The organism is Bacillus sp. V59.32b (assembly GCF_003429085.1).
In the GTDB taxonomy this organism is placed as follows: domain Bacteria; phylum Bacillota; class Bacilli; order Bacillales; family DSM-1321; genus Peribacillus.
This window is the reverse complement of the sequence record NZ_QVTC01000013.1, coordinates 1-88,271: the sequence shown is the minus strand read 5'-3', so window position 1 is coordinate 88,271 and position 88,271 is coordinate 1. Positions and strand designations below refer to the sequence as shown.

Sequence of the window (88,271 nt, the reverse complement as noted above, 5' to 3'; positions counted from 1 at the left end):
CCAAATAAAAAAATAACTGCAGGCAAACTCGATTTCATCCAGTTTGTCTACAGTCTGAAACGTCTAAGCTCAATGCTTAGACGTTTTTTTGGATATAATTTTCATCTTAGAATACAGTTTTTTTAATTCCGTAAATAATTGACTAAGCTGAACAAAGGAGTGGTAAAGGGCCGGTCTGGAGAAGATAAAGCTTAATCTCTCTTCCGAGTTAACAGGTTTGTAAGAAAACCCCTCCAGCTTATCTTTCCAGTCCCTTAAACCAACAGGACCATTATGCATCCAAAATAAAATGGACAGATAAATAGAAAGCCCTTCTTTCATCAGCTCTTCTGCTTCCTGTGCTTTTCTTTCCGCAAATAGGCCGCCTGCCTCTGCCTGGATTGCCTCCCACTGGCAAAGGAGCTCCTCTATCGGCTTCCCGGGATCTTCCCATGGGCGATAACCGTCCAAATCGTTCCAATATAATAACTCGTAAGAAAAAAATGGAGCGCCTCGCGTAATGGTCCATTCCTTTAACAAAACTGGAGACAGCTTAGCTTCATCTGCCGAAAAAAACAGCGAAGATTTCATCTCCATTGGAATTTTACATGTGAAAAACCCGCTCATTTCATTTCTTTCCTTTTCATGCGCTTCTGCCCTTCCCTGCACAACTCGAGAAGCGGACATGTTTCGCATTTGGGAGATTGGGCTTTACAATGATATCTTCCAAAAAAGATTAAACGGTGATGGGTGACAGACCATTCCTCTTTCGGAACCTTTGCCATCAGCGTTTTTTCAACTTCAAGGACACTATCCTTCCACTTGCAGATACCGAGTCGTTTGCTCACTCTTTCCACATGGGTATCGACAGCAATTGCTGGTATGTCGAAAGCAACGGACACGACTACGTTTGCGGTTTTTCTTCCGACCCCGGGCAGTTTGGTCAGTTCGTCGCGGTCTCTCGGAACATTCCCGTGATAGTCTTCAATAATCATTCGCGAAAGCTTTTGGATATTCTTTGCCTTATTGCGGAACAAACCGATGGAACGGATGTCCTGTTCCAGCTCTTCGATCGGCACATTTATGTAATCCTCAGGCGTTTTGTACTTTTCAAATAAATTTTTCGTTACCTTATTGACTAACACATCCGTACATTGGGCCGACAGCGCCACAGCGACAACCAGTTCAAACGGATTCGAGTGGTTTAATTCACAATGGGCATCCGGAAACATTTCCCCTATCGTATCAAGACACTTACGAATTTGTGCTCTATTAAGCATAGCCTTACTCCTTTAAACGTACATCACTGTTCCAGCCAGTTATAAAATGGAACATCCTTTGAGGCGGCGGCATGTTCAGCTTTTCTTTCTCGCCTTTGATGCATCCTGAATTTCTCTCCGTGATTCTTCGCCTGTTCAAGCGTTTTAATGCCGTTCTTTTTCCATTCAAACAAAATGCGGTCAATATAACGGAAATTTAATTTTCCTGATATTACACTTTCCCGTAATGCAGCTTTAATAATATCAGGGTGGTGGCTTTCTTCGATCCACATTGCCAGGGTTTCACATTCAAAAGGCGAGAGTGGCCGTCCAAATTCGTTCTCGAATATGGTATAGAGGCTCTCACTATCAGCAGCAGCCTGTACATTTTCCGTTTCCTGCATCGTTTTCAGGAAGCAATCAATCATCTTCCCATACAACGGTTCTATCGAATATTTCTCATGGCGAATGGAATCAGCGTACTCCTCTTCAATTTCAATGAAACCTCTTTGAATTAAGCGCTGAATCATAAATAAACATTCTGACTCCCCAAAAGTCATCCGTTCAGCGATTTCATCCGGAGTAGGGAAGCTGTTCCCCTTTTCAAGGAAATTCTGGAGCTGCAATAAAAGCATGACTTCCTGTTCGTTAAGATTCATCAATTTATAGTTACTAAAAAGAAAAGAAGGAATTGTCATCGTGCCTTCCTTCATCCATGTAAATAGTTTGTCCTTTATCATTTTAAGACACCTCAACTTAAGTATAACATGAAAGTAACCGACGGATTAGTGCTAAATGAGATGAAAGTTTTTACAGCTACAGAAATGGCAGGCTGGCTACTAAAATAAAATATCGGCTACAAAAGTCAGTGTTGCAGTACTAAATCAATATTTCCGCTACTAAAATCCAGGGCGGCTACAAAAGCAGTATTCCAGACAAAAAGTAATTCTGATAAAATCCGAGTTTGGATAACAAATACGCCAGATCGGATAATACGACTCTCGATAATAAATGCCGAGTAGTTAAAATTAAAACATTTATGCGTTCTTTAGTTATAAAGAAAACTCGCCGACTAGCCGCAGATGCACTTATGAAAGTGTAAAAAAGAACGGCCATGCCCTCCTCCGGGCAAAACCGTTCCTTTACGATATTTAAATGATGTTCGTCACGGGTATAGTCGGTTCAGCAAGCGAGGGAATGGAATCGTTTCACGGACGTGCTCCACGCCGCTGATCCAAGCGACGGTCCGCTCTAAGCCAAGCCCAAAACCGGAATGCGGCACAGAGCCGTACTTCCTTAATTCAGAATACCATTTATAAGCTTCCTTGCTCAGCCCATGTTCTTCAATCCGCGTTGCAAGCAACGCATGATCATGGATACGTTCAGAGCCGCCAATGATTTCCCCGTACCCTTCCGGAGCGATTAAATCGGCGCAAAGCACCACTTCTTCGCGATCAGGGTCCGGCTGCATGTAAAATGGTTTAATCGATGTTGGATAATGGGTGATGAATACAGGTTTTTCATAGCTTTCGGCAATGGCGGTTTCATGGGGTGCACCAAAATCATCGCCCCACTGAATATCATCAAATCCTTTTTCATGCAGGAATGTAATCGCCTCATCGTACGTAATGCGCGGGAATGGCGCCTGTATTTGTTCGAGCTTGGACGTATCGCGACCAAGTGTATTCAGCTCCAGTCCGCAGTTTTTCAAGACGGATTGAATGATATATGAAACATACTCCTCCTGGACCTCGAGGTTTTCCTTGAATTCATAAAAGGCCATCTCCGGTTCAATCATCCAGAATTCAATCAAGTGCCGTCTCGTTTTTGACTTCTCTGCACGAAATGTCGGGCCAAATGAAAATACTTTACCCAGAGCCATCGCTGCTGCTTCCATATATAGCTGTCCGCTTTGGGATAGATATGCGTCCTCGTCGAAGTATTTTGTCGCGAACAGCTCTGAGGTTCCTTCAGGTGCACTGCCTGTTAAGATAGGCGGATCCACTTTCACAAACCCCTCATTATTAAAAAATTCGTACGTTGCCCTGATAATTTCATTGCGGATTTTCATAACCGCATGCTGGCGTTTGGAACGCAGCCATAAATGGCGGTTGTCCATCAAGAATTCAGGTCCATGTGCCTTTGGCGTAATCGGATAATCCACTGCTTCATGAATCACTTCAATGTTTTTGACAAGCAGCTCGTAACCAAACGGGGAACGTTCGTCCCTTTGAACGATTCCTGTTGCGTACAGCGAAGATTCCTGTGTCGCGGATTTTGCGCGCGCGAAAATTTCTTCGCCGACATCTTCCTTCACGACTACACCCTGAATGAACCCTGATCCATCCCGAAGCTGTAGAAATGCGATTTTCCCGCTAGACCTTTTGTTGGCTAGCCAGCCTCCGATCGTGACTTCCTGATCAATGTATTTGTTTACTTCTGCAATGGTAATTTTCATTAAATATTTCCCTCCAAATGGAGAAAAGACAGCTTTTTAAGCCATCTTTCCTTCTACAAACTTATGGATTCTTTCGACTCCTTTTTCAAGCTGGTCAAGGGCGGTTGCATAAGATAGGCGGACATTATCCTCAGCTCCGAACCCTGAGCCGGGAACGACGGCGACCAACGCTTCTTCAAGCAATGCGTCCACAAAATCGTCAACATTATTATAGCCGGACAGTTCCGCTGCTCCTCTGACATTCGGGAACAAATAAAAGGCTCCCTGAGGCTTGAGGCAGGTCACTCCCGGTATGGCAACAAGCTTATCATAAATGATGTTAAGCCGTTCTTCAAAAGCCTGGCGCATTTTCTCCACATCATCCTGTGGACCGGCATAAGCAGCGATTGCGCCATATTGGGCAGTTGTCGTCGGATTGGATGTACTATGGCTTGCCAGATTCGTCATCGCCTTAATGATTGCTTCATTGCCTGCAGCATAGCCAATCCTCCATCCCGTCATCGAATAAGACTTGGACACACCATTAATCACGATGGTCTGCTGCTTTAATTCAGGTGATAATTCAGCGATAGATGTATGCTTTGCGTTTCCGTATATTAATTTTTCATAGATTTCATCCGAAACGATGAGGATATCATGTTCAAGGCAAACCTCACCGATCGCAAGCAGCTCTTCCCGCGAGTATATCATCCCGGTAGGATTACTAGGCGAATTGATGATAAGGGCTTTCGTCTTTGTGGTAATGCTTTTTTCAAGCTGTTCTTTTGTCAGCTTAAAATCGTTCTCTTCTTTTCCCTCTGCATAAACCGGAACCCCTCCGGCCAGCTTAACCTGTTCCGGGTAGCTTACCCAGTAAGGGATCGGTACGATTACTTCGTCGCCTTCATCCAGGATCGCCTGAAACAACGTATAAAGAGCATGTTTTGCGCCTGAAGTCACGATGATTTCAGAAGCCTTAAACCTAAGGCCGTGATCTCTTTTCAACTTGTCCGCAATCTCTTCTTTCAGTTTAGGTAGACCGGCAGAAGGTGTATATTTCGTCTGTCCTTCATTCATCGAGCGGAGTGCTGCTTCGATGATATGCTGTGGCGTATTGAAATCAGGCTCCCCTGCACCAAGTCCGATCACATCCTGCCCCTGCGCTTTAAGCTCTTTTGCTTTAGCAGTGATGGCCAGCGTTGAAGATGGCGTTAACGCCTGCACGCGGCTAGCTAATTTCATGAAAAAATCCTCCATTCTATATGCTTCGATAATATTTAAGCCATTCCCCTGTCTTGAAATCGTAGTAGGCATAATTATACCGTTTCGATTCATCAAGATATGTCACTTCCCAAAGCGGTGTGCTGTTTTCCAAGCCCGGTTTTATGGAAATGATTTTTTCTGGATTCAATTTCTTTACGGCTAATTGCTGAATTTCCTGTTTAGGTATTCCATCCTTGTAATTTTCCGTGACTGGCTCATTTTTGTTATCATTTGGCAGCCAAACGATCTTTTTCTCGCCGGCTTCCGTATCGCCAATCACCACGTGATAGGACTCCAATCCGTTATAAATATAAAATTCGTCCATCGTGATAAGTCCGCTTTCTTCTTTTGCAGATTGAAAGGCTTCCTTTTTGGCATCATTCTTTGGCCCTAATGCGTTTATGTAGGAGCCTGCTGCAATGCCGAAAATTAAAAACACAACGATGGCAGAAATAATCAACCATTTTTTCAAGGTACAGTCACTCTTTCTATGTACGATAGATCGTAAATATCGCTTTTTCTTGGTCTTCAGAGTCGAGCGCAAGCCCAAACATTAAGTCTTTTTCCTTCAAAGTACGGTTCAAGGCATCGACAATTTTATACAAATCAGGCGAGTTCTCAATCGTAACCGTCGAAAGCACTTCAATTTTGCTTTCCATCCGTAATTCCTCCAATAAAAAAACTATCTTTTTTTGTTCGTGACGTTTCACATTACCATTATAACAGCTTGACTATGTTTACGATAATATTTCTTCGTTTTTAAGCCAATATCTTTATCAGGGTTTCGTATGCTTCAATTCTTTGTATGAACGAAATTCTTAATCGGAAAAATTTCGTGGTTGTTTTCCGTAAATTTCGCTGTCACTGTACCCTGCTCGGCGGTATTGAAAACCTCGATCCACAGTTCGTGAAATTTCTGGATCATCTCTTTTTCAGCCTTTTTTTCATAACGCTCATGAAGAATCACCGCCTGGGGATCTAGATGTTTCGCAACATCAAACGACAATCCCTTAACAGGCGCCTTAATAAGATGAATACCTGAAGCATCTACTTTCATTAACTTATTTTTTAGTTCTTCAGACGATGATGTTATGTAGAGAAGTCGTTTATCATGGATCTTAATCAACAAATCCAGTTCAGACCTGTCCGTATCATTTTCATGGACCACACTGATTTCAATTTCATTCAAAACCATGTCTTTCGATTGCTCGCTCCAAGAGCTGATTTCTACTTCAGGAAAATCGTTCAGAGCAGAACGAACATCTTCCTGCGTTTTCTCTCCAGCAATGACTCTTCTAATGTCATAATCAGCAACAATGTCCTGTAAATTCTCTGCGGGCTTGGTCAGGATAACGGCATCGATTTTTTTCACATCATAAAGCCTAAGCCATGCTTTCAATTCCACAGCCTCAGCAGCTCCTGTATTAATCAAGATTGTCGAATCTTTTCCTTGAATGATAGCCGTTTCCCCTTGATCCAAAGCAAAGAAAGTCATGGCGTATTCGTTATCTGTCAAGTTTAAATCGATTTTTTCTATTTCTTCAGGTATTGCAGGTTCCTCATCCAAACCTGACAGCAATCCGGAAATTGCCATAATCAACGAAAAAATCAGCTTCACTGTGAACCCTCCGCCTAATCAATCTATACCCATAGATTGCCTATATTAGCAGAGAGTTATAACCAATCCTTGATTTTTTCTTCCATTTCATGTAAGCTGGCTTCCTCCCAATCAACCTTTGGCACCGCCGAAATGAACTCTTCTCCATATCGGCTAGTAGCAATCCTGCGGTCCAGAACAATGAATACCCCTTTATCATCCATCGTTCTAATCAATCTTCCAAAGCCTTGACGAAATCTAAGGACTGCTTCCGGCAACGAATGTTCCGAAAAAGGGTTTCTACCCTGACTTTTCAGAATTGAGCTTTTTGCCGCCGTTATAGGATCGTCAGGCGGCGAAAAGGGAAGCCTCACCAACACAAGGCAGGAGAGTGCTTCACCGGGTATATCAATGCCTTCCCAAAGGCTTGTTGTCCCAAACAACAGCGCTTTTTCATAGCTTTGAAAATTTCTGAGCAATCTCATCTTGCTTCCGCCCGTTATGCCTTGGGCAAGCAGAGTGAATTCTTCAAGCATCCCCGATTCTTTCACCTTTTGATACGTTTTCGTAAGCATGTCGTAAGAAGTGAATAAAACCATCATCCTGCCGCGGGCTGCCTTCGCTGCAGCAACAAGATGCGCGGCGGCGGCCTCGATAAACTCTTCCTGGGAAACGGCATTGATATCAGGCATTTCACTTGAAATGAACGCCTTCATGTTCTTCTCATAATCAAAAGGAGAAGGATAGATTTCACTTTTAATATCCAGGTCTTCAATACCGAGCTGTCTTTTAAAATAGCGGAACATTTTTCTAACCGATAAGGTCGCCGATGTCATTACAACGCTTTTTTGGGAAACAAAGAAGGTTTCCCATAGAAGTCTGCCGGCTGAAACGGGTCTTGAGGCTAAAGAAAGTCCGTGATGCGGCGCTGTTTTCGTATAATCAAGCCAGTAAATGGATGAGCTTGAGGGATGAATGAAGAATTCCTCTATCGTGCTACTTACTTCTTCAAGGCTATGAATCAGCAGCTCCAATTCATTGAGAAAAAATAAAGAATTTTTCCCTAACGATTCAACTTCCTTTAAAGCAGCCACCCGTTCACGCAAACCTTTAGTAAGTATGGATAAAAGATCAATCAATCTCTCAGCAAGCATGGAAACCTGCTTCCATTCTTCACTTTCCTTTACCTTCAAAGCCATGCGCTGAGGGATGGAATTTGCCAAATGCTTTTCTGCCCTGCTTGCGAGCATATAAAACAATTGCTCGAACTCGTAAAGAAAATCAGTGAGAGGCTGCTCTATAGCAGCCGCAGAGAGTTTGTTTTGCCGGGTCATTTTTTCAAGGCGGTACAACATCTGCTTCTGGTCATATGTCCCTAATCTGTTTAAGAGCGTTTTTACGGATATATAATCGAGCTTTTTTCCAAGGTATCTGGAAGCTGACTGCTCTAAATGATGCGCTTCATCTAAAATGATATATCCTTCGTTCGGAATGATTCGATCCTCCGAAAGCAAATCGGCCATCAAATAGGCATGATTTGTAACGATAATATCCGCTGTTTCCGCAACTCTCCTGGCCCTTTGATAAAAGTCGACAGCTTCCCAAGGCTGGAGCAATCCCCTATAGGTGTAATCATCACTCTGGAGCCTTTCCCAATACGCCTGGCCGCCACTCGATAGATTCAATTCATCCTTATCGCCTGTTTCCGTTTCGGTGAGCCAGACGAGGATCTGCATTTTGGCAAGGGCAGTTTCGTAATTATCATCTTTTTGGCGCAGTGCCCGCTCGAATTTGGCCAAGCTTAAATAGTTGCTTCTTCCTTTCAATAAAACCGCAGTGATCGGAAACGGGAGCATTTCTTGGATTTTTGGCACTTCCTTTTGCAGCAGCTGTTCCTGTAGCTGAATCGTATAAGTTGAAACAACAATTGTTTTATGATGCCTTTTCGCAAAATAGGCAGCCGGAAAAAGATAGCCTAAGGATTTCCCAATACCCGTACCCGCTTCAATAATTGCGTGGCGGCTTTCCTGAAATGACTCATAAATGGTGTCCATCATCTTAAGCTGATCTTGCCTATAGTCCAAGTCCGGTCCCAATATCCGCAGTTTATCCATATCGTTCCCCGGATAACTTGCCGTTACGTCTTCATCGTATGTATGGTTGCGCCTCGTTTTTTTCATTGCAATGCCGCGGAACGATTCGATATCAAGCCGTCGCTCCTCTTTTTTTGTTAGCTTTTCGGCAATCAGTAAATCTAATAGGTCGGAAATTTCGCTTTTTAACGAAAAAGAAAGCTTATACAGCTGTTTTAGTGTGTTTAACGGAAGGGATTGAAGTTTCTTTTTCAATTCCAGAAACAAGAGCGCCGTTACATATGCATCGCTGTCGGCACGGTGGGGGCGGTCATGTTCAAGATTTTCTTCCTTGGCAAGCTGATTCAATTTATACCCGTCAGAGGTCGGCTTGGTTATTTTCGCCAGCTCTACCGTGTCAATCGTCGATCCGTAAAAGCCGGCGTAACCGCAGCGTTCTAATTCTTCCTGCAAAAAGGATAAATCAAATAATACATTATGGGCAACAAAAGAAGAGTCCTTTAGGAAATCAGCGATTTTTTCGGCAACCTCCTCGAAGGCAGGAGCACCCTTAACCATATCATTCGTTATTCCGGTAAGCTCTTCAATAAATATCGGAATATCCTGTTTTGGATTGATATAGCTCGAAAACGTCTCCACCAATTTGCCGCCTTCAATCGCGACTCCGGCAAATTGAATGATCCGGTCGCCTCGTTTCGGAGAATTCCCTGTTGTTTCTAAATCTATCACTACAAATCGCTGCGCCATACTTAGTACACCCCAAAAACCGTCATAATCTTCGTTCACTTTTTTATACCATATCATTTTATACCTACAAATGGAACGCAGTGATTTTCAGAAAAGAAAAAACCCCTCAGATGGAGGGATCTCTTAATCCTTACATAATCGTCGCTTCAGGCTCATGGGCAATTAGCTCGACAATTTTATTGTTTTCACCCATTATGGCTACCTTAGGCTTATGGTCGCGAACCTTTTCATCCGGGACCATTACATAGGAAATAATAATCACGATATCATCCGGCTGAACCAATCTCGCAGCCGCCCCGTTTAGGCATATGACACCGCTTCCTCTTTCTCCTGGGATGATATACGTTTCCAGTCGTGCTCCATTATTGTTGTTTACGATCGCCACTTTTTCATTTGGCAGCATCCCGACCGCATCCAGGATATCTTCATCAATCGTAATGCTTCCCACATAGTTCAGATTGGCCTCAGTTACCCGGGCACGGTGTATTTTCCCATTCATCATTGTACGAAACATAAAAATTCTCCCCTTCTTTAAAGTGTTAGGGTTATATTGTCAATTAATCTTGCTTTCTTGAATTTGACGGCAAGAGCAATGATTATTTTGCCTTGGAGCTTGCTCACAGGTTTTAATTCGGGATAGGAATGGATTTCGATATAATCTACTTCACCGCTCGTATGGTTTTCGATATGTTCTCTCATCATGTCGATAAGCCGTTCCGGCCTGTCCACCCCATCTTCTATTGCCCGTTTGGCAGATGTGAGGCTTTGATATAATTCCTTTGCTTCTTTGCGTTCGTCCTCCGAGAGATAAACGTTACGCGAACTCTTTGCAAGGCCGTCTTCTTCACGAACGGTCAGGACCGGGACCAATTCGATATCGAAATGGAAATCCCTAATTAAGCCGTCCACGACTGCTACCTGTTGCGCATCCTTCATTCCGAAGTAAGCCTTGTCCGGATTGATGATATTGAACAATTTCGTAAGCACGGTGGCAACCCCATCGAAATGCCCCGGTCTTTTGCTGCCGCATAAGACATCGGTCCGGTCTTGAACAGTTATTTTTACCGATGCCGGATCACGATACATCTCAATAACAGATGGGAGAAAGATATAATCGACACCTGCATCTTCCGCGATTGTTTCGTCCCTGTCCATATCGCGCGGGTATGTTTCGAAATCCTCGCTTGGGCCGAACTGCGTCGGGTTGACGAAAATACTGAGTACTAAAAGATCATTTTCTTTTCTGGCATTAGCCAGTAGACTTTGATGCCCCTCATGCAGAAAACCCATCGTAGGGACATAACCGACGCTTTTGCCGGTTTTCTTCTCCGCACGAATCGTTTGCTGCATTTCACGGACCGTAGTAATGATTTTCATTATTTGCCTCCGTACAATGCTGAAACTTCTTCTTCCTTCATGGTGAACATGTGTTTCTCTTCAGGAAATTCTTTAGCTTTTACCTCTTTGACATATTGGGAAACTGCAGCCAGAATTAACGCATTTGCGTCTCCGTATGTTTTCACGAATTTAGGAACACGGTCCACCCCGTAATTGACGACGTCATGGAACACGAGGACTTGTCCGTCCGTTTCAACTCCCGCTCCAATCCCGATTGTTGGGATATTCAATGCTTTCGTAATCATCTCGGAAACCTGATGCGGTACACATTCGAGCACTAAGGCAATCGCTCCTGCTTCCTCGCACTTCTTCGCATCTTCAAGCAGCTTCCCGGCCGCTTCCGCATCTTTCCCCTGCACTTTGTATCCGCCAAGAACCCCGACGGACTGAGGCGTTAAGCCAAGATGGGCGACAACGGGCACTCCTGCTCTTGTAAGGGCGGCAATCTTTCCAGTCACTTCTTCCGCTCCTTCAACCTTTACCGCGTCTGCCTGGCCTTCCTGGATAATGCGGGCGGCGTTCTTTAATGTTTCGTCTATGGAAAGATGGTAACTCATAAAAGGCATGTCCGTAACGACGAATGTATCCCTCGCCCCTCTTTTAACTGCTTTCGTATGATGGATCATGTCGTCGACCGTTACCGGTATTGTGGATTCATAGCCAAGAACGACCATGCCCAAGGAGTCACCGACAAGGATCATGTCAACATCCGCCTGTTCTGCAAGTTTTGCTGTCGGAAAGTCGTAGGCTGTCAGCATGGTGATTTTTTCACCGTTTTGTTTCATTTTCATAAATTTTCCGGATAATTTCATTCTTCTTCCTCCTTTATAATTAGAGGAGATGAAACACCAGCGCCTGAGCTGCTGTCGCATGATTACTTCGTTTGTCCAAAAAAGAGGCTGACTCTGGTATGATACAAACGAACACCGCAATAACCATAATGAGCAAGAAAACTTGCATCGATATCGTCATGGAGGGCCGTTCATACTGCTACCCAAGTCAACCTCTTGTTAACATCCAGAAGTTTCATCCCTCCGTCCCCGTCCAGCATACTGGATCAAGGCAGAAATTTGTTTTCAGATTCAAGTTCATGCAGGTGCAGTTCCAGGGATACTGCCCAATGGAATTATATCAATTTCTTTTAAAAAATGCTATCACTATACATTACTATATGAATCAATTTCATAAATTTAACCCTAGAGATCCAATGGTTCTGAGACGTAAAAAAAAAAGAGTACCTCTCCAAATGTCGAAATAAGTAAGCACCACACACACGTATAGGACTGAAGGAAAACTCCCTATGCCTATTATACGACAAGGAGCCTGTTTGACCTACAAGAATGATATGATGTTGAACTTACCAACGATGTGAAGCTGTTTTTTCAGCTATTGAAATCGAGCCAAATCTTCGCTGTGTTAGTACCCTCTCTTGATTTCCAAACCTGTTGCTTTTCCTCAGGCGGCGACTCATCGAAAATGCATACGCATTTTCTCGTGCGGTGACTATTCATGGATGATGCTTCAACGTCCTGCGAGAAAAGCGTGGCCAAGTGAGCCCTCGCAGGAGCGAAGCGACGAGGAGGCTCACGGACCGCCAGCGGAAAGCATCTGCCTGTAGCGGAAATCAACAGCCTAATTCAACAGGTACAAACTAAGAACATTTTTTGATTAACTAATATTCTGTTGGTCTGTATTTCTTTATAAAAGGCTCTGTTAAACGATAATGTTGTTTTTGGGAAGGGAATCTGCGAGACTCCTCGAAAATGCATACGCATTTTCTCGTGCGGTGTCTATTCAAGGATGATGAATCAACGTCCTGCGGAAAAACGGGCTGGCAAGACCCCGCAGCGAGGTACGAGTGAGGAGGCTTGCCAGTTCGTCCGCGGAAAGCGAGTAGATTCCATGACCATTTGAAAATCAACAATGGAATTTAACAGAGCTTTATAAAAAGGAATTATGAAATTGATTCATATAAGATAATTTATGAATTTAAAGCTCACCCTCCAATTATATAGGCCGAGGAGAAAGCGAATCTTCTCTTCGGCCTATTCAATCGGTCTTTAAATGAAAATTAACACGATTATTTATCATAAGTAATTCTTTCGTTCAACTTATATACCGGAAAGGTCAAGGCAGCTCTATATCCGCGGAATAGATGCTATGGATTTTTCCACTGTCATCTTCAAGAAGTAGCACACCGTCGTCGGTTATGCCGAGCGCTTTCCCGAAAATCGTTTCCGTCAGGGTGGATGCCTTAATTTCTTTCCCTAAAGACACGGCGTAGCTTTCCCACAAAATTTTTATCGGGGCAAAGCCTTTGTCCAAATAAAGCTGATAGAGTTTTTCCATGGTTGCCAGTATATTTTGAATCAGCTTTGCCCGCGAAATCGTCTCGCCGGACTCTATGGAAAGGGAAGATGCCTTCTGCCTTAGTTCTTCAGGAAAATCATCGATTGTCTGGTTCACGTTGATCCCAATGCCAATGATTACTGAATGGATCCGGTCCGCCTCTGCCTGAAGCTCTGTCAGGATGCCGGTAACCTTCTTTCCCTTAATGAGTATATCATTCGGCCATTTGATCCCTGGCATGAGTTCCGTTGTTTCCTCTATTCCCTTAGCAACTGCAACAGCAGCAAGCAATGTTAACTGAGGAGCTTGTTGAAAAGGAATATTCGGCTTCAGGATCAAGCTCATCCAAATGCCTGAGTATTTGGGTGAATGCCAGCTTCTTGAAAGTCTTCCTTTGCCAAAAGTCTGCTCTTCAGCTACAACAAGAGTGCCTTCCACGGCTCCATCTCCGGCTAAACGGTGTGCGATTTTCTGAGTGGAATCCACTGATTCTTCATAATGGACGGATTTTCCGAAAGTTTTCGTGCTCAAACCAAGCTGGATTTCATCATTGGTCACCTTTTCGGGCTTGCTGATGATCCGGTAGCCTTTCTTGCGGATCCCTTCCAGTACATATCCTTCACTGCGCAAATCTTCTATATGCTTCCATACCGCAGTCCGGGAACAGCCGATATATTCAGCGATATCCTGGCCAGAGATAAATGCCCCGCCCGCTTTTGAAAAGGCTTCAATGAGTTTACTTCTTACATCCGATCGCAAAACATAAGCCACTCCTTTATCGCTTCTTTTCGGTTAACTGTTTCCCCGTTAAGGATGGATTTTAGAATAAACTGTAGTTCTTCCTTAATCCAGGGGCCGGGGCGCCTGCCATACCAGGTTACGAGGTCATTGCCATTGACCGTGAGCTCTGACATATCGTGAATCGGCAGCCTCTTAAAAACTTCCACAATCCTTCGTTCCGAATCACGCTCGTCTTTATCTTCAAGAACCGCCATTACCCTTACCGCTTTTACCGCATCTTTCATTCCCGTTGTTAAAAGCGCCAATCTGTCGTTTGTAAAATCCGTGCCGGCTGATACATGATGGCTTATACTTTGAATTTCCCTTATTTGTTTGATAGGCATTTTCCAGTCTCTCAGTAAAGACTCGATATGATCAATCTGACAGAGAATCATAAACAAAGACCATAATTCAGCCGGATCATCTGTCTTCTGAAGCGGCAAGGCTTGGAGTGCATCCAAGGTTTTTCCTTGATTAGAGAAACCCGGTAAATAGGTATAAAGGCCGCTTGCATTCAACAATTCAAAAGCCTTTTTCCTGCCTTCGCCTTTTAACATTTTTTCAAACTCGGCAAAAATACGTTCAACCGCAATATTTTCTAATAGATAACCGTTTTTTTGCAGTGATTCGAGCGTTTGTCCATCCAATTCAAAAGTGAGCTGGCTGACAAAACGGATAGCCCGCATCATCCGGAGTGCATCCTCGCGAAATCGCTCATCAGGATTGCCGACAGTGATGATTCGCTTTTCAAGAATGTCCTTTTTACCATGAAACGGATCAATCAAATCCCCGGCTTTATTCATGGCAATCGCGTTCATCGTAAAGTCTCTTCGCTTTAAATCTTCCTCAAGTGTCCGGATGAATTGAACCGTATCAGGGCGACGGAAATCCGAGTAGCCGGTTTCCGTTCTGAAGGTGGTAATCTCATATCCTTCGCCATCATGAATGACCAATACGGTCCCATGTTCAATGCCAACATCGACCGTTTTTCCAAAAACCGATTTTATTTCCGACGGAGTCGCTGATGTTGCGATATCCACATCATTAATTTCCTTGTCGAGAAGGTAATCTCGGACTGAGCCTCCTACAAAGTAAGCTTCAAAGCCCGCTTCTTCTATCTTTGTCAAGATTGGGACAGCTTTTAGAAATGTCTGATTCATGGAGGACATCCTCCTTTATTGATTAGGTAATTTTTGTGACACTAATTGACGGTAAATGGACTCATATTGGGCAGTGATGGTATCGGAACTGAACTTGGTTTGCACCCTCTCGGCGGCCGCTTCGGATACGCGTTGATAAAGTTCAGGATTAGATAACAGTTCAACGGCTTTTTCGGCGACGCCTTCAATATCGCCAAGTTCACAAAGATAGCCTGTCTTCCCATCCTCAATGACTTCAGGAATTCCGCCGACATTTGTACCGATGCCGGGAACACCGCAAGCCATTGCCTCGAGTAAAACAAGACCGAAGCTTTCTTTTTCAGAAAGCAGCAGAATCAGCTCGCTGATTGAATATAATTCTTCCAGATTATCCTGTTTGCCAAGAAACAATACATGGTCTTCCAGGTTGAGATCCTTAACCAGTCTGCAAACGACCGTCATTTCAGGTCCATCCCCGACCAATAGCAATTTTGCCGGCATTTTTTTTCTTATTAAATCAAAGGCCTGCACGACATCCTTCACCCGTTTGACAGCTCGGAAGTTGGAGACATGGATACATACCTTCTCCGAATCATCGATGCCATATTGCTGACGCAAATGGCGGGAATCCGTTTTTTGATAGACACGTTCATCAATAAAGTTATAGACGGTATGAATGTCCTTATCAGGGGCGATCAATTCCATCGTCTGGCTGACCAATGCATCCGAAACGGCTGAAACCGCATCCGATTTTTCGATGCCGAACTTGATCAAATCCTTTAAGGATGGATCGTAACCTAAAACAGTTATGTCCGTTCCATGTAGTGTTGTTACGATCTTAACATCGGTTTCAGCCATTTGCTTCGCCAATATCGCGCATACAGCATGCGGGATCGCATAATGCACATGCAGGATATCGAGCTTCTCCCTTTTGATTATTTCAGCCATTTTGCTCGCCAGTGCAAGGTCATAGGGCGGATATTGAAAGACGGAGTAAGAATTCACTTCTACTTGATGATAGTAAATATTATGGTACATCTTGTTTAGTCGAAAAGGCATGCTTGAAGTAATGAAATGAATTTCATGTCCCTTTTCAGCAAGCAGCTTTCCGAGCTCGGTCGCTACGACTCCCGAGCCTCCTACAGTTGGATAACAGGTAATTCCAATTTTAAGTTTCATAATTAATCTCCTAATAAGTCAGCTGAAAGCAACAGCGGTTTTTTGGAAATAAAACCTTCCGCATACGCGACTCCTGCCCCGTGGCCAAACAATCGCTCCCTGGCTTCCACCGTTTCAATGTAGCCGTTTACTAACGGGGTTTCTACTGCGTTTTCACCCTTTTGAAACTGACTTTCATAAGCTCGCAGGCTATCAAGCTTCTGACTGATCGTTTCGGAAATATCAATCAGAAAATCAGGCTTATGAAATCCATTTATCATATACAGATATAAATGATTTGCCTTATGGGGGCCCCGGGACCCCGGCCCGGTTTCTTCCCCATATTTCCTTATGCCTGCCGAGAAGGCCGCTTCCTCTACCAGTCGCATACAATTACCGTGGTCGGGATGGCGGTCTTCATAATAAGGGGCGAAAAGGAGCTTGGGCCTGTATCTTCTAATAACGGCAACGATCTCATCAATCGCATCTTTGTTCATAAATAATCCGCGATCAGGCAGGTCAAGTGAAATTCTTTCAACACCGAGAATCGCAGCCGCTTTCTCCGCTTCTTGAATACGTCTCTTGACCGTGCCGTTCGAAGACAGCTCCGCCTTTGTCAGATCACAGATGAGTATTTTCTTGCCTAAAGCGGCATATTTCGCGAGGCTCCCGCCCATGCCGATTTCAACATCATCGGCATGCGCACCAAAAGCCAGGATATCGACATCATTTCCCATTCGTCTTACCTTGTTCCCGGGCAATATCTCTCCATGACATATACCCATTCTTCAGTCCGTGAATCAATACCTCTGCAGTTCCCATATTGGTTGCAAGCGGTACATTATAGACATCTGACAGCCTGATTAATGCTGTGACATCCGGCTCATGCGGCTGAGCCGTAAGCGGATCACGGAAAAAAATAATCATATCCATTTCATTATTGGCAATCATTGCGCCGATTTCCTGGTCTCCTCCAAGCGGACCCGATTTGAATCGATGTATGCCTAAGGATACTTCCTCGGAAATCAGCTTACCCGTAGTCCCGGTCGCATATAATTCATGCTGCTCAAAAATATCTTTGTACGCAGTCACAAACCTGATTAAATCTTCCTTTTTTTATCATGGGCGATCAAAGCTAATTTCATCCGTATCCTCTCCTATTCGATGATATTCTCTAGACCATATACAAGGCTATCCATGTTCATCACAGTTTCAACCGCAAGTTTTACCCCAGACATAAAAGAGGCCCGGTTAAAGGAATCATGACGGAGAGTAAGCATTTGTCCATCGGCCCCGAACATAACCTGCTGATGGGCGATTAATCCCGGAAGCCTGACACTATGTATATGCATGCCTTCAATATTGGCGCCGCGGGCACCTTTTATCGTTTCTTTCTCCGCATGATGTCCCTGTTCTTTCGGTTGTCTCACGCTCTTGATCATTTCTGCTGTTTTAACGGCTGTACCTGATGGTGCATCTAATTTTTGATCATGATGCAGTTCAATAATCTCGATATCAGGAAAATACTTTGCCGCCATTTGTGAGAATTTCATCATTAAAATCGCGCCGATTGCAAAGTTGGGCGCAATGATGCAGCCGCGTCCCGTTTCCTTTGTAAGCCTGTCAAGTCTCGCTAAGTCATCAGCAGAAAACCCTGTGGTACCGACAACTGGGCGGATACCTGATGTTAAGGCCAGTTCGGTATGCAACATTCCCGTTTCAGGTGTCGTCAGATCAATGAGCACATCCGCATTAACGCTTGAGAAGCATTGCTCCGCATCGGAATATACGGGCGCATCAATGCCTTGAAAGCCTTCGATTTCTTTTAAATTCATCCCGTCATGCTTTCGATCAAGAACGGCAACGAGTTCAAATTCATCTGTTTCGTGAACAAGTTTAACCGCTTCACTGCCCATTCTTCCCCTTGGCCCGGCTATGATAATTTTAATTTTCTCCACTGTCATCGATCCCCTCTGTTTGATTCCCGATTCGTGTCCATCTATCTTTGTCACGTGTCTTGAATTTGTCCATGACCGCATCATGAGCAGTCTGTAAATCAATATGTAAGGAGTTGGCAAAGCAAATGATCACGAAAAGCAAATCCGCAAGCTCTGCTTCGACGGTATTTGCGTCTTCCGTCGATTTTTTCGGCTTTTCACCATAAGAGTGGTTGACCTCCCGGGACAGCTCCCCCAACTCTTCTGAAAGCCTGGCTAGCATGGCGAGCGGACTGAAGTACCCTTCTTTAAACTGGCTTATGTATTGATCCACTTCTGTCTGAAGTTCCTTTAACGTTTTCCTGTTTTCCAAATAATCACCTTTTTCTCTGCTATATCCTGTTCTAATGTTAGCGAAAACTTTCGGTTCTGACAAACATTTTCGCCGCCGCTGCCCGGATTGCTACTGGCTGATTATTCCTTTATAATAGTGTTCATTGAATAATTGGAAATTCAAATGGCACGGGAGGTAGCTGATTTCATGTTTTCTGGCTTAAAGTTAAAAAATATATTATTTATTTTGCTTGGTTCCGCCATTTTCGGCTTTGGACTGATTCATTTTAATATTCAAAATAACCTTGCTGAAGGAGGCTTTACCGGACTTACACTGATTATCTACCAATTAGCCGGAATTGACCCTTCCTACTCAAACCTAATTTTAAATATTCCTCTCTTCTTTCTCGGCTGGAAATACCTTGGCAGGACCGCCTTCTTTTATACGATAATTGGAACCGTCAGCCTTTCCGTATGGCTATGGATTTTCGAACGATATCAATTTGATATTCCTCTTCGCGACGATTTGATGCTCGCCGCGCTATTTGCCGGTGCTTGTGTCGGCATCGGTCTCGGAATTACGTTTCGATACGGCGGCACGACAGGCGGTGTCGATATCATTGCCAGGCTGGCTTTCCGCTACATGGGCTGGAGCATGGGAAGAACGATGTTTTTATTCGATGCGGTCGTGATTACACTTTCAATCCTGACCTATCTTGATCATCGGGAAGCGATGTACACAATTGTAGCTGTCTTCATTGGGGCAAGAGTGATTGATTTTATGCAGGAAGGTGCTTATTCGGCAAGAGGAGCGATGATTATTTCCGATAAAAACACAGAAATCTCGGAAAAAATCATGAAGCAGATGGACCGGGGCGTCACAGTACTAAGGGGATATGGCTCTTTTTCAAAAACGGAAAGAGAAGTGCTTTATTGCGTCGTAGGCAGGAACGAAATTGTCCGGCTAAAAAACGTAATCACTTCCGTAGATCCACACGCCTTCGTATCTGTCAGCATCGTACATGATGTTTTGGGAGAAGGATTTACACTTGATGAAAACAAAAATCCCATTGAACGTTGAAAACTATAAATTAAAAAACCAACTTCGGCAAACTACCGAAGTTGGTTTTTTCATGCTAATTAGTCGTCGCTGCGAGTCATTCCTGTGTACATCAGAACGAGCCTCACTAATTCGAGAACGGCGACGGCGGCTGCGGCAACATATGTTAAGGCCGCGGCATCAAGAACTTTTTTCGTTTCTCTTTCTTCATCATTTCTGATAATTCCCAAAGAAACAACCTGATCCATCGCTCTTGAGGACGCGTTAAATTCAACAGGCAAGGTAACAATTTGAAACACTACGGCTGCTGCCATAAAAATGATCCCTAGCAGCAGCAAGTTTGCCATTCCGGCAAATATCCCAATCATGATCAAAATCCAGGAAAAGTTGGATCCGATGCTCGCTACTGGCACTAGTGTATGGCGGAGGCGAAGGAAAGCATAAGCCTCCTGGTCCTGGATGGCATGTCCAACCTCATGGGCAGCTACGGCCGTACCCGCCAGGGAATGGCCATGAAAATTATTCGAAGACAATCTGACTGTTTTTGAGCGGGGATCATAATGATCGCTCAAGACACCCGGTGTTTCTTCGACTGTGACATTGTATAACCCTTTTTCGTCGAGGATTTGCCTGGCAACCTGAGCGCCGGTCATCCCTGTCGAGGACGGGACTTCTGAATATTTCTTATATGCGCTTCTCACCTTCATTTGGGCATATATCGGGATGAGAATGATAATCGCGAAATAGATAAGATAAGACATGACTTCCTCCTTGTTGTATAGTCTTAGCTTAATTTTATGGTTTCACATGGGAGGTGTCAATCATTGTGTTCTTTCATCGTTTTTTCCTTGCCGCCCTTATATTTTCTCCAACCGACGTAGGATAATGTCAGAATAATAATGCTACCAGTGGAGATAATAACCCACCAAAGTGACGGATCTGCCTCATCTTCGTTCATCTCATCAAAAATCGATTTTAGATCCTGCTGCAGTGCTTCCAATTCCTTTTGGCTCCCCTTTTCGGAAAAAACCTGGATGCTATTATGATTGATATATTGCAGGCGGCTATCGAGCTTCTGGATTTTTTCCGGTGCAATATCCACCTTCAAGCTTGGATAAATCAAGTCATATTGAGACAACAGCGTATTAAGCTGGACATGAAACTCCTCAGGGTTCTGTTTCTCAACCGCAGCTCTTGTCTGGCTGAACGTAACCATCATTTGATCTTCCATGGCCGTCCATAACGGCTGATGCGTTGACTTAATCGCATCCACCACCAGCCGGAACTTGGTCACTGCATTATCTTTTTCAGCTTCGGTTGCTTCATTGTTGTTGACGGTCTCTAGTGCCTGATTATGGGCGACCGTTATAATCCGCAGTTCGTCCATACTGAAAATCTGTTCCTTTGCCGTGACCTTTAAAAACCGTTCCGAAAAATAAGTCAGCATTTTTTCTGTATCTTCATATCTCTTCAGCTTGGTCAGCTGCAGCGCTTCATCAGAAATTTCATCTAATTGTATTAAACTAGAAGAGGATTCTGCATGAACATTAGAAAAAGAAGCCGCAAATAGTACGAAAACCAGCAACAGGATTTTTTTTATCATACCTTGTCCCTCCTCATTCCTCTACTACACCATATGAGTGAGGATTTCAGAGTAGACCTTATTTTTAAGAAATGCGCAAACGCCCTTTAAGTAAGCAACATCGATGGAAAATCTGCCACATCGTTATGTCATTTGTGAAAGCCCGCCCATCCTGGGTAAGTCTAATTGGCGATCCTTTTAAGGATGAGACAGAGTCATCGTTCCACTTATAGAGACAAGGCGTGCCGGCCCTTTCTGATGCCAAAATAATACCCGATAAAAATGGAAAGGATGCTTAACCAAAAAGTAAAATAGCCGATCCGGTCATTATATTGCATGAGGTCACTGTACCTTGGCATCATATCAAATACATAATCAATGATATCGTTATGAACGGTCCAGATTGCCGCTACAATCAGGTGCCACACTTTTATCCGAAAGAACGGGGAATACAGGATTCCCTGGATGGCCATTCCCAGATGTGAAGCCATAAGCATATAGCCCTCCCACGGCAAATATCCTGTTGTATAAAGCGTTAATAGGTTCATCACAACAGCCCAGATTCCATATTTAAAAAGCGTCACAATAGCCAGCGCCTCAAACAGTCCCCAATTCGTTTTCAATAAGAAAGCAAGGAGGACAAACACAAAAAATAAACTGGCGGTCGGACTATCAGGAACAAAAGCCAAAAAGATGTCAGGCGTTTCCTTTAATTGATACCCATACCAATAGTATCCGTATATCGTACCGACTAAATTAATGACGAAAAGTAAAAGTATCGTCGTTTTATTAGCAAGAACTCCATAAACGATGTTCATTCTCTTCCCTCTTTCTGTACACAATCAAGCTTAATAGAATACACCTATTCTACCGTCATTTTCCGTTCAATCCAAGTTTTTCTTACAATTAAGAAAAACATAACGTCCTTGTAGGAACTGCGATAATAATTGGCCACGTCCTGTGGCAAACGTAATTCTGAGTTTAGATAATAAATCCCGAGTTTGGATAATAAACTCGGAGTTCGGATAAGAAATCTGGGTTTGGATATTGGCATTACCCCATCCTAAACAAGTCCGAGCGCTTAAACCTCACCTAAAGGTCCTCTTTGATATTAATCTAAAATGAAAACTGGCTGGCCGCTCCGCTGACTGACTATGATCGTCCGTTACATCTTGTGGCGACGTCGGCGCAAGTCACGTCAATTGCCATAGCTGGACATTTTTCAAAGTTATTCCTTCTATAATTACAAAAAACTGACAGAAAAATTCCGTCAGTTTTTTATACTTTATTCTTTTGTTTTGGCTTCTGAGATAAAGTTAGCCAATACCTCTAATTCTTCATCAGTACCTTTGAATATTCCAGCCGGCATCGAACCTTTACCTTCTTTTGCGATTTTCGCAATTTCTTCAGGTGTAAGGCCTGTGTCGACTAATGTCGGTGCTGCTGCTCCACCGGTGAGTTCAGCGCCATGGCAGCTTATACAGCCATTGGCTTCATATATAGCATAGCCATCACTTTCCTTGTCAACCGAGCTTTCAGCGACGATTTGACCCTGTTTCTTAGCCGCCTCCCAGTCATGGGTAGCGACGGATTGCCAGGTAAGGAAAATAACTGACGCAACTGCCAGAAGCATGAATCCGACCGCAAACGGACGTTTTGCGGGACGTCGTTCCGGACCACGGTCGATGAACGGAGCAAGCATTAATGCCCCGAATGCGAGTCCAGGAATGACAAGTGCCCCAATCACGTTATAAGGACCAGATGCGTAAGTATATTTCAATAATTGATAAAGAAATAAGAAATACCAGTCAGGCAATGGAATATATGCTGAATCAGTCGGATCTGCAATTCTCTCCAATGGAGACGGGTGAGCAACTGTTAAGCATAAATAACCAATCAGGAAAACTGCCCCAACCATCCATTCCTTTAACAGGAAATTCGGCCAAAACGCTTCCGTTTTACCAGGATATTCCGAGTAATCCTTAGGAATATTCGGTTTGCGATGTTCAGCCGTTGGAATTCGCGAGTCTCCAACGAACTTCATTCCTTTTCCACGAAGCATCGAACCATCCCCTCCTTTATGAAAAGGTTATTAATTTCAAATGAATTTGTTTTTTACAATGGGCCAGAAATACCCTGTTTGCGAATCATTAGGAAGTGAGCTGCCATTAAACCAAGAAGCGCTGCTGGCAGGAAAAACACGTGAATCGCAAAAAAGCGTGTCAGCGTTTGCGCACCGATAATCGTTGGATCCCCCGGCAAGCAATGTTTTAATAGCCGTACCAATGAATGGAACAGATTCAGCGATTTGCAAGCCTACTTTTGTTGCAAATAGCGCTTTCATATCCCATGGCAATAGGTAACCAGTGAACCCTAGGCCTAACATAACAAAGAAAATTAAAACTCCAACAATCCAGTTAAGTTCACGAGGTTTTTTATAGGCTCCTTGGAAAAACACTCGAAGAGTATGTAAAAACATCATAACGATTACCAAGCTTGCTCCCCAATGATGCATTCCGCGGACGATTTGTCCGAAAGCAACTTCATTTTGTAAATAGAATACTGATTGCCAGGCATTTGTAATATCAGGCACGTAGTACATCGTTAAGAACATACCTGAAAGGATTTGGATGACCGTAATGAAAAATGTCAACCCGCCGAAGCAATAAACAAACGCGGAAAAGTGATGCGCCGGGTTTACATGTTCCGGAACCTCATGGTCAGCAATATCCCGCCATAATGGCGTAATGTCTAACCGCTCGTCAACCCAGTCATAAATCTTGTTTAACAATTATTACGCCCCCTTATGCGGTTTTACTTGACCTAAATAAAGAATTCCGTCTTTTTCTCTAAAATCATAAACATCCAAAGGTGATATAGGCGGCGTTCCCTCTACGTTCATCCCGTCTTTTGTATATCTGCCATAGTGACAAGGACAGAAAAACTGGTTTGGATTTGACTTGTCCGTATTCCAGTCGACCGTACATCCCAAGTGCTTACAAACCGGTGATAAAGCAACGATTTCGCCGTTATCATCCTTGTACACCCAAGCGGTGTTGGTTATTTCGGACGTGTACCACGCATCAACCTGCTCATATGAAAAGTCGACACGCTTTGGTTCAGTTGTCAATTCAGACACTTTTTGATTGGTGGCGATAAAATCACTATCCGCGCCTGCTTTTAATACAGGATCAACAGCAAATCTTACCATCGGCATCAACATGCCTGCTGCCATGAACCCACCTATTCCGGTAAGTGTATAACTAAGGAATTGACGTCTAGAAACATTATGCTTACTCATGCATTTCCCCCCTCTATCACTAAACTTAAGCCCAAAGGACCCATGATAGTAACACTATAAAACTAGGACATTACAATGATATATCAATAATTCGCCAAGGTCAACAACCTGATAAACAACAAAAGCCCTTTAAAGAGTATTAATTAAAAAAATTTCAAAAAAACAGATTATGATTCATTCCATTTCCGGGTAAATAAATCAAACACCTGACGCGCCTGATCATTGATCATGGCCCTTATCTGGTTTTCTTCTAAATGTTCAAGCGGAATGGATGGTATCCAGATCAATGTTCCTTCGAGCTCCTGTTCACGTGCTTTCCACTCATTGTCTGAAGTAATAAAGCAGATATTCTTAAAACTGCCTACTTCAGCCGTCCATGCTTTAACCTGATCCATTCTTTTGTCTATACTAAGGCTGGTCAAGTATGCCAATGAAGGCAAGAGCATGATCCGCCCTTTAAATTGATTTTCAATAGCGGCGGTTAACATGTTGATAAAATCATACATGGACGCGGATTGTTTCATTTCCTTTTCAAATGAAACAGGCACAAGCGGTATGAGAACTGTGTCAATATATTCACGCGCCTCTTCAAATGTATCAATATCCTTTGGTGTCCATCTCAAGCTAAATACCTCCTAAAAACTGTTGAATCAACTTCCTTACTATATTAACATTTTTCTTCAGATTATAGTATCTTTTCCAATTATAATCGGTTTTAACTGCTGATAAAATCAAAAATAAAAAACCTTCCCGTTTGGGCAAGGCTTTAAGAAACATGTAGGAATTATTTATTTTGCTTGCTTAATTTGTTTAGCTGCGCTGAAAATTCTAGGAAAGCCGCTTCATCATGCCGATCTAGAGCATCGTCAATCTGCGCCAATATTTTTTCCCGCTGGAATGAAAGGATCGTTTTTTCTAAAAATTGTTCAGCAACAATCTTATCTCTCTCATTGATTGTTCTGCTTTTTGGCATGAACGGGTTCGTCTCCAGCACCGCAGCGTATTGGTAAGAAGAATAGGCGGACTTAAAGTTAAGCTGGATATAAATTTCTTCCTCGCGATTCAATCTGATATCGTGAAAGGACTTTTCGGCATCTGTCGTCATAATGTTGGACTTATAAAATCTGAATGGCGCTTCGTCAACACAGTGTGTTGACATAACGAGCCCTCGGGGGCAATATTGTGCGTTTTCAACGAAGTGAACCTTCTTCATGAGTTGGTCATGGCTCATCAGATAGTTCAAAATCCAGACACACTCTCTACGTTTAAGTTGATAATGGTTCAAAAACCAGCGAATAAAATCCTTCTTCTCATTCACAGATACAGGGGCTGCCACCATGAGTTCCCTCCTCTGTATTAATATTGTCCCATTGGGGCATTTACAAGTGATCCTTGTCATCTGTCAGACGTTCTAAAATCATCATGTACTCGTCATTTGATGGGTTTTCCAAAACAAGCTTATTAAATATTTCTCTAGCCTTGGGTCTGTCTCCTTCTTCCATTAAAAAGAATCCGTAGTCTTCTAAAAATTCCTCGTTGTTCTTAAAAGAATTATATGCTTTATGATAGTAATTTAATGCCTTATCATATTGTTCTAATTTTTGATAACCCACAGCAGAGATCCAGTCAAACTGCGGATCTTCTTCCCCATATTTCTTGACCTCTTCGATGCAGTCGACCGCATCCTCAAAACGTTCTTCCTGCATCAGCAGCTTTAATAATGTCAATGCGGCTTCTAAATAGCCGGGATCTATCGCAAGCGCTTCCCTGAACAATTCCTCCGCCGCGCGGGGTTCGCCCTTTTTTAGCGCGACCTTTCCGCCATAAAAATAAAGGTCCTTATTAAATTCATCGACCCTGATTCCCTCTTTTACAGTACTTAATGAGTGCTCTAGGTCCTCAAGATGCTCATAAGCCTTCGCAAGATATAAATATAAGGAGTTATATTCACGATCAAGCTCTTTTAATTCCTTAAATTTATCAACGGCTGTCTCATAAAGGCCTGCTTGGTAAGCCGTAAACCCGTATTCGAACAATGTGTTGATTTCAAGCTTTTCATCCAATGCCTTTTGAAAGTAACCAAGAGCTTCTTCAAACTGGCCTGATCCGCTTAAAGCCTCTGCCACCCGCTGATTCAAATTGACACCGGCGATTTCAGTCTCTGTTTCCAGCACCTTCCTATAACGAGTAATGGCGTCATTGTCTCTTCCCTGCTGGTAATATAGCTCTCCCAGTGCAAAATCGATTAAAGGCTCTTCAGGAATCAGGGCACTTGCTTGCAGCAGTTTTTGCTCACTGACTTCATCCATTCCCTGCATTTGATATAAATCGGCTTCAAGGAGAAGCGCGCTCGGATACACTTCATCATCCTGACCAATTTGCTCAAGCAACAGAAACGCTTCATCTTCCTGGTCATTATCAATCAAAATTTCTGCAAGCGATAAAATCAATTCGCCAACGCCTGGGTATAAGCGTAATAATTGCTGATACAGATTCTTTGCTTCGTCTATAAATCCGAGCTGCAGCATTTCTTCAGCAAGCTCAAGCATATCTTCGGCGGATTCTGATGCGGTTACGCGTTCAACATGGCTTCTTGCTTCTTCGAATTCGCCTTTTTTTAAGAGTTGTACGGTTTTCTCTACTATATTCATTGTCTTTACCTTCCCTTAAGATAAAACTTCAAAAGTTACAAATTGATACGAAAAATCTCTTTTTGAACAGTGAGTGACAATTAGTTTATCATAATCAAAAGCAACAATTCCATTATTAGAGTTTGTGACTTAGCTTGGCAGAGAGAAAAGGATGAACTTTGCTGTCTGCATAAGTGCAACTACGTCCTAATCTCCGTCTTACGGCTCGTCAATCGGCGAGTTTTCTTTATCGCTATTGAGTTATAGCTTTATTCTCCATTGTTATGCGAATATCCTCTTTGGGAATGAATGCTTTTTTCTTTTAGGATCCACTCAAGGGTTGTCCATATTCAGCATACAATTGAGAACCGGGAAAGCAGGTACAAAAACGGCAAGTATAAGTCATGTAACTTGTATTAATAAAGATTATGAAAGTTTTATGAACTTTATGAAGGAAAGGTTCCTATTTTCAGAATTAAAAAACCGGGGAACGATGCCCCCGGCCATTAACCTATTAACTGTGAAAGATGTTCAAAAAAGTGCGGATATGATACTTCTATAGCCGAAGGGTCCTGCAAGTTCATTTCTCCCTGCGCAATCAGGCCTGCGATTGCAAGCATCATGCCGATGCGATGATCTCCGTGGCTTGAAACCGTGCCACCATGAAGGCTAGCATCCCCCTTGATAATTAGCCCGTCGTCCGTCGCTGTAATATCCGCGCCCAGGGCTGTAAGTTCTTTCGCAACCGTATCAATGCGGTTCGTTTCTTTGACCTTCAATTCTGCGGCATCCTTAATGACTGTAACCCCTTCCGCCTGAGTAGCAAGCAAGGCGATTACTGGTAATTCATCAATCAGTCGCGGGATAAGCTCCCCGGATATCTCAATTCCGTGTAAGCTCGATGAACGGACGGTGACATGGCCAGACGGTTCGCCATCCGTTTTGACCATTTCGACTTCGATATCAGCGCCCATTTGCTGCATCGCCTCGATTATGCCAGATCTCGTAGGATTTAAGCCAACATTAAGCAGCTTCACTTCACTGCCTTTCGTGATGGCGGCCGCAACCATAAAAAAAGCTGCTGAAGAGATATCCCCCGGCACATCTATGTGTGTCGCTTTAAAGGTTTGGTTTCCTTTTACCTTTATCTTATTCCCGTTCTTTTCAATTTGACCGCCAAATTGAGCAATCATTCTTTCCGTATGATCCCTTGTTTTGGATGGCTCAATGATAACCGTTTCTCCTTCAGCCTGAAGGCCGGCAAGCAGCACAGCTGATTTCACCTGTGCGCTTGCCATCGGAAGTTCATAAGTAATTCCCTGTAATTTTCCGCCTCGACTCGTAATCGGGGTGTATTCTCCGTTATTTTCCCCCTCAATTACCGCGCCCATTTGCCTCAGTGGATTCACAACTCTTGTCATCGGACGTTTGGCAATCGAACTATCACCGGCGAGCGTTACTGTAAACGAACGGCCAGCCAGAATACCGAGCATCAGGCGGATCGTCGTCCCTGAATTCCCGACATCGAGCATTTCCTCAGGCTGCTTGAGCCCGTTAAAGCCTTTGCCAGAGACACGAATCAGCGATCCATCTTCTTCAATCTTGACACCAAGCTTCCTAAAACAGTCAATCGTACTCAAACAATCCGCTCCGGCAAGAAAGTTGCTGATGGTCGTTTCACCTTCAGCAAGAGCCCCGAACATAATCGACCTGTGGGAAATGGATTTATCCCCCGGTATTGAAATCGTGCCGTTCAGCGATTGGACATTTGTCTGCAAAGTAAGGTTTTCCATAAAATCATCCTTTTGGATAAAATATAACTTCTTATGCGATAAATGTTTCATAGTTTGTGCGATGCTTTATGCATGCTTCGGCTTTTATTCTATCATGGTCCGTTTGGAAGCTTACTACCAGCACTCCGTAAATTTCCTCTTCCCTGGTTTCCATGATTCTGATATTCGTAATACTGATGCTTTCCTGAGCGAAATAGCCGGTAATTTCGGAGATGATCCCCGGGTAATCCGGTACGTCAATATACAAATCATAGAATGCCGGTATCGCCCCTTTGGCGTGCACAGGCAATTCATCACGGAATTCCTTGGCGCCTTTAAAAAAGTCAAAAATGGCTTCGTCGTCAGCTAGGTTAAGCGCCGACTTGACCCGTTCCATTTCGACGAGCCAATCCTCCATGAGAGAAAGAAGCACCGTTTTGTTTTGGATTAAAATATCCCGCCACATGACCGGACTGCTTGAGGCGATTCTCGTAATGTCCCGAAACCCTCCTGCAGCAAGCCGGGAAACAAGACCGTTTTCCACGCTGTAATTTTTAGCCTGTTGGACGAGACCGGCAGCGATGATATGCGGAAAATGACTAATGACTCCGGTTAACCTGTCATGTTCTTCCGGCTTAACAACCAGAAAGTTTGCCCGAGTCCCTTCAAGCCAAGACATAAGCTTTTCAGTCTGTTCTTGATCGGTTTTTTCATTCGGTGTCAATAAATAAAAAGCATTTTCAAAAAGCCGTGCTTTTGCGGCGCCCGGACCGCTTTTATGAGAACCAGCCATTGGATGTCCGCCGATGAAGCAAATCCCTTTGTCGGTCAGACATGTAGCTGTGTCGACAATTTTCTTCTTGGTGCTTCCAACATCCGAAATAATGACATCTTGCTTAAGACTTATAGATGAAAGGGTGTGAAGAACCTTTTCCGTCTCGACGACCGGAACGGAGATAATAATCAGATCAGCGCTCGTAGCACCTTCTTCGATGGATTCGGAATCATCGTCAATGATGCCGAGCAATTTAGATAACTGGACATTTTTTTATTTACATCATAACCGACAATAGTAGCATCCCGATGGTGGTCTTTGATAGCAAGGCCCACTGATCCGCCAATTAGACCCAGTCCGATGATAAATACGTTACCCTTCATTGTACACACCCTCAATTTCTTAGGGAATATTACATTTCCACACCTTCACGGTTTTTAGAAGCAAGGTATTCCCTCATGATTGTAATGATTCCGTTGTTTTGTTCTGAGGATCCAACCGTTACCCTTACAGATGTTGGAAAACCAAGTGCCTTTCCAGATCGGACGATATAGCCTCTTTCCAGCAAAAATTGGAACACTTCATCCGCATCGGTGTTAAAATCAATCAAAATGAAATTACCTTGAGACGGATAATAACTCAGGTTCTCTTCCTCACAAAAACGGTAATATTGTTGAAGCCCTTTCCGGTTTTCCTGCTTGCACTTTATTACAAATTCCTGGTCAACAACGGCTGCCGTTGCAGCATGCTGTGCCAGAGTATTCGTGTTGAACGGTTCACGTGCCGGTTCGAGCTTTTTGATAATTTCCTCGTTTGCCACCCCGTAACCAACACGTAAACTGGCAAGGCCATAGATCTTAGAAAACGTCCTTAACACAATAAGATTTTTATAGGCTTCGATAAGCTCCAGACTTTTTGAAAAATCTTCAGCCTCGACATATTCAAAATACGCCTCATCTATAACGACTAGTACGTCCTCTTGAACCTGAGTTAAGAAATCACTCATTTCTTCTGCTGTAATATAGTGGCCTGTCGGATTGTTTGGTGTACATAGCCAGACAACCGCCGTGTTTTCGTCAATTTGCTTAAGCATCTCTTGTAAATCATGGGCTCCATTCACGAGCGCCACTTCTCTTATTTCCGCTCCTTCGAGTACTGCATTATGACGGTATTGCGGAAAGGTCGGGGTTGCCATTACCGTATTTCTTTTCGGATATAACAGGCTGCGAGAGATTATCTGGATGATCTCATCCGATCCGTTGCCAAAGATAAGCTCTGTTTCCTTCACCCCTAAATGACTGGAAACGGCCGTTCTTAACGATGTTGCATACCCATCCGGATAAATCGCAAACTCATTAAAATCGCGAATCTTTTCTTTTACATTTGCTGAACAGCCGAAAGGATTTTCATTGGAAGCAAGCTTCGTGATATTCTCAAGTCCATATTGTTTTTTTACTTCCTGAATCGATCTTCCAGGCTGATAAGGCTTCAAAGATAGAACAGCACTTTTCCATTTCATAACGATCACCTCTATCGTAAATTCAACGCTTTAAAGTAACAGAGTATATAGATAGTATAGCATACATTCGAGGACCTCAGGTCGAGTTCTCGTTTTTTCTGCAAAAATCTTAAGTTTGCTTCCATCTATTGTTTTAAATCGGGACGTAACGCGACTGCTTTCTCCTGGTATACATGGGATATCTCGTGTTGTGCTTTTTCGGTATTAAGGTGCAGCATGATTCTTATACAGGATTTCAACGAATTTGGTACAGGAATTTCCTGCATGCACATGACAGGCACATAAGTCCACCCTTCGATCTTGCGAAGTGCTTTAGCAGGAAAGGCAGAACTCAGATCGTCTGTAACGGAAATAAAGACAGAAGCGACTTTATCCGGATCGATCTGATTTTCCGCGATCATTACACTGAACAGTTTTTCCGTTGCATTAATAATGTCCTGCTCATTATCTCTATCGACAGTCGTTGCACCCCTGACTCCTCTAATCATAGTGTTCCCCTCCATTTACTTATGTCTGTACATGATTGAAAGATTTTCAAGAATTTCACTGTCTTGAATATTTACGAGTTTAGGCTGGCCCACCATTTGAAGCAATACAAATGTGACCACTTCGCTGACAGTCTTTTTATCTCGTTTCATAAAAGCAAGCAAGTCTGTCTTACCGCATTCCTCACTAACGACGGTTTCATAGCCAAGAGACCCAACCCAGTCTATGAATTTCTCTAGATCGAACTCCAGCTTTAATTTCTCCCGGCTCAAATGTATGGCAAAAATTGTGCCAATCATGACCGCTTCACCATGTGAAATTTTTCCATACCCGAGCAATCCCTCAATCGCATGGCCAAGGGTATGGCCGAGATTTAAATACGCCCGGACCCCTGTTTCTTTCTCATCTTCGGCAACGATATTCGCCTTGATTTCGATTCCCCGCTTAACCATATACAAAAGCTTATCCTCTGTCAGCTCATTCAAATTATCCACAGAAGCTAATAGCCATTTGTAAAATTCGCCGTCCTGGATAAGGGCTTCCTTTACAACCTCCGCGAACCCCGAACGCAGCTCCTTGGCAGGCAGGGTTTTTAAAAAGGATAAATCGAAAAATACCGCTTCCGGCTGATGAAAAACACCAATCATATTCTTGCCTTGCGGATGATTGATGGCGACCTTACCACCGACCGCGCTGTCATGGGCAAGCAATGTTGTCGGGACTTGAATGAATGGAATACCCCTCATGAAAGTGGCTGCAACAAAGCCTGCCACATCCCCAACTGCTCCGCCGCCGAGCGCGATAATCATCGATTTGCGATTTAAATTCTGCGATAAAGCAAAGCTTTGACATTGGTAAAATACTTCAAAGGTTTTTGCATGCTCACCTTCAGGAACTATGTATTCACAGATCGGGATATTTGTCAGCGCAAGCAGTTGTTTAACCGTATCCAAATGAAGGGTCGCCACTTTTTCATCTGTAATAATCATGATCTTACCGATCTCACGATGATTTTCATTTATAAAGTCAGGCAGTGACTCGGCAGCATTGTGTCCGATAAAAACGGGATAGGACTTTGATGGTGTTTTAATGTCGACGGTTTCCATAGCAGATTAAAACTCCTTTGCCTCGTCCTTATGGGCTGCGATTGCCTCAGTCAGCTTATCAAAACGGTCGGACGGGAATTGATCGATGAGCGCGGATGCCAGCTCCCAGGCTACAACGGCTTCAGCTACAACCGCTGCGGCCGGTACTGCACAGCTATCTGAACGCTCGATGCTTGCGGCAAATACTTCTTTCGTATCAATATCTACACTTTGCAGCGGCTTGTACAAGGTCGGAATCGGCTTCATTACTCCACGCACAACAATAGGCATTCCAGTCGTCATGCCGCCTTCCAGACCGCCCAGGCGATTTGTTTTTCTGGAGTAGCCTGCTCCTTCTTCCCAGATGATTTCATCATGGACCTCACTGCCTGGAAGATGGGCCGCTTCAAAACCAATTCCAATCTCAACGCCCTTAAACGCATTGATGCTGACGATGGCAGCGGCAAGCTTGGCATCAAGTTTTCGATCATAATGAACATAGCTGCCAACACCAACAGGCATTCCTTCGACGATTACTTCAACAATTCCGCCAATGGAGTCACCGTTTTTCTTGGCATCATCAATGGCATCCATCATTGCTTGTTCAGCATTGTTGTCGAAGCATCGGACCGGAGAGGCTTCAGTAAGTTCCTGAAGCTCGCTGATGGATGAATACGCTGGCGGATTTGCCTTGATTCCGCCTATTTCAATCACATGGGAAGCTACTTCAATTCCTAGCAATGACAATAGCTTCTTCGCGACGGCTCCAGCGGCTACACGCACCGTCGTTTCCCTTGCCGAAGACCGCTCAAGGACATTTCTTAAATCCCGGTGGCCATATTTAATGCCTCCGTTTAAATCGGCATGTCCCGGTCTCGGACGGGTGATTTTCCTTTTAACTTCCTCCGCTTCCGCATCATCGAGGGGATCGCTGCCCATAATTTTCGTCCAATGTGTCCAGTCGTTATTTTCGACAACAAGGGCGACCGGCGATCCTAGTGTATAACCGTGCCTGATCCCAGAAGCGATAAAGGCTTGGTCTTTTTCGATTTGCATTCTTCTGCCGCGACCATGTCCTTTTTGCCGGCGCGCAAGTTCATTGTTTATATCTTCCTGAGCAATCGGCATTCCAGCCGGCAGCCCTTCAATAATGGTTGTCAACTGTGGTCCGTGCGATTCCCCAGCCGTTAAATATCTCATATTCTCTTCCCCCTTTTAGCCCTTTAAAGGATTTATGTATCAATATACCATAATTATAAGAAAAGTGGGAACAGGAATGACAGACTTATTTGGTTTCATAAAAAAAAAGACTGCTGCTCGCGAGTGGAGCCCTTCAGTCTTTTACGTGGCACTATGAAAGAATTTTTATCGCTTGCTTTTTATAGAAAAACGTATCTTCCGTATCTAATTGATACTGAGACGGATTAAAGATTTGTTCCGTGCTTCCAACAAAGAAAACTCCATCGTTTTTAAGTGAAGCACTGAATTTATTGTATAGAATGTTTTTCGCTTCTTCCGTAAAATAAATCATCACATTGCGGCAAACGATTAAATCAAATTGGGAGTCAAACGGGTCAGCCAGCAAATTGTGCTTCTTGAAGGTGACGGTTCTTTTAATTTCATCGGCGACCTTATAGAAGTCCCTATCTTTTGAGAAAAATTTCGCTTTTATGTCGGCAGGAACCTCATTTAGAGAGCGTTCCGGATAAAGCCCCAACTTGGCCCGGGCTAGTACATTTTCGTCAATGTCTGTAGCCTGTACTTCAATCTGGGACAGAGGCACAAAGTTTGAGAGCACCATGGCAATTGTGTATGGTTCCTCACCGGTTGAGCACGCTGCACTCCATATTTTTAACTTTCGTGAAGACTCTAGCAATCTTGGAAAGATTTTTTTCTCTAACACTTCCCATCTTTTTGCATTCCGGTAAAATTCAGACACATTGATCGTCATTCTGTCCAAAAATTCATTCAGAACGTTGTTATCCTTTTCAATCGCTTTGTAATAATCGGGAAATGAAGCATAGCCTTTTTTTCATATAACGATATCAGCCTGCGTTTCATCTGTGCTTCTTTGTAAAGCAATAAGTCGATTCCCGTTAATTTTTTAATTTGGATAATAAATTCGTTGTACTCTTGAGGCATAAAACGTCTCCCCCGCAATTTTTTTCCACTTTATACTATGTATATCGGAATAAAAGCAGAATAATTTTGCACTTTAGGGAACAATTATTAAGTTTTTTTAATGAATCAATTTCATAATTCCTTTTTATAAAGAAACACAGACAAACAGAATATTAATTACTCGAAATTTTTCTTAGTTTGTACCTGTTGAATTTGGCTGTTGATTTCCGCTGCAGACGGACGCTTTCCGCGGGCGGTCCGTGAGCCTCCTCGTCGCTTCGCTCCTGCGGGGTCTCACCTGGCCACGCTTTTCCCGCAGGACGTTGAGTGATCATCCTCGAATAGACACCGCACGAGAAAATGCGTAGCATTTTCGAGGAGTCGCCGCCTGCAGCGAAAATCAACCGGTTTGGAAATCAAGAGTGAGTACTAACACAAAGGAGCATCATGCCTTCTCCGGGGTGGGGACTTATCCAAAAAGAATATGATCAACATTATCTAAAATAGAACCTAAAATAAAAAAGCTTCGCTGATAGCGAAGCTTCCCTTCATTGAATATGCAGAGATTAATATACCCATTCACTGATTAATTTTGAGTAATCTACGAGCTCTTCTTCTTTGAAGAATAGACCGATTTCACGTTCTGCGCTTTCCGGAGAATCCGAACCATGGATGACGTTTTTGCCGATAGTTACAGCGAAGTCACCACGGATTGTAGCAGAAGCAGCGTCCTTAGGATTTGTTGCACCCATCATTAGACGTGAGGTGGCGATTACATTCTCACCTTCCCAAACCATCGCGAATACAGGGCCCGATGTGATGAAATCAACAAGCTCCCCGAAAAACGGCCGCTCTTTATGCTCACCATAATGCTGCTCAGCCAGTTCTTTTGTAACCGCCATCAATTTTGCCCCGGCTAAGCGGAAGCCTTTCTTTTCAAAGCGTGAAACAATTTCCCCGATAAGGTTGCGCTGCACACCATCTGGTTTAACCATCAGAAATGTTTTTTCCATGCGTGTCCACTCCTACTATGTATGAATATTTTTGCCTATTAAAAGCAATCCTCAAAAATAGTATCATTGTTTTGAAAATTCCGCAACCTCAAAGAAAAGTGAATGTACCCATAATTAAAGAACGTAGCCTAAAACCTGCCACGTCCTTATGTTGTACACCCATATCAGCCTATTTTGGGGAAGTCCGAGCTTTCGTCACCAATAGATCATGTTTTATGCAAGATACTATACGAAATGAAAACTGGCCAACGCTGGCCACTAAGATCGAACGCAACTAGACATCTGTCAAAATCAAAAAGTTATTCTTTCTTTGGAAGAGAAGGTAAGTTAAAATTTTCGTTTGCCAATGAATTTTGCTATTTCAGAAAGTGTGGTTTTTGCACGGTTCGCAGGCAATGTTTCGAGTACCTTGAATGCTTTCTCTAAGTAGGCATTTCCCATCTCCGAGGCTTTTTCCATGGCACCTGATGTATTGATAGCATGGATAACTGCTGTCAATTCATCCTTCGAGATATTTTCATGCACTTTTTCAACCATTGACTTTATGTGCGGTTGCTCCATGGCAATCAAAACCGGGAGCGTGATGTTCCCTTGCCTGAGGTCGCCACCTGCAGGTTTGCCAAGTTCTTTTTCGGTTGCCGTAAAATCGAGGATATCGTCCGTAATCTGGTAGGTCATCCCGACATAATATCCGAATCTAAACAACTGTTTATGTACCTTTTCATCTGCTCCTGCGGCAATGGCTCCTAATTGGCAGCTAGAGGCAATTAAGAGCGCCGTTTTCCGTCTAATTCTCTTTAAATAGGTTCTCAAGTTTTGGGTGAAATCAAATTTATCCTTAATCTGCTCAATTTCTCCCTTACATACTTCGACGATTGTATGGGCAAGCAGCTGGTGGGCGAGTGGATTGTTAATTTCGGATATGATTTCAAGAGACCTGGCAAAAATGTAGTCGCCTGTATACATGGCGACACGGTTATCCCATTTTGATTTAATTGTTGGTACCCCGCGCCGCAAATCAGAATCGTCAATGACATCGTCATGGACAAGCGAGGCCATATGGATCAGTTCCAATGCAATCGCAGCATTTTTCATGACATGAATGTCATAATGGCCAAACTTTCCAGCCAATAATACAAAAACTGGGCGAATCCGCTTTCCTCCTGATTGCAATAAATGCAAGGATGCTTGTCTGAGAACAGGTGAATCAGCCTGAATGGTAGCTTCTAATTCGTTTTCAATTATTTGCAGATCTGTATTCAAATATGAATACAACATTTTAAGTTTCATATACTACACTCCACCCAGTTTGCAAATGCATTTCTTGTCGTTTAGGAAATAATAAAATGTTAGTCTATTTTGGATTTATAGCCAAAATGTGTAGCGGCAGCACCACCGCTATGAGATTTGTAGCTTACATTTTGAAAACCGGCGGCTTTAAACATGTCGGCCAACTCCTTCATTCCCGGAAAATCGCGGGCCGATTCCTGAAGCCATGAATATTCCTTAAAGCTTTTGGCAAATAGTTTTCCAAACACCGGCATGATAAAACGGAAGTAAAAGTAGTACAGCTGTTTATACCCGAACATGGTTGGCTGTGAAGTATCGAGGCAAACCGCCATGCCTCCCGGTTTTAAGACTCTGTTCATTTCCTTTAATACTTGCATATAATCCGGAACATTCCGAAGGCCGAACCCAATTGTCACATAATCAAACGTGCTGTCTTCAAATGGCAGCTCCATCGCGTTTCCTTGTATTAAGGTTACGTAATCATCCATTTTCAGATCTTTTATTTTTTCTTGACCGATTTTCAACATATTTTTACTGAAATCCAGGCCGGTAACATTGCCGTTTGGACCCGTCTGCTCAGCCAGGGCAATGGTCCAGTCAGCTGTACCGCAGCATAAATCAAGTGCAGTCGCAGCTTCTGGGACGTTCATCTTCCCCATCGTATATTCGCGCCATTTAATGTGCAGCCTGAAGCTTATGAGAGAATTCATCTTGTCATAATTGTCATAGATCTTTTCAAACACCTGATGAACTCTTTGTTCTTTTGACTGCTGCATGGGTCACCCTTCTTCCACGGTTGAATTTGCCGTAACGGCCGTATATTCCAAAATGCTGTCTATTCTTTTGATCAGACTTCCATTTTGGGCACCAAGTTTTTCTACTGTTTTTCTGAGAGAATTTTGCACACTTGTAATGCACTGATCCATTTTGTTTAAAACATGTGCGGCCTGTTCTTTTGATAAAGCTCCTGCTTGATCCTTCTTAGGAAAAGCAATTTTTTTAAATGATTCAAAAATGATTGATTGTCCGCCTTCTAAATAACGTTTTTTTTCTATATGAAGACGTTTCAAGAGAAGGATGTCAGCAGAAAGAACACTCCAAATCGGCTTATCGAAGGATTCCGACACTTTCCTGACTAAAGACGATTCTATCGTTTTTACAGCCTCGAGAAGTCCGGATATCTCATTCAATGACTTTTGATACAATAAAACTTTGTTTTCATTGATGTCTTTTATCGCGCTTGCCAACACACGGATTAACGGAATATTTTCAACTTCGGAGAGAAGTTGATAGTAAAGGCCGCTATAATAATCCCCGGCCAGCACCATTAATTGCCTGATTTTCTGAGAGCCGTCTTCCTCTGGCTGTATTGGTGTGTTGGTTACCGTTTCATGTGTATCCAGCGCCATTTGCACAAGCATCGTAGATATTATATATTTTTTCCGTTCTGCATCTGTAATCTCTAATTCATTAAACAAGCCCATAAGCAAGAGCAGCTTATCGTCATCAATACTCGGCTTTTCTAAAAACATGAGTAAATAAGGATGATCAGCTTTTGTTTCTATCATTTCCTTCAATTCTGTCAATAGAGTATCTATGTTTAACAATGAGATCACCTTTGCATCCCCGTAAGATAAATTCAATCCGCAGCATGCGGTTTTTTCCAGTATAAAAGCACAAATCATTATAACATAAAAATAATGTGATGGTAGTTTGAAGTAACTATTTTTAAGAGAAAGTCTATGTACCCAAAAATGAAAAACACCGGCAAAGACACCATTTTAAAGGCGATTTATGCCGGTAATCGATCAATAACGTCGTCAATCTACAACGCCCTCGACTTAGATTCAGGTCCGTTCAGGACAACGTTGGGATGGATGGATCTACCGATCTCCTTTTTTCCCTTCACTTTCTATCTCTCCGTATGGGGTATAGATTTTCGCACTCCCTCTTATTTTAATCGCGGATGTATGCTCCGTAAATTGGGCAATCATCACTTCACCTGAATCCAGCTTTTCTGAATGGTGAAATCGGGTATCGGTTCCACGAGTCAATCCGATTACATTCACACCATCTTCTATTGCTTTTATGACGACAAAATCCTTTATCTGTTTTTCCTCCATTTGTCCGCCTCCGCATGTTTAGTCCTTAATGAATGAAAGCACTTCTGCTCTGGAGCGTGCATCCTCCGCAAAAACCCCCCGGACAGCGGAAGTCACTGTTTTTGCACCAGGTTTCCTGACGCCGCGCATCGTCATACACATATGTTCCGCTTCAACGACAATCATGACGCCGTGTGGCTCCAGCTTATCCATAATCGAATCAGCGACGGTTGACGTGATTCTCTCCTGCAGCTGAGGCCTTCTCGATACCGCTTCAACAGCTCTCGCCAGCTTACTCAAGCCGGTAACTCTTCCGTTTTTTGGAATGTAAGCAACATGCGCCTTTCCGTAAAAAGGGACAAGATGATGTTCGCAGACAGAATAAAAGGGGATGTCTTTGACAAGAACAAGCTCTTCATGATCTTCCCCAAAAATCGTTTCAAAATATTCCCCCGGATCCTGATTCAATCCTGAAAATATTTCCTCATACATTCTCGCGACACGTTTAGGTGTATCCAGAAGCCCTTCACGCTCCGGATCTTCGCCTACCGCTTCCAAAATCATTCTTACCGCTTCTTCCAATTTGGCGTGATCTACGTTTGCCATCCTACTTCCTCCTACAAAAACATATAACCCAATATTAGCATACTTCGAAAAATAGAAGCAAAAAAGGGGCCCACACATATCGCGTGAACCCCTTTTCGTAAAGTTACTGTATGTAATTACTTAACAGCGTCTTTAAGTGCTTTACCAGGTTTGAAAGCTGGTACCTTGCTAGCTGCGATTTCGATTTCATCGCCAGTTTGCGGGTTACGACCTTTACGAGCCGCGCGCTCACGAACTTCGAAGTTACCAAAACCGATTAATTGTACTTTATCACCGCTTTTTAAAGCGTCCAGGATTGTATCAAAAACAGCATCAACAGCTTTCGTAGCGTCTTTCTTGGAAAGCTCTCCTGCTTCTGCAACTGCGTTAATTAATTCTGTCTTGTTCATGCCATTCACCTCCTCTCAAAAGGATTTGTATAAAAAATCAATATTACCAATACAGTATAATAGAGATTAGTTATTAGGTGAAAAATTCCCTTGATCCCCAAAATTATTAAAATTCTTCCGAACGATATGGAGAAAATTAGTAAATGGGTCAGAATGGCGCTGTAATGCGTTTTCTGTATGTAGATTATCACAAAGGGTTTGCCTAAGCAAGGAAATTCAAGAAATTATGAGTATCTTTTCATAAAAATTGCATATATTAGTCCAATATGCTTCAAATATGGGTTTTTAAAGCACGAAAGAACCAGCCCCGCACAGGTCTGGTTCTTTCGTTTTAGGAACAATTATAAAATAATCGCAATCAATCCGCCTGATCCTTCATTGATGATGCGCTCCAGTGTTTCCTTAAGCTTATAACGCGCATTTTCAGGCATTAAGGACAATTTAGCCTGAATCCCTTCCCTCACGATTGAACTGAGCGATCTACCGAAAATGTCAGAGTTCCAAATCGATAAAGGATTATCCTCAAAGTCTTGCATCAAATACCGTACCAATTCTTCACTTTGCTTTTCAGTTCCAATAATCGGGGCGAATTCTGATTCCACATCCACTTTAATCATATGGATCGATGGGGCCACTGCTCTAAGCCGTACACCAAACCGAGATCCTTGACGAATTATTTCCGGCTCATCAAGGCTCATGTCAACTAGCGATGGAGCCGCAATTCCATACCCGGTCTGCTTTACCATCTTTAACGCATCGGAGTATTGATCATATTCCGTCTTCGCATGGGCAAAGTCCTGCATGAGTGAAAGCAAATGATCCTTGCCTCGTATTTCAACACCGACAATTTCTTTTAGAATCTCATCATACAGTTGATCGGGAGCATACAGGTCAATCTCGGCGACACCCTGGCCCATTTCAATGCCGGCAAGGCTTGCACGATCTATGAATTCAAAGTCGTTAAAATGTCCGACAACCCGGTCGACATCCCTTAACCGTTTGATATCCTTAACCGTTTCCTTAACAGCTTCCTGATAGCTTTCTCTCAGCCAATGATCTTCTTTCAAAACCAATACCCAGCTCGGAAGGTTCACATTTACCTCTAAAACAGGGAATTCATATAAAGCTTCACGTAAAACACTTAGTACATCGGATTCGCGCATTCCTTCGACACTCATCGCTAAAACCGGAATATCGTATTTCGTCTGAAGGTTTTCCCTTAAAGCAACCGTGTCAGGATGATGCGGCTGAACGGAATTGACAATCATAATGAAGGGTTTGCCTACTTCTTTTAATTCCTCTATGACTCTCTCTTCCGCTTCGATATAATCTGATCGCGGAATCTCACCGATGGTGCCGTCTGTCGTAATCACAACTCCCAGCGTAGAATGCTCCTGAATGACTTTTCTGGTGCCGATTTCAGCCGCTTCATGAAAAGGAATCGGTTCTTCGTACCATGGTGTATGAATCATACGCGGCCCGTTTTCGTCTTCATACCCTTTTGCTCCTGGCACGGTATACCCGACACAATCGACGAGCCGGATGTTTACATCAAGGCCATCGGCGACATGCACGGTGGCTGCCTGATTCGGAACAAACTTCGGTTCAGTCGTCATGATTGTCTTCCCGGCGGCACTTTGAGGCAGTTCATCCTGTGCCCTAGCCCTGTCAGCTTCTGTTCTGATATTCGGAATGACCATCAGTTCCATAAATTTCTTTATGAATGTAGATTTACCGGTCCGCACTGCGCCGACAATCCCTAAGTATATGTCTCCGCCGGTACGTTCAGCAATATCTTTAAAAATATCTACCTTTTCCAAGGTATCCCCTCCCGATATTAGAGTTCCTGGGATAGCATCATCCGTTATTTAAAAATCTAGGACAGTATATGTGTATGATGTTGTCCTAAAAATATATGCCTGATTTTTGGAATCCGTATCCCCGCTTCTATTTTTAAGGTTAAGTATTTTCGGATAATATAAAGAAATAACCCTTCCCCTACAATATATTTTGCAGAAAAAGGGTTATGCCAATTTTGTTGTTATGAACATAAATTTTTTGAAGTGTTCCACTTAAAGCTGCCGTTGACGCTCCTTTATTTAGGAGTTTTTGCTTTTACACTTAAGAATACCGGTTTTTTTGTTTTATCATCGATTGTATAAGGTAATGAATATGCCGGTACAAATTCTGAATCATCAGTCAGGACTGATCGGATATCCTCACCGGGTTTGTAGGCTTTTTCTTTTTTTTCCAAGGCATCATAAAGATCAGCGGTGTAATCTACATATAGCTCAATATCGGAGTTGATGACGATCGGTAGCTGTTTTTGTGAATAAGGACTCAAAACAGTCGGTGCTTCCTTCAGTCCCATCTTCTCATAATCCAATGTAAAAACCTCATCAGAGAGGCGCTCTTTATATGGAGGATAGCCGTTTTTCTGTCTATATGCGTTCAGGCGAAGGTTTATATCCTGAATCTCCTGGGCGATCCTCACATCAAATATTTTCACCGTTGGATTTGTCTCTTCATCAATGATTACATATTGAAAAACCCCGCCTGTCTCAAAGGCATTTCCTGGTGGCTCCGCCATATACCTTGGCGCAATCTTCTTAAAATCCACAAGATATTTTTGATAATAAGGTGTTTCCGCCGGCTTCGTTTTAATCGGCAGAATCCCGCCTTCGTCTTCTTTAAACTGGTTAATCGCACTTTGAACAGATTGTATCTGCTCTTTATACGGAACCTGGTTCTCTGCTACTTCCTGATCAGGATATAAACATCCTGTCAAAAAAAGAGATACTAGCAACAGTATTGCTGTCCATTTAACTCTTATCATATCTGATTCCCTCACCTATGCTGTCGGTCCGCTGAATACGACAAAAAATATAATCAAACCAGCCAATATCATTAATATGTAGGCAAAAATGGCAGAAAAGACCCGAAGGAACCCTTTTAGCTTATAGCGGCTTAAATAAATGGTTAAGATAGAAATAAACATAAAGCCCATAGCAGCAAATGAAATCCACATTTTTTGCAATGCTGGTGTCATAGATTCTCACTCCTTCATTCGAAAATATTATAACACAAGCCGACTTTCCCGAATACAACTAACTTTGAGTGCAGCGTTTCTCCAGAAATTAAAGAAAACTCGTCGATTGACGAGCCTTAAGGCGGAGATTAGACGTAGTTGAGGGCCACTGGATGTGGGTTATACAGATGAAGACATAAGGACGTGACACTTAGTCTGTGTCTGCTCCATGCAGAAAGGAAAGTTTGTCCTTTATTTCAGCCAAAAAAGCAGAAGACATAATATCTTCTGCGATTCGACTAAATCCCCCATATAACCAGGTCAGAATACTAGTTTACTACGTTGCATTGTATGCACGATATGAAAAAGACGCATCCTCTAATGCCTATTTTTCTAAAATAATTATTTTTAACTGTTTACCGTCAGCTTAATCAGTAAGCCTGGATCCGAGGATATTAATCAGGTCTTCCATTTCGTCAGTTTTGGTGCGGTTCATTAAAGTATCTACCGAGTCCTTCACATTCATGCCGTTAAACAGCACATTGTATAAAGCATATGTGATCGGCATATCGACATCATACTTTTGAGCCAGCTGGTAAGCCGCTTTTGTCGTGCGGACGCCCTCCACTACCATCCCCATATTATCGAGAACTTCATCGAGGTTTTGTCCCTTTCCAAGCATGTTCCCCGCTCTCCAGTTTCGCGAATGAACGCTTGTACAAGTGACAATTAAATCGCCGATCCCTGTCAAGCCTGAAAAAGTAAGCGGGTTGGCACCCATCGCTGTCCCCAATCTCGATATCTCAGCGAGCCCTCGCGTAATCAGTGCGGCCTTTGCGTTATCCCCGTATCCTAAACCATCTGTTATTCCTGCGGCAAGAGCAATGATGTTCTTTAAAGCGCCGCCGATTTCAACACCCACTATGTCAGGGTTTGTGTACACCCGAAAATTTTGGTTGATAAATAAATCCTGAATTCTTTCGGCAGCTGCCATATTCTTTGCAGATACTGTAACGGTTGTAGGGTGACGCAGGCTCACTTCCTCGGCGTGGCTTGGCCCGGAAAGCACCACGACATCATCAAGCAGTCCGGCAGGCATTTCTTCTTCGATCATTTCCGAAATGCGTAAAAGCGTATCCGGCTCTATCCCTTTACTAACATGGACAATCGTCAGCGGTGTTTTTACAATCTTAACGATTTGTCTAAGAATTTCCCTGATCGCTTTTGTTGGTACGGCGAGTATGATATCCGTTATCCCTTCAAGCGCCTCAGTTAAAGAAGTGTAGCCAGTGATTCCAGGAGGCAATTCAATTCCAGGAAGATACTTACGGTTCGTACGCTGTTCATTTATTTCTTTAATTCGGTCTTCATTATGGCCCCATAGCCTAATGTGATGTTCATTGTCTGCCAACACAAGAGCTAAGGCGGTTCCCCAGCTTCCTGCTCCGATTACGGCAATATTTTGCTTTTTTTGTGGCATGTTCAGCACCTCTTCGTTATTTTCTTTGACGACCTAAGATTCTAATAGGTGTCCCCTCGAAGTTGAACGCATCACGAATCCTGTTTTCCAAAAATCTTTCGTATGAGAAATGAAGTAGCTCAGGTTCGTTGACGAATACGACAAAGGTCGGCGGTTTTACTGCAACCTGGGTTGTATAATAGATTTTTAACCGGCCGCCGTTATGCGCGGGTGTAGGATTCATCGCTACTGCGTCCATAATCACTTCATTCAGGACATTGGTTTGAACACGAAGCGCATGTGCTTCGCTGACTTGGTCAATAACGGGAAGCAAAGAGTGCACCCGTTTCTTTGTTTTTGCCGATAAATAAACGATTGGTGCGTAATCGAGGAATAGGAAGTGTGCCCGGATATTTTCTTCAAATTCTTTCATCGTTTTCTCATCTTTTTCGATGGCATCCCATTTATTGACGACAATGATGACGCCTCTGCCCGCTTCATGGGCGTAACCCGCGATTTTTTTATCTTGTTCCCTAATGCCTTCCTCGGCGTTTAATAAGACAAGAACCACGTCCGAACGTTCAATCGCCCTTAAAGCTCGAAGCACGCTGTATTTTTCCGTGCTTTCATAGACCTTACCTTTTTTCCTCATTCCTGCCGTATCAATAATGACGTATTCTTTGTCATTATATGTATAAGGTGAATCGATCGCATCCCTCGTCGTACCTTCAATTTCACTTACAATAACCCGGTCTTCTCCGAGCAACGCATTGACAAGCGACGATTTTCCGACATTAGGCCTTCCGATTAAGCTGAACTTAATGACATCCTCATCGTAATCCTGTTCATTATGCTGCGGAAAGTGGGCGGCTACCTTATCAAGAAGATCGCCAAGCCCTAGACCATGAGATCCAGAGATAGGAAACGGATCGCCAAAACCAAGTGCATAAAAGTCATATATCTGGTCTCTCATTTCTGGATTGTCAACCTTATTTACGGCGAGAACAACCGGCTTCTTTGATTTGTAAAGGATTTTCGCCACTTCTTCGTCAGCGGAGGTCACGCCCTCCCGACCGTTTGTCATAAAAATAATGACATCCGCCTCATCAATCGCAATTTCTGCCTGTTGGCGAATCTGTTCGAGGAAAGGCTCATCGCCAATATCAATTCCTCCTGTATCTATGATATTAAAGTCGTATGTCAGCCATTCACCAGAGCTGTATATTCGATCTCTGGTCACGCCTGGGACGTCTTCGACAATGGAAACCCGTTCTCCGACGATTCGATTAAAAATAGTCGATTTTCCTACGTTTGGCCGCCCCACTATGGCCACTACCGGTTTCGGCATATTTCTCCACCCTTTCAAGCCTGTTATCTGTGTTTATGGAATTCAATTCATTATGTTAAAATTTCATTAATTTCCATGTCATTTCTTATATTTCCTAGAATAACCTTACTAACTATCATATAGTATCAAATTTTTCAGTAACCAACAATGATTGTCTACATTCATCTTAACCTGGACGCTCCTTTTGCCATGCCCTGATTAGCAATCATCCCCTGAATGAAGCGACTAATGAATTCCAATGAAACCCAAAGCAAATTCATCAATAAAACGAGGACAGCACTATCCAACCATGAATAAGAGCCTGCTTTATACGGGATCGAGTTAACGAGTAACAATCCCGAAAAGATCGTCTCGCCTATGAGCATTCCGACTAATAGGGCGCCAAACCGTAACTTCCATTCATGAATAATAAGCAGGGCAAGGTAATTAATTAAGACACCGAACATCCAATCCGCCTTGAATATCAGCCACACCGGGTCCAACATTGCATAAAGTTGAAAGCATGCGTACCCTAAAGAAATGATAAAACTACTGACGGTAAATTCGATTATTCTCCATAAACTTAGATTTCTTAAATATAAGCAGCAAACCAATAATAAGTAGATAGAGGAAACATGAATTACGTAACGGTACACCTGAAGCTCATATGCAGCTAAGAACATAACCGCAAGCAAGTGGAATAACAACCAATAACGGCCTTGAAACGTTTTCGCGATAAAAAACATCACGATTACCCAGGCCATCCATAAAATCCAATAAAAAAACAATCCATCCATACTATTTCCTCCTATAGGAAACATTATGTCTTCTTTCAAGGAGAATTAAACGGGAAAGCCGGCCATACTCGGTGGATAAAGTGAAACTTCCATCGGTGGGGGTTTTGTTCATCCCCCAACGATGGTTAGTTGAACCAATCGGACTTTTACGGGCAGTTATTCCCCAACTTATCCTTGTTTTTTCATGTGGGGGGCTTACTGCCCGTTAAAGCGGGATAAATTCTTTTATTATAGCAACGCTAAACTTAGGAGGTGTTAAAATGGGTAAAGATCGTCAGGAGAAAAAATTACGAGAGAGCAGGACCGTGGACTCCGATAGAGACCAAGCCTTGGATAAACCGGGGGCAACGAAAATGGAAAGTGCGGAAGATGCTCGCGATAGAAATAAAAGGTAAAAAAAGCTGCACCGATTTGGTGCAGCTTCAGACTGTAGACAAACTGGATGAAATCGAGTTTGCCTGCAGTTATTTTTTTATTTGGCCTGTTAATGGGGTCTGTTGATTTCCGTTCCAGGCGCTTCGCGCACCTTAGGGGCGGGCGGTGAGCCTCCTCGTCGCATGCTCCTGCGGGGGTCTCACCTGTCCCGCTGCTCCCGCAGGAGTCTTCGCGCCTGGAACGTTGATCAACAGGCTTTTAAACGTTTACTATGGAACGTTCCTAACATCTATTTTAAAATGGATACATAAAATGATTGAGGTGACGAGGCATATTTGGCAGGATTATGTAGAGGAAACAGATCAATTGCGACACCACAAGGATGTAAAACCAATCTATGCGAAACGCAAAAACGATAGAACGCCTATTCGCAGATGCAAAAGAAAAGCATGGCATGCGTTGGACAAAGTTAAGGGGACTTAAAAAATTGTCGATGCAGGCGATGCTTACTTTCGCTGCCATGAATTTGAAGAAGATGGCAAACTGGACATGGCAAGGTCCAGAAATGGCCTAATAAATAAGGCTAAGTGAGGTCCACTCACACTCCAAATAAGCAAAAATAGAAATAATCACTAAAAAGGGGTTCGGAATGAGACCATTCCGAACCCCTTTTGTCGACAATCTATAGCTGAACCGATTTGGTGCAGCTTTTCTGGCATTATTTAAATTTCTTTAATTGCTCCCCAATCATATCACCAAGCTGGAATCCATTGGATTCTTCCGGAAGCTCATAATTCGAGTCTTCTTTAGCCTGTGATTCCTGGAGCTCTTTAATACTTAACGATAAACGCTGCTCCGCTTCATTGACATCAAGAACCTTTACCTGCACAGTTTCTCCTTCTTTCAGGACTTCCTGCGGTGTACCGATGTGTTTATGAGAAATTTGCGAGATATGGACAAGTCCCTCCACGCCAGGGAAGATTTCAACAAAAGCACCGAAAGAAACAAGGCGTTTGACAACTCCTTCAAGAACGGCCCCTTTTGCGGCTTTATCCGCAATATCCGTCCAAGGTCCTGGAAGGGTTTCTTTAACAGAAAGTGAAATTCTTTCGTTATCACGGTCAACGGAAAGGACCTTAACCTTCAGTTTTTCTCCTTCTTTCACGACATCGGAAGCTTTTTCAACATGCTCGTGCGAGAGTTGAGAAATATGAACAAGCCCATCTACACCACCGATATCAACGAAAGCTCCAAAGTCCGTGATTCTTTGTACAGTACCTTCGATAACCTGGCCGCTCTCGATGGAATCAAGCACTTCTCCTTTTTTCAGCTCTTTCTGATCCTGTACAACAGCGCGGTGTGAAAGGATTAAGCGATTCTTTTCTTTATCCAGTTCAACAATTTTAAACGTTAATGTTTTATTCTTATAATCGGCAAAATCTTCCACAAAATAATCTTCCACGAGCGAAGCAGGGACAAATCCTCTCACACCCAAGTCAACAACGAGACCGCCTTTGACGACATCTTTGACTTCGGCTTCGAAGACCTCCTCTGACTCGAATTTCTTTTCCAGTTCATCCCACGCCTTTAGTGCGTCGATTTTGCGCTTGGACAGTATAAGAGCCTCTTCTTCCACTTTAATGACTTCAAGCTCCAGCTCGTCTCCTTCAGAAATCGCGTCGGAAGCCTTTTCGACATGCAGGCTGGAGAGCTCGCTGATCGGAATGATCCCATCAGTTTTGCTGTTCTCAACATCTACAATCACCTGTTTTTCTTCAACTTTGGATACTCTGGCATTGACCTTATCGCCAACTTCATAGTTGTTTACCTCTACTTGGTTCATGTCTTCTGTCATTACGACTCCTCCTTAACCCATGACTGTTCTGCAGAATTTCTTATCTTATAAATTCACAATTCGGAATAATCCCCTTTTTTATAAATTCTAATAAATAAAGGAAATTGTCAAGCAAGAAGGATTATTTATGCGCGGAAATTAAGCCTCTAATTTCATCCATAATGATTTTGGTCGCTTCATCGGCAGATATCTTTTTCTCCCGGTATTCGGTAAAATCAATCGGTTTTCCATAAACAACGTTTAATGGATTAAGAGCTTTGTATGGACCGATTATGGCGCAAGGAACAATCTTCGCATTAGATCGCAAGGCGAAAAATCCAGCCCCTGCCATAGCTTCGCCGAGTTCGCCCGTTTTACTTCGTGTTCCTTCAGGAAACAAGCCCAAAACCTTCCCTTCCTTAAGAAGTGAAAGGCCTTTCCTGAGAGCTTCCCTGTCACTCATTCCCCTTTTCACCGGAAAAGCATTAACCTTCGGAAGGATAGTTTTTAATAAAGGAACATGAAAAGCCTCATCTTTGGCCATAAAATGAATATCCCGGGGACAGGTGATTCCCACTATCGGCGGATCCAGATTGTCAATGTGGTTAGCACAAATCAAAACAGCGCCTTCTTTTGGAAAATCCTCTTTACCTATTGTTTTAACCCTATATATGGGACTTAAAACAATTTTTACAACGTTTTTGGCAAATGTATAAAACTTCAAATTCATCTTATCCTTTCTTCAATCAATACCATTACTTTTTCGGCCACTTGTTGGATCGACAAAGAAGTTGTATCAATTTCAACCGCGTCGCTAGCCTTTCTTAACGGAGCTACCTCCCTCTCGGAGTCCAGCTTATCACGCAAGGCAATCTCTTCTTTTAATTTCTCTAGATCGGAGGAAAAACCCTTTTGGATATTTTCCTGATGGCGCCGAGAAGCACGCTCTTCCACCGATGCAATCAGGAATATCTTGACCTCGGCATTCGGAAGGACATGTGTGCCTATGTCCCTGCCATCCATTACGACACCGCCTTTTTCTCCAAAAAGCTGCTGCCTTCTTACCATTTCTTCCCGTATTGACTTGTGCTTGGATACCTCTGAAACCGATGCGGTCACTTCGTTATTTCGAATCGCTTCGGTGACATTTTGGTCATCCAAGAAAACGAGCTGACCGGTTTCACTCGGCTTTAGCTCAATGGCTGTATCGTTCAATAAATGACTCAAGGCCGCTTCGTTGCCGATATCGACCCCGTCATTCAACGCTTTATATGTTAACGCTCTGTACATAGCGCCGGTGTCTACGTATATGTAATTGAATTTTCCCGCAACCAATTTCGCGACAGTACTTTTTCCCGCTGCCGCAGGCCCGTCAATTGCAACTGATATTTTCTTTTCCATAAATCCTCCCAAGATCCAGACAGACAAGCTGTAATTTTTAATGCATTTCTAGTTTATCACAAAAGGTTAGATGATTATGAATAAAAATGATGCTTTAAGAGGTGTCAGAATTTCCTTGGTTTTAAATAGAAAAAGCAGGGGAGGGTCCCCTGCTAATTTTCATCATTAAATGTTTCAATTATTTTGGTATAGTTATTTTTTGTTACGCCTTCATAAGCAGCCAACTTCTTTAATTCTAAAAAGGAATCTGCACGGTGAAAAACAGCCTGAAAGGCCAGCAGGCAAATCACCTGTATAAGTATTAGCTTAATGATGATCCGTTCTATGGATTTCATAACGACCCATCCTTACCGTCTTTCTAGACAGTATGGAAATGATCCATGCTTTTCATTCACATTTCTAAAAAAAATCAGGGTGACAAACGTTTTTTCTTCATCTCGACTTCGCGTTCGAAGATATACCGTATGAGCGTCTGACGGTCGCCCTCGCTCATTTCAGTGAACTCTATAGACAATATATTAAATCGTTCTTTTTCTTCACTGATGCGGATAACCTTGCTTTTCACCTTGAAATAATGAATTTCACCGGATTTTAGCGGGAGGGCGAACCAGACAAAAATACTTGAACCAGATTGAAGGATAATGTCCTTTGATATCAGTAATGCAGTACCACCTGCGCTAATATCTTCCGTAATCGCCTTAAAAGGCTGAAACTCAGAAGCTTGCGGATGAACGACTGTATCGATGGCCGTTTCTACCCTTACAAACTCCCTTCTTTGAATCTTGATGATCGAGTCTTTGGGAGGATGCGACAATTGTATCATGGCAATCCGTTCTTTCACTCTTCCTAGGACCTCTGTATCAAATACATATATAGCCTTTTTTGCGGCAACAAGTGTGATTTTCAACTGTGTACCATCGATTAAAAACGCTCTTTTTCCCGTCGAAGCATTGATGGGATAATCAATGAAAATGCTTTGATCATTTATCTCGACTACTGTTGATTTATATTGTTCATGCTGTTGTGAAAATTTCGGCTCCAATACTAAGGTATCCCCGACTTTAATCATTCATCCCCAACTCCAAGTTAAATATGGTCTCTTTATCTAAATATTTAGTCCTATGTATATTTTACCTTAAATATCCAAAAAAATCATTAATTAATACACATTTAAAGAAAACTCATCGACTGACGAGCCTTTTAAGGCGAAGACAGAGACGTAGTTGCCCTTATGCAGAAAAGGAAGTTTATACTTTCCTTTCTGCAAAAAAAGGAAAAGCACAAATGTACCTTTCCCGTGATGAGCTGTTTATAATAAATCCTCATAAACCGGCTCAGAGTTTTTAAGCTTCTCAACTTTTTCTTCCTGCCCTGTGTTGGCATTTATAAAAATTCTGTATGTGTCATCGTTAATCGTGCCGAGGAACTCATAGCAAAGGACCTCTTCACCGGTTTCACCTTCTATTAACGCTTTCCGCTCTTCCATAACCTTTACTTTAGGATTGATTTCTTTCCTGGCCTGCTCACTAGTTACAGAAAACTCACCAATCTCTCTTATTTTATGGGATTTCAAGAATTCGTCTGCGGAAAAACCAATCACACTTCCATCATCCAAGGCGATTTTCACTTTCACTGAATCGGGGTAAACTCTTACGCCATCCACTGTAGTGACAAAGTTGAACAAACCAATATTGTCATACTGAGCACTTTCATATAAGTCAAGAGAATCAAAGTTGTGGTCTTTTAGGAATGCCACAGCCTTATTGCTTGCGGTGTTCAAATCGATTTTGGATTCATTGACATCCCGGTTATTGATATACCAGATTGGATAGCCGCCCTTTTTTGTAATGTCCATATTGACTTCTGTTTTGGTCTTGGAATTAATCAGGCTAACACTATAAAAGCCATAATCGGAACCTTTCCCGTTTTCCTCTACACGGGTTTTCACGTTGCCAGTTAAATTGGCATATTGCTTTGCTTTCGCTACTGCCTCTTTTTTGCTGATTTCTTTCCCCTTAATATTTTTGAAGTTTTCATCCTTCTGTTGGCCGCTTGTGAAATTCGGATCAAGATTGGATGTCTCGCTATAGCCCGCCACTTTCTTTTCAACCGTTTTAAAACCATTAACAATCGTGTTGTCCGCATTTTGGTCATTGGAAGCCAAAGCCGTTTCGACATCCATCCATCTCAGGTTGTTCTTCATGACCAGATGCTGAACTTTCCTTAACTCACCTTGTACTTCTCCAGATTCTTTATAAAGCGACTGAAGCCGGGAATATTCTTTGTCGTTTAACGGTTCTTTCTCGAGATCCCTGACCGCAGTCGTGTAACTGAACTTCCCAATATCTGATAAAAATTCCTCGGTTTTGTTGAAAGGCATGAGAGTAAGAGGCAGTTGGCCTACATCAATTTGTGCCTCTGAAGTAATTCTCCAGACATCCGTAAGCGCGGGACTTAGCGACTGTCTTGAGTTCATTGCCAGCGTATTCCCTATTTCATCATGCAATACATCCATCTGATAGGATAAATCATGGAAAGCCCGCTGATAATTATTTTCTGCTTGAACCAGTACTGCGCTTTTTTCTTTATGTTCCTGGTAGCCCCAAAATCCAGTACCGGCTAGCGCAACAGCTAGAACTCCGATTATTACATTGCGTATCATCTTTTATCACCCCTTTATTTACAGAAAATATGTTTCCCGATTTTTTTAATTTGTGGCCGCCCCCAAATCCACCCGCTTGTCGCTGTATCAGGGTTGAAATAATATTGAGCTTCACCAGTGGGATCCCAGCCATTGATAGCATCAATGACGGCTTCCTTAGCCCCTTCATTCGGCGTCAGCCAAATCTGGCCATCCGCAACGGCCGTAAAGGCACGCGGCTCAAAGATGACGCCTGAAATGGTATTCGGAAATGATGGACTTTCAATCCTGTTCAAGATAACGGCAGCAACGGCAACCTGACCTATATATGGCTCACCGCGGGCTTCTCCATAAACCGCATTCGCCATCAGCTGAATGTCGTTTTGAGAATACCCTCCCGGAACGTTTGCGGCTGTCGCTGTTGGTGTCGTTTTTGCTCCTCCACCCTTCGCAGCTTGTTTCGCTGGTGCCTTTGCTGCCCCGCCAGCATTTGTTTTCTTTTTCGGTTTTACCTGTTTTTCAATAGGGACATTACCGTAGTAAGTAAAATCATTCCCTTTTGCAATTTGCTCATGGACAAACTTCCCATTAAAATTTGAAGCGTTAACTAGTTTGGTTCTCGTTTTAAGGCCGGCAAGCCCATCAACGGGAAGTCCGAAATCCTTCTGGAAATTTCGAAGGGCCCAGTAGGTTCCCCAGCCATAAACGCCATCAATTTTACCATTAAAGAAGCCAATGTTTTGCAAGCGTGCCTGAAGCTCAATAACATCATCCCCCACGGCTCCTCTTTGAATCACCTGGCCGGAGAATGCATGTACCGTAGTTTCAGAAGTCAGAGAGATACTGACTGATAGGCACAATAACCAAAGCAAAAATTTGCTCTTTGACGAAATCCCTTTCATCAAAACACTCCCTCTTTTCTTATATTGACATTAACCCTATTTTCTTCTTAAAAGAGGTTTTTATTCTATTTCACTGAAAGAGGATATATTTTATTTTCTTGGTTTATCAATAGAAAAAGGAGACAGCTCTGGAATTTTGAACTGTCTCCTTTTTACATATAAAGATCTATTATAATGAACCGGATGCATGGAAATCCGAAAGCACTCTTGCCTTTTTGACTTTTTTAAGACCCAACCACCATAAAAAAATCATGAATGGCATAATCCAATAGAGCCAAAATTCCTGTGTAAGCAAAATGTAATCATATACTCCGTGTAAAAGAAACGGCACCGCAAAAGCGAGGGATACATACATTTCCTTGTGTTTCTTCGTAAATTTACCTTTACCCAGATAATACCCCATGATGACTCCAAACAGCGCATGGCTGGAAACCGGAAGAATGGCCCTTGTGAAGGCATGCTCTACCCCATTTGCGATCAGATACAAAATGTTTTCCATCGTCGCAAAACCAAGCGAGACGGAAACCCCGTACACGATTCCGTCATACGGTTCATCAAAAGCCACATGAGAATAAATGAGAAAGAAGAGGATAAACCATTTAGAAAATTCCTCTAAAAGCGCAGCCCAAAGAAAAGCATGTGTCAGATCACTCTGAAAGATATGTTCCGTTTCTAATATATACTGAAAAAACATGATTGGAAAAACGAGAAAAACACCAAATAGAAAAGACTTTGTCACAACTGAAATGGGTTCTGTTTCATAATGGTCTTTTAAGTAGAAATAGCTGAGCAAGGCCAGACCCGGAGCCATACCAGCTGAGAATATGACCAGCATTGGCTGACCTCTTTTCATCTTTTTAATAATCGTATCACGGAATAGGGAAAAAGAACAATGCGGATATCTCTTCATTCTTAGGAAAAAAGGAGGCACCTGGACCGTAAGAATATAAGGCTCATTGAGCATCGTGATGTCTTACATCGATGCCAGCCCATCTCGAAGAACCGCGAACAGAAAGTTCCGCATTTCTAAAATTCGGGTCATCGCTCATATATTTGGATCATCGCTCATATATCTGATTAATCGCTCATATATCTGTATAACCGCTCATATATTCGGATAATCGCTCATATATCTGTATAACCGCTCATATATTTGGATAATCGCTCATATATCTGTATAACCGCTCATATATTCGGATAATCGCTCATATATCTGTATAACCGCTCATATATTCGAATAACCGCTCTTATTTTCAGGACATAGCTCATATTTTTGGATAATCGCTCGTAAAATGAGTTTGGATAATAAATCCCTAGTTTGGATACTTAAATCTAAGTTTGGATCTTGAGGTCAACTCATCATGGGCAAGTCCGGGCTGGACTGATCAACTAAGACGTCGTCACATTGTGTGGCGACAGCCCAAGTCACATCCTGCACGTCATAGTCATTGCTTGACATCTTTTAAAGTCAAAAAAACAGGCCCACACAAGGGGGCCTGTCTATCTGGTAGTGCTATTATGCTTTTTGTACGTTTGAAGCTTGTGGTCCACGTTGACCTTGTTCAACTTCAAAAGTTACGTCTTGGCCTTCTTCAAGTGATTTGAAACCTTCGCCTTGAATAGCTGAGAAGTGTACGAATACATCGTCTCCACCTTCACGTTCGATGAAGCCAAAACCTTTTTCTGCATTAAACCATTTTACTTTACCTTGTTCCATTTTTGTTGCCTCCTAGTGTGTAAACACACATTGTATTACTATCCTTGCTCTAAGTGATCATCAAGACGAAAAGTTCACACTTATACTATCTGTTACACCGAACAAAAATAATTCTTTTTTATAATAACAGGTAGCGGTACGGAAAGCAATTTTTTTGCGTACTAGTAAGCAAAATTTTCTTCATTTACTTTGTCGGGACTGGCTAGAAGCACCGCCAATTTAATTCTTGCTTTTTTACTGTCGTAATCCGAGCCTAGCATGACGCCTCGTTGTTTTAAGTCGAATGCACTCCCGACATAGTCATAAGCAGGATACACTTTGCCTTCTTCCGCACTGGTTGTCATCACAATGGCTATACCGTTGTCTATTGCTTTTTGAATGGATGGAACCATATCCGGTGTGACTTGTCCCCTGCCTACTCCTTCTAATACAATTCCCTTCGCACCAGCTTTTAAAGAGGCTTCAATAAAAAGTCCATCCGTACCCGTATGACATTTAATAATGTCCACCCTCGGTATCTTCTTTTGGATATCATAAAATTCTCTATGTACCGGTTTTTGATAGATACTAACTACATTATTATCAATAATTCCAACATATCCATATCCATATGATTCAAATCCCTGAAGATTGGACGCATGGACTTTTTTTACATACTTGGCAGAATAAATTCTTTCATTAAAAACGACAACGACTCCTGCATTCTCTAAAAGTTCATGTGCTGCGGCAAAAATTGAATTTCTTAAATTGGAATATACGTCGGTCCCTACTTCTTGTGGCGAACGCTGTGAGCCCGTAACGACAATCGGCCTCTTATCATTGACGGTTATATCAAGGAAATAAGCTGTCTCCTCCAAGGAATCGGTACCATGTGTGACAACAATGCCAGTCACTGTAGGATCTTGCAGCTCCCGATTTATGCAATCGCGGAGTTTCAACATTGATTCAAAGTCCATGAACATGCTGGGAACTTGCAGAAAGTCTACGATCTTGATTTCAATGGTCTCAGGGAGCTTACAAAGAGCAGCCAACTCTTTCCCGCTCAATGCTCCGGAAGATAGCATCCCGTCTTTCGTTTCCTTACTTGCAATCGTTCCGCCTGTCGTTATCAGCGATATTTTCCGCCCCATATGATCGACACCTCCATACCAATGTTCTTTCCTTATTTTTTATCCAGTATATGCTTTGCGATTAGGCCGCCATGAAATCTCCCATTTTCAATGAAAATTTCATTCGCGTTATTGCCGGCAGCAATTACACCGGCAATATAGATTCCTTCCACGTTTGTCTCCATCGTCTCGAAGTCAAAAACGGGCTGGCCTGACTCTTTCTCAATTTGAATTCCCATCTGGGTTAAGAAAGAATAATCCGGATGATAGCCTGTCATCGCAAAAACAAAGTCATTTTTAATCGTTTTTATTTGGTCTTCGACATGATAAATGACGCTATCCTCCGTAATTTCATCCACTTCAGCGTTGAATTCCATGGTAATCGTACCATTTCGTACAAGGGCTTCAAATTCAGGAAGAATCCAAGGTTTGATGCTAGGTGAATATATATTTCCCCGGTAGAGCACCGTCACTCTCGCTCCTGCCTTGACGAGTTCCAGGGCTGCATCCACACTGGAATTCTTTCCGCCGATAACAGTTACGTCTGTACCGAAGTACGGATGTCCTTCTTTAAAATAATGATAAACCTTAGGAAGATCTTCTCCTTTAATTCTGAGAAAATTCGGATTATCATAATAGCCGGTTGCAATCACGATTTGTCCGGCCCTGTATTCCGCTTTGTTCGTAAAGACGATAAAGGAAGCATCATCCTGTTTATCGATGCGCTCCACTTTCTCAAAAGTGTTGACCCGCAGTTCTTTGCGCTTAACCACTTCCCGATAGTAGGCCAATGCCTGGTTACGAACCGGTTTGCGGTTCTCGGTAATAAAGGCAATGTCGCCGATTTCAAGCTTCTCGCTTGTACTGAAGAACGTCTGGTGGGTTGGATAATGATAGATCGCATTTACAATGTTTCCTTTTTCAATAACCAAGACCTCTTTCCCGGCTTCTTTCAATGAAATGGCGGCTGACAGCCCGCATGGACCGCCTCCAACAATGATGACATCTTCTATATTCATAGCAGATCACTCCTCAATTTGCTGTGTTGATAAGCTCTTGCATACAAGAGTGTATACATATATAAGTTGAATTTACGAATTTTCAAGCTGCCCGCCAATATATTTTTGGCTCATTCATGTGTCACACGCCTTTCAGCTAAGCTGAAAGGTTGCTCCAACAGCATAGGTCAAACCGAAAGCTCGCTTTCTCCCGGGCCTATGCCGTTGGAGCTTTAATGAGCCAAAAATCAACAATATAATATATCAATGCGTAATTCTTATAGTACGGTTAACGGAAAAGTCTCCTATCCAAGGATGATAGGAGACCAATTAAATGATTGCGATCTAATCAAATCCAGCCGCGGAAGCGTGACGCTTCCGCCATTTTTCTGACACCGATCATATAGGCGGCAAGACGCATATCAACCCTGCGCGTCTGCGCTGTTTCGTAAATATTGTTGAACGACTTCACAAGAATTTTTTCAAGTTTTTCTTCCACTTCTTCTTCTGTCCAATAATAGCCCTGGTTGTTTTGGACCCATTCGAAATAAGAAACCGTTACGCCGCCTGCAGAGGCAAGAACATCAGGAACAAGAAGGATGCCGCGCTCCGACAGGATTTGAGTGCCTTCAATCGTTGTCGGCCCGTTAGCTGCTTCAACAACGATCTTAGCTTGTATATTATGGGCGTTCTCATCTGTAATTTGATTTTCAATCGCGGCCGGCACAAGAATGTCACATTCAAGTTCAAGCAATTCTTTATTGGAAATTGTATTCTTAAAGAGCTTCGTTACCGTTCCAAAACTGTCTCTTCGGTCCAATAAATAATCGATATCAAGGCCATCCGGATCGTGCAATGCCCCGTATGCGTCAGAGATGCCGACTACCTTCGCTCCGGCGTCATGCATAAACTTGGCGAGATAACTGCCGGCGTTCCCAAAGCCTTGAATCACTACGCGTGCTCCTTCAATTTGGATGCCTTTCTTTTTGGCCGCTTCATTTATACAAATCGTAACACCTTTTGCCGTAGCCGATTCCCGGCCGTGTGAACCTCCCAGAACAAGCGGTTTGCCTGTGATAAAACCTGGAGAATTGAATTCATCAATCCTGCTGTATTCATCCATCATCCATGCCATGATTTGTGAATTAGTGAATACGTCTGGCGCAGGGATATCTTTTGTCGGCCCGACAATTTGACTTATCGCGCGTACGTAGCCGCGGCTGAGTTTTTCCAATTCATTGAAAGACATATTGCGCGGATCACAGACGATACCGCCCTTACCGCCACCATAAGGCAAGTCCACAATTCCACATTTTAAGCTCATCCAAATAGACAGTGCCTTAACTTCCTTCTCTGTTACGGAAGGATGAAACCTGATTCCGCCCTTAGTCGGTCCTACAGCATCGTTATGCTGTGCGCGATAGCCTGTAAAAATCTTTACGGATCCATCATCCATTTTCACTGGGATTTTCACGGTCAATAATCGTAATGGCTCTTTTAGAAGCTCGAATACTTCCTCTGGATACCCGAGCTTTTCTAATGCTTTATGTATAACAGTCTGAGTCGATTTCAGCACATCATGCTTTTCTTCTTGGGTAGTATGGTCAGTACCTTTTTCGGCTACCATCTGTGTACCTCCTAAAAATCATATATAGGCTATGGGTCACCTTCCATGACATAGTATACACTTTTGACACTTTTATGCAAAGGAGAAAACTTGTCATTTTCCCCTTTCTTCACCATAAAAGAAAGCGTATTCATTACATTTTTCTCTTTCCCTGGTCATACCTATGCCAAACTTTATTTGAAAACTATGCAGAGGTCGGGAACCCCGGGGGCCCCAGGCAGTAAACCTCTGCGGCATTATTATTTATTTGCGAAAATGGTCAGTAAGAACCCTGACCGCTTCATCAGCAATGACTAACTTGCCGTATTCCTGGATACGAAACAGCGTCAGTGTTGACACAGAACCGTATTCAGCCGCCAGGGAAATCACCGCATCATATTGTTTCTCTTGCACATAATCAATCAGCACATAATAATTATTTTCGTATCGATACAATGTAGATCGCCAGGTTCCAATTGATTTTAACGAATAGCAAAGCTGGATGACATCCTCCAGATCAGTAAAGGTATAGAGAATATGCGGATTTTCGTCCACTTTTACCTGCAAATCGAGGAATTCATCACCGGCGTCATCGAGGATGCTTTCTTCATCGTCTTTCGTAACGATAATGATTAAGCCTTGAGCCTGCAATGAGAATATTTCTATCGCAATGGATCCACTCATCTTAAATTGCAGCTCCTCACATGCCTCTTCAATCATTTCCTGAAAAAGCTTGTGAACCTTAAGCGAATTTCCATGAATATCTTCTTTCGTTAGCCCTCTGTCAATTAAATCGTCAAAAGTTAAAAAAATTTTTATTTTGTTGTTGGTTAATCGCTCAAGCTTCATAAAAAAATGCCCCCTGGATAACATCTTCATACATCATATGAAGGTGTTTATCCAGAGTGCATATCCATTGCATGACTTCTCCTCCAGTCAGGAATTGTTAGTAGATGATTTTTTCAGATGAAGAAGATGTGTTTCTGGTCTCGCTCCCAGCCGGAGAGGGATTGTGGTTGTACCATAGCCGTTGCTCGTTAAAAGAATCGTATCCTTTACCTTCTTAATGCCGCCAAGTTCATATGGCCCAAATCCAAAAAACCTGATTTGTCCGCCATGTGTGTGACCGCTTAATATGAGGCTGATATGGTGTTCACCCTTTATCTGTTCCGAAACTAAAGGATTATGGCTGACGAGAATTCTAAAAGCCGCGTGATCGGTTTTTGAAAGTGCCAGATCAAGACGGTCCCTTTCCATAGCGATATCATCAATTCCGATCAATTCCATTTTTTCTCCTTGATCTGATTCAAATTCGAAGCATGCATTATCAAGGATTTTTACGTTGTGTTTTAAGAGAATCGCGTCGAGCATGTGGTAATCTATTTCGTAATCGTTGTTTCCCCAAACAAAATAGAGCGGACCAATCTCCCGCAACTTTACAATATTGCGTTCAACCCTTTCGAACGGAACGCCCTTCTCGGTAATATCACCGCCAACGATGACAATATCTGCTTTTCCGCGCACCTCATCAATGATCTTTGCAGTGACGGTGCGTCTATGTATATCAGAAATAAAAAAGATGCTAATGGTTCCAAATGTTTCCGGAAAATCTTCAAAGAACAAATCCTTCTCAACCACTATATCGAGAAACGCGGTCCTGATCATGAATAAGATGATGATAATAAGAATGATGGCGGCCACACTGAATAGTATTAACGTCATATTACCCTCCAGAGAAAAAAGTTATCTGCTATTCTGTTTTAAATCTACCCCTTTATCCACGAAAAAAATCCCTCCCATATAACTATGAGAGGCGTGTCCGTCCATTCTACTCATCTTCATTTATACTTAAAATTCTGAATCCTGAATTCTCAACCTTCTTGATAAACTTCTCCATATTCGGGTTTTTCTCTACCTTCATGACGATGCGCCGCACAAGCTTATCGGTTTCATCAAAGGTAACAAGCGAGATGATATGTTCATGATACTGATGGGCAATTTCCGATAAACGCGCGAGCCGCCCCTCTGTTTCAACAGAAGTGAAAGCAATTCTGACTCCCGGCCGATTCACTCCGAAAGCACTCTGGAAAGTCTCCACGACATCGCTTCTTGTGACCGCCCCAAGAAAATTCCGATCCTCGTCCACGACCGCAAGAATCGGGAAATCCTTCAAATTGACCAGCGTTTTTTCAAAGATTTCATCCCCGATCAGGACATCATCCTGATGTGTAGCAATTTCGCTAACCAATGTAGATTTTAAATACGCTTCTTGGTCGCCAGCTCTTTTAAAATAATGTTTATAAATATCATATCGGGTGATTATACCGGCATATTTCCCGCCGTTCAGGATCGGAAGGCCATCAATTTGATGTTCTTCTAATTTCTGCAGTGCGACTGCAAGATTCTCATTATCGGGAACTGTATGACAATGATATTTTGGAATCATAATGCTTTTTACAAACATATTCGCTTCACTCCTAGCTTTTACTCCTTATATATTCCACACTTAAAGCTGATTTCCTTTTTTCTTTTGAACACCTTCTGTAAAAGGCCTGGCTACTTATTTTCGTGATATAGATTGATATCATAATTGTTCTTCATCATCTCAAATACTTTGTGGCGATTCTGCCACGCACCTTCTTGCTTCCATAGATCCTTGCTTCGATCAACAATTTCACAGCGGAGCCCTTGATACTCTTTCTCTGCCTTATCCCGCTTAGTTTTAAGCAAATTCATGTATCCGTATAAGCCGATGGTCACGACTAAAAAAATGAAATGATTGGATTGGTCTACAAACGCACTGAACATGGCAAAAAATGAGTACGAATATGGACGGGCTATATAAAAATATATATACAGCAGCAAGATTGCCGCCATCCCCAAGGAAACCCAAATACTGATCAGATGATTTCTTTTTGCTTTATCGAATTTTCTTTTTCTTTCGATTACATTTTGCAGCATTTTCTTCGTTGCCTGGTCTGTATGCCCATCCAATAATAAAATGCTTGGTTCCATAATGGTCCCCCTCTAAAAAGCAACATATATTCACAAATATATATTTTGCTTGTCCGCAAATTATTCCTTTTCACCTAACGATAAAAAGACCTCCGTAAGAACGTTTGTCTTTTCAGGAGGGCTTTATTTTTTCGACTTCACTATGATCCCAAGAATAGAATCAATCAGGAAGTGAGCGAAAATCGTAACCAATAGATTATTTGTCACTTCAAAAAGGATACCGATAAAAAAGCTTAACACAGTAATATTTACGAATAAATACCAATTAAATAGATAACGATAATGTACCAATGCAAAAATCAAGCTCGTCCAAAACAAGCCAAGATGGGTCTGGATAACCCCCCGAAAGAGAATCTCTTCGCTCACGGCAACAAGTAACGCTACCAGAAAGATCATCGGATAAGATAAGCTTTTAAAAATCCGTTCATTCACTCCCCCGTCATCTTGATAAGACTCCGGCAAGATTCTCATCATAAATAAATCCCAGCCAATCACCACGATAGCTGCAGTTCCGCCTACTGTGATGATGTTCCAGTCCCTTATTTGAAATAAGTCAATAAAAGAAGCCGCCTCTTTAAATAAAATCACACCTAAAATCACTGAGATGGTTAAAAGAATCACTTGAGTAAACAATAAATTGATATGCAGCTCTTTATCAGATAGCTTTTTGATGATCTCGGCTTGTTTATTTTTCATGGTTATCTGCTGCCTTTAACAATAATTTTGCAAGATCCTGTTGCCAATCAACATAGGGCTTTTTCGCTATTGCGGCTTCACTGTCGGAAAGGCTTTGCAAAAAATTATTTGCCAGTCCGCAACGGTCACAGCATCGTTCATTTTGGGTAATTTTTTCTTCTTGGAAATAATGCAATACCCCTTCCCGTCTGCACTGCGCCGCTGTTAGCCAATGAAAGAATGCCCGGATTTTTGCCGTCTTATATTCCTTGCGCTTGAAGACATATCTCTTCATCGTTTCCTTTAATTCTGATTCATTAACTCCATGCTTATTTGTTGTGATAAAATGCAGCATAAACCGCCATTGTATGTCACTTAAAGAAAATTGTTGCATAATCGTTTCTTGAATCGCGACCGGTATTTTTTGCGTGATATCTAGATAAGAAAACACATCCTCTATCTGCGTTTCTGTCGGGAGCTCTTGTTCCGTCAGGTACAATGGAAGTCCCTCGTCGCCATCGCAATAAAGGAGGATCGCAGCACTTTGTTTTCCATCCCTTCCGGCTCTGCCGGTCTCCTGTACATACGCTTCCATACTTGATGGCAGGTGAAAATGGACAACGAAGCGAACATTTTCTTTATTGACCCCCATGCCAAACGCGCTTGTAGAGCAGATAACTTTTAATTGCCCGTTAATGAATTGCTGCTGGATCAGCATCCTTTGTTCCTGCTCCATACCGCCGTGATAATATTCAACATTCGCAATCCCATTCTGTTTCAAATACAAAGCAGTCGTCTCCGCTGCTTTTTTGCTTGAAAAATAGACAATGCCAGGCCCATTGATTTCCCGGGTGATATGTAGCAGCCTTTGCAGCTTTTCTTCATAACCGGAGCATGTTTCCACGGTTAAAGCAATATTTTCACGATCTACAGACGAAACAACCTTGTGAACCTTTTCTAAATAAAGCTTTTCTATAATATCATTCCTGACTTCTTCGGTTGCAGATGCGGTCAAAGCAAGAGTTAACGGATTTGAAAGCTCTTTGCGGACCGTGCCAAGACTTAAATAATCCGGCCTGAAATCATAGCCCCATTGAGAAATGCAATGTGCTTCATCTATAACGAACAACCCGATATCCAATTTTTTCAACGCGTTCAACACATCGTGGGCAACGAGCATTTCCGGAGACAGAAAGATAAAACGAAATCGCCCAATATTTTCTATGCCTTCGCGCTTCTGCCTTGGAGTGAGGAAGGAATTCAGCGTCAGCACACTTTTTTCTCCCTTCCTCTTCAATTGCTCTGCCTGATCTTGCATTAATGAAAGCAAGGGTGACACGACCAGAACCGGTTTATCTAATAAATAAGCGGGAAGCTGATAGCATATTGATTTTCCGGTCCCGGTTGCAAGCATCCCTAGGGTATCGTTTCCATCCAGCAAAGAAGAAATGATCTCCTTCTGGCCCGGCCGAAATGTACGATACCCGAAATATTGTTGTAAGTGCCTCTCCAGATTCATGCATCGCCACCTGCCCTTGCTAAAACAAGTCGTATTTGAAAGAACGTAACATCCTCATTGGCTAATTGATTTTTAATTATTTTAAGCTGCCTTGTTTTCAACTTTTTTGCAGTCTCCATTATTTCGTCTTCCGTTGTCTCTGAAACGAATGACGTAATCGAAAAATCCGGTTTCGCGAGGACGATCTCGACGATATGATCCTCAATCGTGTTGACTTTTAGCCGTCTGATAGCGGCAACCTCTTTTAATTGCTTACCAGCTTCTATGTAAGTGAGCGTAAGCCGTGCAGATTCAGTAAGCGGTCTGTCCCCGTTTGGCGGCAAATCTTTTACGACAGCATATAAATAAGGATAATCTTCACGGTTCACAGTTATTTCGCGAATCATATAATGGAGCATACCTAAAAAAAGAAATCGGACGTACACCTCATCTATCTTCGCCGCTTCAGAAATTTGTTTAAATGTACTTCCAATCCGATGGGACCCTGTCAATCGCATCACAAATACATCCCGTTCTACACTGCTTTTCTTTTCAAGAAGCCTCACAAGCTCGTCATAATAAGATTGGCCCATTTCACTCCTATTTAGTGGATGGAGTTGAAAAAAACGTTTTACCCAATTTTGGATGCCTGCATTCCTTTGAATCGGATAAAAGTAGTTCTCATCGTTAATGATATGGGAAAGAGATTGAAGCAAGAGGGTTAACCTTCCCCAAAAAACGGCAGCATTATTTTGAAAGCCCCACCCATCCAAGTCAATTGGTAACGGATGGATACTAAGATACTTCCTTGATTCTTGCCGGCCTTTTTCTGTAAGGAGAAAGTGATTTTCCTTATTCGTTTCTATCAAGCATTTATGTTTTATACTGGCAGAAACGCATTGTTCCAACTGCTCTCTTGTAATGGGTGAATAGGTTCCGAATAATTTTTTCACCCCAAAGAGATGGGCATCCTGAATGGTTTGGGAGGATTTTTTCCCTTTAAGCAAATGGTAAATCGCATAAATACTCCGTTCCCCGTTCAGTTTATCTATAAAATAAAGAAATAGCGCTTCGGTAAAAGATGATATGAACATCAATAATCACTACCCTGATTTTATTATAGTAATTATCACTATTGTAGCAGAACCAGAGCAACGCTTGGGAAATAACGTTTAAAACATGGGAGGAATGGGGAAATAGAATGCATGTGCTATGAAATTTTTTGGTTATTTATGCGTTCCTCAGTGGGTATTCCTGGTCCTGAAAATCATTTTCATTACATTTTTATTGAAAAGTTCGAGTATCAGTTTTACAATAGGTAAGTGTATAGGAATTTTCATAATTTTATTATGGAGTTAAATTGTTGTATTGGGAGGGGTTTTGTTCATGGCAAAATATACAATCGTTGACAAAGACACTTGTATAGCATGCGGCGCATGTGGAGCTGCGGCGCCGGATATCTATGATTATGATGATGAAGGCATTGCTTTTGTAACACTTGATGACAATGAAGGAATCGTAGAAATTCCAGATGTACTCATAGATGATATGATGGATGCATTCGAAGGCTGCCCTACTGATTCTATTAAAATCGCTGACGAAGCATTCGACGGTGACGCATTAAAATTCGAATAACATAAAAGCCAGTTTGTATCCAAGGATACAAACTGGCTTTTTTTATTATGCATTTTTTAAAGTTGATTGTTTGTTGATCCACGGCTTCAATCTGACAAACAGCAGCATGAACACGGCTGTGATCAAGAAGCCTTTCAGAATGTTGAATGGAAGGATTGCAGTGGTGACAAATTGTCTCGCCTGCGGAGCGGACATCGCGTCCCATCCCATGAAAATCGTATAGGCCGGCAGGATAAGATAGTAATTGAGGACACTCATCAAGACTGCCATAGTCAGTGTGCCTGTAATAAGTCCGAAAGTCATTCCTTTTCCGGAGTTAAGTTTTTTATAGACAAAATATGTCGGCAAGATAAATAATACGCCTGCGATAAAATTAGCGATATGCCCTACCGGAACACCCGTCTGGCTGCCGGTCATCACATAAGATAGCAGGTTTTTAATAAATTCTACGATAATACCCGCAACAGGTCCGAATATTAACGCTGCAATCAGCGCAGGAATTTCGCTGAAATCAATCATCAGGAATGTGGGGAATCCCGGGAACGGGAAGTTCAACAGCATCAAAACATACGAAATGCTGCCCAGCATTGCCAGTGAAACCAATTTTCTTACTTTGTTGTTCTTCATCAATCTCTCTCCTTCTTTTGGCTTATCAGAAAGTTTAAACGGGAACTTTCTGACCGCATAAGAAAAACTAATGGTTCCACCCTCGTCCAATGGACTCGTTGAATCCAAGTTTTTCTAATGATCTACCTCACGAAAAGAGGATAGGCTCCTTCAAGTTGCTGAGCGCCAAATAAAAAACCCCAATAATTTAAAAATTATTGGGATGGATAGCGGCATACTCAAACAAACGTTCAAACCCTGCTTTTTTTGAACGCTATCTGGAACCTCCATCTTCTCCCATCCAGACTATAACTGTCGGCTTTGGAATTACACCAAATCTGCCCCGAAGAGCTCGCGGGCTTTGAAGCATTGCTTCATCACCGCCGGTGGAGAATTTCACTCCGCCCCGAAGATAGACACTATTAAATTATATTACACTTATGAGTATAAACGATTGATAGATATTTGAATAGCAATATGCAATATATATTTCCGCTACGGGGCTCCAAAAGGAAAAGCGAAAAAATTTTTAATATAATGATTGAATGGATCAAACCTTGATATTCAAGGTTTTTCTGATTCTTTTTCAATAAACGCCCAATCATTAAGCGCTTACATTTGTGCGTCTCAAATTGACAGTATACAGCCTCTCTTGTAAAATAAACAGAAATTTATGAGAACTTTATAGGGGTGTTCAATTGTGTATCGTATTCTTGTAGCGGATGCCATTAAACCAGAGGGCCTTGGACCTCTTTTACAGGCATCCCAAATCGAACTTATTCAAAAAAAGGTGGAAGAAGTAGAAGACAGTCTCCATAAATTCGATGCTATACTTGTGAGAAGCGCAACAAAGGTTTCGGAAGAATTGATCCAAAAAATGCCTAAATTAAAAATCATAGCCCGTGCGGGTGTCGGAGTTGATAATATTGATGTTCCGGCAGCCACTAAACGGGGGATCGTAGTGGTGAACGCGCCTGACGGCAATACCATTTCCACAGCCGAGCATACATTTGCAATGATGGCTTCGTTAATGCGCCACATTCCTCAAGCACATTCATCCGTTAAAAATGGGGAGTGGAAGCGTTCTGCCTATACGGGGACAGAGCTTTACGGCAAAACGCTGGGCATTGTCGGCTTTGGACGAATCGGGGGCGAAATCGCGCAAAGAGCCAAAGCTTTTGGAATGGATGTATTAGTCTACGATCCATTTTTAACGGCCGACAGAGCGAAGAAGCTAAATGTAACGGCTCTCCCTTTAGATGAGTTATTACCGCTCGCAGATATTATCACTGTACATACCCCTCTGACAGACGAAACAAGAGGCTTGCTAAATAAAAATACGCTTCGCTCATGCAAAAAAGGAGTCTATCTTCTTAATTGTGCTCGCGGAGGGATTATCGATGAAGATGATTTATACGAGCTTTTACTGGAAAAACATGTAGCCGGAGTGGCACTTGATGTTTTTGTTGAAGAGCCTCCTGTAGGGAATAAATTATTGGAACTTGATTCCGTAATCTCAACCCCTCACCTTGGAGCCTCCACAAAGGAAGCTCAGCTTAACGTGGCCACCCAAGTCGCGCAAGAAGTCCTCGTATTCTTGGAAGGCAATCCGGTAGCTAATTCAATTAACCTGCCTGCCATTTCTAAAGAGCAATTCGAGAAGGTACAGCCTTTCTACCAGCTTGTGAAACAAATGGGTTCCATCGGCTCTCAATGCATGAAAGAAGGCATTAACGAAATATCGGTTACCTATGCAGGAGAAGCGCTCCAATTTGATACAAACATTTTAACGAAGAGCCTGATATCCGGTTTTTTCAAAACAAGACTCGATGTCTCTGTCAATGAGGTGAATGCCTTGCTTGTCGCAAAAGAGCGTGGAGTAACGATTGGAGAGAAAATATCGACTGATACTTTTGGCTATTCAAACTTGATTTCCGTAACGGTAAAAGGAGATAGCCGGCAGCTTGATATCCGCGGAACGCATGTCGAGAATTATGGTTCAAGGATTGTCAGCCTAAACGGGTTTAACATCGACTTTCTTCCTGAAGGGAATTTCCTCTATATTCAGCACAACGACAAGCCAGGCGTTATCGGAAATGTCGGAAAAATTCTCGGTGACCACAACGTAAACATCGCGACCATGCAGGTAGGCCGTAAACAGGCCGGTGGCGAAGCGATTATGGTACTTTCATTTGATAAGCCACTGAGTGATGATATGTTTGAAAGATTGAACGATCTTCCAGAGATTTCGTTTATGTATCGAATGTCATTATAATGAAAAGGCTGGCCGATTAGAAAATCGGCCAGCTTTTTTGATCCAGTTCAATATTGAAATATCAACTACATAATCTAGAACCGGTTACAATAATGAAGTTCCCGCTAGATACCCAAATTCTAGCTGCAAATTCGGATCATCGAGCGGCAATGTTGAGTATCCTCATAAATTGTGGTGATCGCTCGTAAATTTTAATCATCGCTCATACATTCTGATTACCGCTCGTAAATTCTGATCATCGAGCACAAATTCCGATTATCGAGCACAAATCCGGATCATCGAGCACAAATCCAAATCATCGAGCACAAATTCCGATTATCGAGCACAAATTCCGATCATCGAGCACAAATTCCGATCATCGAGCACAAATTCTGATTATCGAGCACAAATCCAAATTATCGAGCACAAATTCAGATCATCGAGCACAAATTCTGATTATCGAGCACAAATCCTGATTATCGAGCACAAATTCCGATCATCGAGCACAAATTCTGATTATCGAGCACAAATCCTGATTATCGCGCACAAATCCAAATCATCGAGCACAAATTCTGATTATCGAGCACAAATTCCGATTATCGAGCACAAATCCAAAATCATCGAGCACAAATCCGGATCACCCAGCAGAAATTCCCGCTTCGAAACCTCGAAGCGGTTCTCAATTCTCTTCAATCCCGCTCTCCAATACGTATCTTAAAGAGAGACTTCCCTTCTCTCTCCTTTTGAAAAAGTCATGATCGATGTATAACCTACGGAGCGTGCCAGGTCTACTGCATGATCGAATTCAAAGCCCACATGCTCAGGAAAATGCGCGTCTGAAGATAAGACAATCGGAATCTTTTTATTAAAGCACATTTCAAGCAGACGGGGATCCGGATACATTTCGCCAACAGGCTTGCGAAGGCCTGCTGTTGAAATTTCCACGCATGTCTTGGAATTGCTTAATGCGTCAGTGACGCGTTCGTATTGCTGAAGCAGAAAATCTTCATCAGCAGGAACATACTTAAAGATTTTCACAAGATCGATGTGACCAATAATATCGAATAAATCCGACTGAGCGAGTGTTACGACTTGATCGAAATAACGGCGGTATGTATCGTACAGATCCCGTTCTTCCCAGAGATGCATATATTCCTTCAAATCAATGCCAAAGTCCTCCACCCAATGTATGGAGCCAATTATATAGTCGAAGTCATATGCTTTGATAAAGGTTTCCATTTCTTTATGCTTGCCTGGTGTATAATCCATTTCAATCGACATCTTCACATCGATATTTTTATTCCAGGCTTGCTGAAACAAATCGACATAGTCCTTCATATCATAATATCTTCTTGGATTGACCCATTCATTTTGCAAAATATCTGCTGTTTGATAAAAATGATACGCATGCTCGGAAATCCCAAAGTGCTGAATATCTAAAGCCTTCGCCCTGTCTGTGAATTTTGTTAAATAATCCAACGTTAACGTACCGGTTTCTAAATGATTATGATAATCTGTGAGCAAACGAACTCCCCCTTTATTCCTTTAATTATACAAAGGGTTAAAGTCCAGAAGCAACCAAAAGTATGTATGTTCCTTTTATTTGCTTAAAATGAGAGAATCACCCGATTTGATGAAGTCACTTTGCAAATGGTTAAGTTTCTTGACGGCTTCGACAGTCGTCCCATTTCTTTTCGCGATGGACCAAAGTGTTTCACCTTTTTTGACAGTATGAGTCGTTCCCTTTACAGCCGCTACCGCTTTATCCTCCACTTGCTTGGTTACATGTATCGATTCCTGCTCGCTGATGTTACGTTGTTTTGGAGATTGATTCATAACTAACAAAGGATCCAGTGCATGCCGTTTATCTACGGTCCATTCCTGTTCGTGCACTTCAAAATGCAGATGGACACCACGCGATCTTCCCGTGTTGCCCATTTTGCCAATCACCTCTCCTTGACGCACACTTTTTCCTTCACTTACCAATCGTTTATTTAAATGAGCATATATCGTTTCAAATCCATTAGGATGCTTAATGAACACAACATTTCCATAGCTGTCCGAATAATAGGATTTTGAGACGACTCCCTCATCGGCAGCTATTATATTCGTATTTAATTTGGCAGCAATGTCAATGCCTTTATGCGAACCATCCCTTGTCCCAAATCGGTCCGAAATGATGCCGTCTGCAGCCGGCCATAACCAATCTTCCTTCCCTGCCGCAGAAGCATGTCCCGTTTTCCCCCCGACAAACAACAGACCGATACACATTGCTAAAATGATGACAATCAAAAAGCGCTTTCCATAATCAATCATTCATATGCCTCCTAGCCCTAAACCGGCCATATAATTCAAAGTCTCTCGAACATCATATGCATGTGATTGGAAGCACATTCCTGTTTCCAATCACCCATGCTTTTTATTATAGATATGAAAATGAAAATTATGCATATTCATATACTAAGATGAGACGGATTGAAATAGAATTGAATGTCTGGTTTCACAGAATAAAAGCGCAAGCACCTTGTACGTAAGGAAGAACGACTAAGACCGCCACATCGTTATGTCTTCGTCGTTCTGACCCACATCCTGTGGGCCCCCGACAAGCATAAGACGAGCATCAGCGTGGGGAATGGTCTTCTCCCCATCGGATGATTGGCTAGACCAGAGAGGGGCTAGGCGCTGGAGCTGGATATAGATCATCTAAATTAGTTATCCACACAAAAAATCCATTTATAATTTCCTGGTAAACAATAAAAAACCCGCCTGATTTCGACGGGTTTTAGGATGCTTCTAATTTATTCGGTTAGGCGCAATCGGTACGGCCAAGTCATTTTGCAAGTTGTACGGTCCGATCGCATCAATCGTTACATTTTCAAATTTCACAGCATCAAAACCGAAATCCTTGGCTGTAAAAAGAATCGCTTCCAATGCGTATAAGTAAGCTTCGGTATCTTCTATTTTCGTATCTCCGGAAAATTTGACGATGAGTTTCTTTGCCTGCTCTTCAATGGAGTCCCATTCGAGCTGTTGAGGGATGGAAGGAAGGATGCTTGGATCCTCCTCAGCGTTTCCATTCTTCATCTCCGCCAGGGCTTCTTCAATCGTCGTGAACTCAGAGTTCGATGGTACGAGCATTTTTCGCGTGCCTTCATTCAATTGATAAATGAAATAGGCTCGGTTATTGTTACTCTCTATCTCAATTTCCTCCAGGAATCCATGATGGGAAAACTCGGCTCCTTTTTCCCCATTTGTGGAAAAGGTCACTCTGTCACCCCCCTGATATTTGAACGTTTCCTGAATCACTTTAAAAAACAGTCTATCTTCCAATAAGTGAGAGCTGTCTTCAGGCAGATCGATATTTATCGTTTGCTGGTTCTCGGTTGTAATAGTGGCATCCAGTGGGAAATAATCATCCAGGCCGAGGCTGTCTTCTTCCAAAAGCGACATTACCTGTGACAGTTCAGCTGCTGTTTCATCGCTGCCGTCTTCTGTGACATAAGAAACCGGGATGACATAGTTTACTTCGGTGTCAGGCACCCCAATAGTAATGACCGATTGATTTTCCAAGTCCGATGCCAGGACCGCTCCCGCTTTCAGCAGGGAAGGATCCTCTATTTTTGGGACGGATTTTTCTTCGGTTGAATTTCTTTTGGCCTCTGCCGCCTCTTCGTTTTTGTCCTCATTTGCGGCAATGTCCGGTTCTTCTGCAGGTGGTCCTTTCTTATCCGCCGAAGATTCCTGGTGATTACCTTCTGTTGCCGTTTTTTCGATGGCCACATCCTCGCTTGTCGAGTTTTCAGAGTTTAGCATAAAGCTTGAGGCAAGAACAGTCAGAACAAACAGGGCTGCCACTGTCGCAAAAAGAGGAACCCAATTACTTCGGCGTTTCTTATTGATTCTCAGTTCAATATTTTGATAAATTTCCTGCGAACTTCTTTTATCCTTAACCTGTGGTAAATTTTGCAGTAATTCCTCGATGTCCTTGTCATTCCATTGGGACCCTCTTCTCATCTGGCATACCCTCCTTCCCTGATTGTTCCTCCATTACCTTTTTGACCGCTTTCAAGGCCCGGTGCTGGGTAGTTTTCACTTTGCTTTCCGTCCACTTTAGAACCTCAGCTGTTTCGGAAATGGACAGCGCTTGGATGTAACGAAGGATGACTACTGACCTTTGATCGACTGTGCAATGATCAAGGCTTTTGTAGATCCAGCGTATATTCTCATTTTGTAAGGCAATCTCTTCCGGCAGCGGCTGCTGATCCTTGATTTGCTGCCCGTCCCAGTCAAAGCTCTCATATAATTTTTGCTTCCAGCTTTTTTGTTTTCGAAAATGATCGATGGCTGCATTTCTGGCAATCGAAAAAAGCCATGTTTTTTCACTGCTTTTTCCTTCAAATCGATCATATGATTTCATGACTCTTATGTAGACCTCTTGAACTAAGTCTTCGGCTGTCTCTCTGTTTTTAACGAGATAAAAAAGAAATTGAAATAGGTCATGATGATATTTTTCATAAAGTTCCTGAAAAACGGAGTCCATCGTTTCCCCTCCTCCGCTCAATGAATTAGTCGTAAAACATTTTAAAAAAGTTACATTTTTACTATAGACTGTTTGAAAGAAAAAAGGAAGGGGCCGCCCCACCCCTAGGTCTTCCGGAGGGGGCCCCTTCCAAGAATATTTGTTTATAGATGTTTCTTATGAAACAAGATTATCCGCCAATCTTTTTATGCCTTATTCATTTTCTCCCATTTTTCGAGGGAGGATGCATGTAAAGGTTGTTCCCTTTCCGGGTAAGCTATTTACGGTTATATGTCCGTCATGAGCGTCAATGATGTTTTTGGCGATCGCAAGTCCCAACCCAGTTCCTGAACGCCCCCTCGTCCTTGCTTTATCGGCTTTATAAAACCTTTCAAAGACAAAAGCGAGATCCTCTTCAGGAATACCGGATCCGGAATCTTTGACATCAACCACCAGTCCATACCGCTCTTCGCTTCGCTGAATGACTTCAACAGTCCCGCCTTCAGGGGTATGGCGGACGGCATTATCGATCAGATTTGTCAGAACCTGTTCCATGCGGTCTGGATCAAACTCCCAGCTAATATTCTCATCCTCCATACGGGTTACGATCTTAATATCCTTTTCTTTAGCAAGCCCATAAAACTTATAGGCGATCCGGTTCAAATAAGGCTGGAGCTCAACACGATCAAACTTAAGCGTGATATGCCCCGCCTCCATTCTTCCCAGGTCAAGCAGGTCATTGACAAGACGCCCCATCCGCAGTGATTCGTCATAAATCACCTGTGCCATTTCCTTCTTCTCTTCTTCACTTCCGGCAATATCATCGATAATCGCTTCACTGTATCCCTGAAGCATCGAAATCGGCGTCCTTAGTTCATGCGACACATTGGCGATAAAATCTTTACGCAGTTTGTCCAGTTTACGCTCTTCCGTCATATCGCGGATAATCGTCACGGCTCCGCGTATCGTATTATTGCTATACAGCGGACTGACGATCAGCACCCAATCATGTCCCTGGAGGCTTATCCCCCCAACCTGTTCTCTGCCCATTTCTTCGGACTGGTCAAAGAGATTCATAAGCACGGAAGGAACCATGTCACCTGTTTCACGGGCAAAACCTTTTTCATAATACCAGCTTTGAAGGAACCGTTCTGCAGGTGGATTCACCTCCAGGATTGTGCCGTCCTTATTGAAGGTGATAACCCCGTCAGCCATACTGCTTAAAATACTCGCAAGATGTTCCTTTTCCTGATTAAGAGCATTTAAATTGAATTTCAGCTGTTTCCCCATTTGATTAAAAGCGGTGGCCAGTTCACCGATTTCATCCCGAGTCAGGATCGGTACTTTCGTATCGAATTTTCCTCTAGCGACCTCAAAGGCAGCCTCCCGCATTTTACGCAACGGTGCCGTAATTCTCGTAGATAGGAAAAAAGCGAATATGGTTGTCAAAATGATCGCGACGCCCGCAGCGAGCAAAATAAACTTTGTTGTTGAATCCCTTGCTTCTTCCATTGCATCTAGCGAACGATATAAAAAGATTTCATCGAATTTCCCTTTTAGCTCTAAGGGAACCCCTACAACTATCGCCGGGACGTTCCGATTTGTACCGTTTTCAATAGGCAGGGCCATCTCCTTTTTTATCGTTTTTCGCTCAGAAAAAACTTTATCTAATTCTTCGTCGTCTCTTAAAAACCCGGGAGTTAACGCAGAATCCGCTTGTTCAGTGGAAAATATGACTTCGTCTCCTTCAATGACAAGCATCTTTGTTTCATCGCCAATCATTTGGGATGCTATTTCCAGTGCCTCGCTCGTATCGGCATGCTGGTGGAGAATCTCGGCAATTCTATTACCGCTTTTTGTCAGTTCATTTTCGACTTCATTAATCTGAAAGTTTTCAAAAAACTCTAATAGGAGGACCGTCAGGATCAATAGAACGAACGACACAAGCAGCAAAATCGTTATCCACAGTTTCCCGACTACACTTCGCCAAAACATCAGTCATTCATTACTTCGAATTTATACCCTACGCCCCATACCGTAACGATCATTTTTGCGGCGTTTTCTGAAATGCGGTTTAATTTTTCGCGCAATCGTTTTACGTGGGTGTCTACAGTTCGAAGATCTCCAAAAAATTCATAATGCCAGACTTCTTTTAATAATTGCTCGCGGTCAAACACCTTGTCTGGAGATTTAGCTAGGAAATACAACAGTTCATATTCCTTCGGCGTTAACGTTACTTCCTTATCGTCAGCCGTCACTCTATGCGCATCATTATCAATCGTTAAGTGAGGAAAAACAATAACATCCGCCGTGCTGGAATCTGCTTGAATATAGCTATTAGTAGCTGAACGACGAAGCAATGCTTTTACCCGCAACACTACTTCTCTTGGACTAAATGGCTTAACAATGTAATCATCTGTTCCCACTTCAAATCCCTGGACCCGGTTCACTTCTTCTCCCTTTGCGGTCAGCATGATGATAGGGGTCGACTTCTTCTCCCGAATTTCACGGCATACTTCTATTCCATCCTTGCCCGGCATCATGATATCAAGCAAAATCAGATCGTAATCACTTTCAAGTGCTTTCATTAACGCGATATTCCCGTTTTCCGCTTCATCAATCACGTAATCTTCCCGTTCCAGATACATTCTTATAAGACGGCGAATCCTTTCCTCGTCGTCCACTACTAAAATTCTTTGAGCATTCTCCATCGATTTACATCTCCTTTTTATTTAGTTTATCATTCATCAGATTGGTGAAAAAGTGGTACTTAGCAAAAGAAAAGTAGAAGCGCGCACTGTATATGGACTCGACTAAAATCACCACGCTGTGTCGGCGCCTGCACAAGTCGCTCCAGTACATCGTAGTTTAAGAAGTTCTACTTTTTTTAACAAAGAAAAAGGGCCCGACACCTCCTACACAAGCTGGATTCGCCGGGATGTGCAGGAAAGGAAGTGTCGATCCCTTAAGAATTATGCGTATGAATGCAAACCGGCGATGACCAGGTTAACAAAAATCAGATTGAACATAATGATCGCGAAACCAATCACGGCGAGCCATGCCGACTTCTCACCATGCCAGCCTTTGGACAGGCGAAGGTGAAGAAAAGCCGCATAAAACAGCCATGTGATCAAGGCCCAGACCTCTTTTGGATCCCAGCCCCAGAATCGGGTCCAGGCTATCTGCGCCCAGATCATCGCGAAAATCAGCGCTCCTAGCGTAAAAATTGGGAAACCGATCAATACGGAACGATAGCCTATTTCATCCACCAAGTCCAAATTGACATTTTTCACGAGCGGCTGAAGCATGGCGGAGATCCGTTTCCGTAGAATGAGTCTGAGTAAACCATAAAGAACAAGGCCGCTAAATATGGACCAGATGACCGTATTTAATTTCTTTGCGTCGATAATCGCCGGTACTTCGACAACCGGTTCCATTTTGCCATCAGTCAACAGTTTTCCTTCATGCGGACCGACGAGCGGAGGTAAGGTATAGGTCGCACCGGCCTCTTTATCTTCTTTGTCAAGATAGGCGAATTCCGCCTTGTAGTCCATTACTGAGAAAATGGTTGAAACAAGCACAAAGCCAAGTGTAATGACCAATGTAAGAATTGTCGCTTCAAGCCAAAAAGTACTTTTACTTGATTTCGATTGGTCAACGGATTTTAGCAAATAAATCAGCCCCGCCGCAAAGCTGATCGCCAGAATTGCCTGACCGGCTGCCGCGGTCGTCACGTGGATATGAAGCCAATCACTTTGCAGCGCTGGAATCAACGGCGAAATTTCCCTTGGAAACATACTTGCGTACGCGATGATGAGTACCGCTACAGGAAGTGTGAATAATCCAAGAACAGGAGTTTGATAGATAAAATAAATAATAATGAATGCTGCGACGAGCATCATGCCGAAGAATGTCGTGAATTCAAATAAATTGCTGACTGGAGCATGTCCGCTTGCGATCCATCTTGTGATGAAATACCCAAGCTGTGCGACAAAGCCGATGATTGTGATGATGATGCCGATCATTGCCCATTTGTTTTGTTTCTTTTCTGCCTGCCCTCTTTTATCTTTGATCGAGCCCGCAAAGAAAAAGGTAGCGATTAAATATAATATAAACGCGATATATAATAGATTGCTGCTTAGTTGAGCCATTATTTATCTTCCCCTTTTTTTGAAGATATCTCTTCTTGAAGCTGATCACGCGGTTCCTCGATTATCGTATTCTCGATGACCCGGTTTATATCACGCTTCAACCCATGCCAATTTTTGTTCGTATGTCCTGCGAGCCAAACTTCCCCATCTCTCTTTTGAATCCAGATACGGCGATGGTTCCAGTAAGCACCTTGAACGACACCAATCATAAAAATAAAGCCGCCGACAGCCAGAACCCACAGCGTTAAATCTTTTCGCACCGTTAAACCTGATACATTTTTCGTCTCGATCCCGGCAAAAGTCATCTTGTAGTCATTTTCACCGAGCGGCTCCAGATTTTGCTGAATCGCCACAAAACTGACTTCTCCCTCTGGTTTATCAGGCGTATACATTTTAAAGAAAAATGCCGGGTTATTCGGTATCCTGGATTTTGTACCGGGTTCACCGTTTTCCTTATACTCGAAGTCAGGGAAGTAGCTTATCAGTTCGACTGAATAGCCTTCCTTTAAATCGTATTTTGGTTGTGGATCGTATAAGTCCACCGTTACCATGCCGAACTTTTCTCCCGATTCCTTATGGGTCAGATCAAGCTTCATTTGATTTAATTCATCGCGTTTGTAATTCACCTGATAAATCGCATAATGGTCATGCTTTAGCGGCTGGTTGACTTTAATCTGATGATCTTTAACCTTCTTCAGTTCAGGTTCCTCACCGATTACCTGATCCCCAACCCTCTCATATAAGCTAACGTTAGATTGGTAGTTTTTCGCAATCGAACCGTTCATTTCAATAGCTTCTGAAAAATTCTCGTTTTCCTTTTCCTTATCGTAAACCTCTAGAATGAATTTATCACTCGAAAGGAAATATTTTCCTTCTGTACCTGGAATCGCTTTCGTTTCCCCTTCACGTATCCAAAGCATTTCGTCCACGTACATGCCGGGAACAAATCTCAGCATGCCGCCGATCAAGAATATAATCAAGCCAATATGGTTTACATAAGGGCCCCATCTTGAGAAACGTCTTTTTTCAGCAAGAATATTCCCGTCTTCAATGCGTACATGATACCGATGATTTTCGAGGCTCTTTTTAATTTCCTCAAAATCCGCGTCTCTATTTTCAGTCTTCGTAATTCCAAACACGCGCTGTCTTTTCAAAAAACCAGCATGCCTGGATACCTTTTGTTTTTTTAATGACCGGTATAATGGAAAGAAGCGGTCAATGCTTGCAATAAGAATGGAGGTTCCGATTAAAGCGATTAAAATCAAGTACCACCATGAGCTGTATAGATTATGAAGTCCAAGCTGGTAAAACAGCTTCCCGAACCAGCCGTATTCCTGTTCATAATGCTGTTCAGGCGGAATGTTCTGCGGTATGTACATTTCCTGCGGCAGGATTGTTCCAAGTGCCGAAGCAACCAGGGTGATGACAATCAGCCATATACCGACTTTTACTGAAGAAAAGAAATTCCATATTTTATCAACGATTGTCTTATTGTAGGTTTGCGAACGTCTGGCGCTTCCCTCATAGCGCATATCAACCACTTTATTTTCTGATTGGGATTCGTCCAACAGCCTGCCGCATGCTTCACAGAGGACAGTGCCATGCGGATTGATATGCCCGCATTCGCATTTCACTTCATCCATGTAAAAAAACTCCCCGTGTTATGGTTTTATTCTCTCCATTTGCTCCTGTATCATTTTCTCCGTCAATTCTCCCGTGATAAAATCAACGACCTTTCCTTCTTTATCAATAAGCAACGTTGAAGGAAGCGGATTGATGTCATAAGCCATCCGCACTTCCTCTCCTTTATCAATCAAGACAGGAAATGTCAGTTTATGCTTATCTACAAATGATTGCACAGCATAATCCGATTCATTGATGTTAACCGCCAATATTTGAACGCCTTGGTCTTTATATTTTTTATATTGGTTGTCCATATAAGGCATTTCTCTTTCACAAGGCTTGCACCATGTGCCCCAAAAATTAAGCAGCACACCCTGGCCCTTATAATCCGAAAGCCGATGCTTATTGCCTTCCATGTCGGTAAGCACAAAATCAGGAGGAATGGATCCCATTTTAACCGATGTATCCTGATCTTTTGTGAAATTGGCATATAAAGAGTACACAAGAGCTGCACCCAATAAAAGGAGGATAACCGTTCTTAGAACCAGGCGTCGCTTTTTCTTTTCCATATAAATCCCCCTGCTCTTTATCGTTTTCCTTCCATTATAACATTTATCAATCTTTGGCCTTTGTTTCCATAATTGAAGATTATGTGACAGTTCTTACGATTTTTTTCCTGCGACAGCAAGAGCCCGCAACTGTTTTACTTCATGGGGCGTCAATTCCCTAGAATCACCAGCCGATAAGCCGTGAAGAGTCAAAAAGCCGTAGCGCTCCCGTTTCAGCTTCAACACAGGATGGCCGATTGCCTCAAACATTCTTCTAACCTGTTGATTCTTTCCTTCATGAATGATAACTTCCACGATCGTGCTCTGCTTTTTCTTATCGGTTGAGAGTACCTTTGTCCTTGCCGGCGCTGTCTTACCGTCTTCAAGCACGATTCCTTTTTCTAGCTTCCGTAGATTTTCACGCAATGGAATTCCTTTTATTTTCGCAACGTAAACCTTATCCACTTCATGCTTTGGATGCATAAGGATATTGGCAAATTCTCCGTCATTCGTTAATAGCAACAACCCCGATGTATCATAGTCCAGCCGGCCTACCGGATAAATTCTTTCGGTAATTTCCGGGAAGAAATCGGTAACCACCTTTCTGTTCTTATCATCGGAAACAGCCGAAATCACTCCGCGCGGTTTATATAGCAGGTAGTATACCGGAACTTCCTTTGTAAGCGGGACTCCATTCACTTCAACCTTATCATTTGGACCCACTTTTGTACCGAGCTCTTTAACGATTTTCCCGTTCACCTTTACTTTTCCTTCTGTAATCAATTCCTCCGCTTTTCGCCGGGAAGCGATCCCCGAATGAGCGATAACCTTTTGTAAACGCTCCATCTATCGTCACCTCTTAGATTCTGCTTTTTGAATTTCATTTATGTATGACACAATCATACAATTATCGCACATTATCTTTATCATTAAAAGTTTACCATAGGATTATTTCGCCCACCAAAAATTATTTTTTATAAGAAAAGCGCAAGTGCCTTGCAAGTAAGGAAGAACGACTAAGACCGCCACATCGTTATGTCTTCTTCGTTCTGACCACATCCTGTGGGCCTCCGACCAGTATAAGGCGCACCGTAGGAGGGCCAAGCAAGGAACCTCAGCTAAAACCCGTCACGTCGTGGCGACGTCGGCACTAGTACGTCCTGTACGTTGTAGCTAGCACCTATCAAAGTTAAAATCTTCTTAGAAAAATAATAAAGCAAAGTGGCGATCTCACCACTTTGCTTCATTTAGTTCCAAAGACAAGTGTAACCACAACAATCGCCGCAATAATCCCGACCAAATCTGCAAGCAGGCCGACTTTGACCGCATCGCCCATTTTCTTGATCCCGACTGCTCCGAAATAGACAGTCAATACGTAAAAGGTCGTGTCCGTGCTTCCCTGTATCGTAGCGGCCAGCCTGCCGATAAAAGAATCTGGACCATAAACGGAAATTAAATCGCTCGTCATCCCCAATGCCGCAGTTCCTGATATCGGCCGGATGATGGCAAGCGGCAGTATTTCCGCCGGTACATGAAGCATTCCCAGCAGGGGCCTTAAAAATTGGACAATAAAATCAAGTGCTCCTGAAGCCCGGAAAACGGAAATGGCAACAAGCATCCCTACTAAAAAGGGAATGATCGAGAATGACATCGAAATCCCCTCTTTGCCACCTTCCACAAATGCCTCATATGTGGGAACCTTTTTGAAAGTTCCATAGATCATAATAAAACAGATTAATAAAGGAATCATCCAGACTGATATGGTCGTCATCCACTGCACACTATTTCACCCCGTTCCGGGTTCGTTTAAGATAATAATAACGATCAATCGCGATCGCGCCGACAGCTGAAATTGCGGTCGCGATAATCGTTGGAAACACAATATCTGTCGGACTGCTTGAATGGTTTGTTATCCTGATGGCGATCACAGTAGTCGGGATCAGGGTGATGCTTGACGTATTGATGGCCAAGAACGTAATCATGGATCTGCTGACAGTGGCCTTCCCGCCGTTCAATTCCTTTAACTGTTCCATCGCCTTTATGCCAAGCGGAGTTGCCGCATTCCCCAGACCAAAAAAATTGGCCATCATGTTTGATAAAATATATCCCATGGCCGGATGATTCGGTGGAATCTCCGGGAAAAGGCGTGTAATAATTGGCCGGAATAATCCTGACAGCCTATCGAGCAGCCCGGCATCCTGGGCGATTTTCATCAGGCCAAGCCAGAAAACGAGAATGCTCATCAGTCCAAAGGAAAGCGTGATGGCGTCTTTCGCGCTTTTGAAAAGGGCTTCATTCACTTGATCCATCGTTCCGTTGATCATGGCAAACACTACACCGATGACCGTCATCCCGACCCATAAATAATTAACCATTTTGGTTAATCCCCAATATACTGGCGAATATATCCACCCATCTAGAACCCAACGATACCTGTTTGAACGATTCCTTTGCCTCGCCGTAAAAAATCGATCGGCCGCCTATCTTATCCCCGTTCATATAAATCTCCGCACGGCCGACTTTATCAGGAAAACCCCCTTTCTTTTTCCAGCTTTTTTCCGGCTTTAGCAGCTTGATTTTAATATGGACCGCCTCTTTTTCCTCCTCATTCAAAGGATAATAAAAATTGTTTTTGATATAAACATTCCCTTTATAGGGCTTTTGTTTTACTTTTTTAATCGGGCCGGAAGATAAGATTTCCGTATTTTGATAATCCTTAAACGCAGATTCATACATAAAAATATGATCATTCCAGTCATCCGGTCCGTTCAGGGTTACTGCGATTAAATCAAGATCATCCTTGGTGGCTGTCGTAACCAAAGTCCGTTTCGCCAATTTGGTGTATCCCGTTTTTCCGCCCGTACAATATTCATATAACTGGGTAAGCAGCCGGTTTTTATTTCGCCACACATAATCCCAGTTTTCCATCGTATTCGGGGCCCGATAAACTTTTGTTCCTGCAATTTTCCTGTATGTATCGTTTTCCATGGCATAGCGTGTAAGCAAAGCCATATCATAAGCTGTTGAGTAATGATTCTTTGTATTGTCGAGTCCGTGCGGGTTAGAAAAGTTCGTGTTCTTCATGCCGATTTCCTCAGCCTTCTGATTCATCAGCCACACAAACCCTCCCAGGCTTCCTCCCACATGTTCAGCGATGGCTACGGCAGCATCATTACCCGACCGAAGCATCAGTCCGTATGTTAAATCCTCAAGGCTTATCTTCTCACCATTCTTTAAATATAAAGAAGACCCTTCAGTCCCTACGGCATTAGGGCTTACCTTCACGGTCTCATCAAGACTACCTGATTCTACGGCTAGAAGGGCGGTCATGATCTTGGTAATGCTGGCAATCTTGCTTTTTTCATGGGCGTTTTTTTCATAAATAACCCGGCCGCTTCCTTGCTCCAGTAAGATGGCGCTATGAGAACTGACCGGTAACGCCGCATCCGTTCCGGCAGGATATAAAGAAATAGTTAAAAGAATAATTAAGAAAGCCGATATGCTTTTATATAAAGAATGCATATATTCTCCACGTCCTTTGTGTTTTGTACAAGTTTATGCGTTAGGACAAGGGTTATGAATAAAATGCTGAAAAGAATAAAAGCGGAAGCGCCTTGCATGCAAGGAACGTCGACACCAGCCCATCCTGGGCAAGTCCGACAAGCCTTAGACGCACCTTGCAGGATGGCCAAGCGAGGAACCTCAGCTAATACCCGTCACGTCCTGTGACGAACGCTGAGGTCACCACAATCCTGTGGAAGCCCTGAAAGGGGCGGCTTATGACCTCGAAGGGCTAGGCGCTGGAGCTGGATGTCGAAAACCTCGATAAATTTTCTAAATAAAAATCAATACCTTAACAATAAAGATGATCGACCGGCGAATGCCGATCGATCAAACTTAACAGTCAAAAAGCCGGCCAAACCAGTTTTCGGGCTTCTTCATATCGTTCCGCAACACAAGGCCAGTTGACGATACTCCACCAATTATCCACGTATGCTCCTCTGTTTGTTGTATATTGCAAATAATAGGCATGCTCCCATACATCCAGTACAAGCAGCGGAATCGTATCCCATTGGGTAAGATTCATATGCTTCTCCGATTGCAAAATTTCCAGTCTTCTTGAACGCGGTGACCAAACGAGCAATGCCCATCCGACTCCTTCAACCTGTTTCGCGGCTTCGCTAAAATGCTTCTTGAACGCGGCAAAGCTTCCAAAATCCTTTTCCAGTCGTTTCAGCAACGGCCCTTTTGGCGTTCCCGATCCACGAGGGATCATCACTTCCCAGAAAAGAGTATGCAGGTAGTGGCCTGATCCATGAAAGGCAGCCTCTCTTTCCCAATGCTTTAACAACTCATAGTCCTTCGTTTCCCTAGCCCTCTTCATCATCATCTCTGCCTTGTTCAGTCCGTCTACATATGTTTGATGATGCCTATCATGGTGAAGCCTCATAATATCCTCAGAGATGACAGGCTCCAGCGCGTCATATGGATATGGAAGCGGCGGCAGCTTGTGTTTGCCCGGCGCGATTGTTTTTTCTGTTTGTTGTCTTTGAGCTGCTTTCTGTAGCAATTCTTCGGCTTTTCGATGGAGAGAATCAGCCGCCTGCTGCAAGGCAAGCACATTTTCTTCAGAAGCAGACCCGTCCTCGAGAGAAGTTGATAAAGCTAGAACATTCTCGATGCTATCTGATATATTTTCACGCAATCCAGTTTGCTCCAGTAGTTCAGAAATCCCTTTTGCCCACTCCCTTACATGTACGCCATATTCCTTATGATCATTCATTTCCACTTGCCTCCCAAATCCCCCGTAACCGCCTAACAGTCGAACGGGGATTGATTGAAAATACTAGGACAGAAACCCAGTGTCAATGTATCATATGATATTCCGTTACAAGAGTGCCCACCCTTATCTTTAGAAAAAGAAAAATGCCCTCCGCATTGTGTGTGGAAGGCATTTTTTGATAAGGGCATGAATACGTTTTGGTTTCAGGGTTGGAAGACTCATCAAAATTGATTTCTGCTTAATTATTTGGTTTTCTGCTCAATTATTTGGATTTGTGCTCGATTATTCGGATTTGTGCTCGATGATTGGGATTTCTGCTCGATTATATAATTTGTGCTCGATGATTGAGATTTCTGCTCGATTATCTTGATTTGTGCTCGATAATCCGGATTTGTGCTCGATGATCGAGATTTATGCTCGATTATATAAATTTGTGCTCGATGATTGGGATTTCTGCTCGATTATCTTGATTTGTGCTCGATTATCCGGATTTGTGCTCAATTATATAATTTGTGCTCGATGATTGGGATTTCTGCTCGATTATCTTGATTTGTGCTCGATGATCGGGATTTATGCTCGATTATATAAATTTGTACTTGACGGGCAAAATCAAATAAAGAAAATTCATTAATTGAAGTATAAGGCGTAGTTAGGATTCGTTTCGCTGACGCAAAAAAGACGACCTGGGCCGTCTTTTATAATAAATCAATTATTTGGATTGCATCATTTTTGTACGGTAGTCTGTTTCATAGAATTCAAGCTCTTCCCTAATAGACTGAAAACCGGCTTCTAAATCCTTCAATACGCCGATGATGCTTTCGGGAACCTCGGTGTGAAATTTAATCGAGTTTTTCCCGGTGTAAGCCGAGCGGCTGTCTTCATACCAGCGGTCTTGCTTTGGCGAAAAATATTCATCGATGCACTGGTGATATATTCTATATAAGGTTTTTTCGGCCGCCGCTTTATGAAAAACCTCATTTTTAAGGACGATTTGACAAGCTTCCAGCCCTTCTTCACAGTTTACGAGCAATTTTCTTATGCTGGATAAAACGCCTTTATAATAGGTTTCATCACCGTTTTTCTCCTGCTGCAGCCCTGAATAAGTCGTCTCATTCAAAAACTGTTCAAGCTTATCAACCGTATTTTCTAAAAAATTACGTACATCCTCAAGCTGAGATTTAACAATCATATTCCCCAACCGTAAACCCTCCTCAAGTTAATTAAATGATGAATTCTAAATCCTTGGTAAACTTGTACTCTTTCTTTTGCTCTAGCGCCTCGAAAACTTCAGGAAGCTTATCAAAGTTCACTCTCTCGAAATAGGAAGCGAATTCCTTTTTCGTATTGATGTATACCCTTTTTCGTGTCCTGAAATCGGGGTTTTTCAGTAGGCAAACGATCGCAGCGATGTCATAAAGATAAATTTCTTTTCCCCCTGCGGTAAACAGCGGATTGGCGGAATAAGGCGTAAATTCTTTGGCAAATTCATCGAAATAACGGACATACAAAACGTGGAGTGTTTTCTCCTCCCCATTCTCTATGTATGTTACTTCAGACTGGTTAAAAAAATCTTCCGGGGTATTGGACTGCGCTTTCTCCAGCTCATATCCCCTGCAATCCTTAATAATCAAGGAAACCCCTCCAGTTTGCCACCTTAGAAATTTCAACTGTCGCATTTTATTTTACAAAAAGGTATTCATTTTTATATAGTATATTATCACAATTCAGTAAAAAATGTTATTCGATTGTTCTCTGAAATTTTTCAAAAAACAGATCGGCTTCTCCCTGTTCAAAATCTTCCTCGTCATTTACAGTAAGAGGCGGTAGCTCCTCAATGGACTTCAAGCCGAAATAATCCAAAAATTCCTTTGTTGTCCCGTACAGATACGCACGACCTGAACCTTCCGCACGGCCCACTTCCTTAATCAATGCTTTGGAAACGAGCGTCTGGAGCGGCCGTTCCGTCAATACTCCCCTTACTTCCTCTATTTCCACTCTCGTAATCGGCTGCTTATAGGCAATGATTGCGAGCGTCTCCAATGCGGCTTGGGACAGCCCATGTGACCCAGGTGTTTCCACCAGCCGCTTCAGAAAGTCCGAATGTTCCTTTTTCGTGGCAAGCTGGTAAACTCCGGCCATTTCAACAATCTGTATACCCCGTGCTTCCTCCACATAATCAGCTTTTAAAGACTCAACAATGTCAACCGCCTGTATGTCAGTGATTTCGAGAACCGAAGATATCTGTTTTAACGACAAACCTTCATCCCCGGCCGCGAAAAGCAAGGCTTCAAGGATTCCCTTCCAATTAATAACTTCCAACTGCTTCTACACCTTCCTTAGCCACAATTAAGATTTCTGAAAAATTCCCTTCCTGATCAACGAAAACTTCGTTTAGTTTCATCAATTCCAGGACTGCCAAAAATGTGACGACAATATGTTCTTTATCCTGATGGGGAAATAAATCAAAAAAGCTTTTTCTTCCACCGAACGATCTAAGGTCGATAAGAATTTCATCCATTCGCTTTTCGATTGATATTTCCTGTCGGGTCACCTTCGTAAATAGCGGTTTTTGAAGTTTTTGACGACGAAGCAGCTTTTGAAAAGCTCCGAGCATATCATATAAGCTGACATTCAGATCCAGCTTTTCCTGCTCCTTCGCCTTAGAAAATTCCGATAGGTCACTAGGAGGTTTGGTAAACACGAGATTCCGTTCTTCCTCAAGTGTCTTAAAATCATTAGCCGCATTTTTAAACTTGCGATATTCAAGCAGCTTTTCGACCAGCTCGTCCCGCGGATCTTCCTCATAAGCGAAGCCTTCCTCATCTTCAGGCAATTCTTCTTCATGCTTAGGAAGGAGCATCTTGCTTTTGATTGCCAATAAAGTCGCGGCCATGACCAGATACTCACTTGCCAAATCGAGTTGCAATTCTTTCATGGCATGGATATAGCTGAGGTATTGCTCTGTAATTTCTGCCATCGGGATATCATAAATATCTATTTCAAGACGATTGATCAGATGAAGGAGAAGGTCCATAGGTCCTTCAAACGCTTCAATTTTTATATTGTACATGTATAAAACCCCATTTAAATTCATTCCGAACTTTTATCAACTATATTCAGTATAGTAGATTAACCGAACTTATCCAATAGGTATCTTTCTTTTTCACATAGGGCAGTTCCCCATTTAAAAAATTTAGAGCTCTGCTCATATTTCGGGGTGATTGCTCTTATTAGAACATCGCTCAATTCGGATAACCGCTTATATATCAGGATCATCGCTCATATATTCTGGCTACCGCTCATATATTCAGATAATCGCTCATATATCCGAGTCATCGCTCATATATTCTGATTACCGCTCGTATATTCAGATAATCGCTCGTAAATCCACGTCATCGCTCATATATTCTGATTACCGCTCATATTTTCAGATAATCGCTCATATATCCGAGTCATCGCTCATATATTCTGATTACCGCTCATATATTCAGATAATCGCTCATATATCCGAGTCATCGCTCATATATTCTGATTACCGCTCGTATATTCAGATAATCACTCGTAAATCCA

General features: G+C 42.7%; 86 protein-coding genes, 5 pseudogenes and 1 riboswitch. Of the genes and pseudogenes, 5 read left to right on the top strand and 86 right to left on the bottom strand.

Going from position 1 to position 88,271, the window contains the following annotated elements; genetic code table 11:
- Positions 1-69: 69 nt before the first annotated feature.
- From D0463_RS03605 to D0463_RS03510, 19 genes and pseudogenes are all read right to left on the bottom strand, one after another.
- Positions 70-606, bottom strand: coding sequence for a YpoC family protein (locus D0463_RS03605; protein WP_117305169.1), 537 nt, complete (start codon positions 604-606; stop codon positions 70-72).
- Entirely contained in the window at positions 603-1,259 is a 657-nt protein-coding gene (gene nth, locus D0463_RS03600; RefSeq protein ID WP_117305167.1) for an endonuclease III, read from the bottom strand. Before nth ends, D0463_RS03605 begins: the two co-directional genes overlap by 4 nt.
- A 23-nt stretch (positions 1,260-1,282) precedes the next feature.
- Positions 1,283-1,978 (bottom strand): DnaD domain-containing protein, encoded by a 696-nt coding sequence (locus D0463_RS03595; RefSeq protein ID WP_117305165.1) that lies wholly within the window; start codon positions 1,976-1,978, stop codon positions 1,283-1,285.
- Between the two features lie 425 nt (positions 1,979-2,403).
- Positions 2,404-3,696, bottom strand: coding sequence for an asparagine--tRNA ligase (asnS, locus tag D0463_RS03590; protein ID WP_117305162.1), 1,293 nt, complete (start codon positions 3,694-3,696; stop codon positions 2,404-2,406).
- A 36-nt stretch (positions 3,697-3,732) separates the two neighbouring features.
- A complete protein-coding gene (locus D0463_RS03585; RefSeq protein ID WP_117305160.1) occupies positions 3,733-4,917 on the bottom strand; it encodes a pyridoxal phosphate-dependent aminotransferase in 1,185 nt (394 codons plus the stop codon).
- Positions 4,918-4,933: 16 nt separating this feature from the next.
- The gene (locus tag D0463_RS03580) at positions 4,934-5,410 is read right to left on the bottom strand and encodes a cell wall elongation regulator TseB-like domain-containing protein (RefSeq protein WP_117305158.1); all 477 of its coding nucleotides are present in this window, start codon (positions 5,408-5,410) and stop codon (positions 4,934-4,936) included.
- A 16-nt stretch (positions 5,411-5,426) separates the two neighbouring features.
- The gene (locus D0463_RS03575) at positions 5,427-5,597 is read right to left on the bottom strand and encodes a YpmA family protein (protein ID WP_117305156.1); all 171 of its coding nucleotides are present in this window, start codon (positions 5,595-5,597) and stop codon (positions 5,427-5,429) included.
- Between the two features lie 134 nt (positions 5,598-5,731).
- A complete protein-coding gene (locus D0463_RS03570; protein WP_117305154.1) occupies positions 5,732-6,556 on the bottom strand; it encodes a ComEC/Rec2 family competence protein in 825 nt (274 codons plus the stop codon).
- A gap of 56 nt (positions 6,557-6,612) precedes the next feature.
- Positions 6,613-9,432: an ATP-dependent DNA helicase DinG gene (gene dinG, locus D0463_RS03565; protein WP_117305152.1), complete on the bottom strand. Its 2,820-nt coding sequence runs from the start codon at positions 9,430-9,432 to the stop codon at positions 6,613-6,615.
- Positions 9,433-9,505: 73 nt separating this feature from the next.
- Positions 9,506-9,889, bottom strand: a complete 384-nt coding sequence (panD, locus tag D0463_RS03560) for an aspartate 1-decarboxylase (protein WP_117305150.1) — start codon at positions 9,887-9,889, stop codon at positions 9,506-9,508.
- Between the two features lie 17 nt (positions 9,890-9,906).
- Positions 9,907-10,752 (bottom strand): pantoate--beta-alanine ligase, encoded by an 846-nt coding sequence (gene panC / locus D0463_RS03555; protein ID WP_117305148.1) that lies wholly within the window; start codon positions 10,750-10,752, stop codon positions 9,907-9,909.
- Positions 10,752-11,585 (bottom strand): 3-methyl-2-oxobutanoate hydroxymethyltransferase, encoded by an 834-nt coding sequence (panB, locus tag D0463_RS03550; protein WP_117305146.1) that lies wholly within the window; start codon positions 11,583-11,585, stop codon positions 10,752-10,754. Before panB ends, panC begins: the two co-directional genes overlap by 1 nt.
- 1,315 nt (positions 11,586-12,900) lie before the next feature.
- The gene (locus D0463_RS03540; RefSeq protein WP_174234288.1) at positions 12,901-13,881 is read right to left on the bottom strand and encodes a biotin--[acetyl-CoA-carboxylase] ligase; all 981 of its coding nucleotides are present in this window, start codon (positions 13,879-13,881) and stop codon (positions 12,901-12,903) included.
- A complete protein-coding gene (locus tag D0463_RS03535; protein ID WP_117305139.1) occupies positions 13,866-15,062 on the bottom strand; it encodes a CCA tRNA nucleotidyltransferase in 1,197 nt (398 codons plus the stop codon). The genes D0463_RS03540 and D0463_RS03535 overlap by 16 nt, the downstream gene beginning before the upstream one ends.
- Before the next feature lie 15 nt (positions 15,063-15,077).
- Positions 15,078-16,220: an N-acetyl-alpha-D-glucosaminyl L-malate synthase BshA gene (gene bshA, locus D0463_RS03530; protein ID WP_117305137.1), complete on the bottom strand. Its 1,143-nt coding sequence runs from the start codon at positions 16,218-16,220 to the stop codon at positions 15,078-15,080.
- A 2-nt stretch (positions 16,221-16,222) separates the two neighbouring features.
- A complete protein-coding gene (bshB1, locus tag D0463_RS03525) occupies positions 16,223-16,936 on the bottom strand; it encodes a bacillithiol biosynthesis deacetylase BshB1 (protein ID WP_117305135.1) in 714 nt (237 codons plus the stop codon).
- Positions 16,926-17,344, bottom strand: a pseudogene (locus D0463_RS03520) (methylglyoxal synthase). Before D0463_RS03520 ends, bshB1 begins: the two are co-directional and overlap by 11 nt.
- Positions 17,345-17,356: 12 nt before the next feature.
- Entirely contained in the window at positions 17,357-18,163 is an 807-nt protein-coding gene (gene dapB, locus D0463_RS03515) for a 4-hydroxy-tetrahydrodipicolinate reductase (protein WP_117305133.1), read from the bottom strand.
- Entirely contained in the window at positions 18,144-18,545 is a 402-nt protein-coding gene (locus D0463_RS03510) for a nucleotide pyrophosphohydrolase (RefSeq protein ID WP_174234290.1), read from the bottom strand. The genes dapB and D0463_RS03510 overlap by 20 nt, the downstream gene beginning before the upstream one ends.
- Before the next feature lie 132 nt (positions 18,546-18,677).
- Here D0463_RS03510 and D0463_RS03505 point away from each other — a divergent pair, with 132 nt between their 5' ends.
- Entirely contained in the window at positions 18,678-19,550 is an 873-nt protein-coding gene (locus D0463_RS03505) for a YitT family protein (RefSeq protein WP_117305130.1), read from the top strand.
- Between the two features lie 59 nt (positions 19,551-19,609).
- Here the strand turns inward: D0463_RS03505 and D0463_RS03500 are convergent, their stop codons facing one another.
- The 29 genes and pseudogenes from D0463_RS03500 to D0463_RS03360 all read right to left on the bottom strand — a co-directional run bounded on the left by D0463_RS03500 (position 19,610) and on the right by D0463_RS03360 (position 46,811).
- Complete coding sequence (locus D0463_RS03500) at positions 19,610-20,290, bottom strand: zinc metallopeptidase (RefSeq protein WP_117305128.1); 681 nt, start codon at positions 20,288-20,290, stop codon at positions 19,610-19,612.
- A 56-nt stretch (positions 20,291-20,346) separates the two neighbouring features.
- A complete protein-coding gene (gene ypjB, locus D0463_RS03495; RefSeq protein ID WP_117305126.1) occupies positions 20,347-21,132 on the bottom strand; it encodes a sporulation protein YpjB in 786 nt (261 codons plus the stop codon).
- Between the two features lie 206 nt (positions 21,133-21,338).
- Complete coding sequence (gene lhaT / locus D0463_RS03490) at positions 21,339-21,929, bottom strand: lipoprotein heptaprenylglyceryl N-acetyltransferase LhaT (RefSeq protein WP_117305123.1); 591 nt, start codon at positions 21,927-21,929, stop codon at positions 21,339-21,341.
- Between the two features lie 467 nt (positions 21,930-22,396).
- Positions 22,397-23,173 (bottom strand): menaquinol-cytochrome c reductase cytochrome b/c subunit, encoded by a 777-nt coding sequence (locus D0463_RS03485; RefSeq protein ID WP_117305121.1) that lies wholly within the window; start codon positions 23,171-23,173, stop codon positions 22,397-22,399.
- A 53-nt stretch (positions 23,174-23,226) separates the two neighbouring features.
- Positions 23,227-23,902: pseudogene (qcrB, locus tag D0463_RS03480) on the bottom strand (menaquinol-cytochrome c reductase cytochrome b subunit).
- A gap of 3 nt (positions 23,903-23,905) precedes the next feature.
- The gene (locus D0463_RS03475) at positions 23,906-24,412 is read right to left on the bottom strand and encodes a QcrA and Rieske domain-containing protein (RefSeq protein WP_117305118.1); all 507 of its coding nucleotides are present in this window, start codon (positions 24,410-24,412) and stop codon (positions 23,906-23,908) included.
- Positions 24,413-24,579: 167 nt separating this feature from the next.
- Entirely contained in the window at positions 24,580-25,035 is a 456-nt protein-coding gene (locus tag D0463_RS03470) for a YpiF family protein (RefSeq protein ID WP_117305116.1), read from the bottom strand.
- 161 nt (positions 25,036-25,196) lie between these two features.
- Positions 25,197-25,748, bottom strand: a complete 552-nt coding sequence (locus tag D0463_RS03465) for a ReoY family proteolytic degradation factor (RefSeq protein ID WP_117305171.1) — start codon at positions 25,746-25,748, stop codon at positions 25,197-25,199.
- Positions 25,749-25,791: 43 nt separating this feature from the next.
- Positions 25,792-27,063, bottom strand: coding sequence for a tetratricopeptide repeat protein (locus D0463_RS03460; RefSeq protein WP_117305113.1), 1,272 nt, complete (start codon positions 27,061-27,063; stop codon positions 25,792-25,794).
- Positions 27,064-27,548: 485 nt separating this feature from the next.
- Positions 27,549-28,835 carry a 3-phosphoshikimate 1-carboxyvinyltransferase gene (aroA, locus tag D0463_RS03455; RefSeq protein WP_117305111.1) on the bottom strand — a complete coding sequence of 429 codons (1,287 nt, stop codon included), beginning with the start codon at positions 28,833-28,835 and terminating at the stop codon, positions 27,549-27,551.
- A 31-nt stretch (positions 28,836-28,866) separates the two neighbouring features.
- Positions 28,867-29,972 (bottom strand): annotated as a pseudogene (locus D0463_RS03450) (prephenate dehydrogenase).
- A gap of 29 nt (positions 29,973-30,001) precedes the next feature.
- Positions 30,002-31,108, bottom strand: a complete 1,107-nt coding sequence (hisC, locus tag D0463_RS03445; RefSeq protein ID WP_117305109.1) for a histidinol-phosphate transaminase — start codon at positions 31,106-31,108, stop codon at positions 30,002-30,004.
- 125 nt (positions 31,109-31,233) lie between these two features.
- Positions 31,234-31,596: a chorismate mutase gene (gene aroH, locus D0463_RS03440; RefSeq protein ID WP_117305106.1), complete on the bottom strand. Its 363-nt coding sequence runs from the start codon at positions 31,594-31,596 to the stop codon at positions 31,234-31,236.
- Between the two features lie 15 nt (positions 31,597-31,611).
- Positions 31,612-32,700, bottom strand: a complete 1,089-nt coding sequence (aroB, locus tag D0463_RS03435) for a 3-dehydroquinate synthase (protein ID WP_117305104.1) — start codon at positions 32,698-32,700, stop codon at positions 31,612-31,614.
- A gap of 6 nt (positions 32,701-32,706) precedes the next feature.
- Positions 32,707-33,879 carry a chorismate synthase gene (aroC, locus tag D0463_RS03430; RefSeq protein WP_117305102.1) on the bottom strand — a complete coding sequence of 391 codons (1,173 nt, stop codon included), beginning with the start codon at positions 33,877-33,879 and terminating at the stop codon, positions 32,707-32,709.
- A gap of 151 nt (positions 33,880-34,030) precedes the next feature.
- Positions 34,031-34,821: pseudogene (locus D0463_RS03425) on the bottom strand (CheR family methyltransferase).
- A 545-nt stretch (positions 34,822-35,366) separates the two neighbouring features.
- On the bottom strand, positions 35,367-35,813 hold the full coding sequence (gene ndk, locus D0463_RS03420) for a nucleoside-diphosphate kinase (protein ID WP_117305100.1): 447 nt from the start codon (positions 35,811-35,813) through the stop codon (positions 35,367-35,369).
- 327 nt (positions 35,814-36,140) lie between these two features.
- A complete protein-coding gene (gene hepT, locus D0463_RS03415) occupies positions 36,141-37,103 on the bottom strand; it encodes a heptaprenyl diphosphate synthase component II (RefSeq protein ID WP_117305098.1) in 963 nt (320 codons plus the stop codon).
- Between the two features lie 59 nt (positions 37,104-37,162).
- Positions 37,163-37,879, bottom strand: coding sequence for a demethylmenaquinone methyltransferase (locus D0463_RS03410; RefSeq protein ID WP_117305096.1), 717 nt, complete (start codon positions 37,877-37,879; stop codon positions 37,163-37,165).
- Positions 37,880-37,882: 3 nt separating this feature from the next.
- Entirely contained in the window at positions 37,883-38,719 is an 837-nt protein-coding gene (locus D0463_RS03405) for a heptaprenyl diphosphate synthase component 1 (RefSeq protein ID WP_160118356.1), read from the bottom strand.
- Positions 38,720-38,986: 267 nt separating this feature from the next.
- Positions 38,987-39,226: a trp RNA-binding attenuation protein MtrB gene (mtrB, locus tag D0463_RS03400; protein ID WP_117305091.1), complete on the bottom strand. Its 240-nt coding sequence runs from the start codon at positions 39,224-39,226 to the stop codon at positions 38,987-38,989.
- Between the two features lie 18 nt (positions 39,227-39,244).
- Positions 39,245-39,811, bottom strand: a complete 567-nt coding sequence (folE, locus tag D0463_RS03395) for a GTP cyclohydrolase I FolE (protein WP_117305088.1) — start codon at positions 39,809-39,811, stop codon at positions 39,245-39,247.
- Between the two features lie 116 nt (positions 39,812-39,927).
- A complete protein-coding gene (locus tag D0463_RS03390; RefSeq protein WP_071351175.1) occupies positions 39,928-40,200 on the bottom strand; it encodes an HU family DNA-binding protein in 273 nt (90 codons plus the stop codon).
- Positions 40,201-40,541: 341 nt separating this feature from the next.
- On the bottom strand, positions 40,542-42,020 hold the full coding sequence (gene spoIVA, locus D0463_RS03385) for a stage IV sporulation protein A (protein ID WP_117305086.1): 1,479 nt from the start codon (positions 42,018-42,020) through the stop codon (positions 40,542-40,544).
- Positions 42,021-42,295: 275 nt separating this feature from the next.
- A complete protein-coding gene (locus D0463_RS03380) occupies positions 42,296-43,036 on the bottom strand; it encodes a hypothetical protein (protein WP_117305084.1) in 741 nt (246 codons plus the stop codon).
- A gap of 15 nt (positions 43,037-43,051) precedes the next feature.
- On the bottom strand, positions 43,052-43,249 hold the full coding sequence (locus D0463_RS03375) for a DUF2768 domain-containing protein (RefSeq protein WP_117305081.1): 198 nt from the start codon (positions 43,247-43,249) through the stop codon (positions 43,052-43,054).
- 406 nt (positions 43,250-43,655) lie between these two features.
- A complete protein-coding gene (locus D0463_RS03370) occupies positions 43,656-44,708 on the bottom strand; it encodes an NAD(P)H-dependent glycerol-3-phosphate dehydrogenase (protein WP_117305079.1) in 1,053 nt (350 codons plus the stop codon).
- Between the two features lie 16 nt (positions 44,709-44,724).
- Entirely contained in the window at positions 44,725-46,035 is a 1,311-nt protein-coding gene (gene der, locus D0463_RS03365; RefSeq protein WP_117305076.1) for a ribosome biogenesis GTPase Der, read from the bottom strand.
- A 161-nt stretch (positions 46,036-46,196) separates the two neighbouring features.
- Positions 46,197-46,811, bottom strand: coding sequence for a YphA family membrane protein (locus D0463_RS03360; RefSeq protein WP_117305074.1), 615 nt, complete (start codon positions 46,809-46,811; stop codon positions 46,197-46,199).
- A gap of 260 nt (positions 46,812-47,071) precedes the next feature.
- Here D0463_RS03360 and D0463_RS03355 point away from each other — a divergent pair, with 260 nt between their 5' ends.
- Together D0463_RS03355 and D0463_RS03350 are read left to right on the top strand one after the other, a co-directional pair.
- On the top strand, positions 47,072-47,206 hold the full coding sequence (locus tag D0463_RS03355) for a YpzI family protein (RefSeq protein ID WP_117305072.1): 135 nt from the start codon (positions 47,072-47,074) through the stop codon (positions 47,204-47,206).
- Between the two features lie 301 nt (positions 47,207-47,507).
- A pseudogene (locus tag D0463_RS03350) lies at positions 47,508-47,760 on the top strand (transposase); the annotation flags it as partial.
- A 144-nt stretch (positions 47,761-47,904) separates the two neighbouring features.
- On the opposite strand, the gene rpsA reads toward D0463_RS03350, so the two are convergent.
- The 19 genes from rpsA to D0463_RS03255 all read right to left on the bottom strand — a co-directional run bounded on the left by rpsA (position 47,905) and on the right by D0463_RS03255 (position 65,676).
- Positions 47,905-49,041 carry a 30S ribosomal protein S1 gene (gene rpsA, locus D0463_RS03345; protein ID WP_117305070.1) on the bottom strand — a complete coding sequence of 379 codons (1,137 nt, stop codon included), beginning with the start codon at positions 49,039-49,041 and terminating at the stop codon, positions 47,905-47,907.
- 121 nt (positions 49,042-49,162) lie between these two features.
- Positions 49,163-49,744 (bottom strand): lysophospholipid acyltransferase family protein, encoded by a 582-nt coding sequence (locus tag D0463_RS03340; protein WP_174234289.1) that lies wholly within the window; start codon positions 49,742-49,744, stop codon positions 49,163-49,165.
- Positions 49,745-49,746: 2 nt separating this feature from the next.
- Positions 49,747-50,421: a (d)CMP kinase gene (gene cmk / locus D0463_RS03335; protein WP_117305066.1), complete on the bottom strand. Its 675-nt coding sequence runs from the start codon at positions 50,419-50,421 to the stop codon at positions 49,747-49,749.
- A 152-nt stretch (positions 50,422-50,573) separates the two neighbouring features.
- Complete coding sequence (locus D0463_RS03330) at positions 50,574-50,756, bottom strand: YpfB family protein (protein WP_117305063.1); 183 nt, start codon at positions 50,754-50,756, stop codon at positions 50,574-50,576.
- 74 nt (positions 50,757-50,830) lie between these two features.
- A complete protein-coding gene (locus tag D0463_RS03325; RefSeq protein ID WP_117305060.1) occupies positions 50,831-51,490 on the bottom strand; it encodes a flagellar brake protein in 660 nt (219 codons plus the stop codon).
- Positions 51,491-51,730: 240 nt separating this feature from the next.
- Positions 51,731-53,083, bottom strand: coding sequence for a germination protein YpeB (ypeB, locus tag D0463_RS03320; RefSeq protein WP_117305058.1), 1,353 nt, complete (start codon positions 53,081-53,083; stop codon positions 51,731-51,733).
- 14 nt (positions 53,084-53,097) lie between these two features.
- Positions 53,098-53,964: a spore cortex-lytic enzyme gene (gene sleB / locus D0463_RS03315; protein ID WP_117305056.1), complete on the bottom strand. Its 867-nt coding sequence runs from the start codon at positions 53,962-53,964 to the stop codon at positions 53,098-53,100.
- 169 nt (positions 53,965-54,133) lie between these two features.
- Positions 54,134-54,799, bottom strand: coding sequence for a glutamic-type intramembrane protease PrsW (gene prsW / locus D0463_RS03310; protein WP_117305054.1), 666 nt, complete (start codon positions 54,797-54,799; stop codon positions 54,134-54,136).
- A 681-nt stretch (positions 54,800-55,480) separates the two neighbouring features.
- Complete coding sequence (locus tag D0463_RS03305) at positions 55,481-55,681, bottom strand: cold-shock protein (RefSeq protein WP_117305052.1); 201 nt, start codon at positions 55,679-55,681, stop codon at positions 55,481-55,483.
- A 161-nt stretch (positions 55,682-55,842) separates the two neighbouring features.
- Positions 55,843-56,811: an asparaginase gene (locus tag D0463_RS03300; protein ID WP_117305049.1), complete on the bottom strand. Its 969-nt coding sequence runs from the start codon at positions 56,809-56,811 to the stop codon at positions 55,843-55,845.
- A gap of 32 nt (positions 56,812-56,843) precedes the next feature.
- A complete protein-coding gene (locus tag D0463_RS03295; protein ID WP_117305046.1) occupies positions 56,844-57,809 on the bottom strand; it encodes a YpdA family putative bacillithiol disulfide reductase in 966 nt (321 codons plus the stop codon).
- A gap of 328 nt (positions 57,810-58,137) precedes the next feature.
- A complete protein-coding gene (locus D0463_RS03290) occupies positions 58,138-59,415 on the bottom strand; it encodes a Glu/Leu/Phe/Val family dehydrogenase (protein WP_117305044.1) in 1,278 nt (425 codons plus the stop codon).
- 243 nt (positions 59,416-59,658) lie between these two features.
- The gene (locus D0463_RS03285) at positions 59,659-60,243 is read right to left on the bottom strand and encodes a genetic competence negative regulator (RefSeq protein ID WP_117305041.1); all 585 of its coding nucleotides are present in this window, start codon (positions 60,241-60,243) and stop codon (positions 59,659-59,661) included.
- A gap of 87 nt (positions 60,244-60,330) precedes the next feature.
- A complete protein-coding gene (locus D0463_RS03280; RefSeq protein ID WP_117305038.1) occupies positions 60,331-61,116 on the bottom strand; it encodes a metallophosphoesterase in 786 nt (261 codons plus the stop codon).
- A gap of 106 nt (positions 61,117-61,222) precedes the next feature.
- Positions 61,223-61,858 (bottom strand): CBS domain-containing protein, encoded by a 636-nt coding sequence (locus D0463_RS03275; RefSeq protein ID WP_117305036.1) that lies wholly within the window; start codon positions 61,856-61,858, stop codon positions 61,223-61,225.
- A gap of 92 nt (positions 61,859-61,950) precedes the next feature.
- A complete protein-coding gene (locus tag D0463_RS03270) occupies positions 61,951-62,409 on the bottom strand; it encodes a YpbF family protein (RefSeq protein ID WP_117305034.1) in 459 nt (152 codons plus the stop codon).
- Between the two features lie 123 nt (positions 62,410-62,532).
- Positions 62,533-63,105 (bottom strand): CPBP family intramembrane glutamic endopeptidase, encoded by a 573-nt coding sequence (locus D0463_RS03265; RefSeq protein ID WP_117305032.1) that lies wholly within the window; start codon positions 63,103-63,105, stop codon positions 62,533-62,535.
- A complete protein-coding gene (locus D0463_RS03260) occupies positions 63,095-64,603 on the bottom strand; it encodes a RecQ family ATP-dependent DNA helicase (RefSeq protein ID WP_117305030.1) in 1,509 nt (502 codons plus the stop codon). Before D0463_RS03260 ends, D0463_RS03265 begins: the two co-directional genes overlap by 11 nt.
- Complete coding sequence (locus D0463_RS03255; RefSeq protein WP_117305027.1) at positions 64,600-65,676, bottom strand: YpbB family protein; 1,077 nt, start codon at positions 65,674-65,676, stop codon at positions 64,600-64,602. The genes D0463_RS03260 and D0463_RS03255 overlap by 4 nt, the downstream gene beginning before the upstream one ends.
- Positions 65,677-65,968: 292 nt before the next feature.
- Here D0463_RS03255 and D0463_RS03250 point away from each other — a divergent pair, with 292 nt between their 5' ends.
- On the top strand, positions 65,969-66,217 hold the full coding sequence (locus D0463_RS03250) for a ferredoxin (RefSeq protein WP_117305024.1): 249 nt from the start codon (positions 65,969-65,971) through the stop codon (positions 66,215-66,217).
- Between the two features lie 45 nt (positions 66,218-66,262).
- On the opposite strand, the gene D0463_RS03245 is transcribed toward D0463_RS03250, so the two are convergent.
- Positions 66,263-66,844, bottom strand: a complete 582-nt coding sequence (locus D0463_RS03245) for an ECF transporter S component (RefSeq protein ID WP_117305022.1) — start codon at positions 66,842-66,844, stop codon at positions 66,263-66,265.
- A 264-nt stretch (positions 66,845-67,108) separates the two neighbouring features.
- Positions 67,109-67,241: riboswitch (FMN riboswitch) on the bottom strand.
- 282 nt (positions 67,242-67,523) lie between these two features.
- On the opposite strand from D0463_RS03245, the gene serA reads away from it, so the two are divergent.
- Positions 67,524-69,098, top strand: a complete 1,575-nt coding sequence (gene serA / locus D0463_RS03240; protein ID WP_117305019.1) for a phosphoglycerate dehydrogenase — start codon at positions 67,524-67,526, stop codon at positions 69,096-69,098.
- Between the two features lie 693 nt (positions 69,099-69,791).
- Here serA and D0463_RS03235 read toward each other — a convergent pair.
- The 18 genes from D0463_RS03235 to D0463_RS03150 form a co-directional block, all read right to left on the bottom strand.
- On the bottom strand, positions 69,792-70,601 hold the full coding sequence (locus D0463_RS03235; protein ID WP_117305016.1) for a histidinol-phosphatase: 810 nt from the start codon (positions 70,599-70,601) through the stop codon (positions 69,792-69,794).
- Positions 70,602-70,676: 75 nt separating this feature from the next.
- On the bottom strand, positions 70,677-71,393 hold the full coding sequence (locus D0463_RS03230; RefSeq protein WP_117305014.1) for a peptidoglycan DD-metalloendopeptidase family protein: 717 nt from the start codon (positions 71,391-71,393) through the stop codon (positions 70,677-70,679).
- Between the two features lie 477 nt (positions 71,394-71,870).
- On the bottom strand, positions 71,871-73,091 hold the full coding sequence (locus D0463_RS03225; RefSeq protein WP_117305011.1) for a hypothetical protein: 1,221 nt from the start codon (positions 73,089-73,091) through the stop codon (positions 71,871-71,873).
- Complete coding sequence (gene sigX, locus D0463_RS03220; RefSeq protein WP_117305009.1) at positions 73,066-73,617, bottom strand: RNA polymerase sigma factor SigX; 552 nt, start codon at positions 73,615-73,617, stop codon at positions 73,066-73,068. The genes D0463_RS03225 and sigX overlap by 26 nt, the downstream gene beginning before the upstream one ends.
- A gap of 192 nt (positions 73,618-73,809) precedes the next feature.
- On the bottom strand, positions 73,810-75,594 hold the full coding sequence (locus D0463_RS03215) for an ATP-binding protein (RefSeq protein ID WP_117305007.1): 1,785 nt from the start codon (positions 75,592-75,594) through the stop codon (positions 73,810-73,812).
- On the bottom strand, positions 75,591-76,307 hold the full coding sequence (locus D0463_RS03210; protein ID WP_117305005.1) for a response regulator transcription factor: 717 nt from the start codon (positions 76,305-76,307) through the stop codon (positions 75,591-75,593). The genes D0463_RS03215 and D0463_RS03210 overlap by 4 nt, the downstream gene beginning before the upstream one ends.
- A gap of 261 nt (positions 76,308-76,568) precedes the next feature.
- Positions 76,569-77,747: a c-type cytochrome biogenesis protein CcsB gene (gene ccsB / locus D0463_RS03205; protein ID WP_117305003.1), complete on the bottom strand. Its 1,179-nt coding sequence runs from the start codon at positions 77,745-77,747 to the stop codon at positions 76,569-76,571.
- Complete coding sequence (gene resB / locus D0463_RS03200) at positions 77,747-79,390, bottom strand: cytochrome c biogenesis protein ResB (protein WP_117305000.1); 1,644 nt, start codon at positions 79,388-79,390, stop codon at positions 77,747-77,749. Before resB ends, ccsB begins: the two co-directional genes overlap by 1 nt.
- 18 nt (positions 79,391-79,408) lie before the next feature.
- On the bottom strand, positions 79,409-79,939 hold the full coding sequence (gene resA, locus D0463_RS03195; protein ID WP_117304997.1) for a thiol-disulfide oxidoreductase ResA: 531 nt from the start codon (positions 79,937-79,939) through the stop codon (positions 79,409-79,411).
- Positions 79,940-80,032: 93 nt separating this feature from the next.
- Positions 80,033-80,764, bottom strand: a complete 732-nt coding sequence (locus D0463_RS03190; protein ID WP_117304995.1) for a pseudouridine synthase — start codon at positions 80,762-80,764, stop codon at positions 80,033-80,035.
- A 397-nt stretch (positions 80,765-81,161) separates the two neighbouring features.
- Positions 81,162-81,689 carry a spore maturation protein gene (locus tag D0463_RS03185; protein ID WP_483295712.1) on the bottom strand — a complete coding sequence of 176 codons (528 nt, stop codon included), beginning with the start codon at positions 81,687-81,689 and terminating at the stop codon, positions 81,162-81,164.
- Between the two features lie 10 nt (positions 81,690-81,699).
- A complete protein-coding gene (locus D0463_RS03180) occupies positions 81,700-82,293 on the bottom strand; it encodes a nucleoside recognition domain-containing protein (protein WP_117304991.1) in 594 nt (197 codons plus the stop codon).
- On the bottom strand, positions 82,286-83,440 hold the full coding sequence (locus D0463_RS03175) for a D-alanyl-D-alanine carboxypeptidase family protein (RefSeq protein WP_117304988.1): 1,155 nt from the start codon (positions 83,438-83,440) through the stop codon (positions 82,286-82,288). Before D0463_RS03175 ends, D0463_RS03180 begins: the two co-directional genes overlap by 8 nt.
- A gap of 382 nt (positions 83,441-83,822) precedes the next feature.
- Complete coding sequence (locus D0463_RS03170) at positions 83,823-84,701, bottom strand: superoxide dismutase (protein ID WP_117304986.1); 879 nt, start codon at positions 84,699-84,701, stop codon at positions 83,823-83,825.
- Positions 84,702-85,410: 709 nt separating this feature from the next.
- Positions 85,411-85,899: a YpuI family protein gene (locus tag D0463_RS03165; protein WP_117304983.1), complete on the bottom strand. Its 489-nt coding sequence runs from the start codon at positions 85,897-85,899 to the stop codon at positions 85,411-85,413.
- 22 nt (positions 85,900-85,921) lie between these two features.
- On the bottom strand, positions 85,922-86,332 hold the full coding sequence (locus tag D0463_RS03160) for a hypothetical protein (protein WP_117304980.1): 411 nt from the start codon (positions 86,330-86,332) through the stop codon (positions 85,922-85,924).
- Positions 86,333-86,438: 106 nt separating this feature from the next.
- On the bottom strand, positions 86,439-87,020 hold the full coding sequence (gene scpB / locus D0463_RS03155) for an SMC-Scp complex subunit ScpB (RefSeq protein WP_117304978.1): 582 nt from the start codon (positions 87,018-87,020) through the stop codon (positions 86,439-86,441).
- Positions 87,007-87,771: a segregation/condensation protein A gene (locus tag D0463_RS03150; protein WP_117304976.1), complete on the bottom strand. Its 765-nt coding sequence runs from the start codon at positions 87,769-87,771 to the stop codon at positions 87,007-87,009. Before D0463_RS03150 ends, scpB begins: the two co-directional genes overlap by 14 nt.
- Positions 87,772-88,271: the final 500 nt, after the last annotated feature.

What these genes read in the sequence shown, in the direction of transcription:
- D0463_RS03250 (WP_117305024.1), top strand. Translation starts at nt 65,969, where the DNA reads ATGGCAAAATATACAATCGTTGACAAAGACACTTGTATAGCATGCGGC.
- D0463_RS03290 (WP_117305044.1), bottom strand. Translation starts at nt 59,415, where the DNA reads ATGGTAGCCGAAAAAGGTACTGACCATACTACCCAAGAAGAAAAGCAT.
- D0463_RS03170 (WP_117304986.1), bottom strand. Translation starts at nt 84,701, where the DNA reads ATGAATGATCATAAGGAATATGGCGTACATGTAAGGGAGTGGGCAAAA.
- D0463_RS03210 (WP_117305005.1), bottom strand. Translation starts at nt 76,307, where the DNA reads ATGGAGAATGCTCAAAGAATTTTAGTAGTGGACGACGAGGAAAGGATT.
- D0463_RS03245 (WP_117305022.1), bottom strand. Translation starts at nt 66,844, where the DNA reads ATGAAGAACAACAAAGTAAGAAAATTGGTTTCACTGGCAATGCTGGGC.
- D0463_RS03295 (WP_117305046.1), bottom strand. Translation starts at nt 57,809, where the DNA reads ATGAATATAGAAGATGTCATCATTGTTGGAGGCGGTCCATGCGGGCTG.
- D0463_RS03280 (WP_117305038.1), bottom strand. Translation starts at nt 61,116, where the DNA reads ATGACGTTAATACTATTCAGTGTGGCCGCCATCATTCTTATTATCATC.
- resA (WP_117304997.1), bottom strand. Translation starts at nt 79,939, where the DNA reads ATGGAAAAGAAAAAGCGACGCCTGGTTCTAAGAACGGTTATCCTCCTT.
- D0463_RS03300 (WP_117305049.1), bottom strand. Translation starts at nt 56,811, where the DNA reads ATGGGGCGGAAAATATCGCTGATAACGACAGGCGGAACGATTGCAAGT.
- D0463_RS03375 (WP_117305081.1), bottom strand. Translation starts at nt 43,249, where the DNA reads ATGACACCAGCATTGCAAAAAATGTGGATTTCATTTGCTGCTATGGGC.
- D0463_RS03390 (WP_071351175.1), bottom strand. Translation starts at nt 40,200, where the DNA reads ATGAACAAGACAGAATTAATTAACGCAGTTGCAGAAGCAGGAGAGCTT.
- D0463_RS03225 (WP_117305011.1), bottom strand. Translation starts at nt 73,091, where the DNA reads ATGAGAAGAGGGTCCCAATGGAATGACAAGGACATCGAGGAATTACTG.
- sigX (WP_117305009.1), bottom strand. Translation starts at nt 73,617, where the DNA reads ATGGACTCCGTTTTTCAGGAACTTTATGAAAAATATCATCATGACCTA.
- bshB1 (WP_117305135.1), bottom strand. Translation starts at nt 16,936, where the DNA reads ATGGGAAATGATGTCGATATCCTGGCTTTTGGTGCGCATGCCGATGAT.
- bshA (WP_117305137.1), bottom strand. Translation starts at nt 16,220, where the DNA reads ATGAAACTTAAAATTGGAATTACCTGTTATCCAACTGTAGGAGGCTCG.
- D0463_RS03270 (WP_117305034.1), bottom strand. Translation starts at nt 62,409, where the DNA reads ATGGAACCAAGCATTTTATTATTGGATGGGCATACAGACCAGGCAACG.
- aroA (WP_117305111.1), bottom strand. Translation starts at nt 28,835, where the DNA reads ATGGAAAACCTTACTTTGCAGACAAATGTCCAATCGCTGAACGGCACG.
- D0463_RS03355 (WP_117305072.1), top strand. Translation starts at nt 47,072, where the DNA reads ATGGGTAAAGATCGTCAGGAGAAAAAATTACGAGAGAGCAGGACCGTG.
- D0463_RS03275 (WP_117305036.1), bottom strand. Translation starts at nt 61,858, where the DNA reads ATGTTTGTAAAAAGCATTATGATTCCAAAATATCATTGTCATACAGTT.
- D0463_RS03260 (WP_117305030.1), bottom strand. Translation starts at nt 64,603, where the DNA reads ATGAATCTGGAGAGGCACTTACAACAATATTTCGGGTATCGTACATTT.
- ndk (WP_117305100.1), bottom strand. Translation starts at nt 35,813, where the DNA reads ATGGAAAAAACATTTCTGATGGTTAAACCAGATGGTGTGCAGCGCAAC.
- D0463_RS03190 (WP_117304995.1), bottom strand. Translation starts at nt 80,764, where the DNA reads ATGGAGCGTTTACAAAAGGTTATCGCTCATTCGGGGATCGCTTCCCGG.
- panC (WP_117305148.1), bottom strand. Translation starts at nt 10,752, where the DNA reads ATGAAAATCATTACTACGGTCCGTGAAATGCAGCAAACGATTCGTGCG.
- aroH (WP_117305106.1), bottom strand. Translation starts at nt 31,596, where the DNA reads ATGATTAGAGGAGTCAGGGGTGCAACGACTGTCGATAGAGATAATGAG.
- ccsB (WP_117305003.1), bottom strand. Translation starts at nt 77,747, where the DNA reads ATGGCTCAACTAAGCAGCAATCTATTATATATCGCGTTTATATTATAT.
- D0463_RS03180 (WP_117304991.1), bottom strand. Translation starts at nt 82,293, where the DNA reads ATGGTTAATTATTTATGGGTCGGGATGACGGTCATCGGTGTAGTGTTT.
- D0463_RS03485 (WP_117305121.1), bottom strand. Translation starts at nt 23,173, where the DNA reads ATGCTTCGTGGAAAAGGAATGAAGTTCGTTGGAGACTCGCGAATTCCA.
- D0463_RS03150 (WP_117304976.1), bottom strand. Translation starts at nt 87,771, where the DNA reads ATGTACAATATAAAAATTGAAGCGTTTGAAGGACCTATGGACCTTCTC.
- D0463_RS03410 (WP_117305096.1), bottom strand. Translation starts at nt 37,879, where the DNA reads ATGCAGCAGTCAAAAGAACAAAGAGTTCATCAGGTGTTTGAAAAGATC.
- D0463_RS03460 (WP_117305113.1), bottom strand. Translation starts at nt 27,063, where the DNA reads ATGAATATAGTAGAGAAAACCGTACAACTCTTAAAAAAAGGCGAATTC.
- panD (WP_117305150.1), bottom strand. Translation starts at nt 9,889, where the DNA reads ATGTTTCGTACAATGATGAATGGGAAAATACACCGTGCCCGGGTAACT.
- rpsA (WP_117305070.1), bottom strand. Translation starts at nt 49,041, where the DNA reads ATGACAGAAGACATGAACCAAGTAGAGGTAAACAACTATGAAGTTGGC.
- hepT (WP_117305098.1), bottom strand. Translation starts at nt 37,103, where the DNA reads ATGAAACTTAAAATGTTGTATTCATATTTGAATACAGATCTGCAAATA.
- aroB (WP_117305104.1), bottom strand. Translation starts at nt 32,700, where the DNA reads ATGGAAACCGTCGACATTAAAACACCATCAAAGTCCTATCCCGTTTTT.
- D0463_RS03230 (WP_117305014.1), bottom strand. Translation starts at nt 71,393, where the DNA reads ATGATTGATTATGGAAAGCGCTTTTTGATTGTCATCATTTTAGCAATG.
- D0463_RS03380 (WP_117305084.1), bottom strand. Translation starts at nt 43,036, where the DNA reads ATGATAAGAGTTAAATGGACAGCAATACTGTTGCTAGTATCTCTTTTT.
- D0463_RS03605 (WP_117305169.1), bottom strand. Translation starts at nt 606, where the DNA reads ATGAGCGGGTTTTTCACATGTAAAATTCCAATGGAGATGAAATCTTCG.
- D0463_RS03325 (WP_117305060.1), bottom strand. Translation starts at nt 51,490, where the DNA reads ATGATTAAAGTCGGGGATACCTTAGTATTGGAGCCGAAATTTTCACAA.
- nth (WP_117305167.1), bottom strand. Translation starts at nt 1,259, where the DNA reads ATGCTTAATAGAGCACAAATTCGTAAGTGTCTTGATACGATAGGGGAA.
- D0463_RS03285 (WP_117305041.1), bottom strand. Translation starts at nt 60,243, where the DNA reads ATGAAGCTTGAGCGATTAACCAACAACAAAATAAAAATTTTTTTAACT.
- sleB (WP_117305056.1), bottom strand. Translation starts at nt 53,964, where the DNA reads ATGAAAGGGATTTCGTCAAAGAGCAAATTTTTGCTTTGGTTATTGTGC.
- D0463_RS03575 (WP_117305156.1), bottom strand. Translation starts at nt 5,597, where the DNA reads ATGGAAAGCAAAATTGAAGTGCTTTCGACGGTTACGATTGAGAACTCG.
- D0463_RS03505 (WP_117305130.1), top strand. Translation starts at nt 18,678, where the DNA reads ATGTTTTCTGGCTTAAAGTTAAAAAATATATTATTTATTTTGCTTGGT.
- D0463_RS03305 (WP_117305052.1), bottom strand. Translation starts at nt 55,681, where the DNA reads ATGGAACAAGGTAAAGTAAAATGGTTTAATGCAGAAAAAGGTTTTGGC.
- lhaT (WP_117305123.1), bottom strand. Translation starts at nt 21,929, where the DNA reads ATGAACATCGTTTATGGAGTTCTTGCTAATAAAACGACGATACTTTTA.
- D0463_RS03185 (WP_483295712.1), bottom strand. Translation starts at nt 81,689, where the DNA reads ATGACGACCATATCAGTCTGGATGATTCCTTTATTAATCTGTTTTATT.
- cmk (WP_117305066.1), bottom strand. Translation starts at nt 50,421, where the DNA reads ATGGAAAAGAAAATATCAGTTGCAATTGACGGGCCTGCGGCAGCGGGA.
- D0463_RS03360 (WP_117305074.1), bottom strand. Translation starts at nt 46,811, where the DNA reads ATGGATGGATTGTTTTTTTATTGGATTTTATGGATGGCCTGGGTAATC.
- D0463_RS03255 (WP_117305027.1), bottom strand. Translation starts at nt 65,676, where the DNA reads ATGTTCATATCATCTTTTACCGAAGCGCTATTTCTTTATTTTATAGAT.
- resB (WP_117305000.1), bottom strand. Translation starts at nt 79,390, where the DNA reads ATGGATGAAGTGAAATGCGAATGCGGGCATATCAATCCGCATGGCACT.
- ypeB (WP_117305058.1), bottom strand. Translation starts at nt 53,083, where the DNA reads ATGATACGCAATGTAATAATCGGAGTTCTAGCTGTTGCGCTAGCCGGT.
- prsW (WP_117305054.1), bottom strand. Translation starts at nt 54,799, where the DNA reads ATGCTGGTCATATTCTCAGCTGGTATGGCTCCGGGTCTGGCCTTGCTC.
- D0463_RS03370 (WP_117305079.1), bottom strand. Translation starts at nt 44,708, where the DNA reads ATGCCACAAAAAAAGCAAAATATTGCCGTAATCGGAGCAGGAAGCTGG.
- aroC (WP_117305102.1), bottom strand. Translation starts at nt 33,879, where the DNA reads ATGAGATATTTAACGGCTGGGGAATCGCACGGACCACAGTTGACAACC.
- panB (WP_117305146.1), bottom strand. Translation starts at nt 11,585, where the DNA reads ATGAAATTATCCGGAAAATTTATGAAAATGAAACAAAACGGTGAAAAA.
- D0463_RS03475 (WP_117305118.1), bottom strand. Translation starts at nt 24,412, where the DNA reads ATGAGTAAGCATAATGTTTCTAGACGTCAATTCCTTAGTTATACACTT.
- D0463_RS03175 (WP_117304988.1), bottom strand. Translation starts at nt 83,440, where the DNA reads ATGCATTCTTTATATAAAAGCATATCGGCTTTCTTAATTATTCTTTTA.
- D0463_RS03585 (WP_117305160.1), bottom strand. Translation starts at nt 4,917, where the DNA reads ATGAAATTAGCTAGCCGCGTGCAGGCGTTAACGCCATCTTCAACGCTG.
- der (WP_117305076.1), bottom strand. Translation starts at nt 46,035, where the DNA reads ATGCCGAAACCGGTAGTGGCCATAGTGGGGCGGCCAAACGTAGGAAAA.
- folE (WP_117305088.1), bottom strand. Translation starts at nt 39,811, where the DNA reads ATGGCAAACGTAGATCACGCCAAATTGGAAGAAGCGGTAAGAATGATT.
- D0463_RS03500 (WP_117305128.1), bottom strand. Translation starts at nt 20,290, where the DNA reads ATGTCTTATCTTATCTATTTCGCGATTATCATTCTCATCCCGATATAT.
- D0463_RS03330 (WP_117305063.1), bottom strand. Translation starts at nt 50,756, where the DNA reads ATGAAATCCATAGAACGGATCATCATTAAGCTAATACTTATACAGGTG.
- asnS (WP_117305162.1), bottom strand. Translation starts at nt 3,696, where the DNA reads ATGAAAATTACCATTGCAGAAGTAAACAAATACATTGATCAGGAAGTC.
- dapB (WP_117305133.1), bottom strand. Translation starts at nt 18,163, where the DNA reads ATGACAGTGGAGAAAATTAAAATTATCATAGCCGGGCCAAGGGGAAGA.
- dinG (WP_117305152.1), bottom strand. Translation starts at nt 9,432, where the DNA reads ATGATATGGTATAAAAAAGTGAACGAAGATTATGACGGTTTTTGGGGT.
- ypjB (WP_117305126.1), bottom strand. Translation starts at nt 21,132, where the DNA reads ATGATAAAAAAAATCCTGTTGCTGGTTTTCGTACTATTTGCGGCTTCT.
- D0463_RS03265 (WP_117305032.1), bottom strand. Translation starts at nt 63,105, where the DNA reads ATGAAAAATAAACAAGCCGAGATCATCAAAAAGCTATCTGATAAAGAG.
- D0463_RS03535 (WP_117305139.1), bottom strand. Translation starts at nt 15,062, where the DNA reads ATGAATCAGACATTTCTAAAAGCTGTCCCAATCTTGACAAAGATAGAA.
- D0463_RS03595 (WP_117305165.1), bottom strand. Translation starts at nt 1,978, where the DNA reads ATGATAAAGGACAAACTATTTACATGGATGAAGGAAGGCACGATGACA.
- mtrB (WP_117305091.1), bottom strand. Translation starts at nt 39,226, where the DNA reads ATGGAGGAAAAACAGATAAAGGATTTTGTCGTCATAAAAGCAATAGAA.
- hisC (WP_117305109.1), bottom strand. Translation starts at nt 31,108, where the DNA reads ATGAAATGGAAAAGTGCTGTTCTATCTTTGAAGCCTTATCAGCCTGGA.